Origin of the sequence: Synechococcus sp. A15-60, from assembly GCF_014280095.1 — a bacterium.
In the GTDB taxonomy this organism is placed as follows: Bacteria; Cyanobacteriota; Cyanobacteriia; order PCC-6307; family Cyanobiaceae; genus Synechococcus_C.
Map to the genome: position 1 here is coordinate 994,128 of NZ_CP047933.1, position 109,984 is coordinate 1,104,111.

The window sequence follows — 109,984 nt, forward strand, 5'->3', positions numbered from 1 at the left end:
GCTGGACCGAAGTGATCCGAGCCATCACGCCCGACCATGCGGTGTTGATCAATCGTCAGAACCGCCGCGGTTCGATGATCGAAGCAGGGATGAGCATGTTCATTCTGGAAACTGAACCGGCCGGCTACGTGTTGATCGCCGCAAACGAAGCCGAAAAGGCATCGAACATCACCCTTGTGGACGTGAAGGCGGTGGGTGCTTTCGGTCGCCTCACCCTTGCCGGCCGGGAAGGTGATGTGGAGGAGGCGGCTGCAGCGGCCATGCGGGCCATCGACATGGTGAATCGACGCTCCACCCAGCGTTGAGTTGAGCAAGTCGAGTTGAGCAATCAGTTCAAGCGTTAGTGCAGATGGAGACGTCGCCTTAGGCCCGGTGCAAGCGCTCGAGCAGCTTTGCCTCGACTACCGAGCTTGGTCAGCTGCGCTGTGTTCAGTTCTCCATAACTGCAACCGGCTTCTCGCACCCAGAACAGCGACTCGATGCCGCCTCCGGCATAAGCGGGCTCCTGAAGCAGCTCGCCCCAGCAGAACCCTTCGGCTTCCTCGTCGCACTCACCATCCGGTGAACAGAGCACCATGGCACTGCGAAAACAGGCACTTCGATAGGGGATTCCCTGCATCGCCTCCGTCAAGCGCGACAGCTTCTCGGGATCTGATGCAGCAAATCGGGCAGTGAACAGACCCGGAGCTCCATCGAGGGCGTCCACTTCCAGACCCGAATCATCGGCGAGAGCCCAGCAGCCCGTGCGTTCGGCAGCCGCGCAGGCCTTCAGGCGTGCGTTCTCCAGGTAAGTGGATCCCGTCTCCTCGACCTCAAGATCCGGAGGTTGGCGTTGAACTTCGATGGCAATCGGCCCGAGCATCGATTCAATTTCAGCAACCTTGTGCGGATTGCCGCTGGCGATGATCAGGGTGCGCAAGGCACGGCTCTGCGGAGGAGCACCATTGTGTGGGATGGGGCGACAGAGAGCCGTCGGGAAGCTTTACGGAATGTAAACGGGACCACCTTGTCGCCATCGTCAACCGTTTGTGCTGGCCTGCTCACATCCCTTGCCACAGTTCTCTGGATCAGTCCACGACAGGGTGATCAGCGTGGCTTATCAGGTTCACTACGGACAGTGATCCGGGAATTGCTCGCTAGCCCTTGACGCCATCCCCTGCGGCAAAGCAGTCTCACCCGCGAACATTCCACCCCTTTTCCCGGTAGGCAATGGCTAACGAAACCATGGGCATCGCTCTCGGCATGATCGAGACACGCGGCCTCGTCCCCGCGATCGAAGCAGCTGACGCCATGACCAAGGCTGCCGAAGTGCGCCTGATTGGTCGTGAGTTCGTCGGCGGCGGTTACGTCACCGTTCTGGTTCGCGGCGAGACCGGTGCAGTGAACGCAGCTGTGCGTGCTGGCGCCGATGCCTGTGAGCGCGTGGGCGACGGCCTCGTTGCTGCACACATCATCGCCCGCCCCCACCGCGAAGTGGAGCCTGCACTGGGCAACGGCAACTTCCTTGGTCAGAAGGACTGAGATCGGCTGAACCTCTGATTTGAGGTTGCAACGTCTCACCCCCTTCACCGACTTAACGGAGTTTTCTCATGAGCAAGAAGTACGACGCTGGGGTCAAGGAGTACAGGGATACCTACTGGACTCCTGATTACGTCCCCCTCGACACCGACCTGCTGGCCTGCTTCAAGTGCACCGGCCAGGAAGGTGTGCCCAAGGAAGAAGTCGCCGCTGCTGTGGCTGCTGAATCCTCCACCGGCACCTGGTCCACTGTGTGGTCCGAGCTCCTCACCGACCTCGACTTTTACAAAGGCCGTTGCTACCGCATCGAAGACGTCCCTGGTGACAAGGAGTCGTTCTATGCCTTCATCGCCTACCCCCTCGACTTGTTCGAAGAGGGTTCCATCACCAACGTCCTGACCTCACTGGTCGGCAACGTGTTTGGTTTCAAGGCGCTGCGCCACCTCCGTCTGGAAGACATCCGCTTCCCGATGGCGTTCATCAAGAGCTGCTACGGCCCGCCGAACGGCATCCAGGTCGAGCGCGACCGCATGAACAAGTACGGCCGCCCTCTGCTGGGTTGCACCATCAAGCCGAAGCTCGGCCTGAGCGGTAAGAACTACGGCCGCGTTGTCTATGAGTGCCTGCGTGGCGGTCTGGACTTCACCAAGGACGACGAGAACATCAACTCCCAGCCCTTCCAGCGTTGGCAGAACCGCTTCGAATTCGTTGCGGAAGCCATCAAGCTGTCCGAGCAGGAGACCGGCGAGCGCAAGGGTCACTACCTCAACGTGACCGCCAACACTCCCGAAGAGATGTATGAGCGCGCTGAGTTCGCCAAGGAACTCGGTATGCCAATCATCATGCACGACTTCATCACTGGTGGCTTCACGGCCAACACCGGTCTGTCGAAGTGGTGCCGTAAGAACGGCATGTTGCTGCACATCCACCGCGCCATGCACGCGGTGATCGACCGTCACCCCAAGCACGGCATCCACTTCCGCGTTCTCGCCAAGTGTCTGCGTCTGTCCGGTGGTGATCAGCTGCACACCGGCACCGTGGTCGGAAAACTCGAAGGTGATCGTCAGACCACCCTTGGTTACATCGACCAGCTGCGCGAATCCTTCGTGCCCGAAGACCGCAGCCGCGGCAACTTCTTCGATCAGGACTGGGGTTCCATGCCTGGCGTGTTTGCCGTTGCTTCCGGCGGTATCCACGTGTGGCACATGCCTGCCCTGGTCACCATTTTCGGCGACGACTCCGTTCTTCAGTTCGGTGGTGGTACCCATGGTCACCCCTGGGGCTCCGCTGCAGGTGCTGCTGCCAACCGTGTGGCCCTCGAGGCTTGCGTCAAGGCACGCAACGCCGGCCGTCATCTCGAGAAAGAGAGCCGCGACATCCTCACGGAAGCCGCGAAGCACAGCCCCGAGCTGGCCATCGCCCTCGAGACCTGGAAGGAAATCAAGTTCGAGTTCGACACCGTCGACAAGCTCGACGTTCAGAACTGATCGTCTCAACGGCCGGTTGATGGAACCGGCCATCCCCTTCTCTTACACCCAGGATCCCCATGCCTTTCCAGAGCACCGTGGGTGACTATCAAACAGTCGCCACCCTGGAGACCTTCGGCTTTCTCCCGCCGATGACCCAGGACGAGATCTACGACCAGATCGCCTACATCATTGCCCAGGGTTGGAGCCCGCTTGTCGAGCACGTTCACCCCAGCAACTGCATGGCCACTTATTGGTCGTATTGGAAGCTCCCCTTCTTCGGTGAGAAGGATCTCAACGTTGTGGTGAGCGAGCTCGAGGCTTGCCATCGCGCTTATCCCGACCACCACGTGCGCATCGTTGGCTACGACGCTTACACCCAGAGCCAGGGTGCCTGCTTCGTGGTCTTCGAAGGCCGCTGATCTCCGGATCACTTGGTTCAGAGCCCTGATTCAGTTCAGGGCTCCAGTTTTTTCCGAAGGGACAGATGTTCCTTCAATTCACGTCGAAATCCTCGGGCGGACATGGCAAGACTCTCCAGTCGCGAACTCGCACTTGAGCGCCGTAAGGCGCTGACCACTTCCGGTAAGAAAGCGTCTGTCGCCGCTCATGGCGGTGCCAATCGGGTGCGTACCGCCTCTGATGCCAGAGCGACCCGCACCAATGCGAATGCCGACCACTCCGATGTGTCCGTGCCAGCCGCTCCCGTCGCTGTTGCTCCGCGACGTTCGGCAACACTGAGCTCGTCGACCGCTCCTGTTCGTTCCCAGGTGAAGTCCCAGCGCCATCCAAGTCGTGACTTGGTGTTGGCTCGTCGTGAAGCCTTGTCACGTCGTGGCAAATCCGCTGATACCAGCAAAGACCGCAACCGTTCCGATGTTGCGAAGCAGTCGAATCCTGTCGCTGCATCTGCACCTCAGGAGACCAAATCCTGCGGCTGCGGCGGCAAGCGCGCTGCTGAGAAAACTGAGCTCTCCGCACCTCCCGCTGCCAAGGTTCAGTTGACTGCTCGGATCGAGCGCCGGTCGGCAATACCCAAGCGTCGGGCGATCGAGAACCCCAGCCGCGCTCTCGTGCTGGCGCGTCGTGAAGCGATGGCGAAGCATGGCAAGACCGCCGGCAAGCAACCCACCAGTGCTGCTGCCGTCGCCCGTCAGGCCAACCCCGATCTCACGAGTCGTGAGCTGGCACAACAGGTGCGAGAGCTCCGCGCCAAAGCCGGCGCCCGCAACAAGCAGAGCGCTGGTGTGACCCGCCCTACCGGTCCCAACCGTCATGGTGCAAAGCAAGCAGCTGCTGCTGATGCCCACTGGAAAGTGGGTGAAAGCACCACCACTGGAGGCCAGACCGTGACCGGGACTCAGGCCAACCGCTCGGTGAAGACCACCGGCAATGAAGCCAGCACCTGTCGCTCCATCACCGGCACGGAATACCTGGGCGCCGAGGTGTTCCAGACCTTCTGCCAATCTGCTCCTGAGCCGACCACCCCGGCCAAGGTTCGCGTCACCGCGACAAGTCACGGCAACCGTGTCACGGGGAATGAAGTCGGCCGTTCCGGCAAGGTCACCGGTGATGAGCCCGGCACTTGCAAGACGGTGACCGGCACCGAATACATCTCCGCCAACCAAGCCGCTGCTTATTGCGGTACCTCTCATCCTTCTCCCCGCAAGGTGGGTCACAGCCTCACCCTGCAGGGCCGACCTGTGAGCGGTGTGATGGTCGGTCGTTCCGCCAGCGTCACCGGCGATGAAGCCGGTGCTGCACGCAATCTCACTGGTGATCAGTACTTGGGTTCTGATCCCTTGCCCGAAGGACGACCTGCCGCCAAGGTGGGCCTCTCCGGAACCCTGTCTGGCACTGGTGTGACTGGCACGATGGTGGGCCGCTCGGCGCAGGTCACCGGTGACGAGTTCGGCTCCTGCCACCGCGTGACGGGCGATCAGTACGTCAGTGCTGAGCAGGTGAATGCTTTCTGTGGAAGCAAGCCCGAGCCAGAAGCCGCCAAAGTTGGCTTCAGCATCACCAATCGCAACCAGGTAGTGAGCGGCACCCGTACGGGTCGATCGGAGATTGTGACTGGCGATGAGCCTGGCAGCTGCCAGGCCGTGACCGGAACTCCTTATGCAGGTCTCGAGCAGGCCGGCCAACACTGCGGCACCCCCGCAGTCCAGGCCATCCGTGAGCGCACTCCCGTGCGTGCGGGCACGCCTTCTGCTGCCTTGACCGGCATCCAGCCCGGAGTGGGCGGTGTGATGACGGGTGATCAGCGCGGCGCTTGTGAAGCTGTGACAGGGACCCCTTATGTCGGTGCTGACCAGCTCGCCGCCGCCTGTGGCGCTGATGCTCCTGCCGGCACCGACACCCATGGTGAATCCCCTGAAGGTGCACCCTGGACTCGTTTCAGCGTGGTGTCCCCTGCCCGTGCAGCCCAGCAGCAGCGTGAGGCTCGCTCCGGCGTGACCGGTACGTCCTACGAGCAAGGGAACCGGATCACCGGCCCTTTTGACATGGCTGGCGGCAAGGTGACTGGCACGGAGCAATTCCGCTTCGACAACCGCGACTTTCAAAACCGCCAGCAGCGTCAGTTCCAGCCCACCGTGGCTGTGGTTAGCGAGCCCTCAGAGAAGCCCGCATCCCGGGTGACCGGAGAGGGATCCTCCACCAAGATCACAGGTGATGACTGGGATCGTGGTGAGCATGTCACGGGTACCGAGGGTGCTTCGGCTCGTCGTCGTAACCCCAGCCGCCCTGGCCCGATGAGCGCCATGTCTCCTTTCGAGCGCAAGCGCAACGAGGAAACTGAATGGCCTGTGAGCCGTGTGACCGGTTCCAGCGGCAACACTGAAAAGGGGTCCCTGATCACCGTCTCCGGTGGCGCAAGGGGTTGATTCGCGCATGGTTCGCTCCAAGCCTTCCCGTGGCGGGCGAGCTCTTGCCCCCACAGCCCCAACGAGGCGTCAGCTTCAATCCATGGTGACGCCAGCCGCGGACCCCGATCAGGGATCTGCGGGGGAGTCCTTGACTTCCTCGAGTGAATCCACCACGCGTCTGTCCGCTCTGCAACGCAGGCAGGCTCTGACGGTCTCGGGCAAAGCTGCACGGCTTTCCAGTGGATCCGCGTCAGCTGGTCGTTTGCGCTCCAAGGCCGACCAACGTCGTCCAGTTGTGCATCAGCAACCTGGCTGGGTCAGACGTGGTGAGACCAAATCGCGTCCAGCGGTCAATCTCAGCCGAACGACTTTGCCCTGGTCGCAAGATCTTCACCCTCTGACGGACCAACAATCCAATCAGAGGCTTCAGGCCTATGAACTTGAGGTCAAAGGTCGTTTCGATCGCATCGTTCCGCTGCTGAAGCAGGTCTCTGCTCTTCAGCATGAGCCAGATTTTCTGACCCAGGCTCAGCGGCTTGCGCGGGCTGAGCTTGGTTTTGATCTGCCGGATCACATCCTTGAACTGTCCTGGGTTCGCCCCCTCGACATGCGAGCACTCTTCGCATGGTGCGTGTTTCAGTCGCATCAGCTCTTCAGTGAGCGTTTTTTCCAGGATGATCCTCTACAAGGGGCTTCAGGCAGCGCTGCGTCCAATGCCTTCAATGCGTTCCTATTGGAGTGTGGCTTTCATCTTCTGGATGTGACCCCCTGCGCCGATGGTCGCCTCGCCCACACCATTGTTTACGCCCTGCGCATTCCTTTCAGTGCGGTTCGGCGCCGGTCCCATGCCGGTGCGATGTTCGACATCGAGAACACCGTCAACCGCTGGGTCAAGACCGAACATCGTCGGTATCGCGAGCAGCATCCCAATGAAGCTCACGCGCCGACCCGTTATCTGAAGGTGGTCACTTACCACTTCAGCTCATTGGATCCCACCCACCAGGGTTGCGCTGCCCATGGCAGTGATGATGCTCTGGCCGCATCTTCAGGATTGCGTCGTCTTCACGATTTCCGCGAAGCCGTTGAGAACAGCTTCTGCTGTGGTGCTTCCGTCGATTTGCTGCTGATCGGACTCGACACGGACACCGACGCCATCCGCGTGCATGTTCCTGATGCAGAGGGTGAGATTCGCCTGGATCAATGGCTGTGCGCTTCAGCTCTCTATGAGAGCACCGCACCACTTACACGCCAACAGGCTCTCGAGGCGGTTGAAGCGGCCGTGAGAACGCATGCCTCGTCATCCCCAGATGACGGGATGGTGGCATTCATCACCCGCATGCTGATCAACAACATCTCCCAACAGGATTACGTGCGCTCCCTCCATCGCGGGCCCTACCCCGACGCTGGCCATGCCGAGCGTTTCATTGGTGTGGGCATTGGCTTCAAGGAGGTGCATCTGCGCAATCTCACGTATTTCGCTCACCTCGATACGGTCGAGCAGGGTGCTCCTGATTTGGATGTGGGCGTGAAGATCTTTAAGGGTCTGAATGTCTCCAGGGATCTGCCAATTCCCGTGGTGGTTCGCTTCGACTATTCCGGTCGTGTTCCTGGTGCCCGGGAGCGAGCCATTGCTGATTGCCAACGCATCCAGCAAGCCATCAACGAGCGCTACGCATCGCTGGTGAAGGACGGTCTGCTTCACACCCTTCTCACCATCCGCGACCGCGACCAGCCCCTACCGGCGGTGGCGGTAGGTTCCACACTCGATCCCGTCCAGCAGGAGGCTCACTGACCATGCTGATCGTCAAGGTCCTGAAGCCGCTCGTTTCTACGAACCGGATTCCCGATTTCGAACACAAGCATCTGCAGGTGGTGCAAGACGGCAGTGCCAAAAAGGTGGCTGTCGATGCCGTGGGCGCCAAACCCGGTGACTGGGTCATCTGTGTGAGCAGCTCCGCGGCCCGCGAGGCGGCTGGCAGTAAGTCATATCCCAGTGATCTGACCATTGTCGGCATCATTGACCATTGGGAACCCGATCCACCGAAACCCTCTCCCTCAGTGGCACCGTCGCCGGCCAAGTCCACCACGGAGCCCAAACAAGGAGATCCCTCCTAATGGAGATCATGCAGGTGATGGGAACGCTGGTCTGCACTTATCGGGTGGCCGGACTCGATCACATGCACCTGCGCATTCTCCAAAACAACAAAGGCAAAAAGCTTGTGGCTGTGGATCCCGTCGGTGCCCGTGAGGGCAACTGGGTGTTCACCGCTAGCGGTTCAGCCGCACGTCATGCCTGTCCCGATAACACCGTGCTCACTGATCTCACGATCGGCGGGATCATCGATCATTGGATGCCGGATGGATAACTGATCACCTCCAGCTTCACCGTTCCATCCCATTTTTTCCCTGTTCATGGCCACTCCTGCTCCCCGTCGTCGCTCGTCTGCTTCCTCTTCGGCATCCGCTCGAGCGTCTCAGGCAGCCAAGACATCGCCGTCCAGCTCTGCCGCCAAGCCTGCTGCGAGCAAGGCAGATGCAGCGGCGTCTTCGGCCACCGTCGATGTGACGCCTGTGGCCAGCAGCAAATCCACGACAACGACCCGTCGCAGCACCACGGCACGAGCCAGTGCCTCCCGTGCGTCGACCACCCGCAGCACCACGCGTAGCGCGTCTGGTGCGTCGGGATCGGGCGGTGCTTCCAAAGCTGTCGCCTCAGCTCCCCAGCCGTCAGTGCAGGGCATTGCCCTGGGCATGATCGAGACCCGCGGCATGGTCCCCGCCATCGAAGCCGCTGACGCGATGACAAAGGCGGCGGAAGTTCAGCTGATTAGCCGTGAGTATGTGGGCGGTGGTTACGTCACGGTGATGGTGCGTGGTGAAACCGGTGCTGTGAACGCTGCAGTGCGGGCTGGTGCCGATGCCTGTGAACGTGTCGGCGACGGTCTCGTGGCCGCCCATATCATTGCGCGCCCTCACCAAGAGGTTGAACCCGCCCTCGTCGCTACCAATGTGCGACGACGCAGCTGATCGACACACTCTTAGGGGACCTTTTCAGATTAGATTCCCCGGCCAATACGCCCTACAACGACCCCTTCGGTCTCGTTGCTTTGACTTCAGCACTTTCGCTGCCCCTTCAGACCGCCTGGCTGATCCCTTTGTATGGATTTGCTGGGATGCTCGTGTCCCTCCCCTGGGCATTCGGCTGGTTTCGGCGTGACGCCCATCGTCCTCCGGCCTATCTCAATATCCTGCTCACCCTGATCGCCGTCATCCACGGCAGTCTGGTGCTGAGGGATGTGATGGCGACGGGCCCTGCTGTGATTGGCATGCCCTGGCTCACGGTGGGTGATCTCAATCTTGAGATCAGCTTCAGCCTCTCCCTGACCAACGTGTCAGCACTCGAGCTGATCACCGGGCTCAGCCTGCTTTCCCAGCTGTATTCCCTCGGCTACATGGACAAGGAATGGGCTTTGGCTCGTTTCTTTGCGTTGCTGGGTTTCTTTGAGGGAGCCATGTCGGGTGTGGTGTTGAGCGACTCGCTGTTCCAGAGCTACTTCCTGCTGGAAATGCTGACTCTGTCCACCTATCTATTGGTGGGTTTCTGGTACGCCCAGCCTCTGGTAGTCACCGCCGCTCGGGATGCATTCCTCACCAAGCGCGTCGGTGATGTGATGTTGCTGATGAGTGTGGTGGCACTCACGGCCTGGTCAGGTGTGACCGGTTTTCAGGATCTCTATGCCTGGTCTGCGCGCGACACACTCACGCCTCTCGCGGCCACACTGCTTGGCCTTGGCTTGATCGCTGGCCCCACCGGCAAGTGTGCTCAGTTCCCCATGCATCTCTGGCTTGATGAGGCCATGGAGGGTCCCAATCCGGCGTCGATTCTGCGCAACTCAGTGGTGGTGACCTGCGGCGCGATCGTGCTGCTGAAGGTGATGCCTCTGCTGCAACATGCTCCCGTCACGCTTGTGGTGCTCCAAGTGATTGGCGTGATCAGCGCGATCGGTGGTTCCCTTGTGTCGATTGCCCAGGTTGATATCAAGCGCACCCTCTCGTATTCCACAACGGCTTATCTCGGCTTGGTGTTCATCGCGATCTCTCTGCAGGTGCCCGTTCTTGCTCTGCTGTTGCTGTACGCCCACGCTGTCTCCAAAGCCCTGCTCTCCATGAGTGTGGGGGGTGTGATTGCCTCCACTAACTGCCAGGACATCACAGAACTTGGTGGCCTTGGCGGTCGGATGCCGGCCACAACCGGTTCCTTCCTCGTGGGAGGCGCCGGTCTGGTGGGCCTGCTGCCGCTTGGAGGCTTTCTCTGCTTTGCTCAGGCCGTGGAACTGGTGGGAGCCAGGGCAACAATCTTTGTTCCCGTTTTTCTGATCACCAACGCACTGACGGCTCTAAATCTCACCCGGGTGTTCCGCCAGGTGTTCCTCGGCCCCTCGCTGGCGAAGACCCGACGTGCTGCAGAGGTCAACTGGCAGATGGCCTTGCCCATGGTCGCGCTCACCGTGATCGTGCTGCTGACGCCTCTGCTTCTCATCCGGCTGGAATCCCTGGATGGTCTGCTCGCATTCCCTGCCTCCGCAGCTGCTCTCGTAGTCGCTAGCGGTACCTCTGGGCTGCTGGTTGGCGCCCTCATTCCCCTCAACAAGGCCTGGTCGCGCTCCCTGAACCCGATCCTCCGCTGGTTCCAGGATCTGCTGTCCAACGACTTCTACACGGAGCGTTTTTACCGGGTCACGATCGTGAATGTCGTCGCAACGTTTTCCCGACTGGCTGGATGGTTTGATCGCAATGCCGTTGACGGGGTGCTGCACGGGCTTGCCCGCTTCTCCCTTTCCAGTTCAGAGGGTCTGAAACTGAGCATCAGTGGTCAGTCTCAGTCGTATGTGCTCACCGTGGTCGCCGCCATTGTGCTGCTGCTCACGTCCCTGAGCTGGGTGCTGCAGTGAGGTCATCATGCTGACGATTCTTCTTCTCATCCCTTTCCTTGGAGCACTGCTGATCAGTGTTCTCCCCTCCGAAGGTAGCTCCGAGCGCGTCCGCACTTTGAGTGTGATCACGCTGGTGGCTCAATGCGTGCTGAGCTTCGCATTGCTGCTTCCTTTCAGTGCCGTCGAGCCAGGCATGCAGATGCTGGAGACACTGCCGTGGTTGCCCCAGGTCGGTCTTGAATTCAGCCTCGCTCTTGATGGGCTGTCGCTTCCCCTAGTGCTCATGAATGGGGTGCTCTGTCTGGTAGCCACCGTCGCTTCCCGCTCGATCAGCAATCGCCCCCGTCTTTATTTCGCTTTGCTGCTAGTGATCAGCGGAGCCGTGAATGGAGCCTTCCTTGCCCAGAACCTGCTGCTCTTTTTCCTTTTCTACGAACTGGAGCTAATTCCCCTCTGGTTGCTGATCGCCATCTGGGGTGGTGCGAACCGTGCCTATGCGTCCACCAAATTTCTGATCGTCACCGCCGTGTCCGGTGTGCTGATTCTGGGAGCCTTCCTGGGCATTGCTCTGGTAACCGGAACGGTTGATTTCGGCATCCGGCCGATTCTGAATGCCCAGATGGGGATGACGAGCCAGTTGGTGCTGATGGGGGCTCTCCTCATCGGCTTCGGCATCAAAATTCCACTTTTCCCCTTCCACACTTGGCTTCCGGATGCGCACACCGAAGCCAGTACGCCTGTGTCGGTGCTTCTCGCCGGCGTTCTGCTCAAGCTGGGCACCTATGGACTGCTGCGTTTCTGTTTGGGGCTCTTCCCTGAGGCCTGGTCCGTCGCTGCCCCGTGGTTGGCAGGCTGGGCGGCGGTTTCTGTGCTGTATGGCTCGCTTGCCGCCATCGCCCAGACCGACATGAAACGCATGGTGGCCTACAGCTCCGTGGGCCACATGGGATACGTGCTTCTGGCTGCGGCTGCGGCCACACCCCTTGGACTGATGGGTGCGTTGTTCCAGATGGTGAGTCACGGCCTCATTTCGGCCGTTCTTTTCCTTGCGGTTGGTGTGGTTTACGAGCGCACAGGAACCCGCGATCTCAATGTGCTGAGGGGTCTTCTCAATCCTCAGCGCGGTCTGCCATTGACAGGAACACTGATGATCATCGGTGTGATGGCCAGTGCGGGCATTCCCGGCATGGCCGGCTTCATTTCTGAGTTTCTGGTGTTCAAGGGCAGTTTCGAACTCTTCCCAGTGGCCACGCTTCTGTCCATGGTGGGATCAGGATTGACAGCCGTTTACTTCCTGCTGCTCGTGAACAGGGCCTTCTTCGGACGACTCGCGGTTGCACCGGGTGCGAATCCCAATCCATCCATTCTCACGCAGGTGTCCCTAGGGCAGCAGATCCCCGCGCTCACCATGTCCTTGTTGATCCTGATCTTGGGCGTTGCACCCAATCTTCTGGTGGGTCTGAGCCAGACGGCCACCACTCAGCTCAGTGAACTCGCCACACTGCTTCAACCCGGAGGGCTCACATGACGACCACCGAACGACCCCAGGCTATCGACGTCAGCCTTCCTGATCAGGAGGAGTTGATCCGACGTTTGCTGTCTGACAGCCCTTTGCTGGCCGATACATCTGACCACCTGCTCCAGGTGGTGAACGTGCTGGAGAGTTATGGCGTTGTTCTCGATGCCTACAGCAGAAATCTTGTTTATCAGGGCAAAACCCAGCTGCTGAACCCTTTCCCGGTGATGCGCTTCTTCCATGAAGGGTTTTCCTTCGGGCGTCTCTGGGAGCACCTCAAGGGTGATCGCATCAATTTCGAGTACGCCGAGTACTGCCAGAAGGCCATGTTCTGGCATGGCACCGGTGGTATGGATGCCTATTTCGATTCAGAGTCTTTTCAGGACGCCTGTCGTCGGGTGATTGCGCTTCGTTCCCGCAGGGACCCATTGCTGCGCCTCGTCAACACGGTTTATCCAGGTTTTGCACCTGAGGCGATCCGGTCGATGACCACCATTTATGCCCTCGGGCTGTTCTGGCGGGTGATGAGTGACATCTTCATCGATCTGGCGCGCCGCTACCGCATCGGCGAAGTCGCCTGTGTGCTGGATGTGGTGCATCACATCCGGGATGGCCTCGTGAAGGCAGCCGGGAGCCCGATTGAGTACGCAGTGGAGGTTGGCGGTGAGTCCGTCTGGCTGCTTCCTCCTGAAGCAGGTCTCACCTTCCTGGTGGATGTGGCTGTGCCCTACGTGGAGGCCGTGTTCTTCCGCGGCATGCCCTTCCTGGGAACGGTGTCGTACAACGCCCAGGCTCGTCAGATCGCAGCTGATCAGAGTCAGTTCAAGTACGGAGCGCTGTACGCCGATCCCGTGCCAAGCATGGGTGCTGGCATCCCGCCGAGCCTTTGCATGTCGGATATGTTCAGGAATCTGCCCGAGGAACTCAGCCGTTGGTACGACACTCACGGTCGCAGCCAGGCGGATGCGCATGTGCAGATCTGCGTCAGTTTCCAGAAGTCGATGTTCTGCGTTACAAATGCAGCAATCGCAGGCACGATGCCTCATCCCCTCACCACTGAAGATCCAGAACAGCAGGCCGCCAACCACGCCTACGCCTCGAGCTGGTCAGAACGATTGATGGGATGTCAGCGCGTGGCTTTGTTGCCAGGCTGAACGCGAAGCGCGAGGCATTCGGAGTTGGTTCTCCGAGCGTTCTGAATCAACGCTGATGTGGCTTCAAATGGTCGGTGTCACAACTACCGAGTTTGTTTGAGTTTCCTTAGGAAGGGTTGAAGGTGGCTTGTCTCCCTTATGACAACAAATCCCAGCGAATTGGATGCATTGGATCCTTTCCGTGGAGAACCACCCGGGCTTTTCGTGTCCTCTCACATGATCATTAACGGGTCTGTTGCGCATTGGCGATTGCAGATTCCTGCCGTGAGATTCATCCCTTCAAGTTGATGAATGCTGATCCTGTGCTCATCTAAAGTTTCTGAATGAATTGAGATCAAGACGTGGATCAGTGGCATGAACGCAAACGTCCTGTCTGTCTCGAGCGGCGCTACGAATTCGAGACCTATGACGCCACCCGGGATTTCTTGGACAAGCTTGGTGATCACAGCGAAACCACCCAGCGCTTCCCGGACATCAGCTTCGGCCGCACCTACGTGAATATCACCATCAGGCCTGATGATGATGCCACTGACGCTTCGTTAAGTGAGGCAGATCGAGCATTGGCTTCCGAGATCGATGCACTCCTTGGTTGATCTGGACGCGGCGTATGCCACTTCTGGTGTTGGGGACGTCCTCGCTCAGCTCGATCGTGAATTGATCGGTTTAAAGCCAGTGAAAACGCGCATTCGTGAGATTGCTGCTCTGCTGCTGGTGGACCAGGCCCGTCAACAGCTGGATCTCTCCAGCACGGCCCCGAGCCTACACATGTCATTCACTGGACATCCTGGAACTGGCAAAACCACTGTCGCCCAGAAGATGTCGCAGATTTTGCATCGCCTCGGTTACCTCCGTAAGGGGCATGTGGTGACTGCCACACGGGATGACCTTGTGGGGCAGTACGTGGGCCATACCGCTCCGAAGACCAAGGACATGCTCAAGCGAGCGCAAGGGGGTGTGTTGTTCATTGATGAGGCGTATTACCTCTATAAGCCTTCGAATGAACGGGATTATGGGGCAGAGGCAATCGAGATTCTTCTCCAGGAAATGGAGCGAAGCCGTCAAGATCTTGTGGTGATCTTTGCTGGTTATAAAGATCGAATGATGGATTTTTATCGGTCAAATCCAGGTCTTTCATCACGTGTGGCCCACCACATTGATTTTCCTGATTACAGCGAAGTCGAGCTGATGGCGATTGCTCAGTTATTGCTTAAGCAGCAGGACTATCAGTTCAGCGATGAAGCCATGTTGGCCTTCCAGGGTTATATCAGTCGGCGTAAGACATTGCCCTTTTTCGCTAATGCCCGTTCGATTCGGAATGCGATTGAGCGTCTCCGGCTTCGTCACGCCAACCGTCTATTTTCCACGAGAACACAACTGCTTGACCGTGACGCTCTGAGCACCATCGAGGCCTCGGATGTTCGATCGAGTCGTGTGTTTCAAGGGGTTGTGGAGGGTGCGGATCCCGCTGAGCCCCTCACCACTTGACCGGCGTGGTGCCGTTGATTCCTATTTGTCGCTGGGCTGCTCCAGATCCCGACGGATCAAAGCCATGAGATAAGAAGGTGCCTTGTAACGACCGGGAAGGCAACGGTTCAGCGTTTCCAGGTGTCCCCAGCACACGGTCTTTTCGATCTCTTTGACCGCACGTCCCTCCTTAAGGAGTCGTCGTAATGCCTTGCAATACAACGGGTAACCGGCTTCCAGTTCACCGATGGTCAGCTTCGCCTGGGGCATGGAAGTCGGTCAGCACATACCTCAACTTATGCAACCGTGAGGTCGCCAATGCTCCGGGGGTTACAAATCCACTCCAGAGCATCAATGTCTTCAGCCGAGCCAGGCGATGCAGTCGATCTCAACCTTGGATCCTTTCGGCAGGGCGGCCACCTGAACGCAGGCGCGAGCTGGACTGATACCTTCGCCAAACATCTCGGCGTAAATCGCATTCACGGCCTGGAAGTCGGCGAGGTCCACCAGGTAAACCGTGGTCCTCACAACTTTGGATGCATCGGTGCCGGCCGCACTCAGTACGGCCTTGAGATTGCGAAGCACTTGTCGGGTTTCGGCTTCCACATCGCCATGACCAACCATTTCTCCACTGGCTGGGTCCAGGGGAATCTGACCCGAGCAATACAGCCAGCCACCCGCCTGTACGGCCTGGTTGTAAGGCCCCACCGGAGCCGGGGCATCCGTGGTGGTGACGGCCTGATGGACGATGGTGGTCATGTGGTGGGCTCACAATGAGGTTGCATTTTCGCTTTCCGTGTTGATGGAGGCCTGTCCAGTCGAAATCGAGGGCCTCTGGCACAGCTACAGCGCCTCTGGCGCTGACTGGACGCTGCAAGGGATCGATCTCCGCCTGCAACGCGGCGAACTCGTGGGATTACTGGGACCCTCCGGTTGCGGAAAGACCACCCTGCTACGACTGATTGCCGGGTTTGAGCAGCCCAGCCGAGGTTCTGTCCGTCTGCATGGGCAGGTCGTGGCCAATCCCCAACGGTCGCTGGCGCCAGAACGGCGTGGTGTGGGCATGGTGTTTCAGGACTATGCGTTGTTCCCGCACCTCAACGCCTGGCAGAACACCTGTTTTGGGTTGCTGCCCGGTCAGGACACCTCACGGGCGTCGTGGTTGCTGGAGCTTCTGGGACTGAAGCAGTTCAAATCGCGGTATCCCCATGAGCTCTCCGGCGGGCAGCGTCAGCGGCTTGCTCTGGCCAGGGCGCTTGCGCCATCGCCTTCAGTGGTCCTTCTGGACGAGCCCTTCTCCAATCTCGATGTGGAGGTGCGTCTGCGCTTGCGCAGTGAACTGCCGGCCGTGCTCAGTGCTTGCGGGGCAAGTGGTGTGCTGGTGACCCATGACCCCGAGGAGGCCATGGCGATTTGCAGCCGTGTGGCGGTGTTGCGGGATGGGCACCTTCACCAGTGCGCCAGCCCACGCGAGTTGTTCGATTCGCCTGCCACACCCTTTGTGGGAAGTTTTGTGCTGCAGCGCAATGTGTTGCCCGTCTGGGTGGATGCCGCAGAGGGTTGCCTCCGTTGCCCCTTGGGAGATCTGGAAAGGCCCCGGGATCTCGATGGGGCTTCACTTCCCGAGGAGGCCACGGTGCTTGTGGCTCCTGAATCGATCTCGCTGCAGGAAGACTCCAGCGGGGAAGCCTGCGTGATGGGCAGAGAGTTCCTGGGTCACAGCTGGCTTTACCGGGTGCAGACCGGCGACCGACAACTGCGTCTTCTCCGCCCACTTGTGGAGGATTACGCGCGTGGTCAACAGTGCCGTTTGCAGCTGAAACCTGGGTCCTCGGTTCTGCTTCATCCCCAGCGCTTGGCCCTGATGACTCGCGCCAGCTCAACAGTGGAGGGGTGATCAGCCGCGCCAGCTGTCCTTGTGGGATCGCAGCTCAGCCAGTTCTTCTGCAGAACCAGCCTGAAGGAACAGGTTGGTGTCGCGTTCCCTGTCCATCGTGCTGGGCAGCGTCAGTTCACCTCGGCTGCGCTGATCTGTGACCGCTGCAAGCCGTTTGGCAATGGCCTCGTTGCCAGGCCTGAGGGCGTGAGCCCAGCGCAGGTTCCCCTCCGTGTATTCGTGGGCGCAGTGCACCCGGGTGCTCCCTGGAAGCCTGTCGAGACGACCCAGAGCCAAATGCATGTCCTCGGCTGATCCTTCGAACAGCCGTCCGCAACCACCCGCGAACAGCGTGTCCCCGCAGAACAGCGCCGGCGTTGGATCTGAAGGCGAAGCCCCCTCGGTGAGCACGAAGGCCAGGTGGGCACGGGTGTGGGCCTTCACGTCGATCACCTGCACGGGTTGCCCCAGCAGATTCAGCAGCATCCCCGCCTTCACGGACGTGGTCTGAAAGGGAATCCTCTCCAGGTCAGCCGCAGCGGCGACCACGCTCGCTTGAGGCCAGTGCTCGAGTAGCTCCGGCGTGCCGCCGATGTGATCAGCGTGATGGTGGGTCTGAAGAATGGCCTCCAAAGACAGGTCGCGATGGCGAAGCCAATTGATCACGGGTTTTGCGATGGCAGGGTCGACGACCACGGCCTTCCGGTTTTGGACCCAGATCCAGATCACGTTGTCTTGGAGGACCGGCAGAGGGAAGATCCCGTCGCTCTGAACGGATTGGCCCATCGTTAAAGTTTCGAACGATGCAGGCATCCATGATCACCGTTGCACTGGCCAAGGGAGCGCTGCTATGCGACTCCGTGGACCGTTTCAAAGCAGCGGGGCTGGATTTTTCAGCGGTGCTGGACCCTGATAACCGTCAGTTGATGGTTCCATCCGTTTGCGGTCGAGCCAGGGCTCTGTTGGTTCGCAACGGTGACGTGCCGGTCTATGTCGCTTACGGCCAGGCGCAGCTCGGCGTGGTCGGTTACGACGTGCTGCGGGAGCATCAGATGCCTGTCGCTCACTTAGCCGATCTCGGGTTTGGCGGTTGCCGCATGTCCGTGGCTGTGAAATCCAGCAGCGGTTATCAGCGCGTAACGGATCTGCCCCCTCATTGCCGCGTGGCCAGCAAGTTCACCCGTTGTGCCAGGCAGTATTTCGACTCCATTGATCTCCCTGTTGAGCTGGTGCACCTGTCGGGCTCGGTTGAGTTAGGTCCGATCACCGGCATCGCCGAAGCGATTGTGGATCTGGTGGCTACCGGTCGCACCCTCAAAGACAATGGTCTCGTCGCGATTGAGGATCTCTTCCACACCACTGCGCGGTTGGTGGGGCATCCCCTGTCTTTGCGCCTCGATCAGGGAGAGCTTCAGCAGATCATCACGGCCATGGATGCGCCAAGGTCCACTCCGGTGGGCGCAGCCTGATGGCCGGTTCGGATCTCAAACGCATCCGCCGTCTGGGTCGCTATCTCGGGCAGGACCGTCGTCGATTGCTGCTGACCCTGACGCTGTTGGTCCCCCAGGCTTTTTCCGTTGCTGTCCAGCCGCTGCTCATCGGTCAGGCCATCTCGATTCTTCGCACCGGGACCGGTGCCACCAACGAAGCCGTGCTGCCGCTCCTCCAGCCGCTCGACAGCACGCTGGCCTTGAGACTGATCGTCGCTGCAATGCTGATCGCAGTGCTGCTGCGTTTCGCCCTTCAGAGGGTTCAGCTCTCCAACAATCAGTACCTGGGTCAGCGACTCACGGCCAGGATCCGCCGGGACCTGTTCTCCCACGCGATGGATCTTTCGCTCAGGTATCACGACCGCATGCCTGTTGGAAAGCTGCTGACGCGTCTCACCAGCGATGTGGATGCTTTGGCTGAGGTCTTCGCCAGCGGAGCTGTTGGTGTGCTCACCGACCTGGTCACGCTCACGGTGATCGCCGTCACCATGATTCTGGTCGAGTGGCGGTTGGGATTGCTGCTTCTGGTGTCACAGGTGCCTGTGACCCTGGTGATCCTCTGGTTACAACGGCGGTATCGCAAGGCCAATTACCGGGTCCGCGAGGAGTTGTCTCAGCTCAATGCTGACTTTCAGGAAAACCTGCAGGGTTTGGATGTCGTCCAGATGTTCCGGCGTGAGGTTTTCAATGGTGAGCGCTTCAACCGAACGGGTCGTGCTTATCGGGAAGCGGTCACTGGAACGATCCTGTTCGACAGCAGCATTTCTGCCTTCCTGGAATGGGTGGCGCTCGGAGCCGTTGCTGTGGTGCTGGCTCTTGGGGGATGGATGGTGACGGCCGGCGCGATGGGTCTTGGAACACTCACCACCTTCATCCTTTATTCACAGCGTCTGTTTGACCCTCTGCGCCAGATGGCTGAGCGCTTCACACAGATTCAGGGCGGACTGACCGCTGTGGAGCGGATCGGAGAACTGCTGGAGGAACCACTGGAGATCCGTGATCTCTCTGGTGATGTCGCCTCGGACGCCCCCGATGGCATATCCAGGCCCTTGCAGGTGATGCCCTCAACCCGTGGTGAAGTGATTTTTGAAGGTGTGCATTTTGCCTATCGCCCTGATGAGCCAATCCTTCAGGACCTCAGCTTCCGCATCGCACCCGGAGAGCATGTGGCCTTGGTCGGCCCCACCGGTTCCGGCAAGACCACTGTCATTCGTTTGCTGTGTCGCCTGTATGAGCCCCAACAAGGACGAATCCTGCTGGATGGTCGTGACATTCGCACTCTGCCGCTTGCCGAGCTGCGCCGTCAGTTGGGTGTGGTTCTTCAGGACACCTTCTTGTTCAGTGGCACTGTTGCTGACAATCTCCGTTTGGACCGTGAGATCGATGATCGGCGGCTGCGTGAGATCTGCAGGGATCTGGGCTTAAGCGACCTGCTCGATCGCTTGCCTCAGGGGCTAGAGACGGAACTGCGGGAACGGGGTGGCAACCTCAGCTCCGGTGAGCGTCAGCTTCTGGCTGTGGCAAGGGTCGCGATCCGCAACCCCAATGTTCTGGTCATGGATGAGGCCACAGCCTTCATGGACCCGTCCACCGAAGCCACCCTGCAGCGGGATCTCGATCGGCTGCTCGAGCGGCGCACGGCTGTGGTGATTGCCCACCGCCTGGCCACGGTGGAAGCGGCTGATCGGATTCTGGTGCTGCGTCGTGGTCGCCTGATCGAGCAGGGCACCCATCGTCAGCTTCGTGCCCAGGGCGGTCTCTATGCCGAACTGGCCGAACTTCAGGAGCGGGGATTGGCGCGGCTCTGATCGGCCATCCATTCGAATAGCACTCTCCTGAGCTGGTCCGGTTGCTCTCGCATCACCAAGTGGCCGCAGGAGCTGATCTCCCGGTAATCGTGGTTTGGGCTGTAAGCCGCCAAATGCCGGACATAGCCGGGTTCCATGACCTGATCCTTGTCACCGCTGATCCAGAGATTGTTAACGCCAAGCTCGGCCACTAGACCAGGCAGTTCGCGTACCGCACCGCGGCAGGTGCTGTTCACGAGCAGGCCTCGGGCGGCCCGATGTTCCGCCTTGAATGGACCCAGAGAACCAATCGGCGCCGGCCATCGGCCCAAGCCATCAGGACGCAGCTGAAGGATCAGATTGCCAAGGCTGCGCAGTCGACGAAACGGTCTTGGTTGATAAATGCCACCTCCAGCTGCCAGCTGCACTACCCCGCAGAGATTCGACCGTTGTTGACGGCGCAATTCCGCTTCGGCATGCAGCACCACACTGCCGCCGAGGGAATGCCCCATCAGCACGAATGGACGTCCCTGCGCTCTGTGGATCGATGCTTCAGCCAGCCAGCGTCCATAGCTCGTCAGGTTCGGCAGCAAGCCAGAGGGCCTGGGTGCATCGCCGAATCCGGGCAGGTCCGGGCACCAAAGCTCAATCTCCGGATGCTGCCGAGCCCAGCCTGCGGCGAACGGTGCCCAGACATGCCTGCTGAGAAGCCAGCCGTGGACAGCGATCAACAGGTAGTCGGCAGTCATCGCGCTCGATCAGGCCATTCCACCTTGCCGCTCTTTTGACCTTCGGTGCGCCAGGATCGACCTGAAATTGCCCCGTCCGGTGACCGACCACTCCTCCCTGACTCCAGAGATCCTGCAGGCGATGTACGGCGATCAGGCGAAGCTGTGTGCGTCACCCAGCGACCAATTGACGTTGGTGTTCAGCCAGCACCGCCCCTTTGATCTGGTGGAGCTCGAGCAGCTGTTGGAGGCGGTGGGATGGAGTCGTCGCCCTGTGCGGCGCGTGCGCAAGGCCTTGGACCACAGCCTGCTGAGGGTTGGCCTGTGGAGGCATGATCTAAGGGTTCCCCGCTTGGTGGGCTTTGCCCGCTGCACCGGTGATGGTGTGCTGGAGGCCACGATCTGGGATGTGGCTGTTCATCCGCTGTATCAAGGCTCTGGACTCGGCAGCCAGCTGATGGACTACATCTTGGACGCCTTGCGCGTGCTTGGCACCGAGCGGGCCACGCTGTTCGCGGATCCTGGTGTCTTGCCGTTCTACAAGCGTCTGGGATGGGATTTGGAACCCGGTGGTCACCGCTGCGGCTTCTGGTACGCCAACTGATCAACGTAGTAGCGACGCGCCATTTGCTCTGCTGGCTCCCCTCGCTTCCAGCTCCGGCGCAGCATGGCGTTGCTCCAACTGCGCCGAAGCACACCATCCCCATCCCAGCGCCGCCCATCGGTGGTCAGCGGCAGGCCAATTCGGCGCAAGCGTGTGATGGCGCTCAAGCGCTCCACCAAATCGAGATCTTCCATGAGCGGCAGCTCCTTGAAACCACCGCAGCGTTCATACAGGCTGCGGTGAATCAGCAATCCCTGATCGCCGTAGGGGCGTTGTAGCCAGCGGCTGCGCAGGTGTACGAGCTGCTCCAGCAACCGACGTGCCCATGTGCTCGGCTCGATGCACAGATCGAAATACCAACCGGAGCCTTGAGCATCCTCTGACGGCAGCAGATGGATGACTGAGTCTTGCCAGTTGGGTGCTAGCCGACTGTCGGCATGGAGGAACAGCAGCCAATCCCCTCGGGCTTCGTCGGCCGCGAGCGCCAGCTGACGTCCCCGGCCAGGGGGATGCACGCTGACGACGCGCCCTCCGGCCAGCTCCGCGATCTGTGGGCTGGCATCGATGCTGCCACCATCACTAATCAGAATTTCGAGTGGGAACGAACTCTGCTGCAGGTCTGCCAGCAAGAGCGGCAATCGCGCTGCCTCATTGAGACAGAGCACGATCACGCTCAGTGGAGGCTGATTCCTCGTCATTGCAGCCAAGCTGTTAAGTCGTTCAGCTGGTCGATGTCATTGCGTGCAACGAGCTCTGCCGGCTCCACGCCGTGACGCCGAGCGCGTTCGCGGGTGACATGACACACCCGGTCGGTCCCCCATGGCATGGAGTGGAAGGGCCAGCGGGGTGCACCAGGGCCTGAGCCATCCAGGCCGAGCAGCCAGTAGCCCCCATCTTGAGACGGGCCCAGCACGACAGGTGCTTGTTTCAGCGCTTCGATGGCTTGCGCGAGATCCCGTTCTTCTAGATCGGGCAGATCCGTCCCGATCAGGATCACGGGTGAGCCGGGGTGCACAGTCTTGGCCCTGAGCACCTCCCTACGCATGCGATTTCCGAGGCCTCCGTGTCCTTGGCCGATCACCCTGGCCTGGGGCAACGATGCCAGCCAACGTTGGCGTGCTCGAGGGCCCGCTCCGCTGACAGCAACGTGGAGATGGAGCCGATGCTGCGCGGCCACGTTCTGCGCAACGGTCAGAGTGTGAGCAATCAGCCGTGACTGAATGCGTGCAGCTGGTGATGCGCCCAGGGTTTGCGCCAGCCGCCGTTTGCAGCGACCGCTGGCAGGCCAGCGGGTCATCACCACCAGCACCGGCTGGGTCATTGGATCGATTGAGCGCGCATTACTGCTGACGTGGAAGCTCTTCAGGTGTCACTGTGAGCTCCACCGTCTCGCCGTCTCGTTCGACCACGATCGGCATCGGTTGTCCGACGCGTCCGCGGTCGACCGCCAGCTGGACCTGGGAGGGGTCCTGAACCTCGGTGCCGTTGACAATGCGAATCAGATCGCAGGCTTTGATTCCTCCACGGGAGGCTGGGCTGTTGTTGACCACCTCGATCACGAGCGCACCGTTCAGTTCGGGGACCTGGCAGAAGTCGCTGGTGGCGTTGATCTCCTTGGCAAGCTGGGGAGTGAGACCCTGGAGGCGAACGCCGATGAAGGGGTGGGACGCCTGGCCTGTGCTGATGATCTGCTGGGCGATGCGTTTGGCCAGATTGATCGGGATCGCAAAGCTGAGGCCGGCTCCCGGCGCCTGACGGATTGCAGTGTTGATGCCAATCACCTGACCGGCATCATTGATCAATGGACCGCCGCTGTTGCCGGGATTCACGGCCGCATCGGTCTGAATGTAAGGAACACGTTGACCTTCTCCAACGGCATTGGTGCGGTCCACGGCGCTGATGATCCCCGCCGTCACGGTGTTGTTCAGGCCGAGTGGATTGCCGATGGCAATGGCCCACTCTCCGGGTTTGAGATCGCTGGAATTTCCGAGCGGAGCAACCGGCAGCTTGTCGGCCACCACGCGAACCACGGCCACATCGGTCAACGGATCACCACCTAGCACGTTTCCGCGGAAGCTACGGCCATCCGGGAGTGTCACGGAAACCTGATCGGCCCCTTCCACTACGTGAGCATTGGTGAAGATCAATCCGTCGGAGCGGGTGATGAACCCCGACCCTTGGCCGGCTTGTTGCTGGACTGGCGGACTTCCTCCAAACAGCTTGCCCAGCGGGTTGACCACACGCTTAATGGTGTCGATCCGAACCACAGCGGGGCCGACCCGATCCACGGCCTGAACGATCACGTTCTTGCCGGGTTGCAACGGTGCTGAACGCGGTCCATCACTGACTTCCGGCAGAGGGTCAGTGGACTGAGGCTTGTCCAGCCCGACCCGTTCGCGCCAGGAGGTTCCGCAGCCGCTCAGGCTTGTGCCGATGAGGCCGATTCCCAGAAGCAGTGGAATCCTCTGCAGAAAGCGCTGGGTGGCGGGAGCCATGGACGTCGGTGGCTTTAACAGGGTCTCATTAAAGACTGACCGATCGGCCAGAGGTGCGTAGATTCAGCCTCCTTGATTCAGTCGACGCAGTGCTGACGGGCAGTGAGCTTTGGAGTCATGTTCAGCAGACCCTTCAGAGCAACCTCAGCAAGCCGACCTTCGAAACCTGGATTCGACCGGCTCAATGCAGCGGATTCCGGGATGGAACGCTGACGCTTCTTGCTCCCAATAGCTTTGCCAGCAACTGGTTGCGCAAGAACTACGCCAGCACGATTGCTGAAGTGGCCGGTGAGATTGTTGGCCAGCCGGTGGAGGTGTCGGTTCAGGCCCGCGATGCGGATGAGCCGCAGACCGCGGCAGGTGCCGGCAATGCGTCCACTGCTGTGGTCTCAGATCCCACACCTGTGGCGGCACAACCTCCTGTGGCTGCTCCCAAGGCTTCGGCGCCGAGGCGGCTGCCTGGCCTCAACATGCGCTACGTGTTCAATCGTTTTGTGGTCGGGCCCAACAGCCGCATGGCGCATGCGGCCGCCCTTGCCGTCGCCGAAGCCCCTGGCCGCGAGTTCAATCCGCTGTTCATCTGCGGTGGTGTGGGTCTTGGCAAGACCCACCTGATGCAAGCCATCGGCCACTACCGCCTTGAGATCGACCCCGAGGCCAAGGTGTTTTACGTTTCCACCGAAACATTCACCAATGACCTGATCGTGGCCATCCGCAAGGACGGCATGCAGGCTTTTCGGGATCGCTACCGAGCCGCAGATCTGATCCTTGTGGATGACATCCAGTTCATCGAGGGTAAGGAATACACCCAGGAGGAGTTCTTTCACACCTTCAATGCCCTGCATGAGGCTGGTCGCCAAATCGTGATCGCCAGCGACCGTCCGCCCAGTCAGATTCCACGACTTCAGGAGCGCCTGATCTCGCGCTTCTCGATGGGATTGATCGCTGACATCCAGGCGCCTGATCTGGAGACCCGCATGGCGATCCTGCAGAAAAAAGCTGAGCAGGAACGGGTCTCGCTTCCCCGAGACCTGATTCAGTACATCTCCGGTCGCTTCACCTCCAACATCCGTGAACTCGAGGGTGCTCTGACCCGCGCGGTGGCCTTCTCCTCGATCACCGGCATGCCCATGACGGTCGAGTCGGTGGCACCGATGCTGGACCCCAGCGGTCAGGGTGTGGAAGTCACGCCTGAGCAGGTGATCGACAAGGTGTCCGAAGTGTTCGGGGTGTCGGCGGATGACATGCGGAGCAGCAGCCGTCGCCGTGCGGTCAGCCAGGCTCGTCAGGTGGGTATGTTTCTCATGCGTCAGGGCACTGGGCTGAGTTTGCCTCGCATCGGTGAAACCTTCGGAGGGAAGGATCACACCACCGTGATGTATGCCATCGACCAGGTGGAGAAAAAACTTGCCAGCGACCCCCAGGTGGCAAGTCAGGTTCAGCGTGTGCGTGACCTGCTCCAGATCGACTCCAGGCGCAAGCGCTAAGCAGGATCGGTTGCGTCTGCCTCTGTCTCAGAACACCGCCTGGAAAATGTCCATCTGCACCACACCCACGACCTGACTCACTGGATTTGGCCCGGCTGGCGTGGCAGAAAGCGAAAAGGTGTAGATGTCTGCGGGTGGGTTGGTTCCTGCCTTGAAGGCGACCGTGATGGTTTCTCCAGGCGCGACTGGCGTGTTGAACTGCACATCGATCGTGCGCGCACCTTCGCTGAACGCTGCAGTAACTGGCACGGATCGGCCCTCCTGCCGAGGGGTACCGATGAAAGCAGTGACAGGAACGGCGCCGTTGTAGAAGGCAGGTTCAACGCCCCGGATCTGTTCCAGGTGCAGCTGGCCCAAGTCAGCGCTAGCGCCCTCAGGCATTTCAAGGGTCAGGTAGTACACAGCACAGCAGTCGAACGCGTACCAGCGAAAGTTCGTGAGTTTGGCTTGTGTTGGCACGGCCACGAAGCTGGTTTGACCCTTGAGTTCCAGTGTCTGGCCACTCGGCGGAAGTAGCAGGAGGGCCGCTGCGAGGCCAGCCGTCAAATGGAGCATTGGCTGATAGAGGTGGGATGGCTCAGGACTTGCCGGTCCAACCGGCTAAGTGTCGAGCTGCTGATGATTGGCAGAGGCGTCGGGCTGCTGGCAGCGCCGGATCGAGTTGCGCTGAGCTGAACGGAGGTAGAGGACGGGTCCGAAGCCAGCTGCCCCAGCGGAATTCGTGATAAGGGATCAGGGGTTGTGGCTTGATCAGTCGTTCTTTCTTGAGCTTCCAAACCAGGCTTCGGTAGGGATCATCCTGCAGGTCAAGAAGAGAGGTCGGCAGGGCTGATGGGGCCCATGGTCCCTTGCCACGTTCATCGTGGAGATAAAGCCAACCTCGTTGCTGGAGCGCTTCCAGAGCATCATTTCGATTGACACTGTCGAGCTCAGCGATCACATAGCCATAGCTGGAGACATCGGTATCCATCTCCAGCAGGGCCCGCAGACGGTGATGACGATCCACCATCCAGAGCTGGCCGTCTCTGTTGCGCACCAGAGGCACCGGTTTCCTGCGCAGGTAGTTGAGCCGTTCACTTTGGCTGTCTTGGCCGAAGTCGCGCTGACGGCTCCACACTTCGGCAAGTCCAACGCACATCTGGGTTGGCTGCAGCGCACGCACCTTGACCTCAAACAGATCGTGCTCGCCGTCGTGATCAGGAATCCGGTCGAAATGGGGCAGGTGCAGGGTGAAGTCCGCAACGTTGCTGTCTTCACCCTATGCCGATCTCAACGGTTCTTCACTGTCGGATCTTCAGCGTCGGAAGGGTTGCAGGATGTCCATCTGGAGCACACCGACTAGCTGAGGGATTGGATCGGGGCCTGCGGGAATGGCCGAGAGGGAAAAGGTGTAGAGATCTGCAGGCGGATTGGTGCCCAACTGAAAAGCCACGGTGACGGTGTTGCCTGGTGGCACCGCTTGTGGGAAGCGCACCACCACATTGCGGGCCCTGTCGCTGAATTCGGCGTCGGCGGCAATTGCTTCCCCTTCCCGTCGTGGTGTTCCTAAAAATGCTCTGACCGGAACGGCGCCCCGCCGAAAGGCTGGTTGCACGCCACGAATCTGATCAAGGTTGATGGCGCCGAGCCCCGCTTCGGCACCAGCAGGGAACTCGAGCACCACGTAAATCACGGCTTTGCCCTGGAAGGCGTACCACTGGTAGTTCACGAGTTTTGCCTTGGTGGGCACGGCCACGAAGCTGGTCTGACCGTTGAGGTCAACCGATCGAACCGGAGCCAGTGAGCTCAGCAAGGCAACTGTGAGGGATGTGGCGATGGCTGCGGCTTTCGCAGTGCTTTTGGAAGTGCCCTTGGCGAAGGTGCTCAGACGCATGGCGTTCGTGGGTTCCCGTTGATTCTGGTCGAATCGGCGGTTGGGTCAGGCATGCACGGATCCCGAGATCCATCGCATAGCCCTCAGAATGAAAAGTGATTGATGGGCATTCCGGTGGAGCAGTCGTTTGATCTCGTGGTGATCGGTGCTGGCTCCGGTGGTCTGGCGGCAGCTAAGCGGGCAGCGCGTTACGGCGCCAAGGTGGCCATCGTGGAAGGGGATCGTGTGGGAGGAACCTGCGTGATTCGCGGCTGTGTGCCCAAGAAGCTGCTGGTTTATGGATCCAAGATGGTGGAGCACCTCGAAAATGCTCCCAGCTACGGCATTCATCCTTCAGCGCTGACGATCGACTCGTCCCAGTTGCTCGCCAATGTGCGCACCGAGGTGGATCGTCTCAATGCGCTGCATATCGACTTCCTGGAGAAGGCCGGCGTGACCCTGATTCGAGGCTGGGGCCGCTTCGAGGATGCTCACCACATTGTGGTGTCGCCGACTCCAGCAGGCGAGCCTGAGCATCGGCTCCGTGCTGAACGGGTGATGATTGGCGTTGGCGGTCGCCCCCATCGCCTTGACATCCCTGGCGCTCAGCTGGCTTGGGTGAGTGATGAAATGTTCCAGCTGGAGCGCTTTCCCGAACAGGTGGTGGTGGTCGGCGCCGGTTTCATCGCCTGTGAATTCGCTGGAATCCTCCGTGGGCTGGGTGTTCAGGTGACTCAGCTCGTGCGGCGAGATCACCTTCTCCATGGTTTTGACAGTGAGCTGTCGTCGGCGGTGCAGGAGGGCATGCTTGAGCAAGGCATCGACCTGCATTTCTCCACCAGTCCTGTCGCCATTGAAGGTGTGCCTGGGGATCTTGTGGTGCTAACGCAAACCGGGGAACGGCTGTCCTGCGGTGGTGTTCTGTTGGCCACAGGTCGACGACCGTTTCTGCACGGACTTAACCTCCAGGCGGCAGGCATCACTGTTGAAGGGCATCGGCTACCGGTGGATGCTGATCAGCGCACCAACGTCTCCCATGTTTTCGCCGTTGGCGATGTGACGGACCGCATTTGTCTTACACCCGTTGCGATTGACGAAGGTCGTGCTTTTGCAGACAGCATTTATGGCCAGCGGCCGCGGCAGGTCAATCATGATCTGGTGGCGAGCGCCGTGTTCTGTCAGCCAGAACTGGCCACGGTGGGTCTTTCGGAGGATGAGGCGGTGGCCCGCTTTGGAGCGTCGGGGGTGGTGATCCATCGCGCCCGTTTCCGCTCGATGGAACAGGCTTTGCCCAAGCGTGGTCCGCGCTGTCTGCTCAAACTTGTGCTCGAAGCGGGTACGGAGAAGGTGCTTGGTTGCCATATGGTTGGCGACCATGCAGCCGAGATCATTCAGATGGCTGCAATTGCCGTTGGCATGGGAGCCACCAAGGCTGATTTCGATCGCACCATGGCTTTGCATCCCACCGTGTCAGAGGAGTTCGTGACGATGGCCTGATAGCCAGATCAGCCTCGAATTCTGCGATCCAGGGTGTCGGCAAGACGCAGGGCCAGAGCAATGGTGGTGAGGCCGGGCCCGACACTTGGGCAACTGGCAAACACGCTGGTGTCGGCAATGTAGAGGTTGTCGATGTCGTGGCACTTGCCGTCAGCATCTACGACGGAGGTGGCGGCATCGTTGCCCATGCGGCAAGTGCCGCAGGCAAAGCCGACCACACTCAAAGGGGCTTCTCCTCGGGGATGGACAGGTTCAGCTGTCACGACTCGCGTCAGTGGATCGGCTTCGACCGCTTTGAGGGTGTCAATCCAGCGGTAGACAAGACGATCGTGAGCTTCGCGGTTGTTGTGGATGTAATTGATGCGGACCTGATTGTTGTTCAACCAAATGCGGTTTTCTGAATCAGGCAACACCTCGGTCATGGCCCACCACGCCACGGACTTTGACGCCAGACGTTCCAACCCTGCATCGGGAATCAACTTGCTCACCAAGGAGAGCACCGGCGGCGATTCTGCGAACAGCGCATCTTGAAGCACGCCGCCGGCGGCCTGGATGTGGCCGAGAGGGAAACTGACGTTCTTGTCGCCCCAGTAGTAGTCGTTAATCCCAAGAGATCTTGCGTAGCGGCCGCTGTTGGCTTCAGATGCTTTTTGCAGGATGGAAGTGAGCTGAAGATTCATCAGATTGCGGCCCACCTGCTCGGAGCGATTGGCGAGCCCCCCTGAATGGCGCTCGTTGCTGGAGCGAAGCAGGATCGCTGGGGTGTTGATGGCGCCTGCCGCTAGCACGACCAGATCCCCTGAAAACAGCCAGGACTCCCCGTCCACATCGGCTTCTACCCCCTTCACCTCCCGGCCCGACGGATTCACATGCAGCCGTTGAACAGTGGCGTGGGTGCGCACCTGCAGATTGTTGGTGTCGGCGTTGTCGATTCCATAGAGCTGGGCGTCGCCGCTGGGGTCGTCCTGATTGTCGGACCAGCTGATCGGCAGGTCATAGGGTTGACAACCCTGACGCTTCAACCCCTCGCGTAACGGCTCAAGGAACGGCGTTAAGGGACGTGGTAGGTGCTCGAATGCCTTGGTGCGTGGTGGCTCTGTGGGATCGACACCGACCTTGCCATGTACGTGGTATAGCGCTTCGGCCTTGTCGTAGTAAGGCGCCAGATCGCTGTAATCAAGGGGCCATGCGGGAGAAATACCTTGCTGCAGTTGCACCTCGCCGAACTCCCGTTCCCGCATTCGCTCCAGAACCGCACCCCAGATTTTGGTGTTGCCCCCTAGTGCGTAGGCGGTTTGCGGTGCGATCGGGTCACCGTCAGGTCCAAACCAGTGCTCATCCTTGGGGTGGTAGCGATCCTTTCGCAGCAGGTCGACATCCGCGACGTTTTGGTCGCTGAGAGGCATGGCCTCACCACGTTCGAGCAAAAGAACATGTCGTCCCGCACGACTCAGAGCACCCGCGAGGGTGCCTCCCCCGGCACCGCTGCCGATAACGATGATGTCGTAGTGGCGATCGTCGATGATCATGGCTGGATGTTTGGGTGTGAATCGGCCGTTGCAGGTTGATCAGGTGGTGCGTTGCCAGACGTAGATCAATACGTAGAGGATGATCCAGATCACATCCACGAAATGCCAGAACAGGCTGACGGCTGTGACACCCATTTCCCCCTTGGCGTAATTGTTGGGACGGAAGGATCGCGCCAGCATCAGACCCATGAGCAGGATGCCGGTAATGACATGAAGTCCATGAAATCCCGTCAATAAGTAGAACGTGCCGCCAAAAACACCGCTGTTGAGATGGAAGGGAAGCTCCGACCATTCGACGTACTGCCCGTACACGAAATAGGCACCCATGGCCATCGTGAGAAGCCATAGGGCACGGAATCCCCAGAGGTTGTCCTTGTGCAGGTAGCGTTCAGCGAAATAGGCGACGAAGCTGGAACTGACCAGGATGACGGTGTTGATGAAAGGGAGCTTTGTCTCTAGACCCTCAACACCCTCCGGAAGCCACTCGGGGCTGGTGAGTTTGAGCAGCGAAAAGCCCACAAAGAAAGCCAGAAAGATGATGCTTTCTGAGCAGAGAAAAATAATGAACCCGGTGAGGTTGTGGCCGTCGTGCTTGATGTGCCCCGGTTGATGATTGAGAGAAAGATCTGGATTGGCGCTGGTCATCGATTTAGGCCTCCATGGATCGGCGGATGTAGAACTCTTCGTCCTCAACGAGGGGGCGCCCCAGTCCGTAGCCATAGGGCTCACTCATGACCGTGGGCACGTCATCTTCAAAATTTTCGGCAGGGGGTGGAGAAGGCAGTAGCCATTCCAGTCCGATCGCATTCCATGGGTTGGCGGACGCTTTGGCGCCCCGTGACCAGGAGCTGACAAGGTTGAGGATGAATGGAATGGAAGCCACACCGAGCATGAAAGCCCCGATGCTGGCAATCACATTCCAGATGGCAAATTCCGGGTCATAGGAGGCCACACGGCGGGGCATGCCGTAAAGGCCGGCCCAATGAAGAGGGAGCCAATTGAGTGTTGCCCCGATGAATGTGAGAGCGAAATGCACCTTGCCGAGACCTTCGTAATACATGCGCCCGGTGAACTTCGGGAACCAGTGGTAGATGCCGGCGAAGATCCCGAAACCGATCGTGTTGAAGATGATGTAGTGAAAATGAGCCACCACGAAATAGGTGTTGCCGACGTGAATATCAATCGGAACGGTGCCAAGCATGACGCCGGTAATGCCGCCGAAGATGAAATTCACCAGTCCTCCCAAGACAAACAACATTGGAGTGGTGAGGCGGATCTTGCCTCCCCAAAGAGTGCCTAGCCAGGCGAACACCTTCACGCCTGTGGGTACGGCGATCAGCATGGTGGTGACCATGAACAAATTGCGCATCCACTGGGGTGTTCCTGTGTAAAACATGTGGTGAACCCACACGATCAGACCAAGGAACGTGATGATGAACGAGGCCAGAGCTACGAACTTGTAGCCGAAAAGTGGTTTGCGTGAATACACCGTGATGAGTTCGGAAAAGATGCCGAACACCGGCAGCACCATGACGTACACCGCTGGGTGCGAGTAAAACCAGAAGAAATGTTGATAGAGAACCGGATCGCCTCCGCCTTCAGGTCGAAAGAAACTGGTGCCGAAGCTGAGGTCAAAGAGGAGCATGATGGCGCCGCCTGTTAAGGCAGGCAGGCCAATGAGCTGGAGGGTCTGTGCCGCCCAGGCAGTCCAGATGTACACAGGCATCTTGAAGAAACCCATGCCGGGAGCACGCATCCGCAGGATCGTGGTGACAAAGTTGATCGCGCCCATGATCGAGGAAATGCCGGAAAGCGCTACAGCGAGGATCCACAGAAATTCCCCGTTGATCAGATGCCCAAGCGGGTTCTGAATGCTGACCGGTGGATACGACCACCAACCGGATGACGCAGGACCGCCCGGCACGAAAAAGCTGCTCAGCAACACCAGGGCAAACACAGGCACCAGCCAGAAGGCGGCGGCATTCACCTTGGGGAAGGCCATATCGGGTGCCCCGATCATGGTCGGAATCAACAGGTTGTTGAATCCATTGAGGACCGGAAAAAGAAATAGGAACAGCATCACTGTCCCGTGCATCGTGTAAAGACCGTTGTAAACACTCGGGTCAACTAGATCGGATGGAGGTGTGATCAGCTCTCCGCGCATCACCATGGCCAGCAGACCTCCCACGAGCAGGAAGAACAGCGACAAGCCGATGTATTGGATACCGATCACTTTGGCGTCGGTGTTGAAACTGAAAAAGCGTTTCCAGTTGTCGGGTGCCCCTGGAACAGGATGGGGAGCCTTGAGCACCCTCGGGTCGTAATTCGTGCTGGTCATCGGGGTCAGGCGTCGTGGGGCTCGTCGGGATTGCCGGGGTCGTTGACCATCGGTGGTGTTGCTGGAGGCACCGTGGCCCATCCACGGTTGCCGTCTTTAAGTCGCTTGGCGTAGAGCGATGTCCCAGGGCTCAGTCCCTGCACAAGCGGACGTTTGGCCGTGGCCTTCAGCCAGGTGTTGTAAGCCTGCTCGGACTCCACAACCACGTCGGTTTGGTTGTGAGAGAAGTAGGCGCCACTGAACATCGAGTCGCGCAGGCGATATCGACCTTCTCGAGTCGGTGTGATGCTGTATGAGATCACACTTCCAGGAATGATGTCCTGTTTCAAACGGAATGCTGGGATGTAGAAGCCATGCAAGACATCCTCCGAGCTGAGCTGGAAATTGGCCCGCTGATTGATCGGTAAATGCAGTTCTGAGCTACGCACACCATCGGGATAAATGAATTCCCACGACCACTGGCGGGCAATTACATCGATCGGCCCGATGTCACGACGAGCATCCACAGTTGCCACGGCATCAGGGGCTTGGTTCACCGCAACGTCATATTTCTGCTTGGGGCCCAGGGACGCCAGTTTTTCGTTGACTTGGATCGAATAGAAGGCTAAAGCCATCACGATCACGAAGGGAATCACCGTCCAAGTGATTTCCAATCGGGTGTTGCCTTCGATGGGAAGACCGTCACTTTCGTCATACTTCTCTGCCCGGTTGAAGATCACAGACCAAAGGATGAAACCCACGGATCCGATGAAAATGAAGGCTCCGATCCCTACTTCAAGACTGAACAGGTCATCGACATAGGGCGCAGCCGTTGATGCAGGAACAGGAAGCCATGCGTAAGACCATTGGGCGACTTGAATGCTCAAGAGAGCATCCGCAATTGTTGCCATCGCAACGATGACCAGCAATCGGAGAGGGAATCCCTTTTTGGGTGTTTGTGTAGATGTCATGGCAGGGCCTCCTTGAGATCTGCGCCTGCCGCCAAGAGCTGATCCGCGGTGATGTGAACACCAAATTCACTGGCCAGCCAAGCCCCGAGGCTTCCGTGCACTCCCATGATCAGCAGAATCAGGGTTCCACATCCCAGATACAGCCAGGTCACCTGCCGGCCAAAATCCTTGCGCCAGACGAAACGCTGATAACCGCGCCAGATGGTCATCGCCACGATGGCCAGCAGCAGGATGACGCCGCCGATGCCGTGCCAAAGCATTGTGCTGATGGCATTCTGGCCGATCAAACTGCGGATTCCCGGCAGCGGGACGGCCAGCAGCATCTCGTAGAAGCCTGCGGCCACAGTGAAAAAGGTGATAACGCTGCAGGCGAGCACGTTGTACCAACCCACATCATGAAATCCACTACGGGTCACGGGTAGGGCCAGGTAGCGGAACACCCGCTTTTCAAGCGGATAGAACGCACCTGCAAAATCAAATGCGATGCCGATGGCGAACAATCCGATGGTGAAATGCACCAAATTCGGATGGATCGGGATGGAGTAAGGGAGATCGTTTGCCCCCAGTTGGTCTGCGATGTCGTTGATGGGAGAGGGGATGGCCATCAGTTGGATCAGGTTGAGGGATGTCATGACACCGCTCCACTACGAATGGCTTCCACCACCGGGACGGTGTGAAGTCCGTAGACCCAAACCAGCTTGTCTCCGAGATACACCTGGCAGAACACGAGGGTTGCCAGCACGCCGTCAATGACGAGAAAGCCGGTGGGCAAATGCGTGGGATCTTTTTGTCGGACCACATAACGCCATCCGGTCAGGAGCCCTAACACCCCCGCCAGTGACCATCCGATGGTGCTGTGGTAATTGAGGATGTCACGGGAGGCCCCGTACGGATTGGCGAGACCTGCCTCAATTTGGCCAAAAATAATCGCTACGAAGATGGCCACCGTGGCCACCACCAAATTCCAGAAGGTCACTTCGAAGAGATTCTTTCGGCGCGTGATCACACCAACCAGATCGAACACGACGCTGATCAGTGCCATCGCGATCACAAAGTGAACCACGATTGGGTGAATGACATCCAACCAGGGAAGATTTTTATCGTTGAGCGGTGGAAGCAGCTCGAGCATCGGCAAGCCGAGCAACGCTTCCTAAGGATGAACAGCTTTTTGGATGTAGTCACCCTTTCGTGAACGAATCCGCGCCTGGCTGTGATGAGTTGCTCATCAAACCTGGCTGGCACGACGCATTGTCTCGCTGCCTTGTGGTCAGGGACGGTTGCGACGCAGTTGGCGCCAGTAGAGGCCAGCTTGCGTCACGATCAGAACAATCACCGCGGGAAGCACAAGACAGAGCATGACCAGCCGGAACTCGTCTTGCCAGGTGGGCAGGGTGCGTGGCAGCACCTGATCCACCACATAAAAGATGTAGAGGCCGAGCAGGATGCCTCCTTCCAGACGTGTGATCAGCCCCTTGGTCCAGAAAATGGGCAGGCAGGCCAAAGCGGTGATCACCATCACGGGGATGTCGCGTTCGATCAGCAAGGCGCTCACCTCAAGGCCTCCTGCTCCGCTGGCAGCCACCGCACTCGCTCCGAGCACCAGCATCTGGTTCAGAAGATTGCTGCCAACAACGTTGCCGATGGCCAGGTCGGTTTTGCCTTTGATGGCAGCCACCAGCGACGTGATCAGTTCCGGCATTGAGGTGCCGGCAGACACGATGGTTAAGCCGATCACCGATTTGCTGACACCCAGAATTGTGGCGGCTGCTGAGGCGCCATTGACCAACACCTTGGAACCAACCCCAAGAAGCAGGATCCCCAGCAGCAAAGACAACACCGCTTTCACGATCCCTCGTTTGCCTTGATCAGGGTTCACATCGGGCTCAGCCTCCTCGACACCCTCCGGTTCTTCGCGGGCGGTGCGGATTTCCCAGATTGAGTTGATCACCAACGCCAGTAGCAGTGCTGCACCTGACTGCCAGGTGACACGCCCAGCGGAGGCCATGCCCCAAACCGCTGCGGAGACGGCGATCATCACCGGCACGTCCCTGCGGACAAGACGGCTTTCGACCCGAAGCGGCATCACGAGGGCACTGCTGCCGAGCACCACCATCACGTTGAAGATGTTGCTTCCGACCACATTGCTGACGGCCAGGGCGTCCATGCCTCGAAGCACAGAACTCACGCTCACAAACAGTTCTGGAGCGCTGGTGCCGAAGGACACGACGGTGAGTCCAATCACCAGCTGCGGAATGCCGAAAATCAGGGAGAGAGTGACCGCTCCTTGAACAAACACCTCCCCGCCGGCGAATAGCAGGCCGATCCCGACCAAAATTTCCAGAAACGATTGCAGGAAGTCGGACATCTGGAACGACGGCAGGCTCACATTGTGCGACGCCATCATCCCGTTGACCTGCGACGGCTTGCATCGATCTGGTCTGATCCCGTGAGCGGCGACTAGAATTCCGCCACATTTGTAACGGACGCTATGTTCCTGAATCACATCAGCACCCGCAACATCAAAGGCGATGTCTTCGGTGGAGTGACTGCTGCGGTGGTTGCGTTACCAATGGCTCTGGCCTTTGGTGTGGCGTCAGGGGCTGGGGCAGCTGCCGGTCTCTGGGGTGCCGTGATCATCGGCTTGGTGGCTTCCCTGTTCGGGGGTACCCCAACACTGATTTCCGAGCCAACCGGTCCGATGACCGTGGTCTTCACCGCCGTCATCCTCAACTTCACCACCCAGATTCCTGACCAGGCAACGGCCCTGGCCATGGCGTTCACCACGGTGATCCTGGCGGGCGTCTTCCAGATCCTGTTCGGCTTTTTCCGACTAGGTCGTTACATCACGATGATGCCGTACACCGTGATTTCGGGCTTCATGTCCGGCATTGGTGTGATCCTGGTCATCCTTCAACTGGCTCCGTTTCTCGGCCAGAGCAGCCCGTCGGGAGGTGTCGTGGGAACGCTTACGGCACTACCTCAGCTGTTGGCCAATGTTCAGCCCATGGAGCTCACTCTGGCTGTGGTGACGCTGCTGATCCTTTGGTTCACACCTGAGCAGGTCAAGCGTTGGGTTCCTCCTCAGTTGCTGGCATTGCTGATCGGAACGCTGATCTCCTTGACCTTGCTCGGGGATGTGGAGTTGCGACGGATCCCCGAGTTCTCGGCGGACTTCCCCAGGTTTCAGATGCCCAATTTCACCGGAGGGCAGCTGCGGGTGATGGTCGTGAACGGAGCGGTCTTGGGCATGCTCGGCTGCATCGATGCTTTGCTCACCTCCGTCGTGGCGGACAGCCTCACTCGCACAGAGCACGATTCCAATAAGGAATTGATCGGTCAGGGTTTGGGCAACGTGGTCTCCGGTCTGTTCGGAGGCTTGCCCGGCGCCGGAGCCACCATGGGCACGGTGGTGAACATCCAAGCTGGCGGACGTTCGGCTCTCTCTGGAATTGTCCGTGCGTTGATTCTGATGCTGGTGATCCTGCTGTTCGCTGGAGCGGCATCGGCAATCCCATTGGCCGTGCTGGCCGGCATTGCCCTGAAGGTTGGATTCGACATCATCGATTGGAGCTTCCTGCAACGCGCCCATCACCTCTCGATCAAGGCGGCCTGCATCACCTACGGCGTGATCGCTCTCACTGTTTTGGTGGATCTGATCTGGGCCGTTTTTATTGGTGTGTTCGTGGCCAATGTGCTCACCATCGAGCGAATGACGGCTCTGCAAGCCAAGGGTGTGAAGACCATCAGCACCACCGATGATGATGTTGAACTGCCTTCTGACCAGCAGGAGCTCCTAGATCAGGCCTCTGGGCGACTGCTTCTGTTCCAACTCGCAGGGCCAATGATCTTCGGCGTGGCGAAAACGATCAGCCGGGAGCACAACGCCATCGAAGATTGCGAGGCGGTGTTGTTTGATCTCACCGAGGTTTCCCATCTGGGTGTGACCGCTTCCCTTGCGCTGGAAAATGCCATCAAAGAAGCGGTCGAAGTGGGACGTTCGGTCTACGTGGTGGTGATGAATGGAGCCACGCGCAATCGCCTCGAGAAGCTCAAGCTGCTGGATCTTCTCCCCGAGGAGCACGTCAGCGACGATCGTGGACAGATTCTTCGCTTGGCCGTTGGAGAGCTGCCCTTACTTCAGGAGGTCTGACCTTGGCTCAGGTGCCGTCATCACTTGTGCTCCGCCGTCCTGATGACTGGCATGTGCACCTGAGGGACGGAGCGATGCTTCAGGCCGTGCTGCCAGCCACGGCCAGAACCTTTGCCCGGGCCATCGTAATGCCCAATTTGCGACCTCCGATTACCACGGTCGACGCTGCGCTCGCTTACCGCAGCCGGATTCTTTCAGCGCTTCCGCAGGGACAGCCGTTTGAGCCGCTGATGACCGCTTATCTCACCGACGATCTTGATCCCAATGAGTTGGAGCGTGGGTTTCGCGAGGGAGTGTTCACCGCCGCGAAGCTCTATCCCGCGAACGCCACCACCAATTCGGCGGCCGGTGTGAGTGATCTCGCTCGGATCGCCGCGGTGCTGGAGCGTATGGAATCCATCGACATGCCTCTGCTCATTCATGGCGAGGTCACCGATCCAGAGGTGGATATTTTTGATCGGGAAGCGGCTTTCATCGACCAGCACTTGATCCCTCTGCGTCGCCGCCATCCGGGATTGCGAATTGTGCTGGAACACATCACCACCGAGCAGGCTGCTGTTTACATCCGCGATGAGCACCTCGCTGGTGATCGTCGTCTGGCCGCCACGATCACCCCCCATCACCTCCATCTCAATCGCAATGCGATGTTCATGGGAGGACTGCGCAGCGATTTTTACTGTCTCCCGGTCGTGAAGCGTGAATGTCATCGCCAAGCTTTGATTGCGGCCGCAACAAGTGGCCTTCCCTGCTTCTTTCTTGGCACAGACTCTGCTCCCCACCCTCGTTCTGGTAAGGAGTCGGCGTGCGGTTGTGCCGGGATTTTCAATGCGCTCCACGCCATCGAGAGCTACGCCTGCGTGTTCGAGCAAGCCGGTGCTCTGGACCGTCTCGAGGGCTTTGCTAGTGAACATGGTCCTCGGTTCTACGGATTGCCTCTCAACGACGACACCATCACGCTCGTGCGCAAAGAGCAGTCAGTCCCCTCGCGCCTCGACCCTGTGGAAACGGACGTATCGGCGGAAGACTCCCTTGAGGAGAATGAGTGGCCTGCTCTGTTCCACGCCGGTGAAACATTGCCTTGGTGTGTTGCTTGATAGTCAGGCTTCTTCGAAATGAATAGGGTGCAAAGATCCGCCCGAGTCACTTTTGACCGACCCTTTCAGTCTGGCTCCAGAGCCTGAAAGCTACTGGCATCTCTATACCGATGCCAAGGGCATCAGTCGTCAGCAAATGTGCACGATCAGCGCCTTTGAGCTTGGTCAGCTGGGCCCCGGTGATTCTCCCCAGTTTTCTCGTGATCTCATGAAGGAAGGCAACGCCTTCGTGACCTATCTACCCGTTGGTTGGACTGCTGACTGGCATGAGAACCATGTTCCGAAATGGATCTACGTCCTGAAAGGTGCCTGGTCTGTGGAGAGTATGGATGGCACGAAAGTGGTCATGAAAGCTGGTGAGTATTCCTATGGAGGTGACCAGGGGTGTCGGGCAACATCGGATGGCCGGCAAGGACATCTTTCTGCGCAGGTCGGTGATGAACCTTGCGTTCAGCTGATCATTCAACGGAATGATCAGGCCTGGCGAAATCTGCCTCCTGGATCCTTCAAGTAAGCGGCAAGTCGTCATGGTTTTTCGCAGTGAGTTTGTTGAAACCAAGATCGAAGTTGTTGATCCGCGTTTCAAGTCTCTGGTGCTATTCAATGCGCAGCTGGAACGTCTCTTTGGTGGTTGTCGATGGTTGGAGGGTCCGGTTTGGTTCGGCGATCAGCAGCGTCTTCTGGTTTCTGACATTCCCAATGATCGAATTTTGTCGTGGGATGAGAGCCATGGTCTGAGCGTGTTCCGCCACAACGCTGGATTTCCAAATGGACAAACGCGTGATCTCCAGGGACGGCTGTTGACCTGCAGTCATGGCCATCGGGCCTTGCTCCGCACCGAGCACAACGGTCGTGTTGTTCATTTGGTGGATTCCCACCTGGGTCAGCCTTTGAACACGCCCAATGATGTGGTGGTGAAAAGTGACGGCACGATCTGGTTCAGCGATCCGTTGTATGGACTCGTGAATGATTACGAGGGAGGACGGCGGCATTCGGTGCAACCGGCTGTGGTCTATCGCTTTGACCCTGCGGATGGATCCCTCAAGGCCATGACGGACCCCGATGAGGTGGTCGGCCCAAATGGTCTTGCCTTCTCTCCCGATGAATCACTCCTCTACATCGTGGACACAGCAGCACCTGAGGGTCTGAACGGTTCCCCGGTGGAGTACGACGCCCCTAAGCCAGATCGACTCATCCACGTGTTTGATGTGGAGGATGGCGGTCAGCAGATTTCGGGTCGACGCGATTTTTATCGGGTGAACAACGGCAATGCCGATGGCATCCGTGTGGATAGCGACGGCAACATCTGGAGTAGTGCCGGGAATGGCGTTCACTGCATTGCATCGGATGGGACCTTGCTGGGACGCATCGCCACGCCCCGTCTGGTTGGGAACCTCTGTTTTGGCGGCATCCACAGCAACCGCCTGTTTCTCTGCTGTTGGGATGCGGTGTATTCCATCTATGTGCATGCGCGTGGGATCCAACACCCTGCACTTCCTTGAACGTCGCTACAACAAAGACAGTCGATCTGCATCGATGCCTTTGGACCGTCATCCAATTCGCACCCAAAATGCCAATCAGCCAGTGGCTAGCTACAGCCAGGGCTACCAAATCGGACAGTTTGTGTTCGTCTCAGGCCAAATGCCTGTGGATCCAGCCACCAATCAAACGGTAGAAGGTGGTAGTGCGGAACACACCCGCCAATGCCTGAAGAATGTGTTTGGTGTGCTTGAAGAAGCAGGATGCACTTATCGCGATGTGGGACAGGCAGTGGTTTATATGACCAATATTGATGAAATTGAGGAGATGGATGCTGTCTGGCAAGAGTTTTTCCCCGATCCAGATAATTACTGTTCCCGTGCGGTAATCGGCATCAGCAAATTGGTGGTTGGAGCCCGCATCGAAATCTCCTGCATTGCAATTAAGGATTGACGCTATGACCAGCACAGGGAATCCACAGCTGGAAGCTTTCCTCCACAAAGTGAAAGGTGATCAGGCGTTGCTTGACCAGTTCCATACAGCAGCTTGTCTCGACGACATTGCAGCCATGGGGAAGTCCATGGGCTTTCAGTTCACAGGGGTCGACATCCTGGTGCATCAGGCATCAGCCACGCTGAAACTGCCAGGTGAAGCTCTCGAGGCTTTGGCGGCTGGGGTGGAGCTTGAGGGCCATCTCTGGAAGATGGCCATTCAATGGACCTGAGCCGATGCACATGATTCACCGCCTCGAACTTGCCGATGCCGACCACATCGTCGAGTCCGCTAAGGCCATGGCGCAGCAATTGTCGGCACGGGTGTCGATCGCGGTCGTGGATGCCTCGGGAGTGCTGCTCTCCTTCCGTCGGCTCGACGGTGCGTCCATCGCCAGCGTTGAGACATCAGCCGCTAAAGCCCGCACGGCAGCGCTGACCGGTGGAGACAGTGCTGCTGCGGAACAAGCGATCGCCTCAGGCCGCATGGCCCTGCTGTCGTTACAGGCTGTGCTGCATCAGCCCTGCGCCTTGATGGCTGGCGGACTGGTGTTGCGATATCAAGATGTGGTGGTTGGGGCGATCGGGGTGTCAGGGATGACGCCTGATCAAGATGCCGCGGTCGCCCGAGCGGGGATTGAGGCTTTCGCGCTCAAAGACCAGGACTGCTCATCATGATGCCGCCATCGGCGAAGACGCTGGTGGCCGTCATGTAACTGGCGCCGTCACTGGCGAGGAACGCCACCACCGAAGCGATCTCCTCTGGTTGCGCCATGCGGCCCATGGGAATGGCGGCGTTGAGCTTGGCGAGCAGTTCGGGGTTGTTCATTGTGGAATCGTTGATCGGCGTTGCGACTGCACCAGGACCGACGTTCACGATGGAAACACCCTTGCCTGCCAGTTCCACACCAGCCGTGCGGGTCATCATGCGCACACCGCCTTTGGCTACGCAGTAAGGGGTGTTGTCGGGCATCGGCCAGTCTTCATGCACCGACGAAATGTTGATGATCCGTCCCCCGCTGCCTTGGGCGATCATCTGTTTGGCGGCGTACTGCGTGGCAAAGAACACACCCCGCAGATTGACATTCATCACCTTGTCGAAGTCTTCGGGTGTCGTATCCAGAATTGATGTGCGCGTTTCGATTCCGGCGTTGTTCACCATCACGTCGACCTTGCCGAAGGTCTTCACCGCGACATCCACGAGGCGTTGCAGGTCGTCCAACTTGGCGACGTCCGCTTGAACACCGATGGCCTGACCACCCAGTTCTCCAATCTCATCAATCAGCTCATCGGTCCGCTCGGGATGTGAGCGGTAGTCGATGACCACCTTGGCGCCCAGAGCACCGACGGCTTCGACAATGGCCTTGCCAATACCGGAATTGCCTCCGGTCACGATGATCACCTTGTCGCGCAGACAAAGGGAGGTCATCGCTTTTGGGACCTGGGTGGTCATGGCGGTCAGAAACAAACAAACATTCATTAGCCGGTTTCACTGATCTCGGCAGTGTTTCGTGCGTAAACGGCGCTAAGACAACGTCAGCGGGGATGACGCATTCGTGGTCGATGTTCAGTGCCAATCTCCTTCCGTTCAGGGAGTGGCTTTTTCTCTCCCTATCGCCGGGTCTCTCGATCCTCTCCTTGCGCTTCTCGGCGTTGAGGATCACGGACAGGCTCTGCTGCAAGGGGACGACCTTCAACGCCGCTTTGGCTTGACCCAGGGACAGGCCACCATTCATCACTACCGACTGGGTGATGAGTGCCTTGACTATGTCTCCTTCGAAGGTGTTGATCCCGTCCAACAGCGACACCCAGGGGTTGCGAACAGTCTCTGGTTCCAGCATGTCGCGATTGTGGTGAGTGATTTGCAGCGTGCGGCAGAACAGCTGATGCCTGTCGTGACTCCGATCTCGGAAGCGCCGCAGTGGTTGCCCAACGGAGTGGGGGCATGGAAGTTCCGCAATGCCGCTGGTCATGCTATGGAGCTGCTCTGGTTTCCTCCTGGGCTCGGGCACCCGCGTTGGCATGAGGAGGACGCCCTTTTGTTTCAGGGACTCGACCATACGGCTATCGCGATCAGCGATAGCGACCAAAGTTTGATGTTTTACGGCGTGGAGCTTGGCCTCCAACTGCGCTACGCCACCCTTAATCAAGGTGTTGAACAGGAACGCCTTGATGGCGTCACCAACCCCAAAGTGTCCATTCATGGATTAAGTGGTTCTACGCCGTGCGGAATTGAGTTCTTGAGATATCTCAGTCCCACTCCGTTGCAACCCACAGCGGCTGCGCTGCGGCCGCAGGATGCTTTGTATGCGCAGATTCTGATCAAGGACCCTGAGGCTGGACCCGGTCGCCAGTTGAATGACCCAGATGGTCACCGACTGTGGATTTCTTCTTAAGCGAATCCTTCAGTTTTTCCGACTCGAACTCACTAACGTTCGTAAAATGGTCGACGTCAAGTGGATCTTGTTTCTCTGATTGTCCCTGCGGCGCCGAAAGGCCTTGCTGGTGCTGGTTTGTTGGTGCTGCGGCTGTTCACCGGTCTGGTGTTCATCCGCCACGGTTGGCCCAAGCTCAGCAACCTGAACACCTGGGCCACGGCCATGAAGACTCCGGCATGGCTTTGTTTTCTCTCAGCCTTCTCCATGTGGGCCGGTGGGATTGCTCTGATTGCGGGGCTCCTGACGCCCTTAGCAGCAGTCGCTATTGCTGTTTCGATGCTGTACGCCGTGGTTTTGGAAATTACCAGTGGCTTCCCGTTTATTGCACCTGACCCATTTCAAATCCCAGAAGGTGATTACGCCGGACCGATGGGTGTTGGTGAACCTCCGAGCTGGGAGAAAGCTGCAATGTATGTCGTGATGTGCTTTGTGCTGATCACCGCGGGCGGAGGACCCTTCAGCGTCGATTTGATGCTGGTGGTTCCACGCCTTCAGGTCTTGTTGGGGTGATCAGCTCAGTCGCTCTTTGAGGTGTTCCGCCACTCGGATGGCGTTAGCAATGGCAGTGAGCGACGGATTCACCGCTGAGCTGCTGGGGAAGAAACTGGTGTCGACCACATAGAGATTCTCCACATCGTGGGTGCGGCAGTTGAGGTCCAACACCGAGGTACTCGGATCCGTGCCGAAGCGACATGTGCCTGACTGATGGCCGACTGCTGCAATGTCCATCGAGGAGGCGAAATACACCTGACGCTCGGCCAGGTGATTCTTGAGGTAAAGCTTGTCGAGCAGCCCCTCAAGTCGGTTGACCAGCTCGTTGGATGACCTGGTGTTGGTCGGTGTGTAGTCGAGTTTGATCTGTCCTTGGGAATTGATGGTGACTCGATTGTTTGCCAGCGGAAGATCCTCAGTTTGCAACCAAAAATCCAGCGAGTGTTCAGCGATCTTGTCCATGCTCCAGGTGGGGGCCAGAGCGGTGAGTCGCGGTTTGTAGCCTTTCATCATCGCTCCATTGGTTTTACCCGTCATCTGCACATTTCCCATCGGGAAATCGAAGTCGTTGTCTCCGAAATACCAGTCATGCAGAGCAACTGTTTTTTGGAACACCGTCGTGTTGGGCTCATGGGCCAGTGCCACCAAGGCCTTGCAGTTGTGGTACATGTAATTTCTGCCCACTTGATCGGAGCTGTTGGCAAGTCCTCGGGGATGGGCGTCGTTCGCTGACATCAGCAGCAGACGTGCTGAATTGGCAGCTCCAGCAGAGACCACCACAATGTCTCCTTTGAAGCGACGTTCCTGCCCCTGGTGGTTCACCACCACGTCCGTGACTTCTCGCCCACTCTCATTGGTGTTCAGTCGAAGCACCTCAGCATCTGTGAGCAAGAAGACATTGTCATGATCCAGTGCCGGGCGAACACCCATCACCTCGGCATCACCCTTGGCCTGCACTAGACAGGGAAATCCATCGCAGCGGTTGCAGCGCACACATGCACTGAAGGCGGGATTGGCTTCGTTGAGGGCGACTCCCGTTGGTGCGTGAAAGGGATGAAGGCCTGCTGATCGCAGGTCATCAACCAATTTCTGCATGCGCGGTTCATGCTTGATCGGCGCATAGGGGTAGTCAGAGGATGCCGGTGGTTCGGTGGGGTCTTCGCCGCGAAGGCCATGCACGTGGTACCACTCTTCGGCTTTGCGGTAGTAAGGCTCGAACACGTCGTATTTCAGAGGCCATTCCGGTGATTCACCGTCGACATGCATCACCGATTCGAAATCCCTCTCGCGCAGCCTGAAGTGAGCAGCTCCATACATCTTTGAGGCACCGCCCACGAAGTAATGACTGCCTGGTTGAAACGTCTTTCCGTGTTTGTCTTGCCACGGGTCCTCTGAGACGTAGCGATCGTTCTGAAACACCTCAACTGGGTCCCAGTTCTGAGGTTCCCTGGGCAACCAACCACCACGTTCCAGGATCAAGATTGAGTGACCGGAATCCGCTAGAGCTCTGGCGAGAGAGCCTCCACCCGCGCCACTGCCAATGATCACCACGTTGTAGTGATCACTTTGCGGTTCGATGGATGTTTGGCGACGAGCGGCATGGGTGGCGTGATCCATAACGACGTGCCCAGGAGTTCTGCTGAACGTTAGGGAGATCACTTCATGACGTCAGCGCCAACGTTGGAGTTGCGTGATCATTTTGACCACCACTCCGGTCCATCCCGTCTGGTGACTTGCTCCAACCCCTGCACCGCTACAGCCATGAAAATATTCATTAAATAGAAAGAGATCACGCCACTCTGGATCCTTTTGAAACAACTCCACCTCACCATTAAAAGCTCTGCGTCCGTCGCCATCCCGACGGAAGATGCCGACTAAACGCTCTTCCAGTTCAAGCGAGATCTCCCACAGATTGAGGTGCCGCCCCGATCCAGTTGGGAATTCCATTTTGAAATCGTCACCAAAGTGATGGCCGAATTTCTGCAGGGCTTCGATGAGCAGGTAGTTGATTGGCATCCAAACGGGGCCGCGCCAGTTGGAATTGCCTCCAAACATGGCGACAGGGCTATCAGCAGGGCTGTAGCTGATCGTGGCGTAGTCGTCGCCCTGTTGGTAGCTGTAAGGGGTTTTTTCGTAGACCTTGGACAGGCTGCGGATGCCGTACGGAGAGAGGAATTCATCTTCGTCGAACACCCTGGTGAGAATGCGTCGGAGCCGTTGCGGCGGAACGATCGAAAACAGAACCCGGCCATGGTGCCAGGATCCCAGATGGGCAATCGAATCAAATTCGGCTCCGCGTTCGCGACCCAGATCTCTCAGGTATTTGCTGACGTCCAGGGAGGGAATCGAGTCCACCGTCTGCTGGTCAAACGTCGCGATCGCAAGCAACGGAATGAGGCCGCTGAGTGAACGGGTGCGCAGGTAGTCGGTGCTGCCGTCGGGTCGCTTGAGCACGTCGTAATAGAAGCCGTCCTGCTCATCCCAGTTCACATATCCCCTGCCACTGGGGCTGTTTAAGGCGTAGGTAAGCCGGCTGAAGTCCGCCACGAAGCGGTCACACAAACTCTTGTATTCCGCCCGGTCTTCTGAGAGCAGAACACAAGCCTCCAGCATGTTGAGGCTGAGCATTCCCATCCAGGCAGTGCCATCGGATTGTTCAATTCGGCTGCCGTCTTTGAGCGGGTAGCGCCGATCGAAAATGGCGATGTTGTCGAGTCCGAGGAAGCCTCCCTCGAACAAGCTGTCGCCGTTGCGATCGGTCCGGTTGGCCCACCATCCGTACTCCAGCAAGAGCTCCCGCAGGCTGGCGCGCAGGAAGGGGTAGTCGTTGACGCCGTCACGGCGTTTCGCTATTTGGAAGATGCGCAGTGCCGCCCAAGCGCCGATCGGTGGGTTGGCGTCTGAGAGTGCCCACTCATAGGCAGGGGATTGACCGTTATTGGCGGTATATGAGGCTTGGCGAAGCATGCGTGACTGCCGTTTCGCCTCACCCGGATCGATTTCGGCGAAGGCCACCGCATGGAACATCAGGTCCCACTGGCAGAAGTAGGGGTACTCCCAACAGTCGGGCATCGAGATGATGTCTCGGGCCCGCAGATTTCGCCAATAGGCGTTTTCGGTGTGCCAGCGTTCTTCCGGCGGTCTCGGAGCATTGCTGTCTCCGCGCAGCCATCGGGCCACGTACCAGTCGTAGTACTTGCGGCACCAGAACAAACCCGCAGCGGCCGAGGCATGGATCGCGCGATCTTCCTCGTTAAGTCCAGGGGCCACCCACTGGAGATAGGCCTGCCACTCCTTCCGGCGTTGCTCAATTAAGCCATTGAAGGCGGTGGTTTCGGTCGGTTCAGGGGCCTTGTTTCCCTGGTGGTCGTGCCTGCTTAAGCGCAGATCCACGCTCCAGATTTCCCCAGGATCGAGTGTGCGTTGGAGGTGTAGCGCTGCTTTGCTTCCTGTCTGTGCCGGATTGATTGCGTGGTGGTCGTCCTCAATCAGGTAGCGGTGAAAGGCATCTTTCACGTAGGGCTGTTGAAGCGCTTGTCCATACAGACGGTCCGTGTTGGTTTCGTTTTCCGTGAACAACCAATGGCCCTGTTCACTGCAGCTCAGGTTGTAAGAGGCCAATCCTTCGGTGGCATCGCTGACGAGGCGATTGCCCTGAAGCCGAAGGTGGGGTCGGCCATGGTCACGATCTCCCCAGCTCCAGGTGTTGCGGAACCACAGCGACGGTAGGAGGTGCAGGGGCGCTTGATCCGGACCCTGGTTGGTGATGGTGAGCCGGATCAGTACATCCTCGGGTGAAGCTTTGGCGTACTCAACTTCGACATCGAAAAAGTGATTGCTGGAGAAGATGCCTGTGTCGACCAACTCATATTCCTTCTCCTCGCGACTGCGGCGGCGGTTTTCATCGCGCAGCTGTTGATAAGGAAAACTCTGCTGTGGGTAGCGATACAGCGCTTTGGAGTAACTGCCGGTTGGTGTTCCGGCTAGGTGATACATCGTGTCCTTGATGTCTTCCCCGTGGTTGCCTTCGGGATTGCCCAGTCCGAACAGGCGTTCCTTCAGAATCGGGTCCTGGCCATTCCAGAGCACTGGCGCGAAACAGAGCAGGCAGTGTTCATCGGTGAGTCCGAGAAGACCGTCCTCTCCCCAGCGGTAACTGCGCAGGTGGCTGTGGTCGAAGGGGAAGGCATTCCAGGCATTGCCATCGGCGGAATAGTCCTCACGGACCGTGCCCCATTGCCGGTCACTCAAATAGGTTCCCCATCGATCCCATGGCTGATGCCCTTCATCCCGTTCACGGCAACGCAGACCTTCAGCCGGTGTCTCTCCGATCGTTGCGTTGGAAATCGCAGAAGTCGACATCGACAGGACACCCTGATGCTCAGAAACTACTGAGGGTGTCGAAGATTGCCCACCAAGGTTCTGCTCCCAACGCAGGCGGTGGTGGGGGCGGGGGGACTTGAACCCCCACAGGACTTCCATCCCAAGCGATTTTAAGTCGCGTGCGTCTACCGATTCCGCCACGCCCCCCGGTGCACACCGGCCCCGTACCGGCATCCTAGATTCCTCCACGAACAGCCTTCTGTAGTGACCATGGAGACTCTTCTGAACGCGGTTTCCCTGGACACCCTTCTTGTGATTGCTGCCTACGCAGCTCTCGGCGCTGCTTATCTGGTGGTGGTGCCTTTGTTTCTTCTCCTCTGGATGAACAAACGCTGGACCGTCATGGGCAAAGTTGAGCGCCTGGGCATCTATGGATTGGTGTTTCTGTTTTTCCCGGGGATGATTCTCTTCGCCCCCTTCCTGAATTTCCGCCTTAGCGGTCAGGGTGAGGTCTGATCGTTGACGCGTGCTGGAGTTCTGAAACTTGGACTGGGCCTGCTCGCTGCCGGAGGACTTGGATACTGGCTGTTTGAAGCTTTGGGTCTGGAGGGATTTTCGGCTGGGATTGCAGCCGAAGCTCTGCTGGTTGTTGTGATCGTTGTTTGGACCAGTTCCTATCTGTTCCGTGTGGTGACCGGTCGCATGACTTACATGCAGCAGCGACGGCGTTATCGCAGTGAGTACGACCAACTCACGGCGCAACAGCTGCAGGAGCGCTTTGATGCCTTGAGCCCAGAGGAACAGGAGGCTCTGATGGCTTCGATTTCTGCGGATCCAACTGAATCTGCGGCGGAGTGAACTCAGCCGCCACCTAGGCTCGCCTGCATCGTCCAACCTGAGTCTGTGACCGTTCAGCCCTCACGCATTGCCGAGGTCTTCGTGAAGACTGCCCGTGAGCAGCGACTGGCGCTGATGCCATTCGTGATGGCCGGTGACCCTGATCTGCAGAGCACGGCTGATGTGCTGCTCAGTCTTCAGGCCCATGGTGCTGATGTTGTTGAACTGGGTATCCCCTACAGCGACCCATTGGCCGATGGACCGGTGATCCAGGCCGCGGCGCACCGTGCACTCGAGCAGAAGACAACACCTGTGAGGGTGCTTGAGATGCTGCAGGGATTGCGCGACAGGCTCACGATGCCTGTGGTGCTGTTCACATACAGCAATCCCTTGCTCAATCGCGGCCCGGAACGGTTTTTCTCTGAAGCGGCAGCCGCCGGTGTTGCCGGTTTGGTGGTGCCGGATCTTCCTCTCGAGGAAGCGGAACGTCTGTCTCCCTTGGCATCAGAACAAGGCCTGGATCTGGTGCTTCTGGTTGCCCCCACAACGCCGGAGCAGCGGATGCAGCGCATCGCTACCTCCAGTCGCGGTTTCACTTATTTGGTGAGCGTCACGGGTGTCACAGGTGAACGGGCATCCATGCAAGATCGTGTGGGACAGCTGGTTGGATCCCTGAAGGGCTGTGATAGTGGACCGGTGGCTGTTGGTTTTGGGATTTCCGGACCCGACCAGGTGCGACAAGTGCGCGAGTGGGGCGCTGATGGCGCCATTGTCGGCAGTGCGCTGGTGAAACGCATTGCCGCTGCACAACCAGGTTGCGCAGCGGCAGAGGCGGGTGAGTTTTGCCAAGAGCTTCGCGCTGCTGCCGGCTGAGGATCATTCGTCGTCTTCGTCCGCGCCGCCAACAGGAACCAAGCGAATTTGCTTGCGCCCCAATTTGATCTCAAACTCATCACCGGGTTGGAGATCCAACATGGCGGTGTAGGCCTTACCAATCAAGAGATTGCCGTTGCCTTGAACTGTCGCGACGTAGGAGAGTTTGCGACCACCTTTGCCGATAACGCTGGTACCAGTTGGACCGAGATTGACTCCCTTGGCTTCAAGCAGAGCTTCGTAGAACGCTGTGAAGTTGAGACGCTCACCACCATTCTTCTTGTCAGAGACATAGCCACAGGCACGGACGAGATCGGACTTGCTGACATCACCAAGTTCCTTGACCTTGTTCAGCAGATCGCTGCCTGTGAGCATGATTTTTTAAAAACATCAACTTTATGAACATAGCTGTTGGTATGCACCATGTGCCATTCTTTTAGGCGCTTAAGTGCCACTTGACGACGAAACTATGGCTCGCTTTGTGCTCTGGGGAACCTATTGCGAAAATGCTCTTCAAAAAAGAGAGCCCTTTCGAGATGAGCATCTCAATCGTCTGAACCAGCTCAAAGAAAGCGGAACTCTGATCACACTGGGACCCACGGAAGGAAGCACCCATGTGTTTGGAGTGTTTGAGTCAGACTCCCTCTCCAGCGTCCGTGCGTTGTTAGAGGCCGATGTGTATTGGCGAGAAGGAATCTGGACCCAATTAGACGTTTATCCCTGGATCCAGGCATTTTGAGCTTGTTCCCAGATCCAATCGGCGACGATGACTTCATTGCCTTCACCGAGAGCCTCGGCATAACCGCTCATTTGACCGATGCCTGCGCGGGCGATCGCAGCGATTGCCTCCGCATTGTTGATGCCTTGTTTCTCCAGGGCCTTCAGTTTCAACGTCTTTCCCCGACGGATAATGTTTCCGCCATTGGGGTGGCACCCCGCACAGTGGAGATCGAAGAGGTCTGCACCTGATGGGGGAAGCGCAAGGGTCTCAGTAGGCCAAAGCAGTGCCAACGCCAGCATCACCGACATGATCAACGAGAGCATGCATCCACCTCTGTTGTTGTGTTCAGTGTGCCTGGCGGCAGCTCGGTGAGAGCTGTTTCGGAAGTCGGCACTGGCTTGGATCGCGGCACTGGCTTGGCAGGATTGGCTCCACTCCGAGGAAAGGCTTGATGGCGGAGGACGATCTAAACCGCTTTCTGCACAAAGTTGAACAACTCAATGCTTTGGTGAGCAGCCTTGAGACGGACGACGAGCGGCGTCGGTTGCTGGCGGCCTGCTCTGATCACAATGCGGTGGTGACACTCGCTGCGGAGTGGGGCTACAGCATTGGTCGCCGCTGGGGAGAACAACCCTCCGGTCCCACGGATTCCAACAACCTGTTGAGATCAACAGCGGCGCTGGCGGGTGAGGAGGTTGAGCAGCTGCTGTGTTCAGGCCAAGGCTGGCGTTTGGTGCGGATTCACTCCAATGGAGCCAGCAGCCCTGAAGGTTTTTGGTATGAGCAGGAGGAGCATGAATGGCTCACGATTCTCAAAGGCAGTGCCCGTTTGCGCCTGACGGATCCTGACGCTTGGGTGGATCTCAGTGTCGGGGATCAGCTGACGTTGCCATCCGGTCGTCGTCATCGTGTTGAGAGGACCGATCCGGATCCTGGAACGATCTGGCTGGCTCTCTACTGGAAGGATGGTTCAGACGTCCCTCCGGTTGCATCGCTCGTTTGACGAGCCAGTACGCGCCTGCCAGTGCAATGGCGGACAGGCCAAGGCCGACCAGCAATTGCGGCTTGTCATCAGAGGATGCAGGCAGAACAATCACCTTTCGGGCCACAGCAGTTAGGGCTGTGACCAGCACCAACTCGATCTGCACGACATGGCGACGCAGATAGCTGGTGATGTTCTGCAGAACTTCCAGCGCAATCAGCACGGTGAGTAAATCACCGAGGATCCTGATCAAGCCATCACCCAGCCAATAGGCATCCTGTTCCGTTGTGATCAGGGCTAGAGCGACGCGGATGGTGAGTTGCACGATGGCCGCGGCGATCACCACGGCTGTGATCACGGTGAGAAGGATGGCAACCTGCTTTTCGCCGGCATCCACCCACTGCAGAAAGCTGCGACGCTTAGGGCGCTGGTGAGCCACGTCGATCAGTTGTTAAAGGGGTCGTAGTAAGGCTTGGCCGGAGTATCACCGGGAGGATTCACGATCTTGGTGTCGCAGGTGACGGAACCATCCGCAGCTTCCACGCAGTTGGTGGGCACGACGGTGCTTTCAGCGCCGGTTTTGCTGTTGGGACCCAGTAGCCACACTTCAGAGGAAGCCAGGGCTCCCTGGGAAAAGACTGCGCAGCCTGTTGCGAGCAGGCTGATGCCAAGCAGTCGTTGCATCAACGGAGCCATGTCAAAACAATGGTTTTCACCATGTTGCCTGGGATTGTCATCAGCTGGCGCAGTCGTCTCGAATTTCCTGCAAGAGAAGGTCCAGCTGGCCGAAGGGGTCTGGGTCGAGGTTGGCCATCTTGCGTGTTGCTGAAGCGGCAGTCCCCTCGCCGTCACTGCTGGCCCATTCCGCTTCAATGGCGCACAGACGAGCTGCCACGCGTGGCATGCCACCGAGTCTGTGATCTCTTTCCAGCACTTCCATCAGGGCTGGCATGCGTGTGGAGGTGGCCCGCAGGCTGCGCCTTAGGTCCGACTGGGTTCGTCCCTGATGTTTGAGCCAATCTTTCAGCAGGGAAGCTAGGTCGTCCTCAAGCTTGGAAGACCAGACAGTCATGGATGAGCGATCGAGAACCATTGATCCAGTTTGCGTTGCGCTCGTTGACGGATTTCGGGAGTGATGTGATTTCGGCACAGACCCAAAACGGCCGTGATCGCCACGAGATCATCGCTGAAGCCAGCCACAGGCAGAAAATCGGGCACCAGATCTGTTGGAAGCAGCAGGTATGTGAGTGCAGCAAGGAGGGTCAGGCGTGCCTGAGCCGGAGTGTTGGGATCCAGCAACATCTCCATGGCTTCTAAGGCCGGTCGTGCAATCGATCGACCGGCCTGCAGCAGCAGTCGTTTGAACGCCGGCTCATCGATGACCTCGCTATCAATCACTTCAGCATCAATGGCCTCCGCCGTGAAGTCAGGCGTGCCAGAACTCGAGCCAAAGGCCATGGTGACGACTGCAGGGAACGGACATCGCCATTCTCCCGCCTTTGCTGGATTGTATGGGTAAGCAATCCGACAGGAGCGTGGTCGGGTTGCCGATCAGACGTTCATCTCCACAAGACCGTGCTGAACGCCTGTTTTGCGCAGTTTGCGCAGGGCGCGTTGGACGACCTGACGGCAGTATTCACGACTGCAGTTCATGTGACGTGCCACCTCGGCAAGGGTGCGCCATTCATGGCTGCCATCGAGACCAAAACGCAGCATCACCACAGTGCGTTCTTTGGGGGTGAGGTTGGATTTGTCCAACAACTTCCAGGCTGAAGCGGTGCGCTCCGCAATTTCCGCACGCTCCATCGGTGGAATTTCGTCGCTGGGAAGCACATCCACTAATTCAGAAGGATCGGATTTTGACTTCACAACACCCTGAAGGCTGACGGTCACGCTGCGCAGCTCGCAACCCAGAAGATCTTCCACTTCATTGAGAGGAAGGTCCATGGCTTCGGATAATTGCTGGGCTGTGGGTGACAGGCCGTTGGACTGCATCAGCCGGGCCTTGGCCGCCCTTAATTTTGTGAGCTTTTCATTCACATTCACGGGAATACGAATGGTGCGGCTTTGTGTCGATAGCGCTCGGTTCAACCCCTGGCGAATCCACCAATAGGCATAAGTAGAAAAACGGTGTCCACGAGTTGGGTCATATTTTTCGACGGCACGCGTCAATCCCAGCGTGCCTTCTTGAATCAGGTCAAGAAGGTCAAGCCCCTTGCCTTGATAACGCTTTGCCAAGTTGACCACGAGCCGGAGATTGGCAGTGATCATGTGGTTCTTGGCTTTTTCTCCACGCTTAATTGTCCGTTTCTCTTCATCGTTGTAGCAACATGCCGGACCGCTCCCTCCGGCAAGATGGCAGCGTTCTGTTAGAGCAACCATGGCCTGCACTTTGCGGCCCATGGTGAGCTCCTGTTCAGGTGTCAGAAGTTGATGTCTGCCAATCTCGCCGAGAAATGCACTCAGGGAGCTCACCATCACATGTTGTCTCGGGTTCTTTGAACCTAGGGCGAATGTCTTTTCATTTTGCGCGTGTAATAAAGACTGCGGAATTCACATTTTAGACGTAATTTTGAATTTGTTCCGAATTTCGATTTTGTTCGGAGTGTGATCGAAATTGCTTCAGGTTTCTTCAAGGCACGCGCGTCTGCTCGTTGGCGTGTTGACGCCGGTCAATCCATGCAGTCGCTACTGTCACCACCGGTTCTCGCACTGATTCCATGCCACTGGCCACTGTGCTGACTCCAGAAATCGCCAAGAGTGCTGGCGTGGCCTTCGTGCATTACCTGAGCTTCATGCTCTGCTTTGCAGCACTGGTGGTTGAGCGCCGACTAATCCGTCCTGACCCTGATCGACGGACAGCCACCACCATGGTGATCACCGATATCATCTATGGCATCGCCGCATTGGCCCTGCTGGTGAGTGGGATCTTCCGGGTGCTCTACTTCGGTCAGGGGAGTGAGTTCTACACCCAGAACCCCTTGTTTTGGTGGAAGGTTGGCCTCTACCTGAGCGTTGGTGGTCTCTCGCTTTATCCCACCGTCACTTACATCCTCTGGGCAATTCCTTTGCGCAAAGGTGAACTTCCCAATGTCAGTGAAGTCCTGGCCACCCGTCTGGGCTGGATCATCAATGTGGAGCTGGTGGGTTTTGCTTTGGTGCCCCTGTTGGCAACACTGATGGCGCGAGGTGTCGGACTTCCTGCGGTTTAGATCGTTCAGTGATTCCTGCTGAAGTCTGCCCTCCAGCCCAAGACGTCAAGATTCTGGAGGGTGAAACGCTGAATGCCTTGGCAGCTGCTCAGGCACCTGGATATGGAACCAGTTTGGCCACATCTCGGTTCGGCATTCCTTCCCTGCCCCGGTGGTGCGTCTGGGTCGAACCCTCCAGTGGCCTTGAACCCGATCGCTGGGAGCAGCGCTGGATTAACAGTGTCGATCAAGCGTTGAGCGCATGGTCAACGCTCCTGCCGATCACGCGGGTCGAGGATCCGCGTCAAGCGCATGTGCGCGTGGAGCGCCGGCGACCACCGTTGCGTGACGTCGCTGGCCAGTGGAGAGCTAGTAACGGTCGTGCTTTGCTTCAAATCCTGGAGGTGCGTCGCCAGGATGTGTGGAGATTGGAGCCACGCGTCACGGTTTTGGTGTCTCCCGAACTGCGTGCGCAGTCGCTTCAAGCCACGGCTTTGCACGAGCTTGGCCATGCATTTGGTCTTTGGGGGCATAGCGATACTCCCGCCGATGCTTTGGCGCCGGTGCAAGGTGCTGCGCCGGTGCTGAGGCCGTCGGATGGTGATCGACGAACGTTGGATTGGCTGCGTCAGCAGCCGACACGCTTTGGTGCTGAGGTTGAGCCAGAAGCGTCTCGCGATGATGTTGAATCGCCACGCTGATCCAAGCTGTTGCGCTGACCCTTTCTCGGACAGCAGTTTCAAGACCAGGACTGCTATCTCGTCTAGTTAACAAAGCAATGGGTGCGCAAAATTTTTTAATCCAAATCTTGCTGTTTAGAGAAGCTTATTGGTTCAGTTTTGTGAGGGTTTAGGCGTTTACGAAATTGCGGCATCGTCTTCGTCTTGATTCTGGCTATGCGTGTGATCGTTTGGCCACATTGAATTTCGGCAGTGAGTCAAATTTGCTATTGATTTGATGTAAAAGTTTGACCTCCATGGGTGTTACCAATTGGATTTATGATTACAGGCTGCCACTTGATGTGGTCGATGGCTACGAAACACAATCAGCTACACCCAACAGCTCGAAGTCCATCTCAGACCCACTGACAGGCCTCGCTGCTCCGTCTGAAGTCGACCGCGAGATGGAGGTGAGGTCCGAATTAGAAGCGGACTCTGTTTGCAGTTCTTGGGACCCTTCCCAAGTCGTGCGATCTGGGATTTTTGGGGATGAACCCTATCGCCCATTGTTGCCTGATCCATTTAGGCGCCGGGTTGTCGACTGGTCGGCAGCACAGGATCAAAACTTCCGCGGTTGGGATTTTGATTCACTCATGCTTGCACGCGGTGATTTTTCAAGAAGTGATTTTACGAATGCTGAAATGCGGAGTCAAAATGTTTGGTCGGCTATTTTTCAAGACTCGATCCTCTATTCGGCGAGTATCCAATACAGCGGTTTTAGGTTTGTGGATTTTTCTGGCTCCGATATGCGAAGACTGAATGGGATCAAGGCAGATTTGAGGGATTCAAAGTTTAATCAATCCGATTTGAGAGGGGCGAACCTGACGTATGCAAATCTGAGAGATGTAACTCTTAAAGAAGCCAAGATATTCTCAACAATGTTTTTCAATGCATTTCTCGAAGGGGCGTCAATGGTCAATGTTGAAGGAGAGGGGTCTTGTTTTTGTGATGCGCGCCTTGAAGAGTCGACGTTGATTGAATCTGCATTCAATCAGGCAAGTTTTAAAGGGGCAGATCTTGGCAATGCACGTGCTACTGGTGTTGATTTTCGTGATGTGGATTTTACTGATTCTGATTTAAGCGGCACAATCTTTGATGGTGTGGACCTTAGGGGCGCTGAAATTAGAAATGCCACATTGTCAGATGCTGTCTGGACCAATACGGTCTGTCCTGATGGCAGTACGAATTCAATGAGTCTTCCATGCTTGGGTGATCAGCAAATTCCTATACAATTATGATTCATTCGTGTTGACAAAGTTGTTCGAAACACTTGGGGTAAGGGATAAGCCTCAGTGTTTTGCATGGTCAATTTATGTTTTTATTCGTCGATTCGTTCTGGATTCGAGCCGGTAGTTCCATCCTCGCTAGCGTTGCTGTAGTGATTGAAGGTAGACCGTGAAGATCGCAAACAGGTTGCAATACAGCACCGTTCTGCGAGCACTGACATTTGCAGCTTTTGCGGGAATTGTGACCAGCTGCGCCGGGTCTGGTTCCGCTCCATCTGCCGACGGAGATGCGGCTGAGGTGATTCGTATTCAGCTCGATGGCGCTGATCCTGCAGCCAGCACCGGTGAAGGGGTGACAGGAGTTGAGTCGAAGCGCTTCCAGGTGGGCTTCGGTCGCAACGGCATCGCCTGTGCAGGAACGCGCTTTGAGGAAGGCTGGACTCCGTTGGGAACGTTCAGGGTGAATGCGATTCTCAGCGCTGATCGCTTTGCCATGGACCCTGATCTCGTCAAGTTATCTGGAAAGAGTGAGGCCTACCTGCGCGAGAACCTCTTCCGCAATATGAGTGCGATTGATTTCAAGGGTGACGGTGAAACCGGTGAGTACGGAATCGGTTACGTCAGCCTTGCTCCCGTTCCAGCCACGCCTCAGCCTTTTCGCTTCAACACGTACGACGGTCAATTCCGCTGGTACAGCTTTGCGATCCACGGAACCAACGATGACTCGCGCGTGGGTCAAGCCATCACCGGTGGTTGCATCAATGTGAATCAGTCTGTAATGGCTGCTTTGCTTAAAACGGTGCAGTTGGGTGACGAAGTGGTGATCCATTCCGACACGCCATGCACCCCTTGATGCCCAGGCACTGTGATGATTGATTGGAGAAATTATTTGTTGTTGTTAGTAATTGAAGGCAAAAGAATCGGCTATGAGCGAGTCTCCCTCTGGGCTGTTTAAGGCTTGGCGAAAGCTGTTGAAGTTTGTGTCGTATTGATTTAGGATATTGCCGTTGTAAGCAATTGGGTCGGACGACGGATTGCTAAATATGAATAGATTTAGGGTGCCATTTATTTTGCCTGGGATGCCGAATGTTTCGTTGTCGCGCGTTGTGACCTTGATCGTGCGTTGCTCAAGTCTCACGTTGCTGTCGCTTGGTTCGAAGCTCCAGTTGGGATCAGCTGGAATCCCAGTCAGAGAGTCAGCATTGAAAACAACCGCATTCGGTTGCGTGAATGTGAAAGGGAGACTGGGGATTGGGTAGCCGTCGTTGGTGGGGAGTGGGTTGCCGTCTTGATCGAATCCAAACAGCATGGTGATGTCGTAGGGAAGTTTTAGAATTCCATCATCGTTGAGAGTGATATTGACCCAGTCTGACAGTCGGTTTGTAGTGTTGATGAATGCGGAGATTTGAAAATTATTCTCCAGGCCTGAATCGCTTTGCAAGGCTGAAAGGCCATAGCTAATGGCTGTGTTGTCAATGAACAAGCCATCCAAGGTGCGAGCTAATCCTCGTTCTTTGGCAGTGCTGTGTCCAGCTCTTTCGCTTATCGTTTGCGGTGCTTTCGGATAATTGGTTAGGCCTTGTGGTGTGAGGCTAACCATGGGTGCGAGTTTGTCAGCGTTGCGTGTGGTCAGTGCGTTTAATCCGATTGCAAAAGCTGCAGACGAGTAGACAGAAGGGCTTATGAGAGGAAGTTGACTCGCATCGCCCTTGCTAGGGATTCGTGTGCTTGAACGCTGAAAACCGCGAACAGAGTTGTAATCAATTCTGACATCATTTGTTCCTGCTCCTGTTACTCGAAATAGTGAATTCGTTCCTGCACTATTGTTGAGTTCAATCGATAATGGAATAACCTGCGCATCGTTCGGGATGTTGTTGGCGCGAGCTGCTGATTCAATATTGTTGAGTGGGGGGAACAGGCCGCTTCTGGCGGCAATCATGGGTTGTGGTGGCAAAGCCCTGTCGAAAATATTTCTAGCTCGAATGGCGCTCAGACCAGTAGCGAAGATGAGGTGCTTGTTTTGTGCCCAACGCGTCAGACTTCCTGGTGTGAATTGACCATCTGGTATGTCACCCGCTGGTGCATAAACAAGCTTTTTGACTAATCTCTCCCAATTGAAATCGATCCCATTTTTGTCTGAAAGTAAAGGTAACATGAACGGTTCAACGCTTCTTTGCCCGAACTGAGGAAGCCTTTCGAAAGCCTCTCGGACTTGCCCAAGAAATCCTGAGTTTGTGATGGCATCGGTGCCCGACTTTGATTGAAGTGCTGTATTGATCGCGGTCGAGCTTGCCAGAGTGGTCAAAGCCCAGGTGCCACCGGAATTGGCTGCGATTGCATCGGTGTTGCCGAACAGGTTGTTGAGGTCTCTGGTTTGGCCTCGTTGCTCAAGCGCGTCGAGGGCTCCAGCTGTCATCCCGTAGAGCGCGCTGAGGCTGTGCCAGCCACCACCACTAAAAGCAACGAGTTTTTGGCTCATATCCTTTCTCCAAGCTGTAGTTTTTTAGCCCATCTAACCTGTGCTGCAGAGTATGGGTGTTGATTCTTAGACGGCTAGGTAAAGCTTGAGTTGCTTCCATCTGCCTCAATGTTGTTAATGGGCCAAAGTCTCGGTGGATTTCTGTCTACGACGAGTGGTTGTGGTGGCAGGGCTCCCTCGTTGCTCTGGACGGCACTTCATCCAGTGCCGATGATGCGCTTTTCCTTCGCGTCTCATCCAACATCTCCGTCGATACGAAGTTGCCTGAAGGGATGTCTTGTGCTGGTGTGAAGATGAGATCGTCGACAAGTCGCTTCGTCAAGTCGCTGACATTCGTCGTTATCACCCAATAGTTGACATCAGGTCGATCAGGTCGCTGACCGTTTCGGTGGAATCTCCAAAGCGTGAAAGCTGTTTGAACGCTTGCTTCACCTGGCCGAGATGGCTGAAGCCCGTGATGGCGTTCATGCCCGATTGGGTTTCTTGAGCGCCCAGGCTCCGCCTGATTTGGCGGAAATGGCATCCACCCACGCAAAAAGCCGGTTAGGAGTCCTGCTTTCCCCTTCGTCCTCGAGAACGTCAAGGGCTCCCGCAATCATTCCGTAGAGAGCACTGAGGCTGTGCCATCCACCACCACTCAAGGCGTGAGTCGTTGGCTCATGCCGCTCTCGGCTTCGATGCAGCCCATGGGTGAACAGCTCAATCCTGGATGTTTCGCGGCTTCAGTGACGCCGTGGTGCCCCCCGACGGGCCGCCAGCACCGCCTGCACTTTTCTCCAGCTCACGCCGTGATAGGCAAGTGCGACCTGCATGTGGAACAGGATGTCGGCGGCTTCGCCGGCAATTTCGTCGGCATCGTTGTCTTTGCAGGCCATCACGAACTCGGCGCTCTCTTCGCCGATCTTCTTGAGAATGCGGTTGTCGCCACCCTCGAGCAGCTTGTTGGTGTAGCTCCCTTCCTCAGGTGCGTCGCGTCGAGCTTCAATCACCCGCATCAGCTCCGTGCAGGCATCCGCTGGGGGAGGAAGCGCATGTTCGCCGCCCTCGCTGCGCTGGTCCTCCTCTTCGAAGAAACAGCTGCGTGCACCGGTATGACAGGCCACATCACCGGTCTGTTCAATGGTGAGCAGGAGAACGTCGGCGTCGCAGTCGTAGCGGATTCCGCGCAGTTTTTGGGTGTGGCCGCTGGTACCCCCCTTATGCCAAAGCTCCTGTCGTGACCGACTCCAGTAGTGAACTTCTTCGCTGCGGAGGGTGTGTTCCAGCGCCTCGCGATTCATCCACGCCACCATCAGAACGGCACCATCAAGCCAGTCCTGAGCGATCGCGGGGATCAAGCCGGCTTCGTTGAAGCAGAGCTGATCGATAAAGGCAGGGGTGAGAGACTGCATCAAGCCGTCGCGCACGCAAACGAGGTTGCAGTGATCCTCGCGCAGCGCGGTTCAAAGGGCCCTTGTTCCTTGCAGTGGACTGACTTGCTCCAACGGTCAATCTGACGACAAACTGATTCATATTCCTTACGCAAGATGTATTAAAACCGCGAAGTCATGTCCGCGGGATCTTCCGATTACAACGATTGCAATGAGCCGACGAGGAATGCACCCCTCCCTGATGGTGTGCAACAGCCCTAAACGCCAACATTCAAGACCCGAGAAGGCGCCCAGTGAAATCACTGGATTGGAGTCACCTCAGCGTCGTCGCTTCCTGCGGGAACTGCGTAAAGACGAGGCTGACGCAGCGGCCAAGTGAGGCCGCCTGAGTTCGACGGCATCCGATGTCGTATTGGTGAATGGCTTTGGGTGTGATTTTTTAGTGCAGCGAAGGTGCCTGTCTCGTGTGATGGGCAAGCCCCACTGCCATCGATACGTTGACAGCAGCGCTTCCAACGTTGCAATGCGAGCCCATCTCAAGCGACTTCTGGTTGGCGCTGGTCTGGTTCTGGTGGGGAGCACTTTGATCAGTGCCTCGTCAGCCTCGAACCGAAGGGCGGTCACGCCTTTTGACTTTTTCACCACCCGAGAGGCCTCCAGCCCGCAGATTTCACCTGACGGTCAAACACTGGTTTTTGTTCTGGAAGAACCAGGTCCTCGAAAAGAAGGTCAACCCTGGAGTGGTGATCACGATCTTTGGAAAATGCCTGCCGACGGCAGTGCGGCTCCCCAACGCTGGCTTGCAAGTCCCCAGAAGGATTGGTCACCTCGCTGGTCCCCCGATGGCGGGACACTGGCCTTCCTCTCCAAGCGCAACAACGCTGATGGGGATCCGTCTTCGACGCAGATCTATCTATCGGACCCGCTCGGCACTCAGGTGAGACAGCTCACGCGCGTGACCGGCGATGTCTCCGGATTCCGCTGGGCCCCAGATGGCCGCACTCTCGCGTTTCTGTTAGCGGACGATCCCGGTGATGCCGTATCGGGTCCCCAGCTCTCGAGTCGTCCCAAGCCGTTGACAGCGCTGTTTGAAGTGTCTGTGTTGGGGGGAGATCTCAGACGGATTTCACCTTCGGATCTGAATGTGATCGACTTTGACTGGTCCCCGGACGGGACGCGAATTGCCGCGTTGTCCTCTCCCAGTGCCAAGGTCTCGGATTTAGTCAGTGCCAGACAGTTGGTGATCCTCGATCCCTCTGTTGGTGAAGTGGCGCGTCGTTTCACCAATCGCATCGGCTGGGACTCCCCAGTGCTGTGGTCTCCCGATGGCGAACTCATCCATGTGGATGTTTGGAGTCCTTCCCCTGGCGATGCTTGGTCACCTGCATTGATCTCAGCCACCGACGGTCACACGCAGATTGTGTTGGATGGCATCAAAGCGACGATCGCAGACACACGTTGGTCTGCTGATTCTCGCTTTCTGTACGGTCAATTGTTGGAAGGTAATCAGATGTCTCTCGCCAAGATTGATCGAGAGACAGGTGCGATCGAGCGCTTAAGCCCGACGGGTGTCAATATGTTTGCTAAGAACAGCTACACCATCCACGATCAGTCAGGTCGTGTTGTGTTCCTCAAGGGTTCACCTTCAACATCACCTGATCTTTGGTTGATTGGTGAGGACCAGACATCCAAACAGCTGACGCGTTTAAATCCGCAGTTTGATGCGATTCGCTTTGGCGATGTGCGTGAGGTGAAATGGCGCAATCCAGATGATGGTCACACGGTGCATGGATTCTTCGTTCTACCTCTTGACTATCAGGAAGGTCGTCGCTACCCGATGGTGACGATTCTCCATGGCGGTCCAACATCGGCATGGAGAATTGGTTGGTCAGACGGTTTCACCGATTGGGGTCAGCAATTAGCCGCCCTTGGCTATATCGCTTTTTTCCCAAATGTTCGTGGTTCACTGGGGGCTGGAGTTGATTATGCCAATGCCAATACAGGAGATTTAGGTGGAATTGACTATGAGGATGCAATGAGTGGGATCGACGCTATGGTGTCGCAAGGATTTGCTGATCCTAATCGTTTGGGTGTTGGTGGTTATAGCTATGGGGGTTATCTGAGTTCTTGGAGTATCACACAGACCCCACGATTTAAGGCGGCTGTTTCGGGTGGAATCCTTTCGAATCTGATCAGCTTTTATGGAACGACTGACAATCCTGTGTATTTAAGAGTTCATCTTGGTGAACCACCTTTTACTGAGCCATCGCTCGCCTGGCAACGCTCTCCTCTTAAGCATGCAGCTCAAGTAACAACGCCTGTGATGTTTTATGGGGGTGACAGCGACTACCGCACGCCCCCTGGTCAGGTCCATGAAATGCATCGCGCGGTTGAAGATGCTGGGGTGACGACGTTGAAGGTCCTTTATCCAGGAGAAGGTCATGGATTCGTAGACCGCAACAATCAATTGGATCTGATGCAAAGGATGCTCGATTGGTATGGGCGTTATTTGCCCGCGGATTAACGACTGAATGTGGTTGGGTGATGTTGTTTTCCTTGAACCCTGGAACCCTGATCTCGCTGTGATCCATGGAGAGTGGCCTGAGCTCCCATCGACGGCTCTGATCCTCCGAACGGATCAAGATGGAGATGTCGACAGGCAGAGTCGTCTTGCACTGCCTCTCCTTCTTCCGCCTGATGCCTCTGCCTCCCACTGGTCATACCTGTAGCAAGCAGTTTGAGGACTACCCCTGTTGTCACCGGCAGTGGCAGCACCCTGGGCATTGCCGGTTTGTGCACGGTTACAGCCGCAGTTTCACGTTTTGGTTTGCCGCCACTGCGTTGGATGCTTGCGGTTTCGTAGTGGATTTCTCCAGCCTCAGGCCTCTGGAGAAACAATTACGTGACCAGTTTGATCACACGTTTCTTGTGAATGCTGACGACCCGCTGATGGAGCAGTGGCAGACACTGCATGCCCAGGATGCTTTGGATTTGCGGGTGATGGACAACGTGGGCATGGAAGCCTCTGCCCAGTTGGTGTGGGGCTGGGCCAACACCCTGTTGAGGGAGCGCGATGGTGGTCGCTCCTGTTGCTGGAAGGTGGAGGCCCGGGAGAACCGAGCCAACGGAGCCTGTTATGAAGCCCTGCCGGAATGGTTTTCCGCTACGCAGCCATGACGGCAACGTTAGTGATCAGCGAAGCACCAGCTCCTCCCGCTCGTCGCTTCCCTGAACTGGTTCCACATCCACGTTCACGGTGGCCCCATCGACATACCGTCCCGCAAGGATGGCTTTGGCAATGGGGGTTTCAAGTTTGCGCTGAATCGCCCGCTTGAGTGGACGTGCGCCATACACCGGGTCGTAACCGGCGTTCGCCAGCCAGTCGGTGGCTCCGTCGCTGATGTTCAGATCGAGTTTGCGTTCCATCAAACGGCTGCGCAGCCTCTCCACCTGCAGGCTGACGATTTGGCGTAGCTCATCCCGCCTGAGGCTGTGGAAGATGATCTGATCGTCGAGGCGATTGAGAAATTCCGGTCGGAAATGGCCACGGAGGGCCTCATTGACTCGCCGCTCCATCACGTCGTGCTGGTCGTCATCGCCCCCGAGATCGAGAATTGACTGGCTGCCGATGTTGCTGGTCAGGATCAGCACCGCATTGGTGAAATCCACGGTGCGCCCTTGCCCATCGGTGACGCGGCCGTCATCGAGGATCTGGAGCATCACATTGAACACATCGGGGTGTGCCTTCTCCACCTCGTCGAACAAGATCACGGCGTAGGGCCTGCGACGCACCGCTTCGGTGAGCTGACCGCCGGCCTCGTAACCCACGTAGCCCGGAGGGGCTCCGATCAGACGACTGACAGTGTGCTTCTCCATGTATTCCGACATGTCGATGCGCACCATGGCCTCTTCACTGTCAAAGAGCTGCGCCGCCAGGGCTTTGGAGAGCTCCGTTTTCCCAACACCCGTGGGCCCGAGAAACAGAAAGCTGGCGATCGGTCTGTTGGGATCACTCAGACCGGCGCGTGAACGCTGAATGGCATCGGCCACGGCTGTGACGGCCTGCTGCTGCCCCACGACGCGGTCGTGCAGCTGGGTTTCAAGGCCCAGCAGTTTGGCCATTTCCGATTGCACCAACTTGGCAACAGGGATCCCCGTCCATTTGGCAATCACTTCGGCGATGTCGTCTTCAGTGACCTCCTCCCGCAACAGCGATTTCTCCTGGACCGACTCATCATCTCCAGCCAGGGCCGTTTCTTTGTCCGTCAACTGCTTCTGCAGGGTGGTGAGAGTGCCGTACTCCAGCTCTGCCGCTTTGTTGAGGTCGTAGCTGCGCTTGGCTTGCTCCACCTGCAGTTGCACGCGTTCGATCTCTTCCTTGAGATTGGAGAGTTCGTCGATGGCGCCTTTCTCCTGCTGCCACTGGGCATTCAGGGTGCTCTGCTGTTCAGCGAGTTCAGCGAGTTCGCGTTCCAACCGCTCCAACCTCTCCTGACTGGCGACATCGGATTCACGGCCGAGAGAGAGTTTCTCCATCTCCAGTTGGAGAATCTTGCGATCGATCTCGTCAATCTCCTCCGGTTTGGAGGTGATTTCCATCTTCAACCGCGCGGCTGACTCATCCACCAGGTCGATCGCCTTATCTGGCAAAAAGCGGTCGGCGATGTAGCGACTGCTGAGCACAGCAGCGGCCACCAAAGCGCTGTCGGCGATGCGCACGCCGTGATGCACCTCATAGCGCTCTTTCAGACCACGAAGGATGGAGATCGTGTCTTCAACAGTGGGTTGGTCGACCATGACCTGCTGAAAGCGGCGCTCCAGAGCTGGGTCCTTTTCGATGTGTTGGCGGTGTTCATCCAGCGTGGTGGCGCCGATGCAACGCAGTTCACCGCGGGCCAGCATGGGTTTGAGCAGGTTGCTGGCATCCATGGCTCCGCCTGTGGCGCCGGCTCCCACCACGGTGTGGATCTCATCAATGAACAGCACGATCTGGCCGTCGGAGGACGTGACCTCCTTCAAGACGGCCTTGAGGCGCTCCTCGAACTCCCCCCGATACTTGGCACCTGCGATCAGAGCGCCCATGTCGAGGGCGATGAGCTGACGATTTTGTAGGGCTTGCGGGACATCGCCATTGACGATCCGCTGAGCCAGCCCCTCCACGATGGCGGTTTTGCCGACACCCGGTTCGCCGATTAGCACCGGGTTGTTCTTGGTGCGTCGGCTGAGGATTTGGATGGTGCGGCGGATCTCTTCATCCCTGCCGATCACGGGATCCAGTTGTCCATCACGGGCAGCGGCGGTGAGATCGCGGCCATATTTCTCCAGGGATTCGTAGGTTCCTTCTGGGTTTTGATCGGTCACGGTCTGGCTTCCACGCACGGCATCGATCGCGGTTTTGAGGGCTTTCGGCGAGGCACCCGCCTGGCTGAGCAGTCGTTTGCCGCAGCGGGAATCCTCGGCCAGCGCCAGCAACAGGTGCTCGATGGAGATGTAGCTGTCTCCGTAGGCCTGTTTCAGTGTCTCGGCGCGATCGAGCAGACCGTTCAGGCCGCTCCCCAGATACACCGACTCCGGCGGTGTCTGCAGGGATGGTTGCTGGGAGAGATGACTCTCGACACTGTCTTGGAGGGTTGTGGGGCTGACTCCGGCTTTCTCAAGAATGCGGTTGGCCAGACCGTCCTGCTCCAGAAGGGCCAGCAGCAGATGTTCCGTTTCCAGCTGCTGATGCCGTCGCTTCTGGGCCAGGTTCTGGGCCGAAAGGATCGCGGCCCAGGCCTTTTCGGTGAATTGTTCGGCCGTGGGTTGCATGGTTCCGTTGGTGCTGAGACAACCGTATGGGTGATTGCAGCTTGTGAGGTCCGGAGGACCCATCCCTTGGGGTTCGGCCTCCACACCCTGATGCGGTCAACCGGTCTGGATCGGTAGGGTCCACCGCACACGCTGCAACGTGATGTCCGAGGTCAACACTGTGGATCCGAGCCTGGTGCTGCGACTGGTGGCGCGTGTTCGTGAGCTTTATGGTCCGACGCCTTCCGATCTTGAGCGGATGTGCTGGACCGTGGTGCACGAGCATCATCATGCTGCGTTGCCGACGGAGTACGACATCCGGGAGGTGGATGAAGAGTTGTACATCGCTGTGCTGACAGCCGCTCGCCAGTAACACCGAGGGCAGAGACCCATCGCAAGACCCTGCTGGGGTACTCAATGCGAGACAGTCATGTTCCAAAGCATTGGATGTGATCGAAAAAGGGACGATGTTCTTCGCTTCTCTGCCGCGTGTCGGCTGCTTGTTCTGTTGAACGATTAAGAAGCTCATGGATGGAACCGTCACCGTTGAGACCCACCTCGGGTTGCACGTTCCGATGGCTCTCCTTCAAGCGTCAAACTTCCAAGGAATCCAGCAAGACCGCTTTGAGCGACGCAGCAATGTTTGCTTATCTGGTGACCTTGGCCTACGGCGATGTCGACGTCCCAACCCTGGCCCAAGTGGTGTTTCTCAGCGATCGGGAGGGAGAGGATGCCAGCTCAGTGGCGACGTCTCTGCTTCAAAACGCGGAGGCACAAGCTCCGCAGATGCCACGATTTGACTGGACGACCCTGAAGGTTCATGGAAGCCAGACCCTTAGCCAGGCTGACCTGGGGAGGTTGGTGGCCGCCGCAGCCAAGGGCCAGGTGGGTGTTGGTCGTGTGTCTCCCTTGAGGCTGCGCTGAAAGGGGTGTTTCATCCTGTGATCGGCCATTGGTGTTCAACAGCTGATGGATTTTTCCGTTGCTTAGTAAGTCCTATTGCTTATGGACTGCTGTTTCAGTCCACCCTAAAAATTCATCAATGCCTTCGGCATTGACTCAAGTGTGAGGCTCTTGTCAGTTCTGATGGAGAGCAATGCCTTTGCAAGGAAATCGTCCACCGTTCATTGGTTTGAAAGTTGGTGATCTGGTGTTAGTGCAATCCACGCCCAACCCTGACCCTTCAGATACAGATTGGTGGATGGGGTGGATTGTTCGTTGTACTCATCGTTCCCAGTGCATTCATGGCACCACGATGTTTGAAGTGAAGGATGCCGACACGGGTGAACTTCGATCGGTGGATGCTGAGCATGCAACACGCTTGGTGCTTGCTGGCATGGACGCCACCAAAATGGTTCCTCTTGTTCCTGTGTCTTGAGAGCTTGTTCTGCTGGATGTTTGCAATCATTGGTACGGATGCATTCCAGCAAGCACTGCCCTGCTTCACGTCTGAGAGAATGAAATCTGGTCTTTCCGGAATGGAGCAGCCGGTCGATGGGTAGCAAGTCTGGATTTACGGCGCGAGAAGTGGAAGAGATCAAACGTCTTTACCTCGAAGAAGGTCGTTCCCATGCTCAAATCGCCAAGATTGTGGGGCGAGGGAGTGAACATTCCGTGCGTAATGCGCTTGTGAAGGCGCGAGTGAGTCGAGTTGGTGGTGAAGGTAAAAAGTTGGAGCGATTCAAGCCTGGGCAGATCTATGGAAAAATAACTCTGATCAAGCAGCTCGTGAAGTCAAAGAAGCTTCGTTATCACGTGGCTTGTGATTGTGGCTATGAATTTGATGTTGATCCCTATTTGTTGACACTTTCAGATGGCCACAAGAACCAAATCGCGATGTGTCAGCAATGCAAGGTTTCGCAATGACGGGCAGTCATTGGAGATGACGTTTCCCGGTGTTTGAGGGAGTGACCTGATGTGTTGAGGATGACCGCGTCAGGCAGCACTCCAACCACGATGCCCTTCAACAAGGTCAGCCAGAGAGTTTGTTGATCCGAGAGGCCAGGTGTCTGTTGCACATGTGTGATCACGCGTTGGTGCCGTTTTCTCAGCCATGGGCGCATCATGTGGGCTCTCCTCTGGTGAGCCTTCGGTTCAGCCCTGTGCATTGGGGACAAGCCGTGGCAACAATGTCCAAGGAGGGGTGTTTGTTGGCATCGCGGTATGAACAAGAAGCCTTGGTGGCAGCGCTTGAGTGCTTATCTGTTCGGCGTGGTCGACGAATATTGGGCGATGCGGGAGCCATCCCAATACCACGAGCACAATCCCCAGTGCGATCTGGAGCCCAATCCGACAGCATCGGAAGTTGCCGACTGAGGTTGCAGTGAACCGATCGCCCACGCGGATTGATTGATCGTTGTTGCTGGTACCTGCCAGAGCGCTTGGCTCTGGCTATCGATTGAACATCAGCCCAAGAACGGAGTGGTCGTATGCCTGTGATCAATATTTCCGGTGAAAAAGTCCCCAAGCTGGATCAGGTGTCTGAGTATTGGCCACGAACCATTCAGCAGTACTGGCGAGATCAGGAAGGCCGGCAGAAGTCCTTGTCGGCAAGGCTGCTTTCGGAGTCCATTCGATTGAAAGGAGCCTCAAGGCCTCGCAAGCAATGGTTTGCCAAGCGCCAGAGCTTCGTTTCTCCAGCTCATCGGTAGGCAGACGTGCTGAGCCATTGGGCTTGAGAGGCGTCAGCGCGGATGGTTGCCGGCCAAATTTGTTTTGGCAGCCTTCAGGGCTTCTTCGCAGGCAGCCCTGTCGTCGCGGTCGATGTCCCCATTTTCCCCATTCAACCGAGCCGTTAAAAAGGCAATCTCATCGTTCCAGTACCGGCTGTCTTTCGTGTCGTTGGGCATAGTTTTCGGTGGGGTCAGCAAGTTGTCCGCCTTACCATCCCAGCACCAGAGCGCGATTGATGGCTGTTGTTGTCCCCGAAGATTTCGACTACGACGCGGAGATTTCCTTCCTCGAGATCAGGGATCAGTTACCGCTCATTGACCCCGAGTGTCTTTCGCCAAGTGATGTGCTGGCCATCCTTCTCCATCTGTTCCAGCAGAAACCGGGCTTTTTGGATCGTGGTCATGACATCAACAACTCGGAAACAGCCTGGGTGAACGGCTATCTCTATCGGTTGCGTGCGGGCGCCGACGCCCAAGGGATGGAAGCGTTCCAGGTGGAGTGCATCGGGTCGAGCGTCGATCGCATGGCTGAACTGCGTTGAAACGGCGCTTGGGCGCTTGGCTGCCCCAGACCACTTCAATCTCGATTGGGCCGATCCGTGAGATCACACTGGTTGATCCCCTGGGCATTGGGATCGACCTCTCTCAGGCGCTGAAGAATGTTGCGCAGGTCTGCACCTGCCAGTTCACCATTGCTTTCCCATTTCAGGCTGGTTCCGCGGCGGTTGTGAACGGAATCGTGCATGGCCCCTTGGAAGTGGGTGAATTGTCGGCGCTCGTGGTCTCATGCGGGGAGAGCGTGGCCAATCCTTAAAGGAAGTTTAAAATGTAGCAACTGCTACGCATATGGCTGCATCCCGTGAACGTGGCTCCCTGTCTGAATGGAAGACCTGTTCCCCATCTAGGCAAGCGGGTCTTCCTGCTGACACGCGGAGTGCCCCCGCTGTCGTCGTCGTTCAGCCGAACCCTTGCGCTTTTGCTTGACGGATCAACGGGCGCTGATTCCCCTTGACCAAGACCTGACGCTCGTGCGCATCTCCCACGTGGGGAGCGATTTCAACACCTTGTTGCTGCATGCGCTCCTGCCACGCGGCTTCCTGGCTTGAGCCCGTTTCACTCTGCAGGTAGGCCGTCACACTGGCGTTGGCCTTGTCGTTCGGCGCAAAAAACAAGGTGCCTGGTCCGCGCCGTTGACGCGTCAGGTTTCGTCGCAGACGTCGTTGTTGCGTTCCCGCCCACAATTGCCCAGCCGCTGAGGTCATGTAGTCGTTGAGTGATGGCTGATCGGTGTGTTCACTCAGCGCCATGGACGTGCCATCGATGAAGTCGCTCAGCAGGGTGACCACAGACATCGCCAACGTTTTGAAAACGTCAGTCTGTGTCTCCGCCGGGGCGGAGGCCAAGTGCACTGCGCTTCCACCAGCCATCCAGTGATGAGCTCTGGGCGTCTTCGATCAGATCGGAGGCTGAAACAGCGAAGTCAAGCCGTCTCGCCAACGCGACAATCTCAGCATCATCGTTGCAGCTTGCGAGCTCTCGGCGAAGGGATGCGCTGTGTTCAAGGGCATGAACGAAGCGACGCAGTCCTTCTTGGCTCATCGCGACCAACCCTTCTCCGCTTGGCGTTCTACGAAGGCGGCGACGTCATCGATATCGGTGGCGCTCAACTTGCCCTCGAAGGCCGGCATGGCGTTTCTGCCATTTTCGATTTGGGTCTCGATAGCTTCGATTGGGTCCTGCAGGTATGACTCCAGGTGGGCTTGGAGGTCCTGCTGGCTGAGGGTTCGACTGGCGCGAATCACATTGCCACCACCCATATGGCAAGCCGCGCAGTTGGCGGAAAACAGCTGTGCCCCATGCTCGACGTCAGCATCCAGAGCTGCCGTCACTGGAAGGGCCGTCATCAAGCCGATGCATAGGCTGAGAATCAAGGCCAACACAGGGAAGGGGTTCAGCATCGTTTGCTGATCAACACTGCTTCAACACTATCGATCGACGGCCATAAGAAAAGATCTCAGAGAGATGATTCACTCTCTGAGATCTGAAGATGGTGATTTGAAGAAAAAGGCGGTGATCGAGAGAATCACTCAACGATCACTTGGCCAACCATGCCAGCACCGCGATGGGGCTCGCAGTAGTAGTCGTAAGTGCCAGCTTCACTGAAGGTTTCCTCCCAGGATTCGCCAGGTGCGAAGGCCAGATCAGGATGGCTCAGCTCATCGTGGCCTTCGAAAACGGCGTTGTGAGGCGCCATTTTGTTGTTCACAAACTTGACGGTGTCACCCGCTTTAATGGTCACGCTGCTGGGCTCAAACGCCAGCATGCCGGAATCGGCGCCGAGCTTCACTTCGACAGTTGCAGCGTTGGCGGAAGCCACGCCGAGGGAGCAGGCCAGCACGAAAGCCACGGCTGCGCTGAGAATGGTTTTGAGACTCTTCAGCATTGGATCTAAAGGGAATGAGTCAATTAAACCGCATGGATATGGGCCCTCGTGGCGGAAGTCCTGAATCCTGTAGGACGGCTTCAAGATCTGAAGCATGACTGCTGCCCCCGAACTGCTCCGGCTGGGTCACAGGGTCATGGATGAAATGGCGTTGCCGGATTGAAAAGCGATCCCAGGCGTTGACCTCAATGGGCAGAACTCGGATCAGGGTCTCAATCAGCCACGGCCAGAGCGGAATGCCGGGGGTCAGCCGCACGCCACGCCAGCGACAGAGGGTGGCCACGGCGTCGTTCACACCGATGGCGCGCTGACCCATCACAATGCGGCGCACCGCGCCTTGACCGGGTTCCGAATTGCGCTGATGCGGTGTGGTGGCGAGATGACCGCAGATGGCAGCGATGTCTGCGGCATGGATGAAGTGGAAGCTGGCATCGGCTCGCAAGAACCGTGCCAGCCAAAGCCATTTGCTCGCTTCCGCCAGGCCTTCGGTGAGGTAGCTCGTCGGGAAGCGACTGGTGCCGTCGACGCGACCGCCAAACACCAGCGTTGGAAACACAGCAACGATCTTCTCTGCGAGCGGATGTTCTTCCAAATCCTTGAGGCATTGGGCCTTGGTTTGGATGTACTCCGTGCCGTAGGCCAGGGCTTCCTGCAGAGGTTGAAGATGCCGGTCAAGAATGCTCGCGGTTGAGAAATAGGTGATCTGCTCGATCCGATCAGGATCCAGCAAGCTCAGCATCTGCTTCACCGCCACCACATTCACCTGCTGCGCTCGTTCAGGGTCACCCCATGCCGTCGCCGTGTGAATCACGCGTGTCACGGTGGCCAACTCGGCGGCGAACCGGTCGGTATCCCTCAGGTCGCCGACTAAGAGCGTCACCCGCGGATGATCCGCAGGAATCGCGGTCAGCTTCTCCGAATCTCGAAGCCAAAGAAGTAATTCCGCATCACTGTGCTCGAGGAGCCAGGCCGTGGTGTATTGACCAACGCAGCCGCTGGCGCCGGTGATCAGGATGCGCGCCGGGGTTGAGGCCTGGCTCAAGCGAGGGCACCCACGCGGTCCATGACGCTCTTACCGGCCTTGAAGAAGGCGGCACCGTTCTCCTCAGGAGTGCCGGGAAGAATGCCGTGACCAAGGTTGAGGATGTGCTTGCGGCCGCGGGCTTTGCGCACGCAGTCATCGATGCGCGCTTGGATCGCTTCGGGTGTGCCGAACAGCAGGCCAGGATCCACGTTGCCCTGAACGCCCACGTGCTCCGGCAGGCGTGCCAGCGCTTCGGCCATGTCAACGGTCCAGTCGAGGGAGACAATGTCGACGCCGGTTGCCGCCATGCGTTCAATCACACCGGCGCTGCCGGAGATGTAAAGAATGAACGGGGTGTCGGGGTGGGTCTGCTTGACCAGATCGACAACCTTTTTCTGGTAAGGCGCAGCAAACGTGTCGTAGTCCGCTGGACTGAGCTGCCCTGCCCAGGAATCAAACATCTGCACCACCTGGGCTCCGGAATCGATCTGGTAACGCAAATAATTAGCGATTGATTCGGCGAAGTGGTCCAGCAGCTTGTGCAGGATCGCCGGCTCCTGGAACGCCATTGCCTTGATCACGGCGTAGTTCTTGCTGCTCTTGCCTTCCACCACGTAAGCGGCCAAGGTCCAGGGGGCACCGACGAAGCCGAGGACGGCTGCTTCATTGCCGACGCTCTGGCGTAGACGACCCAGCACCTCACCCACGAAGGGCATGGATTCAGCCGGATCAAGAGCGTGCAGGGCCTCCACTTGGGCCATGCTGCGAATGGGATCGCCGATCTGGGGCCCTTTGCTCTCGATGATGTCGAAATCGATGCCCATGCCTGGCAGGGGCGTGAGGATGTCAGAGAACAGGATCACGCCATCAGGCTTGAAGGCGTGGAACGGCTGCATGGAGATCTCGTAGGAGAGATCCGGGTTCTCCGAGCGCTCGCGGAAACTGGGGTACTGATCCCGCAGGTCCCGGTAGATCTTCATGTAGCGCCCGGCCTGGCGCATCATCCACACCGGAGGACGCTCCACCGCTTCACCGCGGGCTGCGCGCAGCAGCAGAGGCAGAGAGTCGCTCATCAAGCCGAATTCAGGTCATTCGGAAACCTACCTGAAGAGTCCGTGCTCTCGGCCAGGTTTCTCGCCACACTGAGCTGTTCGTCACATGGAGGATGTTGTTAGACCTCGGTTGTTGACGACTGGGGGAGGAGACTGCGCTTGGGATCGTGGCGGAACACCATCAGGCTGAGCGGCGGCAAGCAGAGATCCAGGGAGTTCTCATAGCCGTGAATGCCCCATTCGTCAGTGGGCTTTCCACCCATGTTGCCCAGGTTGCTGCCGCCGTACTTGGCTGCGTCGGAGTTGAAGATCTCTTCGTAGAAGCCGGAAAGCGGAACGCCGACGCGGTAGTGGGAGTGGCTTTGCGGTGTGAAATTGGCGACGACCACCAGCCAGGTGCCGCTGGCGCTCTCTCGACGCATGAAGCTGATCACGGAATGGCGATTGTCATTGCAGTCGATCCACTGGAAGCCAAATTGATCAAAGTCATCACGCCACAGCGCCGGTTCTGACTTGTAAAGCGCATTGAGGTCGCCAACCATCCGCTGCAGCCCCTGATGCGGCTCGAAATTGAGCAGATCCCACTGCAGATCTCCCCACACGTTCCATTCAGCACGCTGGCCGAATTCCATCCCCATGAAGATGGTTTTCTTGCCTGGATGCGTCCACATGTACGCAAGTAGCGCACGGGTGTTGGCGTACTTCTGCCAGTCGTCGCCTGGCATTTTGTGCAGAAGGTGGCTCTTGCCATGCACCACTTCATCGTGGCTCAGGGCAAGCATGAAATTTTCGGTGTATGTGTACCAGATCGAGAAGGTGATGTTGTTCTGGTGGAACTGCCGGAACCAGGGATCGAGCTCGAAGTAATCGAGCATGTCGTGCATCCAACCCATGTTCCATTTGAGGTTGAATCCCAGACCTCCGATATCCGTTGGTTGCGTCACCATCGGCCAGGTGGTGGATTCCTCCGCGATGGAGAGAGCTCCAGGGAAGTGCTGGAAGAGCACGTGATTGGCCTGCTGGAGAAAGCGAACGGCTTCAGTGTTCTCTCGGCCGCCGTTCTCGTTAGGAAGCCATTCCCCGTCAGGCCGTAGATAGTCGCGGTAGAGCATCGATGCGACAGCATCCACTCGGATGCCATCGATGTGGAACTGGTCAAACCAGAACACCAGATTGGCCACGAGGAAGTTGCGCACTTCGTTGCGGCTGTAGTTGAAGATCAGCGTTCCCCATTCTTTGTGCTCGCCGATGCGCGGGTCAGCGTGCTCATAGAGGTGGCAGCCATCAAAGAAGGCCAGGCCATGGCTGTCCCGGGGAAAATGACCAGGAACCCAGTCGATGATCACGCCGATGCCTTCCGCATGGCAGCGATCGACAAAGGCGCGGAATTCATCGGGTGTTCCGTAGCGGCTGGTGGGCGCATACCAGCCAGTGACTTGATATCCCCAGGACCCATCAAATGGATGCTCGGTGATCGGCATCAATTCAATGTGGGTGAAACCCCGCTCCTTCACATAGGGGATCAGCCGGTCGGCCAGCTCAGAATAAGTAAGCAGTCGGGCCCCTGGTTTGAGATCTGCCGCAGGTACTGGTGCGCGGGGGCTGCCATCGGCCTCGAGAAACGGCTCGTCTGCCGAGGCATGCATCCAGCTGCCCAGATGCATCTCATAGACGGAGATGGGCTGGTCGAGAGCATTTTTGCTGTCGCGTGTCTGCATCCAGCTGGAGTCGCTCCACTGGAATCCATCCAGATGACTGACGATGGAACTGGTGTCTGGCCGTACCTCGTGCTGGAAGCCGTAGGGATCGGCCTTCTGGTAGCAGTGACCGTTCTGGGTGCGGATCTCGTACTTATAGAGATGGCCTTCGGGCAGGCCTGGAACGAACAGTTCCCAGATCCCTCCGACGCGTTGCTGCATCGGGTGCAGACGTCCATCCCAGGAATTCAGGTCGCCGATCACACTCACGCTGAGAGCGTTGGGTGCCCAAAGGCAGAACATCACGCCTTCGACCCCAGCCCGCTCACAGCGATGGGCACCCATCCTGCGCCAGATGTGGTGATGGTTGCCTTCAGCAAAGAGATGGCGGTCCATCTCCCCCATCCATTCTTCTCGGAAGGCCCAGGGGTCGCTCTGTTCGTGGGTGATGCCTCCGCGTTCAACCCGGACCCGGTAGTGGCAATCAGGATCCTTGGGCAGCTCGACCTCGAAGATCCAGGGGTGGTGAGGGGTCGCCATGGCGATCTCCTGTCCACTGAGTAGCAGGGTGACCCGCTGCGCTTCAGGCATCCAAACCCGGATCACCCAGGTGCCGTTCTCCAAAGGCTGGGGGCCGAGAATGGAGAAGGGGTGGTCGTGTCGGCATTCTGCGAGACGCTGCGCGTCCTCAACCATCCAGTCGAGCACCGTGCTGGGCATGCCGTCTGACATTCAATTGGGCGGGAGCTTAAGCGGAAAATTCCCTCAAACTCCCTCCATGCCAGGGAGTCAGACCAGATCCGCTGAGAAGTCGACGTTGATGATCCGCCCCTGACTGTTGAAGATCACAAAGAGGTTGTCGGTCACTTTGCCGAATTCAATTGTCACCAGAACCAGTTGCTGCTCGCTGCCCTGGCTGGCTACAAGCGCACTTTTGACGTGCTTCATCCCCCCGAGCACCCGCTCCAGCTTCGACCATTTGCGTTCCAGGTCAGCTGGTGAAATTTCTTTCTGGAACTCCAGATCCAAGTAGTAGCGCGCTGCGATCCAGCGACCGTCTTGGAGATCCTTGACGAAGTTGAGTGCGGTTTGCTCGATCGGCAGCAGCGTGCCGACCCATTTCCAAGCCAGCAGTTTGCCGTCGTCATCCAGCACCAGGATCAGGGGGGCTTCCCGGGTTCCTTCATTGGTCACGGTCACCGTGTCAACGGTGGTGTCGTCGAGACCTGGGTTGATTTCCACCACACGGAAGGAGTCGATGACCGGTGCGCGTTTCAGTCGCTCGCCGATTGCTTCAACGCTGCTGGCAGACTTCAGGGGCGGCGCCAGAAGGTCGTAAATCGCCTGGGCGTCACGCGTCTGAATCGCTCTCAGCAGCGCACTGGCTGACGCATTGGCCTGTGCCGCTGTCAGGGTGGTGCGTGTTGAGCTCTCGGCCTGGGCGACGTGAAGATCGGCTTTGACACTCGCCGCGGGGATGAGCTCCACCGTGCAGGTGGCCAGGGCTGCGGCCAGAAGACAGGGGGTGAGCTTCACGGCAATCGACAAAGTAAGCGCCGCTAGTCTGCCGGAGTCCGACCGGTCTGGGGCAACAGCAGCGGCAGCATCTGCAAGTGCGCTGTGTCCAGCTGCAACTCGATGCTGATCACGCGGCAGTCGGCAGTGGGTGCGCCGCAAGGAGCGTGTGGATGACCGGGATTCACGGCAATCGCCGGCCAGGCGGCCCCTGCAATGGATAGACGCAGGCGGTCACCAGGGTTCAAGCTGGCATGCAGCGCCTGCAATTCCAGCGTCAGGGTCCGGGGATGGAGGGCGTTCTGACCGATGATTCGTAAAACACCTGTGCTCAGCTGCTGAACAGACTCGGAGCCAGCGGGCAATCGTGAAAGGGCCACGCACAGATCAAAGCCGGGTTGATCGGCAAAGCCGACCAGCTGCAACATCGGCCTGCCGCTCAGTTGGAGGCTTTGACCGAGCGGAGCACTGGTGAATAGCGCCACATCGCTTCGCTGATCAACAGATGCCCGATCGACAGGGCCTGCGGTCGGACTCAGGTGGCCACCGATCGCCGGGACGGGCCGCCAGGGGTCATGGACGATCACGACCTTGCCACTGCCGTTGGCTCCATTGCTGATCAACGATCCCTCGCTGGGGTCATGGCAGGCCAGGCCTGCGCTTCGGAAGGTCCAGCGAGGATTACCCGCATTGGGCTGGTCGGCTGGATTGGTGGTGTGGAAGGACTGCCAGCAGGCGCTGGTCTGGTCCCAGAGGTGCACACCGGTGGCGGCGCTGCCCTCACCGGCAGTCGTTGAGGGGTGATCCTGCAAGTGATGCTGGAAAAAGCTCAACAGAAGGCTGCTGCTTTGCGGCCACCACTGGAGATGAGTGGCTGGACCGATGTGCAGATCCGGTTGGCCGCCCACGGCGCGGGACCGTTCCGCCAGATCCAGCAAGCCGCGCAAATGCGGATCCCACCAGCCGCCGAGCAGCAGCATGGGTGTCTGCAACCAGCGCTCAGGCACGGAATGCTGGATCCAAGCCGACGCATCGTGCGCTGACTGATGCAACCAGCGCACGGCCATGCCATGCGGGTCGTGCTGTTCCAAAAGGCGCAGGCCGTCCCGCAGGTAGCTGCCGTCCTCCAGGCTGCGGCGGATCTCCTCCCAGTGCGCCTGGTCGCCACGGCGATGCGCCTGCAGGGCCGCCAGTTGCAGCCCCCATCCCAACCCCAGATGCCACCAGTGCGCCTCCCCCTCGCAGCTCCAGTGGTTGCGTTCATCCAGGCCACACATCGCCGGTGCCATGCAGTCCGGTGGTGGACAGTCCTCCGGTGCCAGCAACTGGGTGAGACCTTGATAGGAAAAGCCATAGAGGCCAATTCGACCGTTGACCTCCGGCAGTGCACGCAACCAGGTGAGCGTGTCGGCGGTGTCACTCGCTTCCTGCGAGAAGCCAACGAAGGATCCCTGCGAATCGCCTTGGCCGCGCACGTCCTGAACGACCACCAGAAACCCATGCCGGCACCACCACTGGGGATGGGGAAGGGTGACGGTGGAGGCGATGGCCCGGCCATAGGGCTGACGCATCAGCAGGGTTGGCCAAGGGCCATCACCCTGAGGGCGCCAAAGCCTGGACACGAGGGTCGTGCCGTCTTGGGTCGTCAGATTCGCGTCAGCGAACATCCGGACAATTGATGCCGATGGCGTAAGTCACCACAATTTCAGCATCGGTGTTGCTGAGGTTGCGCTGACCGGCCACCAAGGCGATCGATTCAGGAGAAAGGGCGGACTCGCCTCGCGCATTGAACGACATGAACTGCTGGCACAGCGCTCGTGCCTCGCTGGGGTTGCGCTTGACGCTTTCCAGCAAAGACGACTGTGCTTGCGTCGGCGTGCTGAGGGTGAGCAGGGATGCAACCGCTGTCAGGGCCGCTAGCCACAGGTTGTGGAGGGAGCGCATCGGGAACCTCCGTCCGAAACTATCCTCATTTGAAACTGATGAGACGGCCTTGGCCGTGGTTGGCGGTCAGTTCGTGTTTTGCCTGTCTTGCGCAAGACGGATCCAGCGCCGCGCGACAGCCAGGTCGACCACCGGAGGCCGGCCGCTCCGCAGCTGCCGCTCCAGCCGTCCCGTGCGGTTGACCACGTCCTGAGGGCTGGACCCTGCGATGGCTGCCACTGTGGCCAGCCCGGCATGCATCAACAGAGCGGCGTCGGCGGGGGCTAGGTCGAGGGCACAGACCAAATCGGCCATGCCTTTCACACGCTTGAGGTTGCGGGCTGTCGCTCGCCCCGAGGCGGCGAGACGGCTGATCCGAACCTCATCCAGCTCGCGGACCTGTCCCCAAGTGGTCAGACCTGCTGCTTGGAGAGCATCGCGCTCATAGCGGAGGTTTTGCGGCAGGTCATGCAGCTGTTCATCCGGTTTCATCCGGCGGAGAAGCTTCGTGTGGTCTCGCCGAGAACGACTGGCTTCGACGCTCCGTCACCAGCGGGCTGCAGCTGCCGCAGGCGAACGGTCACTTCGGCGCTGCCACGACCTCCGGGACGCACGTTCTGGGCAAGTTGCTGAAGCGTTGGCTCAATCGCTTCACGTGGAAAGTCCGCGCTGGCCTGAGCCACGATCAGATCATCGCCGTTGTCGAAAACCACTGGAGCCCGGAGGGCGCCCTCGATCCTGACGGTGGGTGTGTAACTGAGGCCGAAGGCCCAGCAGCTGATCGCCAGAACGAACGTGAAGCTGGTGACCCCCACCAGGCGGAAACGCAGTCCCCATTTGGCGATGAAAGCCACCAGCGTGATCACCAAAGACACGGCACCGCCTTTGACGAGCCAGCTTGTGGCGGTTTCGAGTAGGTCCTCGAGCGGCATGGGCTGGTGTGCTTTGAGTGTGGTCTTTATATTGCGTCGACCTCGGGCTTGTTGACGGGCAGCGATGCGTCGAGGCGGAATCGTCACGCAGAGACAGAAGCTTCTTCTTTCCCTTCTGGGAGGAAGCCTGATTGGAGGTGGGACGCTCTGGCTCGTGGCCGATCGGGTGATCGCCACGCAATTCCAACGTCTTCGCCCCCTTCTCGAAACGCGGGTGTCCGAACCGCTTGGCCACCCGGTCAGCCTCGGTCGCTATCGGGGACTGGGTCTACAGGGCATCAGTTTCGGTCCCATTGCAGTGGAAGCGGGATCTGCCGATCAATCCACCGCAGCCATCGAGCGCCTGAGCATCGGCTTCAACCCGCTGAAGAGCCTGTTGCGGCTGCGTCCGGTCCTCCCCGTCAGGGTTCAGGGCGTTCAGCTGGAATTGCAGCGCAATGCTCAAGGGGCTTATTGGGTCCCTGGTCCCCTGCCGCAGGGAGGATCCCCACCGCGTCTTGATCTGCAAGTGCGCTTGGTTGATCCGGCCAGGATTCGACTTGCACCAGGCGACTTAACGGTCTCCGCGGCTGGCTGGAGTGGCATCCAGCTGGATGAGAGTCGTGCAAAGGGGTCTTTTCAGCTCATGCTTCCCGATCGAGGCAGGGTGATGGTTCGGGGAGAGGGGCGCTGGGATCAACCCGAAGTGGAACTCAGCACGCGGGTGGAACGTCTGCAGCTTGGCCTCTATCAAAGCCTGCTGCCTGACAATTTCCCAGCGCAGTTCAAGGGACAGCTTGGTGGCCAGGTGCGCGTCGCCTGGCGCGATGGCCGCGCCCACTGCGAAGGCGGACTCTCGCTGGTGGATGTGACGTTCAGCGGTGAACCCCTGGACCATGCCCTCCAGTCCCCGCAACTGCGCCTCAGTTGCCTTGGTGATCAGCTCTCAGTGCCCACAAGCCGTTGGGTCTACGGGCCCTACCAAGCCCGTTTTGGTGGCAGCGTGCGTCTCAACCGCTCCTTTGATCTGAAGGGGGCATTGGAGGAGCCCAATCAAGATCGCCGCTTGGCCTTTCAGCTCAACGGCGCTTGGCATCAGCCCCGTGTTCGCGTAGATGGCCGCTGGGCTTTGCCGTCATCGATCCCGCTGGATGGCCCGTTGCAGCTCGGTGCTGAGCTCCAGGCCGACTGGCGTGAGGGGCCGCGATGGACGGCCACGCTCGATCAATTTGACCTCAGGGCTCCCGGACTCGTGGTGGAGGCCAAGGGTGCGTTGCATCCTCGGCTAAACGTCAGCACCCAGCAGCTTCAGTTGGCGGGTCCAGCCTGGAAACGCCTGCCTCTGGTGCCCAAGCTCCTAGGAACAACGGCTCCTGTGTCCGGTGCCTTGACCCTGCAAGGTCAAAGCGTCCAACCCGAAGTGGCACTCAGCCTGCGGCAGACCAGTAATCCACTGCTTCAGGACTGGTCGCTCAAGAGTGGATGGACGGCTCAATCCGGTCTGCTGCGTCTGGAGCAATGGCGCAGCCCCGAACTGAATGCCGAGGCACAGCTTCCCCTGGTTTTGGCCAACGGTGGAATCAAGACCGGAGATTTGAAAGCGTCTCTGCAGCTGGAGGCCTACCCACTGGAGCGGATTGGTCCTCTGCTGGGGACCGTGATGGATGGCACGTTCAGTGCTTCCGGAGAGATCAGTGGTCCCCTCGATGCCTTGCGCCCGGATCTGCAGATCGCTGTGGTTCATCCACGCGCCGGTGCACTGCGCTTGATGGAGGACTGGAGCGGTCGGTTTGAGGGCCAATCCGGTGGCGGTGGCGTGTTGTCCATGGCCTCAGTCGGTTCTGTCATTCCAGGAGGGTTGGACGCTCAGTTCGGTTCTGACTGGCTTCCCGCTGACGTGCGGCTTCGCCGCCGCAACGGTGAGCTGCGCTTGCAAGGCACACCGGCGGACTACCGCTGGACAGCGACCAACTTCGCTGTGGATGGTTTGGAGCTGGCGTTGCCGCCCAGGCAGCGTTGGGAAGGCGTTTATGGCTTGCTGAGTGGCCAGGGCTCGCTGGGATTGCAGCCCCTGGCAATGGAGGCAGATCTCACGCTCAGTCGTCCAGGCCTGATGGGTGTGCAACTGCAGCAGATCCTCCTGAGCGGTCGCTACATCAATCGTCGCTACAGCCTGACCGGTGAACTGCTGCCTCCCGATACGGGACAGATCACGCTGGAGGGTGAAGGCCGCATTGGCGGAGCTGTTCAGGCGCAGACCGTTGCTCGGGGTGTTAGTGCCCGCTGGCTTAGCAATAGTGCGCTCAGCTTGCTGCAGCTCAATCAAGATCTGCCTCTCGTGAAAGGCACTGCGGCGGATCTAGGGACGCTTCTCGTGAACACTTTCGGCGGCACGCTGGATGGTCAGCTGCGTGCCCTGCGAGATGCGCGTGAAGCACTGCTCAAGGCCAAGACCGACTATCGCGACATCGAGCCCTTCCATCTCGAGGATCTCAGGGGTCAGTTGGACGCGGTCATTGATCTCCAGGGTCCTGAGATTGCAGATCTCAACCTTGATCTCAAGGCTCGGGGGCATCTCTGGATCGAGGGAGACGACGCGGACTATGCCTTGCAGGTCAAGCCGTTCACGGCCCGTCTTGAAGGCCCTCTGGTGGGTGGCGAGGGCCGGTTTTCGCTGGCGCATTTGCCCTTTGCACTAATGGGGCTGGTCGCACCAATGCCCGCGGCGCTTCAGGGTGCTCTCGGCCTGCGTGGCGCCTACCGGCTCAACGGTGCCAATTCGGAGATCACCAGTGAGCTTGTGCTCGAGGACGCCAAGGTTGGGGCCTACCCGATTGAATTCCAAAGCAGCCAGGTGCTGCTGAAAGATCAGGCCCTCACGCTGGATCTGTCTCTTACATCCCAGTCATCGTCCGAGCCGGTGACGGTGACTGGTCGCATTCCGTTGATCGCGGATCAGCCCCTTGATCTGCGGATTGTCAGCTTGGGTGATGGGCTGCGCTTCCTGACAGGTCTGACCAACGATGTGGTCACCTGGAACGAAGGGGAAGTGGATCTGCGCCTGTTGCTGGGCGGCACGCTCGGATCGCCCGAGGCCAATGGTTATGTGGTGATCAAGGACGGCGCTTTTGAGGCCCAGGGGCAGACCATCTCCAAGGTCAATGGCTCCATCCTGTTTGATTTCGACCGCCTTGAGGTGCAGTCGCTCACCGGTTGGTTCGCGTCAGGCGGTCAGCTCATTGGCAGTGGTGCACTGTCGCTGTTGAAACCAGCGTTGGAGCCAGAGCCGTTACGCCTCCAGCTGGACAAGGCCAGAATCAAGGTGCCGGTGGCTGATGTGGAAGTCGGTGCTGACCTGATCGTGACGGGTGCTCTGGTGAACCCCCAGATAGGGGGCCAGTTGGACATCAGCAACGGTGCGATCAAGCCGCGTCGCACCAAGGTGACCCGTGATCCCTCCGCATCGGATCAGGATCAACCGCCAGCAAAGACCGCCGAGGCTGGAGGTGAGGCAACGGCCACCACCGTGGAAGCGTTGCTGGAAGAGCAATGGAATTTCAATGAGCCTTTGGTCTTGCAGGGCGCTGAAGTCGAAGCGGACACCAGCCGTTCGATCAAGGCCGCGATGCCCAAGCTTCCTTTCATTGGATTCCGCGATCTGCGCGTGTCCTTCGGTCCCAAGTTGCGGGTGGAAGTCCCCTTCTTTGCCACGTTCAAGACCCGAGGTCTGCTGACGGTGAACGGGGCTTTCGATCCCAACCTGGAATTGCGCGGGGTGGTGCAGCTTTTGTCCGGACGGGTGTCGATGTTCACGACCACCTTCACCCTCGATCCTCGGGCCTCCAACGTGGCGGTGTTTACGCCATCCATGGGCTTAATCCCTTACGTGGATGTCGCCATGACCACGCGGGTGTCAGACAACGTCACGCTTCCGGTGGAGAACGATGCCTTCTCCACCACAGTGTTTGATTCCAACGGGCTGGGAAATCTGGGCGCGGGCGGACAACTGCGGCTGATCAAGGTGCTGCTGTTAGCGACTGGACCTGCCGATCGCTTAGCGCAGAACATTCAGCTGCGCAGCACACCGGCTCTCTCTCAGCCCCAATTGATGGCCCTGATTGGTGGTAACTCTCTGGCTGGATTGTCGGGTGCCGGTGCTGGGACGGCGATTGCAGCCGTTCTTGGCCAATCGCTGCTGTCGCCGGTGTTGGGCACACTCACGGATGCCTTCAGCCAGCGGCTGCAATTCGCTCTTTATCCCACCTACGTGACGCCAGTGGTTCAAAGTGAATCCGAGCGCATCTCGGGTCAGGTGCCTCCACAGCTGGCGCTGGTTACCGATATCGGCGTTGCTGTAACGGACCGCTTTGATTTCTCGGTTCTGGCGGCCCCCAATCGCAATGACATTCCTCCTCAGGGCACCCTGACGTACCAGATCAATTCCAATCTCAGTGCATCCGGGTCCGTGGATACCCAGGGCACCTGGCAAAGCCAACTTCAGTTGTTCTTCCGGTTCTGAGTCATGCCAGACCCTTGTGTGCTTGGGGTTGATCTGGGCGGGACGGCCATCAAGCTCGGACTGTTCAGTCTGGGCGGCGACCTGCTGGCGGAACATCAACTCCCGACCCCGCAACCGGCCACTCCGGGGGCAGTCTGCATGGCGATCGTTGAGGCCATTGGAGTTCTCGATCCCGATGGCCGCGCGTCGGCGGTGGGGATCGGCTTGCCGGGACCGATGGATGCCGAGGCCCGCATCGCCCGTGTGTGCATCAACCTGCCCGGCTGGGAGGAGGTGCCCTTAGCGGCTTGGTTGGAACCCCGCCTCAACCGCCGCGTCACCCTCGCCAATGACGGCAACTGTGCGCTCGTGGGTGAAGCCTGGAAAGGAGCTGCCAGCGGCTTTGATGACGTGGTGCTGCTGACCCTCGGCACTGGTGTCGGAGGTGGAGTGATGCTCTCCGGCGCCTTGTTCACAGGCCATCACGGTGCTGCGGCCGAGCCTGGTTTGATCACGCTGTTCCCAGAAGGACCCGCGTGCAACAGCGGGAATCGCGGCTCTCTGGAGCAATACGCCAGCATCACGGGTCTGCAACGTCTTGGCGCCGACGACCCCGCCGCACTGGCCGCGGCTGCATCCGGTGGGGATCAAGAGGCCCTGGCGATCTGGGATCGCTACGGGGAGCTGCTCGGGACTGGGATCAGTTCCTTGGTGTACGTGTTCACCCCCCAGTTAGTGCTGCTGGGCGGTGGCCTTGCCGGGGCGAGTGCTCATTTCCTGCCTGCCGTGCAGCGTGAGGTGACGTCCCGGGTTCAAGCCATCAGTCGTGAGGGGCTTCAGATCAAGGCGTGTGCCTTAGGCAATGGAGCTGGACGTCTGGGTGCGGCTCGCCTGGCGGTTCAGCGCTTGCTTTCATCTGCGCCACCCCAAGCGGGATGATGGTGCGTCGTCGCTGATCCATGCCCGTGCAGGCCGTTCCAGAACCCTCCCCGGAGCTTCTGTCGTTAGCGGTTGGATTGCGCCGGGCCGCGACTGACCTAGGCCAGACCAGTGATCAGCAGCGCCGTGACGCTTTGCTGGCCATGGCTCAGTCCCTCCAATCCCATGCAGAGGCAATCGTTGCGGCCAATCTTGAGGATCGTCAGAGAGCGGAGCAGAACGGCTTGGCGCCGGCCTTACTGGCGCGTCTGAAACTCGATGGCGCCAAGCTGGATGGGGCGATCGCCGGTGTGCGTCAGCTGGCGGAGTTGCCGGACCCCCTTGGCCAGCGTCAGTTGCATCGTGAGCTGGATGAAGGGCTGGTGCTCGAGCGTGTGAGTGTGGCTCTCGGGGTTGTGGGTGTGATCTTCGAGGCACGCCCTGATGCTGTGATCCAGATCGCTTCATTGGCGATCCGATCTGGCAACGGCGCGATTCTCAAAGGTGGTCGGGAAGCCGAGTCCACGAACAAGGCAGTAATGATCGCCCTTCAGGACGGGCTCAAGGCAACCACCGTGTCGCCCGATGCACTCGCGCTGCTCACCACCCGAGAAGACAGCCTGGCGCTACTGCGGCTCGATGGGTTGGTGGATTTGATCATTCCCCGCGGCAGCAATGAGTTGGTGCGCTTCATTCAGGACAACACCCGCATCCCCGTGTTGGGCCATGCGGATGGGGTCTGTCACCTCTACGTCGATGCCGAGGCGGATCCCGATCAGGCGGTGACGATTGCAATCGACAGCAAGACGCAGTATCCCGCTGCTTGCAATGCGATCGAGACATTGCTGGTGCACAACGCCATCGCTGCTTCGTTTCTGGACAAGGCCATTCCCGTTTTCCAGGCCAAGGGTGTGCGCCTGCTCGGCGACCCTGCGGCCTGCAGTCTCGGCATCGAGGACGTGGCGACCGATGCGGACTGGAGCACGGAGTATCTCGATCTGACCCTGTCGGTGCGAATCGTGGACGATCTCGAGACGGCGCTGGAGCACATTCGCCGTTATGGCTCTCGTCACACCGAAGCGATCGCCACTCGCAATCGCGCCACAGCGGAACGATTCCTGCGGGCCGTTGATAGCGCTGGTGTTTACCACAATTGTTCGACTCGTTTCGCCGATGGTTTCCGTTATGGATTCGGCGCAGAGGTGGGCATCAGCACCCAAACGTTGCCTCCCCGTGGTCCGGTGGGACTCGAGGGTCTGGTGACCTATCGCTATCGCCTGCGTGGTGATGGGCATATCGCCGCCGACTATGCCTCCGGTGATCGACAGTTCATACATCGGGATCTGCCGGCATGACCCTGCAACCGTTGGATGTGATTCGGGTCGATGATCTGCGTCTCTGGGCCCATGTCGGCGTGCTCGATCATGAGCGTCGCGATGGTCAATGGTTTCGCGTTGATCTGGCTCTGCATCTGGATGTGAGCCAGGCGGCGTTGGCCGATTCGCTGGAGGCCACTGCCGATTACAGCCGGGCAGTGCAGGCCCTTCAGACCCTGGCCTCTGAGATTCGATGCCAGACGATTGAACATTTCAGTGAACGCATGTTCGAGGTGCTCGAACAGCTTTATGGCTCCATTCCGATCCAGTTGCGTCTCTGCAAGTGCCATCCCCCCATCCCTGGATTCGCCGGTACGGTGAGCCTCGAACGCTGGCGCCGTCAACCGTCTTGAGATGACCTCCTCGGTGCCGTCAGCCACTAGGCGTCCGTTGGTTCTTGTGCATGGGCTGTGGGATACCCCGCGGCTGTTCCGCCGTTTGGAGCGGCAGCTCGAAGCCCATCACATTCCATTGTTGGTGCCGCACCTGCCCCATCGCCTTGGCGCGGTGCCCTTGTGCAACCTGGCGGAACAGCTTGATGGGCACATTCGTCGTCAATTCGGCGAGGAGCAGACCATTGACCTGTTGGGCTTTTCAATGGGTGGTGTCATCTCCAGAATTTGGCTTCAGCAGCTGGGTGGTGCCCATCGCACCCATCGCTTCATCAGCGTCGGTAGTCCGCAGCGCGGCACAGTCACAGCGCAATGGATCCCTCCCTGGCTGTTTGCCGGGCTGGCTGACATGAAGCGGGGCAGTCCCTTGCTGCGGCGGCTGAATGACGATGTCGCCTCGCTCCGCCAGGTCGACTGTCTCAGCTATTTCTGTCGCTGGGACCTCATGGTGGTGCCGGGCTGGCAAGCTCATCTGCCGGTGGGGGCCGTGCACAGTATTTCTGTGCTGACGCACCAACAGCTGGTCAGTGATTCGCGTGCGCTTGATCGTTTAGAGCAAGCACTTCTGCGTGACTGATTGGTTGCTTCGGCGGTGACAGATTGTGTTCCAATGGTCACAATCTGGGGGTTCCATCCAGAGCCGCGTATGTGTTTTTCGGCCTCGGCAAGTTTCACAGCATCAGCTGTGCTGATGCCTCTCGGGTTGTATTCAAACCATCTGGCCAGTCGCCATGAGCGGCCGGATTACAAACCATTGGCCTTGGTGCCCTTTTTTTTTGGTGTGCAGCAGTTTGTCGAAGGATTGGAGTGGACGGCCATTGATAACGGCGGATTGGAGCCTCTTGGAACCATTGCTGCGAAGGGCTTTTTGTTCTTCGCCTATTGCTTCTGGATGATCTGGATTCCATGGAGTGCCTGGTCGATCAGTCGAAGTACCGACTCCAAAGGACTGCAACGGCGGCTCAAATGGGTGGCGATTGTGGCCACGGCGCTAGGGATCGGGTTTTACATCCCCGTGCTGTTTCAGGCCGATCTTGTGCAACCCGCCATCGAATCCGGTCGCATTCATTATCAAGTGGATACCGCTTGGCACAACTTTGTGAACACCGAACCCGTCGGGCAACTCGCGTACTGGGGGTTCATTGTGCTGCCACTGGTTGCATTGAGTGACCGCGCGGTCAAGTTGTTCGGCGTCCTTATCTTTGTGTCGATTTTTCTCACCTGGCTTACCTACAGCATCGCCTTCAATTCCGTGTGGTGTTTTTACTGCGCCGTGCTGTCGATCATGGTGATCTGGATCGTGAATCGTCCCCATCTCCGTCAGGCCTGAAGCCGATGGCTGAGCAGCTGGTGGCATCGCTGGAATCCATGGGTCAGCTTCTGCTGGCCATGGATACCGGCGTCGGTCTGTTGATTGGCGTGGGCCTGTCGATGTCGGCGTCGCATCTCTTCTCGTTGCTTGCCAATCGGCTCACGCCAACTCAGATCTTGCTGCATATGGCGGTGGACGGACTGGTGCTGAGCCTGGCGTTTCTGTTGGGAATTCTTTGCCACAGCCTGATGCTGATGCTGCTGGAGGGCGTCCCCCTTCAGCCGATCACCTTTGCCAACCGTATGGGGGCAGCCCTCTGGCCTGGGCTGTTTTATGTCCTGGCGGCGGCTCCTTACGTGAGTGATCTGATTGCGGTCAGCCTGCTGGTCTGGATACACCTCAATGTGCTGGTGTTGCTGCAGGCCGTTTACGGCATTCCACTTCTGACCGGTTTGGTGGTGGCCACTCCTGGCTTTGTGGTCGCCTTGCTGTTGGTCGGGCTGTTGTTTGCTCAGCGCTGGCGCACCAGCTACGACATGCTCGCCCGCGAAGTGGCAGACCTGACCCAGCCATGACTGCTTCGTCCTCCACGTCGTCCGCGACGGTTCAGTCGTCTGCAGTGCAGCACCAGCGGAGGCGCCTCCGTCATGGTCGTCGCTGGCTGGTGGTGGCGTTGGTGTGTGTGGCGATGCTCGGCTTGCTCGGGTTGACGGCCGTACGTCGGGATGCGTCCTCCCTGCTGGCACCGGAATCACTGCTTGAACTGCTGACCTGGTTCGGTTCGGTTGTGGTGATCGTGACCGCCCTTGTTGGTGTGTATTCGGTGATGGTGGATTTCGTGTTTTGGGAAGGCTGGATGCATGGTCTTCCCGATCCCAGTCGCTTGTTTGCCGCAGAAGATGGGGCGCAAGGTGGCCATCGTCATTACCTGGTGTATCTCGATGGCATTCATCAGAGTGAAGAAAGTCATCCTCCGCGCGTGAGCGAATTTCTGGGATGTCTGGATGACGCCATCCCCGCCGACACGCTTCTGGTGAAAGGCATTGAGGCCTACACCATCACCAATGCAGGACTGCGCTCGACAACCCTTGGGGGTTGGTTCTGGCAGCGTCTCTTTGCTTTTCAGGAACAGCATCCCAATGGTTTGATCCGCTTCATCTGCGCTTTCTGTGTTCAGGCCAACAATGTGATCAAGGTCGGCATCTCGTCGGATCGTCGTTACGGTCCCGTGATGAATTACGAGCTCGCGTTGAAGATCGCGCGCCGTCTGGAATCGGTGGGATTTCAGCCCAGCAGCGCCGCTCGCATCGTTCTCGTGGGGTACAGCGGGGGTGGTGAGATGGCCATCGGTACGGCGGAGATTCTTCAGCAGCTTTGCCGCGTGCCCGTGCAAGTGATCACCGTTTGTGGAGTGTTCAGTGGAAACGGCGCTCTGGAAACAATCCGGGATGTGGCCATGGTGGTGGGTAGTCGGGATCCCGTGGCGGCGCTGGGTCGGATCGCATACCCCGGCCGCCTGTCGCTGCTTCTACTTTCCAACTGGAATCGTTGGCAGCGGAAGAATCCTTTGCATCGCTATCCGATTGAGGGGATGAGTCACAACGGGGCCTCAGGACCCTTTTCGGTGGCTTACCGCGGTGAAGTGGTGAAAGCCATCTGCCGGGAACTGGAGCGATCAGACCTCACGTCATCCTCGACGTCTCCCCATTGAGGGCTCGCACGAGTGCGAATGGACTGTGGCGGGGCTGGCTGAGCCGCAGCCTGCGCTGTGCATCGGAGCGTGAGGCGTTGGAGTGGAAGAGATCTTGGGGCAGCTGCTCGAGGCTGTTGCGGTAGCGACCCACGCAATGCTCTGGTGCCTGAAGGCCTGCATCAAGCAGCTGCTGGAGCTGGTGCAGCAGTCGCTGCCGCCAGAGGTCGCCGAGGGTGAGAGGAAACAAGCTGGTGGTTCCGGTGATGGCCAGTTCCACCAAAGCGGTGGAGTCAATGCAGAAGCCCAGTGCTCCGTAGCCCCCCCCATGAAGATCACTCAACTGAGCTTCGCTGTTGTGCACGGCTCCCATGAGTTCGCAGAGATCGAGGGCCTCTTCTAGTGATTGGTCGTGCAGTTCACCCGTTGGATAGGCCACGGTGCCGTTGTTCCGATCGTTCTGCCAAGGGCGATGTTGATCATTCAGCGCGGCCCAGCCATTGAGTCCCTCAGTCCCCTGGTAGTACTGCAACAGCACGGTGTCAGCCTCCGGGCTCGGAGGCTTTAGCTCCATTTCCAGAGAGCAGTGGGGGAGAAGTGCTCTGATCTCCTCCCCATCCGCATCAAGAAGTCCGGTCCGATAGGGCACGGCCAAAGGAACCTGCTGCCAATGATCACTGTTGTGCGTGCTGGCACCGAGCCCGAAGCTGGCCACGCTGGCTCGGATTCGGCCGCGGCACTGCCATCCACGGGCTCGAAGTTGTTGGAGCAGGGCGCGTCCACTGCTTATCCCGCAAAACTGAAAGGGTGTGGATCCGCCGGGCATCGATGGCAGTCGGTTGCTGCCAAGAGCGTTCAGCACCTGGGCCATCACCCGGTTGCGCTGCCTCGCACGCTCGGATTGGAGCGAGGAAAGCCCTTCGTTGCGCCAGCAGAGCGTGTTCCCGAGGGCACTGATCTTGGTGAGAGTGCCGCTGGGTTTTGATGTCTCCACCGGTCCCGCGAGATCCGTTGCCACGATTGTTTCGAGCTCGTCCAGGCTTTCGGGCAGCGGCACGGTGCGGTGGTCGTTGAGTGCCACCTGTCGCTCACTCCATCGATCGATGGCGCGACGTTGTTGGCGCTTTGGTGATTTGGGCAGCAGATGTTGCAGGTCATCCGCCAGCGTGGCGAGAAGCAAGGGACTGATCAGGCCTGTTTCCAGCAGCCCGCCGATCGTGCGCAAATGGTCTGGCAAGTTGGCCTGCCGCAGCTTCCAACGACGCGGAAGCATTAGCAGCAAGGGGATCAACTGTTGATGGTGGAGATCGCTGAGAAGGTCCTTGAGGAAGGCATCACGATTGATGCCGCGGCGCAAGCTGCTTAGCTCAAGCGCCTGGTCGAAGGCCAGTAGAGGTGCAAGATCTGTTCCGTCCTCGACGCGATGGCCCCATTCGGGGCTGAGCCTGAGCGGGTCATCTGCCATGGCTCAGGCCTCGGACTGATCAGGCCGTGGCTTGAGCCAGGCCGGTGTGACGAATGAGGGCTTCACTGGTGGCGTCGCGTCCGCGGAATTGGCGGTACACCTCGGCGGGTTTGAGACTGCCGCCCAGGCTGAGGATCGTGTTGCGGAACCGTTCGCCTGTGGCGGCGATTGCATCGTCTTGTTCAAGACCCACCTCTTCGAAGGCGGCGAAAGCATCGGCGCTGAGCACTTCCGCCCACTTGTAGGAGTAATAGCCAGCGGCATATCCCCCGGCAAAGATGTGGCCAAAGGCGCAGAGGAAATGATCCTCAGCAACCGGAGCCAGCACTGTGGTGGAGTCGGCGATCTGACGACGGAAGCCATCTGGGCTCAAGCCAAGATCGGGACTCCACTGACTGTGAAGTCGCAGGTCAGTCAGGGCGAAGTGCACTTGCCGCAGGGTGCCATTCCCTTGCATGAAAGTGCGGCTACTGCAGAGTTTGCGGTAATCCGCTTCGGGGAGTGGTTCATCGGTCTGCCAGTGGCGCGCCATGCCCATGAGGGTGCTGCGGTCAAGGCACCAGTTCTCCATGAACTGGCTGGGAAGCTCCACCGCATCCCATTCGACGTTGTTGATGCCTGCGGCCTGGGGATGGTCGACGGTGGTGAGCATGTGTTGGAGCCCATGACCGAATTCATGGAAGAGGGTTTCCACTTCTTCGAAGCTCATCAGGCTGGGGGTGTCGCCCGCTGGGGGCGTCTGATTGCAAATCAGGTAAGCGACCGGAAGGACGGGCGCGCCGTTGCGGTCACGGCTGCGACTGAGGCATTCATTCATCCAGGCCCCGCCACGTTTGCTGGCGGGACGGCTGAAGGGGTCGAGGTAAAACGCGGCGAGGGGCGCATTGTCCCGATCCAACACCCGGAAAAAGCGCACGTCTTCATGCCAGACGGGGGCTTCACCATCGGCGGCCTCGATGCGAATCCCGAACAGGCGTTCGCACAGTCCAAACAGACCGTCGAGCACGCGGGGAAGCGGAAACCAGGGCCGGAGGGCCTCCTGATCGAGGTCGAAGCGCTCCCGCCGCAGCTGTTCGGCCCAGTGGCTGACATCCCAAGGAGCGAGGTCGTCCGCTTCGGCAGCGCCTCGGTTGGCAGCACAGGCTCGCAACTCGGTGAGTTCTTTCTGAGCGACTGGCATCGCTGAGCTGCGCAGCTCCTCCAGCAGTGTTTCCACGGCTGGAACGTCGTCAGCCATCTTCGAGGCCAAGCTCAGTTCAGCCCAGTTGCTGTAACCAAGACGCACAGCCTGCTCGCGTCGCAGTTGCAGGATCTCCTCGATGAGGGGAGCGTTGTCGAGATCGCCGCTGCTGGCTCGACTCACGTGGGCTTTGTAGAGCGTTTCGCGAAGTGCCCGGTCCTGCGCGTGGGTCATTACCGGCAAGTATCGGGGCATGTCCAGACCCAGGCGCCAGGGGCCATGTGCCGCGGAGGAGGCGGATCCATCGGCCGCGGTGTCGCCGGCTTCAGCCGCGGCTGCCGCCAGGATGTCGAGGGCGCGCTCGGGGACGCCACGCAGCTGATCGCGCTCGTGAATCACCAGGTTCCACTGCTGCGTTGCATCCAGCACGTGATTGCTGAAGTTGGTGGAGAGAGCGGCCAGCCGCTCGCTGGTGCGGTTGAAGGCTGCTTGCTCCTCACCCTCAAGACCAACGCCTCGATGCTGCATGGAGAGCAGTTCCGCATCCAGGATGCGCTTCTGTGTGGCATCCAGCGGTTGGGCGGGATCCGAGAGCAGGCGACTGAGGGCTTTGTGAATGATCTGGCTTTGACCTATGCGGTTGCTGAAACGAACCACTTCCGGTTGCTGGCGCGCATGGGCTTCGCGCAATTCCGGGGTGTTGCGCACGGAGGTGAGATGACTGACGACACCCCAGCTCCAGTTCAGCCGTTCGCCCAGGGTGTGCAGAGGCGACATCAAGGCGTCCCAGGTCAGCGGCGCCGGGTCGTTCAGGCGCTGTTCGAGGGTTGACTCCAGCGACTCCAGTTCCTCACTGAGTGTGGACAGGAGCGTTGGGATCTCTCGGTCGACCTGGTCCGCATCGATGGCGTCGAAGCGGGGTAGGCCTTCGCCCCGCAGCAGTTCCGAGGTGCTCATGGTGTTCAGCCGAGGGGAAGAAGGGCACGCACAGCCACAACCGTGTGGCTGGCCAGATCCGATGCAAGGGCATCGGTTGAGGCTTCATAGAGGTCCATGGCCACCCGGGGCCAGATGCCAATCACCAGGGTGGGGACGAGAAGGGTCAGACCGATGACCAATTCACGGGGGCGCATGTCCTTCACGAAGGCAAGCGCCGGAATCCTGGGACCGAAAAACACGCGACGGCTCATTGAGAGCAGATAGATCGGTGTGAGCACGAGGCCAATCGCCGCGAGAACGATGGTGGTCACCCTGAAGAAGGTGGTGAAGCTTTCCTGACTAGTGACACCAAGGAACACGGTGATCTCGCTGATGAAGCCACTCATGCCGGGCAGTGCCAGCGAGGCCAGGGAGCTCGCAAGGAAGAAGGCAAAAGTGATCGGGAGGGCTTTGGCTAAGCCGCCCATGTTGGGGATCGACAGGGTTTTGGTGCGTTCGTAGAACACGCCTGTGGTGAAGAACATCGCGGCTGCGATCAGACCGTGACTGACCATTTGGAGCATGGCGCCGCTAAGACCGAGTGCATCCACGGCTCCGATCCCCAGAAGCACGAAGCCCATGTGGCTGACAGAGCTACAAGCGATTCGGCGCTTGACGTTGTCTTGAGCGAAGGCATTCAGGGCGCCGTAGACGATGTTCACGATGCCCAGGATGATCAGAGCCGGTGCCAAGACCATGTGTGCTTCGGGCAGCATCTGCACGTTGAAGCGGAGCAGAGCGTAGCCGCCCATCTTCAACAGCACACCCGCGAGCAACATCGACACGGGCGCATTGGCTTCACCATGGGCATCGGGCAGCCAGGTGTGAAGCGGGAACATCGGCAGCTTCACGCCAAAGCCCACGAGGAAGCCCAGGTAACACAGCAAACCGAACGTTCCGCCTGGTGACCGCTGGGCCAGTTCCGTCAGGTTCAGGGTGAAACTGTCGCCTGAGAGGGCCAATGCCAGGCCACTGATCAAGATCAGTAGAGAAGCCAGGGCGGTGTAGAGGATGAATTTGGTCGCTGCGTACTGGCGGTTTTTGCCTCCCCAAATAGCAATGAGCAGATACACCGGCACCAGCTCAAGTTCCCAGGCCAGGAAGAAGAGCAGAAAATCCTGAGAGAGGAACACCAGACCCTGGGCTGATGCTTGCACCAGCAGTAGGCCGAAATACAGCCTTGATTTGCGCTCGATGTTCCAGCTGGCGGCCACGGAGAGCAGTGTCACCAGTCCACTGAGAACAACGAGAGGGGCGGACAGCCCATCGGCTCCCAACGACCACTCCAAACCGATGGCAGGCAGCCAGCTGACCCGTTCCACCAGCTGAAGTTCGCTGCTGAGTGGATCAAAGTGCTGGCTGAACACCCCCAGCATCAAGCCAAGATCCGCGAGCAAAACGCCAAAGGCGAGGTTGCGTGGGATCGGCGAGGGCTTCTCATCGTCACCGGGCAACAGCGGCATGACCAAAGCCGCTGCGACCGGTAGCAGCACGATCAGAGAAAGCCAGGGAAACCCGGAGTCGGACGCAGCCGTCAGCGGCAAGTTGGCGTCCATAACACTCCCGTAAATGTGATCGAACTTATCAGTTCCAGGGACTCGATTGGGTACTTCTACTCAGGTTTCGGCTCAGCCATTGTCCTTTGGCTGCCAGTGGCTGCCCGCCGTTTGCAGGCTGAGCAGGGGAGCGCGACTGGCGACGCCAACGGACTCCCATGCCCGCACCATGGCCTGGCTGATGGCAACCCCTTTCTCTTCGGAGCACAACGCCAGAATGCTGGGTCCAGCGCCGCTAATGGCGCAGCCCCATGCGCCTGCGGCCATCGCGGCTTCGCGCACTGCCTGGCCACCCTTGATCAAGCGCCAGCGGTATGGCTCGTGAAGTCTGTCGTGCATGCCATCGGAGATCAGGTCTCCATTGCCAGTGCGCAGGCCCTGAAGCAGCAGTGTGAGCGCACCGAGATTCACCACGGCATCGCTCACAGGAATGGATTTGGGCATGGCACGCCGGGCTTCACTGGTGCTGAGGCGGATCGCCGGAATCGCCACGACGGCCTTGACGCTGTTCATCCACTCGCAGCGAACCACCCGCCAGCGCTGTGAAGCGGCTTTGGCCGTCATGCAAAGACCGCCCAGCAGCGACGGCACCACGTTGTCGGGATGACCTTCGATGTCGATGGCCAGTTCCAGCAGCTTTTCCCGACTCAGGGGTTCGCCGACCAGAGCATTGGCACCAACCAGTCCGGCCACGATGGCTGTGGCGCTGCTGCCGAGACCGCGTGCGGGAGGTACGGCAAGCCTGACGCGAGCTTCGAGCGCCACGGGTTCTTCACCTGCCGCTTTCCATACCCGTTGCGCTGCTCGGTACACCAGGTTTTCTGCGCCACCGCGGAGATGGGAGCCCTCCTGGCCTTCGATAATCAGTTCGAATCGTTCACCGTTGCCTTCGATGCGACGCATCGTGAACCGGTTGTTGAGATCCAGTGCTGCACCAAGGCAATCGAAGCCTGGTCCAATGTTGGCTGTAGTGGCTGGAACATCCACAACCACGGTTTGACCAATACGCGGCTGCGACATCCCCTTCGGTTCTTCTCAGGCCAGTGTCCCACCCGACTCCGCAAGATCACGCGCCCTGCAGGCGGCACTAAACAGTCCGGCCTCTGGATCAATCACCGCGCGGATGGTCATGGACTCGATCAAGGGGCGAAAGCGACCTTTGGCTCTCAGCGGTTCCAGGAACTGTTCGGATTGCAGCCCGTCCAGGTTTTTTTCAGCGGTTCCACCCCCAATCCAAAGCCCGCCGACGCTGAGTTCATGCAGTGCCAGATCACCGGCCGCTGATCCATAGGCACCCAACCAGATGCGCAGCGCTGCCGAGGCGATGGGATCACCCGCCGCAGCCGCCTTGCCGGTGTGCGCCGGCAGATCTTCGTAACCGGCTTGATCGGCGGGGATGTGGCGCCAGGCGTGGGCGTGATCTGTCAAAGGATGACCAGCCGCCTGATCTTGCTGCAGTAGCCAGTGCATGACATGGCCGAGGCCGGTGCCACTCACGATCCGCTCAATCGAGAGGCGCTCAAGATTCAGGTCTTTGCGCAGCCATTGCGCCAGAGCCCATTCATCGCTGGTTCTCGGGGCGAACTCCCGGTGGCCGCCTTCGCTGGGCAGTGCAAGCCAGCCACCCGGTGCAGGTAAGCCCCGGGCCATCCCGAGGCCTGTGCCAGCACCAAGGATCGCAACGGCACCGCTGTCGTCGCCCGCAGGAGCTGGATTCATCCGCCCATGACCAACCTGCAGCACTACCTGCTGTTGTTCATTGAAGTGCGGTAATCCATGGATGAGAACGGCAAAATCGTTCACTAGTTCAAGTCGCTGCAGGCCGGTGGCGGCCTGCAGCGACTCCTGACTCATCGTCCAAGACAGGTTGGTGAGCTGTGCCGAGCCGTGACGCACGGGCCCTGCCACTGCAATGCAGCTGGTGTCGGGCTTGGAGAGATCCTCTGGAGCCTCCTTGAGGAAGTGAGAGAGCATCGACTCCAGATCACGCCATTCCGCTGAGACGTAGCGATGACTGTGGGCTTGCTCGAGCTGCCCCTCCACGTCTCGGTAGAGAGCTAGGAAGGTTTTCGTGCCTCCAAGATCTCCGGCCAGATAGGTCTTGGCTGCCATGGTTGGGGGGTCAGGCCTCACCCATCAAGGCTGATCCTGGCCCGCACAATCGGCAAGCATTGTCGTGCAGCTTGCCTGCGCTGATCAGAGAGTGGATATCGGCTTGGCTTGCGTCGAGGCTTCGAAGAAATCCAGTGGCAGCGGCCCCCAGGTGCTGCTGATCTGGCCCTCATCGTTGTGATGACCGGTGATCAGAATTCCCTCGCCCAGTCCATGCTCGATTCGCACCCTGACCGTGCCCATCTGTTGGTTGGCTTTGAGAAACACCGGACCGTTCTGATCCGTTCCCTCTACAACCTCTAAGGGAGACCATGCCAACGCTGTTTCGAGAGATCGAAGCGTCTGAAGCGCCTGTTCTGCTGATTGGGCCATCACGCCGACGGTGCACCAACTGGTGCCAGCGAGGACCTCACCCAGTTCCCCACGAAGCGCGGACGCAACCTCAGCACTGAGGTCGGGGGCCGATCGCAGCCGCTCAAGATCTTTGAGGCATTGCACCGGTGAACGGCTCATGCGGAGAGCTGCAAGCCAGCAGCGCGTTTGGTGTTGGCAGTCGTTGCTGCAGCCAGGAGCTCGCTGACGGGTGTGACACCGAGATCTCCATCGCGACGGCTGCGCAGGCTCACGGCGTTCTGCTCCGCTTCCTTGGCACCGATGACCGCCAACACGGGGATCTTCATCTGTTCGCCGGTGCGGATCAACTTGCCGAGCCGGTCTCCGCTGCGATCGATCGTGGCGCGAACGCCAGCTTTGGTGAGTTGGTCCAACACCTGTTCGGCGTACGACTGCACCTCGTCGGTGACAGGCAGCAGACGCACCTGCTCGGGGGCCAGCCAGAAGGGGTAATCGCCTGCGTAGTTCTCGGTCATGATCCCGAAGAACCGCTCCAGCGAACCGAAGATGGCGCGGTGAATCATGATCGGCCGCTGCTTGCTTCCATCGGCCGCGATGTAGTCGAGTTCGAACCGTTCCGGCAGGTTGAAATCCAACTGGATCGTGGAGCACTGCCACATCCGGCCGATGGCGTCTTCGATCTTGAGGTCGATTTTCGGGCCGTAGAACGCACCGCCGCCCTCATCGATTTTGTAGGCCCAACCCTTGCGGTCCAGGGCTTCGATCAATCCCTTGGTGGCCAGGTCCCAGACGGTGTCATCGCCGATCGACTTCTCGGGGCGGGTGGAGAGGTTGATCTCGTAATTGCTGAAATCGAAGGCGGAGAGGATGCGCTCGGTGAGATCGAGGATCTTCAGGATCTCGTCGCTGATCTGCTCCGGCAGACAGAACACGTGGGCATCGTCCTGGGTGAAGCCCCGCACCCGCATCAGGCCGTGCATCACGCCGGGGCGTTCATAGCGATAGACCGTTCCAAGCTCCGCCCAGCGGATCGGCAGTTCCCGGTAGCTGCGCAGTTTGCTGGCGTAGGTAAGCACGTGGAACGGGCAGTTCATTGGCTTGAGCTGGTACTCCCGTTCGTCCACCTCCATCGGGCCGAACATGCTCTCGGCGTAGAAGTCGAGGTGGCCTGAGGTTTTCCAGAGGCTGATGTCGGCCACGTGGGGGGTATAGAGCAGCTCGTATCCGCCCTCGAAGTGGGCTTGGCGCCAGAACTCCTCGATCAACAGGCGCATGCGGGCGCCGCGGGGGTGCCAGAACACCAGACCTGCCCCTGCTTCGTCCTCGATGGAAAACAAGTCGAGGTCTTTGCCGATGCGGCGGTGATCCCGGCGCAGAGCCTCGTCCTTGCGGCGTTTGTGCTCGGCCAGTTGTTCGGGGGTTTCCCAAGCAGTGCCATAAATGCGCTGCAACTGGGCCTTGGTTTCATCGCCGCGCCAGTAGGCACCAGCCACGCTTTCCAGCTCAAAGGCCTTGGCGTTGAGCTGACCCGTGTGCTCCACGTGGGGGCCGGCACAGAGATCCCACCACTGTTCGCCCAGGGTGTAGAGGGTGATGGGCTCCTGCAGACCTTCGAGGATTTCGAGTTTGTAGGGCTCGTTCTGGGCTTTGATTTTTGCCTCGGCCTCGCTGCGGCTCACTTCGATCCGCTCCAGGGGCAACTTCTTGTTGATGATCTTGATCATCCCCTTCTTGATCGCTTTCAGGTCGGCTTCCGTGAAGGGGTCGGGGTTGTCGAAGTCGTAGTAGAAACCGCTCTCGGTCCAAGGGCCGATGGTCACGCGGGCTTGCGGGAAGAGCTGCTGCACGGCCATGGCCATCACGTGGCTCATGGAGTGTCGGATCTTCAGCAGCTGGTCACTCTCACTCGTTTTAGGCAGCACCACCGTCGTTGAGGGGGCTGTAGTTGTTGCTGCCGCGCTGCTCACCGTCTGCTGCTCGTGATTCGCCATCCTATGGGGGTGCTGCCTGGCAGATGCAATGAAGCCTGGTCGGGATCCCGACGCCGACGAACTGCTGGAGTCGCTTCTCGACTCTCTGCTGAAGGATTTTGACCACTGGTTTCACCGGGGGCAGGAGCTTCTAGAGGACTGTCCGGATTCGGTGATGGGGCCGCTGGAACGTGAGCGGATGGCGGTCAGGGTTGAGGAGGGGCTCAGAGCGATCGAGGCCACGCGCGCCCTGATGCAAGCCAGCCCCGAGGCGATGGCAGTGTCGATGGAAGCAATGACCCCCTGGCACCAATTGGTGATGGAGGTCTGGAGCCTGTCCGCGCGCGTCGCGCAGGCATCGCGATGACAGGTTCAGGCCGGTCGACGCGGTCAACGGGGCTGGTCAGCCTTGCCCTCATAGCGATGTTGTGGCTTCGGTCCAGGGGTTGGTCGCTTCCACTGCCAGGCTGCCCATGGCGAGCATGGACAGGGATACCTTGTCCTACCTGCTTTTTGACCCGTTCGGTGATGGCCTCGCTGCACGGCGATCTTGGCGAAGCCCTCGAGCTGCATGTGTTCGGTCCACCAAGCCTGGCCGGTTTGGCCTGGATCGGCTGGCGGCAGGGCGTGAGAGGGCATTCGTTGCCCGAGCTCACACCCAGGCGCGCACGGCTGCTGGGGCTCGTGGTTGCCGCGTTGCTGATCTACTGGTTGATGCGTCTTTGGGGCTGGCTGACGTTGGGGTGGCCCCAGCCCATCTGATCAACCTCAGGCACCCTGGCGCAGTTGGCTCAGGTTGTCGTTGTAGAAGGCCAGTAATTCGGCATGGGTCTTTACCGGTTGGCCATAGGCACTGAGGCCAGCATGCGTTGGGAAGGAAGCCCACTCGGGGGCCAGGCTGTTCATGGCTGTTTTTGTGAGGCCATATCGATCCACCTCCTGGAGTGCTCCGCGCTTCTTCGCCAGATGCAGCGCTGCCTGGTCTTGGTGCTCAGGAGCGAAGCTGGGAAGGCCCAGGCTGCGTGAAACGTCTTGCCAAGTGCCAGGAAGGAATTGATAGGCGCCGGCCGCTGCGGAGGCGTACCGCTTCACCACTACGCGATCCGGATGGCGTGAGAGGTCTTGAAATTGTCCGCCTCCGTAAAGGATGCGGTACCCCAGATCCCTTCCTTCTTTCCAGGTGCCTTCGGCATAGCGAATGGTGTTGAGCAATGCGCGACGTTCGGGAGTGATCGCGTAAGCCCCATTGGAGGGCGCTTCAGACGTGGATGTGGATCGGTGGGGGCTCAACGCCTCGGCCACTGTGCGTTGATGCTGCTCCCGTTCGCTCGAGCGTTCTGCCTGCAGGCTCTGGCCCATGGACAGCACCAAGCCCAGGCTGAGGGCGCCAATGCCCAGCAGTTGAGGAGCTTGCTGTGTCAGAGGACAAATCTGTTTAGTGACGCGATGAAGCAAACGGGACGCTCCGAACCAAAGGAGTCGCCACCTTCGTCAACAGCCCAACCCTCTGGCGAGAGTGTCCCGACTCCCCTTGACGGGGTGCGGCGAATATGCATGGGTAGAAAAACCCATACAAATCTCGCTTTAAGACTCGTGAGACAGGCCTGATGCCGCGCAACCCCGGGTTTGTGGTCGTTGATACGAGTCGAGCTATCAGCCGTCTTTAAGGATTAGGGAAACTTTTTAATTCCTTCACAACTGATCAGCTGGGGCTCAGGAAGCCCATGGACCGCCGTACGCGCTGAACATTGGCTTCTGCAACCGCGCTGGCCCGTTCACGTCCGTTGCGCAGAACCGCCTCCAGCTGCGATCGGTCGTCCATGAAGGCCTTGTAGCGCTGCTGAATCGGTTCCAGAGCTGCCACGGTGGCTTCTGCCAGGAGAGGTTTGAACTGCCCCCAGCCCATGTCGGCGCATTCCTGGGCTGCGGCTTCACGACCTTTGCCGCTGAGGAGGGCATACAGACCGAGCAGGTTGTCGGTTTCCGGCCGATCGGGGTTCCCGAATTCCAGGCCGCGTTCGGGGTCCGTCTTGGCTTTCTTGATCTTTTTAGTGATCAGCTCTGGGGGGTCAAGCAAGGTGATGCGACTGCCCTCGTTGGGGTCGCTCTTGCTCATCTTGCTGCGACCGTCGGTGAGGCTCATCACCCGGGCCCCTTCCTTGAGGATCATCGGTTTGGGCACTTTCAGGACCGGGGTCTCCTCCGAGCCAAACCGCGCATTGATCCGTTGCTGGGCGATATCGCGTGCCAGCTCGAGATGCTGCTTTTGGTCTTCGCCCACCGGAACGAGGTCGGCGTCATACAAAAGGATGTCTGCGGCCATCAACACCGGGTAGTCCAGGAGGCCCACAGAGACGTTGTCTCCCTGTTTCAGGGCCTTTTCCTTGAACTGGATCATCCGCTCCAGCCAGTTCAAGGGAGTGATGCAGTTCAGAAGCCAGCAAAGTTCGCTGTGGGCGGCCACCTGGCTCTGTACGAACACGGTGGATTTCTCTGGATCCAGTCCGCAGGCCAAATACAAAGCTGCGGTGGTCAGGGTGTCGTGAGCCAGGCGTTGCGGATCATGGGGAACCGTGACCGCGTGCAGATCCACAACACAGAAGAAGGTGTCGTGGTCGTTTTGGAGATCCACCCAATTGCGAATCGCCCCCAGCCAGTTGCCCAGATGCAGGGCACCGGTCGGCTGAACACCCGAGAGAACGCGCGGCCGCCCCATCAATCAGGCCTCGGTTGCTGCGTCCTTGGCGGGATCCGCTTCAACAGCCGTCTCTTCCGTGTCTGTTGCCGGCACATCGGTTGCGCTGGGTTCGATCTCAGCGTTGGCCTCGGCCTCGCTGCTGGGATCGGGATCCGGCTCGGCTGCTGCTGGCTGGGGCTTGGCAGGGCGAGCGAAGGGATCAGGTCGAGCTCCTCGTCCGCTCTCTCCCCGTCGTCCGCCCCGTTCGTCATCACGCCGGCCGCCACCTCGGTTTCCCTGGGCGCGCTGCTGAGCCACCAGCTCATCGAGCGTGCCGTCCTCGAGCATCTGGCCAAGGGTTCTGACAGCAAATCCCAGCACGGCCACGGTCGAGCGCAGATTGAAGGCTTCCTGCAGGGCGCGAACAGAGCGCATTTCGTTGTCGCTCAGCCTGATTCTGAACCCACCGCCTTCGCGGTTTCCTTGGCCCCGTCCTCCGCGGCTGCCACGTCCGCCCTCGCGGCCGCCATCACCCTGTCCGCGCTGCTGGCGGGAATCGCTGTAGGAATCAGTCATGGCCTGAGGCCTGGTGTCAGGCGCAAGTGTGACGCATCACCTCACGGTTTCAGGGGCTTGTTGATCCGTTTCACGCTCTGGATCGGTTTTCAGGCCGTCAAGAGAGAAATCGTTCGGTTCTCTGGTGCGCCGTGCTGAAGGTGAGCTAAGAAAGCTTCGTCAGTGGAAACCCAGTGCAGCTTCCGTTACCCACGATCCCTTCCCTGTCGTTGAAGGACGCGTTGGTGACTCCTCGGCTGTTGGGTCCTCTGGCTCTTTCCGCTGGAGTCCTCGTCGGTGGGCAATGGCTGCTGGCCGACGTCTTGCATCTCCCAGGCGGTGGCCTGAGTTTGTTGGCGGCAGGTGTCGGCATCTGGTGGTTGGCGAAGCCGCCGAAGCGCCCCAGCTTTCGCAAACCCGTCTCGTTGCAGGGATGGGTCAATCGCTGCGAAGAGGTGTTGCATCAGTTCGCTGAATTGGAATCGGCCCTGGGTCTGACGTCATTACGCGCGCCGCGTGAGACCGAGCTGCGACGCATTGAGCAGTTCGATGCGCCCCTCAGCCTTGGTGTGGTGGCGACCCAAGGAACCACCCTTCCAGCCACGGATCAGCTGCAAGGCGCGATGGCTGGTGTCCAAGCTCTGGATCTCTGCATCGCCAGGCCCCTTCCCGTCACCGCAACAGCGTGGTGCTGGGCAGAGGACTTGGAAGAGCTGGATGTGTTGCTGCACGTGCTGCCGCTTCCGCTCCGTGCTGCGGATCTGCTCTGGCTGGAACAGCTGTCCTTGGACCGTCCGGTCTGGCTTTTGCTGGAATCGCCCGGCTGCACGGAATCGGCCGATCAACTGGATGCCTTGCGCTGCCAGTTGCCCGAACGCTGGCATGCGCACCTGCTCGCTTGGTCGGGTGATCCCAGCCAGTTGCGTGGGGTGCTGCAACCGGTGCGCCAGCAGCTCATCCAGTCGGAGCGGGTGCGACAGCTCACCCGGCAGCGTCTGCTGGGCAATCTTCATCGTCAATGGCAGTCGGAGCTCGAAGCTCTGCGTCGAACGCAGTTCCGAGCACTGTTGCAGCGCAGTCAGTGGGTGGTGGCCGGCGTCGTGGCGGCCTCACCGGTCCCCAGTGTGGATCTGCTGGCCGTTGTTGTCGGCAACGGTCTGCTGGTGAAGGAGATGGCGAAGATCTGGGCCTGCCCTTGGAGCGCAGAGGTGCTTCAAGCGGTCGCCCGTCAGCTGGCTGTTGTCGCGTTGGCCCAGGGAGTGGTGGAGTGGACCGGTCAGGCACTACTCGGGCTGGCCAAGCTCGATGGCGGCAGCTGGCTTGCGGCTGGAGCGATGCAGGCGCTGAGCGCGGCCTATCTCACCCGCGTGGTGGGCGCCTCCATGGCGGATTGGATGGCATTGAATGCCGGTGTTGAGGAACCTGACCTTGAGGAGCTCAAGCGTCAGGCTCCCCTGCTGGTGGCTCGTGCTGCGGAGCAGGAGCGTCTCGACCTATCCGGTTTCGCTCAGCAGGCTCGGCAGTGGTTGAAGGACGGTCAAAGCTGGTCGACCACCTGAACGCGATCCAAGCCCATGAATTCCCAGAGCTGTCGCTTGAACAAGAGCGGAGACAACCACTCGATCGATTGCTTCATGTTTGTTCATGAAGTGTTTATGAAGTTGACATGAATCAATGATTCGAGATGACTCGAATGATGTGATTCGTCAGAGAAAAATCAATCGCTCCATAACCTGAATCCGAATCATGGCTCTCTCCGTGGGAGTTCTGATTTTTATCCGTTCTCTTTTGCTTTATGGCTACTGCAATTCGCAGCGGTCGCCGCAGCGGCTGGGAAAACTTCTGTCAGTGGGTTACCGACACCAACAACCGCATTTATGTGGGTTGGTTCGGTGTGCTGATGATTCCCTGCCTGCTCGCAGCGACCATCTGTTTCATCATCGCCTTCATCGCCGCTCCCGCGGTGGATATCGATGGCATCCGTGAGCCCGTCGCTGGCTCCCTGATCTACGGCAACAACATCATCTCCGGTGCTGTTGTGCCCTCTTCGAACGCCATCGGCCTTCACTTCTATCCCATCTGGGAAGCTGCCTCTCTCGACGAGTGGCTGTACAACGGCGGTCCTTACCAGCTGGTTGTCTTCCACTTCCTGATCGGTATTTCGGCCTACATGGGCCGTCAGTGGGAACTTTCCTACCGCCTCGGCATGCGCCCCTGGATCTGCGTTGCTTACAGCGCACCTCTGTCAGCTGCCATGGCTGTGTTCCTGGTGTACCCCTTCGGTCAGGGTTCTTTCTCTGACGGCATGCCCCTGGGCATCTCTGGCACCTTCAACTTCATGTTGGTGTTCCAGGCTGAGCACAACATCCTGATGCACCCCTTCCACATGCTGGGTGTCGCAGGTGTGTTCGGTGGATCCCTGTTCTCCGCCATGCACGGTTCCCTGGTGACCTCCTCCTTGGTGCGTGAAACCACCGAGAGCGAGTCCCAGAACTACGGCTACAAGTTCGGCCAAGAAGAAGAGACCTACAACATCGTGGCTGCCCACGGTTACTTCGGTCGCCTGATCTTCCAATACGCCTCCTTCAACAACAGCCGCAGCCTGCACTTCTTCCTGGCTGCCTGGCCCGTTGTCGGCATCTGGTTCACCTCCATGGGCATCAGCACCATGGCTTTCAACCTGAACGGTTTCAACTTCAACCAGTCCATCCTTGATGCGCAAGGACGGGTGCTTCCCACCTGGGCTGATGTGTTGAACCGCGCCAACCTCGGCATGGAAGTGATGCACGAGCGCAATGCTCACAACTTCCCCCTCGACCTGGCTGCTGTTGAGTCCACTCCTGTGGCTCTGCAAGCTCCCGCCATCGGCTGAGGCTGAAGTCTGCAAAAGATTCAGCTTCGGTTGAATCGGAAAGCCCCCTCTCACGAGGGGGCTTTTTGTTGGCTATTGGGGGAAAGTGATGGGGATTCTGCGATCAAACGTTGAGTCATCCCCATTGCACAAATCAGCTTGATGAATAGAGTCAAAAAAGTATTAGTCCAAATCTTGCACACGCCTCAGATCCTGAAATCTTTTCTCCCTCTGGCTGTTGTCGCAACAGCTTTCGTTGCACATCTGCCAGCCCTTGCTCAAAGCGATCAACAAGTGGAGCGAGGCTTTCAGGAATTTTTGGCAGGCGACTACGAAGCTGCAATTCTGACCTTTGATCGCATCATTCAAGAGAATCCAAATCATGCGCTTTCGCTGATGAATCGCTGTGGGGCTCTCACCCGGCTCGCCGAAGCCACAGCTGACGCTTCCTACTACGAAAAAGCATGGAATGATTGCAACAAAGCCATCCAGATTGATCCTGCACTGGCCATTGCGTTCTACAACCGCTGCTCGATTCAGTTGAACCTGGGTGATTTCTCTGCGGCCGCAAAGGATTGCGATCGCGCCATTGAGAAAGCCCCTGGCTTCGCCCCTTCCTACCTGAACCGATGCAGCGCTAAAGTATCATTAGGGCAATATCAATCCGCGCTAAGTGATTGCGACGAAGCATTGGCCTTGGATGCGAGTCTTGCTAAGGCATACGTCAACAAATGCGCTGCAAAACTGAATCTAGGACAACTCAAAGGTGCCCTTTTAGACTGCAACGAGGCTTTGAAGATTAATCCAAACCTTACAAATGCCTATGTGAATCGTGGCGCCATTGGCAGAGCTTTGGGAAAGCCTCAATCTGCGATCAATGATTATACATTAGCCATTGAACTTCAGCCTAATCTAGCCATCGCCTACGGTAATCGCGGCAATTCCTTTTCCGATCTTGGCCGCTATCAGGAAGCAATCCGAGATTTTGATCAGGCGATTCAGATCTCACCCAACTTTGCCAACTTCTACGTCAACCGCGCTATCGCCAAAAGTGGACTCGGCAACGAAGCAGAGGCTTGTGTCGACCTTGGCAGAGCGGCTTCCCTCGGCGACCAACGCGCATCTTCGCTCAATGCCCAATTTTGCCAATAATTCGTTCTTTCACTGGTTGTGAACCGACTCCATTGAAAAGCAAGTTTTTGACTCTTCGAGCCATTGGTGCGGCTTTCACACGCCCAATGCAGTCAATCCGGCGAAGTGATCGAATCTCTTCGCCAGAATTGGCTCACTCCTTTTAAATGAGCGCGTTGCAATTGGATGCGTGAACTCTCGGTGCGCTGATGGTTGATTAGGTGGCTGCAGTGGCGTCCATGTGCCGCATCAGGTCGATGCATTTGCAGCTGTAAGCCCACTCGTTGTCGTACCAGGCGACAAGCTTCATGAACTTCTCATTGAGGGCCATGCCTGCTTGGGCATCAAACACGGACGTGCAACTTTCACCCAGCAGGTCGTTCGACACAATCGGATCTTCGGTGTACCCGAGAATCCCTGAGAGTCCGTTTTGGGAGGCCCCCTTCATGGCGTGCTTCACCTCCTCGTAGCTGGCTGGTTGGGCCAGATTCACCGTGAGATCCACCACCGACACATCCGGTGTCGGAACGCGGAAGGCCATGCCCGTCAGCTTTCCGTTCAATTCAGGAATCACACGTCCCACGGCTCGGGCTGCACCGGTGGAACTGGGGATGATGCTTTGGCCAGCACCGCGTCCCCCGCGCCAATCCTTGAGCGAGGGGCTGTCGATTGGCTTTTGTGTGGCAGTGGTGGCATGCACGGTGGTCATCAGACCACTGACAATGCCAAAATTGTCGTTCATCACCTTGGCCAGGGGCGCCAGACAATTGGTGGTGCAGCTGGCGTTGGAGACGATGTCTTCACCGGCGTAAGCATTGTGGTTCACCCCCATCACAAACATGGGTGTCTCGTCTTTGGAGGGAGCACTCATCACCACGCGCTTGGCACCGGCTGCCAGGTGTTGCCGAGATGTGGTGTCGGTCAGGAAAAAGCCTGTGCTCTCGAGCACGTAGTCCGCACCCACATCTCCCCAGCGCAGCTGGCTGGGTTCGCGCTCCGCAGTCACCCGAATGATCGAGCCATTCACCACAAGCTGACCATCGACGACGTCGATTTCACCTGGAAAGCGACGGTGCGTTGAGTCGTAACGCAGCAGATAAGCGAGGTAATCAATGTCGATCAGATCATTGATCGCCACCACCTCTACATCTGGGCAGGCCATGGCCTGTCGGAAGGCCAGGCGTCCAATGCGCCCGAAGCCGTTGATGCCGATGCGGATGGACATGAAGGCGAACCCTTCTTCTTTCTTGATTTATAGAGAACATCTGAGAAGACAACCGCACCCTTTCTGGGGACGCAGACAGAGTGGATAAAAATCTGTGATTTTGCGCTGATGGATGCCGCTTCTGGTGACGAGGCCTGTGCGATCTGCGCTCTCCATCGCGATGTAGACCATCTCGAATCCCATGAGATCTGGCGCAGTGATCTCTGGTTGCTGCGGCATCATCCCGGCCCCGCACCGCTTGCGGGTTGGTGTCTGCTGGATGCGCGCAGGCACTGCGGCGGCCCCATGGAGTTCGCTCCTGAAGAAGCGAGGGATTGGGGGCTGGTGGTGCAGCAAGCCTCAATGCTGGTGCAGCGGGTGTCGGGTTGTGACCGCGTTTATGCGATTGCCTTTGGTGAGGGGGCTCGCCATCTTCATCTGCATCTCATCCCCCGTGAAAGCGGTGATGCACGCACCACCGCCTGGGGAGTTGCCGATCACTACCGCAATGTCGAGGAAGGACGAACCATCCCTGCCTCCGACGCCAAGGTCCGGGACTGGTTGGTGCGAGCCAGAGCCATGGCACCAGACCTTTTCGACGAGTCGTTCGGCCGGGATCGCTAGCCGTTCAGATCGAAGCGATCCAACTCCATCACTTTGGTCCAGGCCTGCACGAAATCGGTGATGAAGCGTTGGGCTCCATCACTTTGGGCATACACCTCAACGATGGCTCGGAGCTGGCTGTTGGAGCCGAACACCAGATCGGCACGACTGGCGGTCCAGCGTTCGGGGCCGTTGGCTCCGCTCCGGCCGACGTAGCTGTCTTGGGTCTCACTGGTGGGTGTCCAGTGGATGGTCGCGTCCAGCAGATTCACGCAGAAGTCGTTGCTGAGGACGCCGATGCGGTCGGTGAACACGCCCTGGCGATTGCTGCCGCTGTTGGCTCCAAGCACGCGCAGACCCGCCAGCAGCACCGTCATTTCAGGGGCACTGAGCGTGAGCAGCTGCGCTTTGTCCAGCAGCAGCTCTTCCGCCCGTATCGGTAGACCGTTGCGCTGCCAGTTGCGGAAGCCATCAGCCAAAGGTTTCAGCGTGTTGAACGATGCGGTGTCCGTCTGCTCCGTGCTGGCATCAGTGCGTCCGGGCCGGAATGGAACTGTGATGCTCTGGCCCCCATCGGCTGCCGCTTTCTCCACCGCGGCGCAGCCCGCCAGCACAATCAGGTCGGCCATCGACACCTGTTTGCCATCGCTGGCAGCCGCATTGAATTGTTGCTGCACGGCTTCAATGGCCTGGAGAACCGCCTGAAGTTGTTCAGGATCATTCACCTCCCAGCTTCGCTGCGGGAGCAGCCGCAGCCGCCCGCCATTCGCGCCTCCCCGGCGATCGGAGCCACGGAAGGTTGAGGCCGAAGCCCATGCCGTGGTCACCAACGCAGGCACTCCAACCCCTGTGGCCAGGAGCTGTTGCTTCAGGTTGGTGATATCAGCAGCGTCGATCAGCGTGTGATCGACGCTTGGAACCGGGTCTTGCCAGATCTGGACCTCCCCAGGAATTTCAGGGCCCAGGTAAAGAGCGCGGGGGCCAAGGTCTCGGTGCGTGAGCTTGAACCAGGCCCGGGCAAAGGCATCAGCAAAGGCTTCCTGGTCTTGATGAAACCGACGGGCCACCGGCTCCATGGCCGTGTCGTGCTTGAGCGACAGGTCGGCGGTCGTCATGATTGGAGCCGATGACTTCCCGGGCACGTGGGCGTCAGGAATCATGTGCTCAGGCTTCACGTCTTTGGCGACCCACTGCCAAGCGCCACCAGGACTTTTGATCAGTTCCCAGTCATAGGTGAACATCATTTCGAAATAGCCCTGGTCCCAGCGGGTGGGATTCGGTTTCCAGGCCCCTTCAATGCCTGTGGTGATGGTGTGCTCGGCTTTTCCGGAGTGGAAAGTGTTTCGCCAGCCAAGGCCCTGCTCATGCAGTGGTGCTCCTTCCGGTTCAGCTTCGAGGTGGGACGGTGCTGCTGCACCGTGGCATTTGCCGAAGGTATGACCTCCGGCCACCAGTGCCACGGTCTCTTCCACGCTCATGCCCATCCGCGCAAAGGTTTCCCTGACGTCTCGACCAGATGCGACGGGGTCGGGCTCTCCGCCTGGACCTTCAGGATTGACATAGATCAGGCCCATCTCTACGGCTGCTAATGGCTGATCCAGGTTTCCCTGTGCGTCAGTTCGATCGTGATCGAGCCAACCGGTTTCCTTTCCCCAAAAAACATCTTCCTCGGGTTGCCAGATGTCGACACGCCCTCCGGCAAATCCGAAGGTGCGGAA

At 58.7% G+C, this 109,984-nt stretch carries 118 protein-coding genes, 1 tRNA gene and 1 pseudogene (2 of these 120 only partly in view); 61 read left to right on the forward strand and 59 right to left on the reverse strand.

Annotation, left to right across the window (positions count from 1 at the left end):
• Positions 1–305, forward strand: the 3' portion of a protein-coding gene (locus SynA1560_RS05320; protein WP_186470599.1) for a BMC domain-containing protein. It extends 481 nt beyond the left edge of the window; only the last 305 of its 786 coding nucleotides appear in the window; the start codon falls outside the window, past its left edge; the stop codon is at positions 303–305.
• A gap of 35 nt (positions 306–340) precedes the next feature.
• On the opposite strand, the gene SynA1560_RS05325 is transcribed toward SynA1560_RS05320, so the two are convergent.
• Positions 341–919 (reverse strand): non-canonical purine NTP pyrophosphatase, encoded by a 579-nt coding sequence (locus SynA1560_RS05325; RefSeq protein ID WP_186470600.1) that lies wholly within the window; start codon positions 917–919, stop codon positions 341–343.
• A 290-nt stretch (positions 920–1,209) separates the two neighbouring features.
• On the opposite strand from SynA1560_RS05325, the gene SynA1560_RS05330 reads away from it, so the two are divergent.
• The 13 genes from SynA1560_RS05330 (at position 1,210) to cbbX (ending at position 14,943) form a co-directional block, all read left to right on the forward strand.
• Positions 1,210–1,521 carry a BMC domain-containing protein gene (locus SynA1560_RS05330; protein ID WP_006169870.1) on the forward strand — a complete coding sequence of 104 codons (312 nt, stop codon included), beginning with the start codon at positions 1,210–1,212 and terminating at the stop codon, positions 1,519–1,521.
• A gap of 68 nt (positions 1,522–1,589) precedes the next feature.
• Positions 1,590–3,005: a form I ribulose bisphosphate carboxylase large subunit gene (locus SynA1560_RS05335; protein WP_011363747.1), complete on the forward strand. Its 1,416-nt coding sequence runs from the start codon at positions 1,590–1,592 to the stop codon at positions 3,003–3,005.
• Between the two features lie 59 nt (positions 3,006–3,064).
• Positions 3,065–3,406 carry a ribulose bisphosphate carboxylase small subunit gene (locus SynA1560_RS05340; protein WP_011363748.1) on the forward strand — a complete coding sequence of 114 codons (342 nt, stop codon included), beginning with the start codon at positions 3,065–3,067 and terminating at the stop codon, positions 3,404–3,406.
• Positions 3,407–3,508: 102 nt separating this feature from the next.
• Positions 3,509–5,872 (forward strand): CsoS2 family carboxysome shell protein, encoded by a 2,364-nt coding sequence (locus SynA1560_RS05345; RefSeq protein ID WP_186501344.1) that lies wholly within the window; start codon positions 3,509–3,511, stop codon positions 5,870–5,872.
• Positions 5,873–5,879: 7 nt separating this feature from the next.
• Positions 5,880–7,646, forward strand: a complete 1,767-nt coding sequence (locus SynA1560_RS05350; RefSeq protein WP_186470602.1) for a carboxysome shell carbonic anhydrase — start codon at positions 5,880–5,882, stop codon at positions 7,644–7,646.
• Positions 7,647–7,648: 2 nt separating this feature from the next.
• Positions 7,649–7,969 (forward strand): carboxysome peptide A, encoded by a 321-nt coding sequence (locus SynA1560_RS05355; RefSeq protein ID WP_186470603.1) that lies wholly within the window; start codon positions 7,649–7,651, stop codon positions 7,967–7,969.
• Complete coding sequence (locus SynA1560_RS05360) at positions 7,969–8,220, forward strand: carboxysome peptide B (protein WP_186470604.1); 252 nt, start codon at positions 7,969–7,971, stop codon at positions 8,218–8,220. Before SynA1560_RS05355 ends, SynA1560_RS05360 begins: the two co-directional genes overlap by 1 nt.
• Before the next feature lie 46 nt (positions 8,221–8,266).
• On the forward strand, positions 8,267–8,881 hold the full coding sequence (locus SynA1560_RS13900) for a BMC domain-containing protein (protein WP_186501345.1): 615 nt from the start codon (positions 8,267–8,269) through the stop codon (positions 8,879–8,881).
• An 80-nt stretch (positions 8,882–8,961) separates the two neighbouring features.
• On the forward strand, positions 8,962–10,806 hold the full coding sequence (locus SynA1560_RS05370) for an NAD(P)H-quinone oxidoreductase subunit F (RefSeq protein ID WP_186501346.1): 1,845 nt from the start codon (positions 8,962–8,964) through the stop codon (positions 10,804–10,806).
• A gap of 4 nt (positions 10,807–10,810) precedes the next feature.
• The gene (locus SynA1560_RS05375; protein WP_186501585.1) at positions 10,811–12,316 is read left to right on the forward strand and encodes an NADH-quinone oxidoreductase subunit M; all 1,506 of its coding nucleotides are present in this window, start codon (positions 10,811–10,813) and stop codon (positions 12,314–12,316) included.
• Complete coding sequence (locus SynA1560_RS05380; RefSeq protein WP_186470607.1) at positions 12,313–13,458, forward strand: CO2 hydration protein; 1,146 nt, start codon at positions 12,313–12,315, stop codon at positions 13,456–13,458. Before SynA1560_RS05375 ends, SynA1560_RS05380 begins: the two co-directional genes overlap by 4 nt.
• A gap of 341 nt (positions 13,459–13,799) precedes the next feature.
• Positions 13,800–14,051, forward strand: coding sequence for a 4a-hydroxytetrahydrobiopterin dehydratase (locus tag SynA1560_RS05385; RefSeq protein ID WP_186470608.1), 252 nt, complete (start codon positions 13,800–13,802; stop codon positions 14,049–14,051).
• Positions 14,035–14,943 (forward strand): CbbX protein, encoded by a 909-nt coding sequence (gene cbbX, locus SynA1560_RS05390; protein ID WP_186470609.1) that lies wholly within the window; start codon positions 14,035–14,037, stop codon positions 14,941–14,943. The genes SynA1560_RS05385 and cbbX overlap by 17 nt, the downstream gene beginning before the upstream one ends.
• Before the next feature lie 21 nt (positions 14,944–14,964).
• Here cbbX and SynA1560_RS05395 read toward each other — a convergent pair whose 3' ends face one another.
• Together SynA1560_RS05395 and SynA1560_RS05400 are read right to left on the reverse strand one after the other, a co-directional pair.
• On the reverse strand, positions 14,965–15,192 hold the full coding sequence (locus SynA1560_RS05395) for a DUF3136 domain-containing protein (protein WP_186470610.1): 228 nt from the start codon (positions 15,190–15,192) through the stop codon (positions 14,965–14,967).
• A gap of 90 nt (positions 15,193–15,282) precedes the next feature.
• Positions 15,283–15,681, reverse strand: a complete 399-nt coding sequence (locus tag SynA1560_RS05400; protein ID WP_186470611.1) for a RidA family protein — start codon at positions 15,679–15,681, stop codon at positions 15,283–15,285.
• Positions 15,682–15,724: 43 nt separating this feature from the next.
• On the opposite strand from SynA1560_RS05400, the gene SynA1560_RS05405 reads away from it, so the two are divergent.
• Positions 15,725–16,819: an ABC transporter ATP-binding protein gene (locus tag SynA1560_RS05405; protein WP_255477077.1), complete on the forward strand. Its 1,095-nt coding sequence runs from the start codon at positions 15,725–15,727 to the stop codon at positions 16,817–16,819.
• Here the strand turns inward: SynA1560_RS05405 and gloB are convergent, their stop codons facing one another.
• Entirely contained in the window at positions 16,820–17,584 is a 765-nt protein-coding gene (gene gloB, locus SynA1560_RS05410; protein WP_186501347.1) for a hydroxyacylglutathione hydrolase, read from the reverse strand. It abuts the gene before it with no gap.
• A gap of 29 nt (positions 17,585–17,613) precedes the next feature.
• Between gloB and hisG the strand changes: the two genes are divergently transcribed.
• Both hisG and SynA1560_RS05420 read left to right on the forward strand, forming a co-directional pair.
• Positions 17,614–18,267 carry an ATP phosphoribosyltransferase gene (gene hisG / locus SynA1560_RS05415; RefSeq protein WP_186471040.1) on the forward strand — a complete coding sequence of 218 codons (654 nt, stop codon included), beginning with the start codon at positions 17,614–17,616 and terminating at the stop codon, positions 18,265–18,267.
• Complete coding sequence (locus tag SynA1560_RS05420) at positions 18,267–20,096, forward strand: ABC transporter ATP-binding protein (protein ID WP_186501348.1); 1,830 nt, start codon at positions 18,267–18,269, stop codon at positions 20,094–20,096. The genes hisG and SynA1560_RS05420 overlap by 1 nt, the downstream gene beginning before the upstream one ends.
• On the opposite strand, the gene SynA1560_RS05425 is transcribed toward SynA1560_RS05420, so the two are convergent.
• Positions 20,069–20,824: an alpha/beta fold hydrolase gene (locus SynA1560_RS05425; RefSeq protein ID WP_186501349.1), complete on the reverse strand. Its 756-nt coding sequence runs from the start codon at positions 20,822–20,824 to the stop codon at positions 20,069–20,071. The two genes, SynA1560_RS05420 and SynA1560_RS05425, sit on opposite strands and share 28 nt — an antisense overlap.
• A gap of 79 nt (positions 20,825–20,903) precedes the next feature.
• On the opposite strand from SynA1560_RS05425, the gene SynA1560_RS05430 reads away from it, so the two are divergent.
• Positions 20,904–21,407, forward strand: coding sequence for a GNAT family N-acetyltransferase (locus SynA1560_RS05430; protein WP_370523187.1), 504 nt, complete (start codon positions 20,904–20,906; stop codon positions 21,405–21,407).
• On the opposite strand, the gene SynA1560_RS05435 is transcribed toward SynA1560_RS05430, so the two are convergent.
• The 3 genes from SynA1560_RS05435 to SynA1560_RS05445 are packed head-to-tail and all read right to left on the reverse strand — an operon-like array spanning position 21,377 to position 23,902.
• Positions 21,377–22,078 (reverse strand): TIGR04283 family arsenosugar biosynthesis glycosyltransferase, encoded by a 702-nt coding sequence (locus tag SynA1560_RS05435; protein ID WP_370523188.1) that lies wholly within the window; start codon positions 22,076–22,078, stop codon positions 21,377–21,379. The two genes, SynA1560_RS05430 and SynA1560_RS05435, sit on opposite strands and share 31 nt — an antisense overlap.
• Positions 22,079–22,101: 23 nt before the next feature.
• The gene (locus SynA1560_RS05440) at positions 22,102–22,728 is read right to left on the reverse strand and encodes a TIGR04282 family arsenosugar biosynthesis glycosyltransferase (protein WP_186470616.1); all 627 of its coding nucleotides are present in this window, start codon (positions 22,726–22,728) and stop codon (positions 22,102–22,104) included.
• A gap of 19 nt (positions 22,729–22,747) precedes the next feature.
• Positions 22,748–23,902: a trypsin-like peptidase domain-containing protein gene (locus tag SynA1560_RS05445; RefSeq protein WP_186501350.1), complete on the reverse strand. Its 1,155-nt coding sequence runs from the start codon at positions 23,900–23,902 to the stop codon at positions 22,748–22,750.
• A gap of 53 nt (positions 23,903–23,955) precedes the next feature.
• On the opposite strand from SynA1560_RS05445, the gene dnaA reads away from it, so the two are divergent.
• A complete protein-coding gene (gene dnaA / locus SynA1560_RS05450) occupies positions 23,956–25,389 on the forward strand; it encodes a chromosomal replication initiator protein DnaA (RefSeq protein WP_255477078.1) in 1,434 nt (477 codons plus the stop codon).
• A gap of 27 nt (positions 25,390–25,416) precedes the next feature.
• On the opposite strand, the gene SynA1560_RS05455 is transcribed toward dnaA, so the two are convergent.
• The 3 genes from SynA1560_RS05455 to SynA1560_RS05465 all read right to left on the reverse strand — a co-directional run bounded on the left by SynA1560_RS05455 (position 25,417) and on the right by SynA1560_RS05465 (position 27,262).
• Entirely contained in the window at positions 25,417–25,944 is a 528-nt protein-coding gene (locus SynA1560_RS05455) for a DUF2808 domain-containing protein (RefSeq protein ID WP_186470618.1), read from the reverse strand.
• 22 nt (positions 25,945–25,966) lie between these two features.
• Complete coding sequence (locus SynA1560_RS05460) at positions 25,967–26,617, reverse strand: ParB-like protein (RefSeq protein ID WP_186471043.1); 651 nt, start codon at positions 26,615–26,617, stop codon at positions 25,967–25,969.
• A gap of 66 nt (positions 26,618–26,683) precedes the next feature.
• Positions 26,684–27,262, reverse strand: a complete 579-nt coding sequence (locus tag SynA1560_RS05465; RefSeq protein WP_186501351.1) for a DUF2808 domain-containing protein — start codon at positions 27,260–27,262, stop codon at positions 26,684–26,686.
• Positions 27,263–27,376: 114 nt separating this feature from the next.
• Here SynA1560_RS05465 and gorA point away from each other — a divergent pair, with 114 nt between their 5' ends.
• A complete protein-coding gene (gene gorA, locus SynA1560_RS05470) occupies positions 27,377–28,738 on the forward strand; it encodes a glutathione-disulfide reductase (protein WP_186501589.1) in 1,362 nt (453 codons plus the stop codon).
• An 8-nt stretch (positions 28,739–28,746) separates the two neighbouring features.
• On the opposite strand, the gene SynA1560_RS05475 is transcribed toward gorA, so the two are convergent.
• The 7 genes from SynA1560_RS05475 to SynA1560_RS05505 form a co-directional block, all read right to left on the reverse strand.
• Positions 28,747–30,267 (reverse strand): GMC oxidoreductase, encoded by a 1,521-nt coding sequence (locus SynA1560_RS05475; protein WP_186501352.1) that lies wholly within the window; start codon positions 30,265–30,267, stop codon positions 28,747–28,749.
• Between the two features lie 39 nt (positions 30,268–30,306).
• Entirely contained in the window at positions 30,307–30,912 is a 606-nt protein-coding gene (locus tag SynA1560_RS05480; protein WP_186470621.1) for a heme-copper oxidase subunit III, read from the reverse strand.
• Between the two features lie 4 nt (positions 30,913–30,916).
• Positions 30,917–32,605 carry a cbb3-type cytochrome c oxidase subunit I gene (locus tag SynA1560_RS05485; protein ID WP_186470622.1) on the reverse strand — a complete coding sequence of 563 codons (1,689 nt, stop codon included), beginning with the start codon at positions 32,603–32,605 and terminating at the stop codon, positions 30,917–30,919.
• 5 nt (positions 32,606–32,610) lie between these two features.
• Positions 32,611–33,555, reverse strand: a complete 945-nt coding sequence (locus SynA1560_RS05490) for a cytochrome c oxidase subunit II (RefSeq protein ID WP_186470623.1) — start codon at positions 33,553–33,555, stop codon at positions 32,611–32,613.
• Positions 33,552–34,187: a DUF2231 domain-containing protein gene (locus SynA1560_RS05495; RefSeq protein WP_186501353.1), complete on the reverse strand. Its 636-nt coding sequence runs from the start codon at positions 34,185–34,187 to the stop codon at positions 33,552–33,554. Before SynA1560_RS05495 ends, SynA1560_RS05490 begins: the two co-directional genes overlap by 4 nt.
• A complete protein-coding gene (locus SynA1560_RS05500) occupies positions 34,184–34,684 on the reverse strand; it encodes a DUF2231 domain-containing protein (RefSeq protein ID WP_186470625.1) in 501 nt (166 codons plus the stop codon). Before SynA1560_RS05500 ends, SynA1560_RS05495 begins: the two co-directional genes overlap by 4 nt.
• A gap of 138 nt (positions 34,685–34,822) precedes the next feature.
• Positions 34,823–35,920 carry a calcium/sodium antiporter gene (locus SynA1560_RS05505; protein ID WP_186501354.1) on the reverse strand — a complete coding sequence of 366 codons (1,098 nt, stop codon included), beginning with the start codon at positions 35,918–35,920 and terminating at the stop codon, positions 34,823–34,825.
• A gap of 123 nt (positions 35,921–36,043) precedes the next feature.
• Between SynA1560_RS05505 and SynA1560_RS05510 the strand changes: the two genes are divergently transcribed.
• From SynA1560_RS05510 to SynA1560_RS05540, 7 genes are read left to right on the forward strand one after another with little or no spacing between them, the layout of a single operon-like run.
• On the forward strand, positions 36,044–37,705 hold the full coding sequence (locus SynA1560_RS05510; protein WP_186470626.1) for a SulP family inorganic anion transporter: 1,662 nt from the start codon (positions 36,044–36,046) through the stop codon (positions 37,703–37,705).
• Positions 37,706–37,707: 2 nt separating this feature from the next.
• Positions 37,708–38,799, forward strand: a complete 1,092-nt coding sequence (gene pyrC / locus SynA1560_RS05515) for a dihydroorotase (protein WP_186501355.1) — start codon at positions 37,708–37,710, stop codon at positions 38,797–38,799.
• 52 nt (positions 38,800–38,851) lie between these two features.
• Positions 38,852–39,313: a cupin domain-containing protein gene (locus SynA1560_RS05520; RefSeq protein WP_186470628.1), complete on the forward strand. Its 462-nt coding sequence runs from the start codon at positions 38,852–38,854 to the stop codon at positions 39,311–39,313.
• 13 nt (positions 39,314–39,326) lie between these two features.
• A complete protein-coding gene (locus SynA1560_RS05525) occupies positions 39,327–40,301 on the forward strand; it encodes an SMP-30/gluconolactonase/LRE family protein (RefSeq protein ID WP_186470629.1) in 975 nt (324 codons plus the stop codon).
• Positions 40,267–40,731 (forward strand): RidA family protein, encoded by a 465-nt coding sequence (locus SynA1560_RS05530; RefSeq protein WP_186501356.1) that lies wholly within the window; start codon positions 40,267–40,269, stop codon positions 40,729–40,731. Before SynA1560_RS05525 ends, SynA1560_RS05530 begins: the two co-directional genes overlap by 35 nt.
• Positions 40,732–40,735: 4 nt before the next feature.
• The gene (locus SynA1560_RS05535) at positions 40,736–41,002 is read left to right on the forward strand and encodes a Nif11-like leader peptide family natural product precursor (protein ID WP_186470631.1); all 267 of its coding nucleotides are present in this window, start codon (positions 40,736–40,738) and stop codon (positions 41,000–41,002) included.
• Positions 41,003–41,012: 10 nt separating this feature from the next.
• On the forward strand, positions 41,013–41,447 hold the full coding sequence (locus SynA1560_RS05540) for a heme-binding protein (protein ID WP_255477080.1): 435 nt from the start codon (positions 41,013–41,015) through the stop codon (positions 41,445–41,447).
• Here the strand turns inward: SynA1560_RS05540 and SynA1560_RS05545 are convergent.
• On the reverse strand, positions 41,422–42,198 hold the full coding sequence (locus SynA1560_RS05545; protein WP_186471046.1) for an SDR family NAD(P)-dependent oxidoreductase: 777 nt from the start codon (positions 42,196–42,198) through the stop codon (positions 41,422–41,424). The two genes, SynA1560_RS05540 and SynA1560_RS05545, sit on opposite strands and share 26 nt — an antisense overlap.
• Positions 42,199–42,364: 166 nt before the next feature.
• Here SynA1560_RS05545 and SynA1560_RS05550 point away from each other — a divergent pair, with 166 nt between their 5' ends.
• Positions 42,365–43,165 carry a VOC family protein gene (locus tag SynA1560_RS05550; protein WP_255477082.1) on the forward strand — a complete coding sequence of 267 codons (801 nt, stop codon included), beginning with the start codon at positions 42,365–42,367 and terminating at the stop codon, positions 43,163–43,165.
• Between the two features lie 60 nt (positions 43,166–43,225).
• Entirely contained in the window at positions 43,226–43,717 is a 492-nt protein-coding gene (locus SynA1560_RS05555) for a DoxX family protein (RefSeq protein WP_186501358.1), read from the forward strand.
• Here SynA1560_RS05555 and SynA1560_RS05560 read toward each other — a convergent pair whose 3' ends face one another.
• The 3 genes from SynA1560_RS05560 to SynA1560_RS05570 all read right to left on the reverse strand — a co-directional run bounded on the left by SynA1560_RS05560 (position 43,718) and on the right by SynA1560_RS05570 (position 48,229).
• Entirely contained in the window at positions 43,718–45,316 is a 1,599-nt protein-coding gene (locus SynA1560_RS05560; protein ID WP_186501359.1) for a GMC oxidoreductase, read from the reverse strand.
• Between the two features lie 51 nt (positions 45,317–45,367).
• Complete coding sequence (locus tag SynA1560_RS05565; protein ID WP_186501360.1) at positions 45,368–48,061, reverse strand: glucosidase; 2,694 nt, start codon at positions 48,059–48,061, stop codon at positions 45,368–45,370.
• Between the two features lie 79 nt (positions 48,062–48,140).
• Positions 48,141–48,229: transfer RNA gene (locus tag SynA1560_RS05570), tRNA-Leu, on the reverse strand.
• A gap of 63 nt (positions 48,230–48,292) precedes the next feature.
• Here SynA1560_RS05570 and ndhL point away from each other — a divergent pair.
• From ndhL to trpA, 3 genes are read left to right on the forward strand one after another with little or no spacing between them, the layout of a single operon-like run.
• Positions 48,293–48,538, forward strand: a complete 246-nt coding sequence (ndhL, locus tag SynA1560_RS05575) for an NAD(P)H-quinone oxidoreductase subunit L (protein WP_186470636.1) — start codon at positions 48,293–48,295, stop codon at positions 48,536–48,538.
• Positions 48,539–48,541: 3 nt separating this feature from the next.
• Entirely contained in the window at positions 48,542–48,880 is a 339-nt protein-coding gene (locus SynA1560_RS05580; RefSeq protein WP_186501361.1) for a DUF3007 family protein, read from the forward strand.
• Between the two features lie 45 nt (positions 48,881–48,925).
• Complete coding sequence (gene trpA, locus SynA1560_RS05585) at positions 48,926–49,732, forward strand: tryptophan synthase subunit alpha (RefSeq protein WP_186470638.1); 807 nt, start codon at positions 48,926–48,928, stop codon at positions 49,730–49,732.
• Between the two features lie 3 nt (positions 49,733–49,735).
• Here trpA and SynA1560_RS05590 read toward each other — a convergent pair whose 3' ends face one another.
• Positions 49,736–50,107, reverse strand: a complete 372-nt coding sequence (locus SynA1560_RS05590) for an AbrB family transcriptional regulator (protein ID WP_186470639.1) — start codon at positions 50,105–50,107, stop codon at positions 49,736–49,738.
• A gap of 94 nt (positions 50,108–50,201) precedes the next feature.
• Here SynA1560_RS05590 and SynA1560_RS05595 point away from each other — a divergent pair, with 94 nt between their 5' ends.
• Positions 50,202–50,471, forward strand: a complete 270-nt coding sequence (locus tag SynA1560_RS05595; RefSeq protein WP_186470640.1) for a YciI family protein — start codon at positions 50,202–50,204, stop codon at positions 50,469–50,471.
• Here SynA1560_RS05595 and SynA1560_RS05600 read toward each other — a convergent pair.
• The gene (locus SynA1560_RS05600) at positions 50,447–50,776 is read right to left on the reverse strand and encodes a c-type cytochrome (protein ID WP_186501362.1); all 330 of its coding nucleotides are present in this window, start codon (positions 50,774–50,776) and stop codon (positions 50,447–50,449) included. The two genes, SynA1560_RS05595 and SynA1560_RS05600, sit on opposite strands and share 25 nt — an antisense overlap.
• A 128-nt stretch (positions 50,777–50,904) precedes the next feature.
• Here SynA1560_RS05600 and SynA1560_RS05605 point away from each other — a divergent pair.
• Positions 50,905–51,354 (forward strand): annotated as a pseudogene (locus SynA1560_RS05605) (Nif11 domain/cupin domain-containing protein); the annotation flags it as partial.
• On the opposite strand, the gene SynA1560_RS05610 reads toward SynA1560_RS05605, so the two are convergent.
• The 5 genes from SynA1560_RS05610 to SynA1560_RS05630 all read right to left on the reverse strand — a co-directional run bounded on the left by SynA1560_RS05610 (position 51,317) and on the right by SynA1560_RS05630 (position 53,913).
• A complete protein-coding gene (locus SynA1560_RS05610) occupies positions 51,317–51,874 on the reverse strand; it encodes a phosphate-starvation-inducible PsiE family protein (RefSeq protein ID WP_255477083.1) in 558 nt (185 codons plus the stop codon). The pseudogene SynA1560_RS05605 and the gene SynA1560_RS05610 overlap by 38 nt on opposite strands.
• A gap of 5 nt (positions 51,875–51,879) precedes the next feature.
• The gene (locus SynA1560_RS05615) at positions 51,880–52,119 is read right to left on the reverse strand and encodes a hypothetical protein (RefSeq protein WP_255477084.1); all 240 of its coding nucleotides are present in this window, start codon (positions 52,117–52,119) and stop codon (positions 51,880–51,882) included.
• Between the two features lie 52 nt (positions 52,120–52,171).
• Entirely contained in the window at positions 52,172–52,507 is a 336-nt protein-coding gene (locus tag SynA1560_RS05620; RefSeq protein WP_186501364.1) for a hypothetical protein, read from the reverse strand.
• On the reverse strand, positions 52,504–52,893 hold the full coding sequence (locus SynA1560_RS05625) for a YkvA family protein (protein WP_186501365.1): 390 nt from the start codon (positions 52,891–52,893) through the stop codon (positions 52,504–52,506). Before SynA1560_RS05625 ends, SynA1560_RS05620 begins: the two co-directional genes overlap by 4 nt.
• A gap of 93 nt (positions 52,894–52,986) precedes the next feature.
• Positions 52,987–53,913, reverse strand: a complete 927-nt coding sequence (locus SynA1560_RS05630; RefSeq protein WP_186501366.1) for a sigma-70 family RNA polymerase sigma factor — start codon at positions 53,911–53,913, stop codon at positions 52,987–52,989.
• Positions 53,914–54,155: 242 nt separating this feature from the next.
• On the opposite strand from SynA1560_RS05630, the gene SynA1560_RS05635 reads away from it, so the two are divergent.
• The 4 genes from SynA1560_RS05635 (at position 54,156) to SynA1560_RS05650 (ending at position 57,424) form a co-directional block, all read left to right on the forward strand.
• Positions 54,156–54,647, forward strand: coding sequence for a DUF2214 family protein (locus SynA1560_RS05635; protein WP_186501367.1), 492 nt, complete (start codon positions 54,156–54,158; stop codon positions 54,645–54,647).
• 77 nt (positions 54,648–54,724) lie between these two features.
• Positions 54,725–55,327, forward strand: coding sequence for a peptidase (locus SynA1560_RS05640; RefSeq protein ID WP_370523189.1), 603 nt, complete (start codon positions 54,725–54,727; stop codon positions 55,325–55,327).
• Positions 55,328–55,602: 275 nt separating this feature from the next.
• Positions 55,603–56,583, forward strand: coding sequence for a pentapeptide repeat-containing protein (locus tag SynA1560_RS05645; RefSeq protein WP_186501368.1), 981 nt, complete (start codon positions 55,603–55,605; stop codon positions 56,581–56,583).
• A 226-nt stretch (positions 56,584–56,809) separates the two neighbouring features.
• Positions 56,810–57,424 (forward strand): L,D-transpeptidase, encoded by a 615-nt coding sequence (locus SynA1560_RS05650; RefSeq protein WP_370523213.1) that lies wholly within the window; start codon positions 56,810–56,812, stop codon positions 57,422–57,424.
• Positions 57,425–57,469: 45 nt separating this feature from the next.
• Here the strand turns inward: SynA1560_RS05650 and SynA1560_RS05655 are convergent, their stop codons facing one another.
• The 3 genes from SynA1560_RS05655 to hisIE form a co-directional block, all read right to left on the reverse strand.
• A complete protein-coding gene (locus SynA1560_RS05655; protein WP_186501369.1) occupies positions 57,470–59,050 on the reverse strand; it encodes a hypothetical protein in 1,581 nt (526 codons plus the stop codon).
• Positions 59,051–59,392: 342 nt separating this feature from the next.
• Entirely contained in the window at positions 59,393–59,518 is a 126-nt protein-coding gene (locus SynA1560_RS13750) for a hypothetical protein (RefSeq protein ID WP_255477085.1), read from the reverse strand.
• Between the two features lie 254 nt (positions 59,519–59,772).
• Entirely contained in the window at positions 59,773–60,441 is a 669-nt protein-coding gene (gene hisIE / locus SynA1560_RS05660) for a bifunctional phosphoribosyl-AMP cyclohydrolase/phosphoribosyl-ATP diphosphatase HisIE (protein ID WP_186501370.1), read from the reverse strand.
• A 205-nt stretch (positions 60,442–60,646) separates the two neighbouring features.
• Here hisIE and SynA1560_RS05665 point away from each other — a divergent pair, with 205 nt between their 5' ends.
• The 3 genes from SynA1560_RS05665 (at position 60,647) to SynA1560_RS05675 (ending at position 63,597) form a co-directional block, all read left to right on the forward strand.
• Complete coding sequence (locus SynA1560_RS05665) at positions 60,647–60,799, forward strand: hypothetical protein (RefSeq protein WP_222930238.1); 153 nt, start codon at positions 60,647–60,649, stop codon at positions 60,797–60,799.
• 576 nt (positions 60,800–61,375) lie between these two features.
• The gene (locus SynA1560_RS05670) at positions 61,376–62,944 is read left to right on the forward strand and encodes a prolyl oligopeptidase family serine peptidase (protein ID WP_222930228.1); all 1,569 of its coding nucleotides are present in this window, start codon (positions 61,376–61,378) and stop codon (positions 62,942–62,944) included.
• A gap of 173 nt (positions 62,945–63,117) precedes the next feature.
• Positions 63,118–63,597, forward strand: a complete 480-nt coding sequence (locus SynA1560_RS05675) for a 6-carboxytetrahydropterin synthase (RefSeq protein WP_186501372.1) — start codon at positions 63,118–63,120, stop codon at positions 63,595–63,597.
• A gap of 15 nt (positions 63,598–63,612) precedes the next feature.
• On the opposite strand, the gene clpB is transcribed toward SynA1560_RS05675, so the two are convergent.
• Positions 63,613–66,228 (reverse strand): ATP-dependent chaperone ClpB, encoded by a 2,616-nt coding sequence (gene clpB / locus SynA1560_RS05680; protein WP_186501373.1) that lies wholly within the window; start codon positions 66,226–66,228, stop codon positions 63,613–63,615.
• 142 nt (positions 66,229–66,370) lie between these two features.
• Here clpB and SynA1560_RS05685 point away from each other — a divergent pair, with 142 nt between their 5' ends.
• From SynA1560_RS05685 to SynA1560_RS05705, 5 genes are all read left to right on the forward strand, one after another.
• Positions 66,371–66,580, forward strand: a complete 210-nt coding sequence (locus SynA1560_RS05685; RefSeq protein WP_186470655.1) for a hypothetical protein — start codon at positions 66,371–66,373, stop codon at positions 66,578–66,580.
• 158 nt (positions 66,581–66,738) lie between these two features.
• On the forward strand, positions 66,739–67,131 hold the full coding sequence (locus SynA1560_RS05690; protein WP_255477086.1) for a hypothetical protein: 393 nt from the start codon (positions 66,739–66,741) through the stop codon (positions 67,129–67,131).
• 172 nt (positions 67,132–67,303) lie between these two features.
• Positions 67,304–67,585, forward strand: a complete 282-nt coding sequence (locus SynA1560_RS05695) for a DUF3104 domain-containing protein (protein ID WP_186501374.1) — start codon at positions 67,304–67,306, stop codon at positions 67,583–67,585.
• 116 nt (positions 67,586–67,701) lie between these two features.
• Positions 67,702–68,073: a transposase gene (locus SynA1560_RS05700; RefSeq protein ID WP_186501375.1), complete on the forward strand. Its 372-nt coding sequence runs from the start codon at positions 67,702–67,704 to the stop codon at positions 68,071–68,073.
• Between the two features lie 297 nt (positions 68,074–68,370).
• Positions 68,371–68,523 carry a hypothetical protein gene (locus tag SynA1560_RS05705; protein ID WP_186501376.1) on the forward strand — a complete coding sequence of 51 codons (153 nt, stop codon included), beginning with the start codon at positions 68,371–68,373 and terminating at the stop codon, positions 68,521–68,523.
• Positions 68,524–68,891: 368 nt separating this feature from the next.
• Here the strand turns inward: SynA1560_RS05705 and SynA1560_RS05715 are convergent, their stop codons facing one another.
• The gene (locus SynA1560_RS05715) at positions 68,892–69,056 is read right to left on the reverse strand and encodes a hypothetical protein (protein WP_186501378.1); all 165 of its coding nucleotides are present in this window, start codon (positions 69,054–69,056) and stop codon (positions 68,892–68,894) included.
• Between the two features lie 59 nt (positions 69,057–69,115).
• Here SynA1560_RS05715 and SynA1560_RS05720 point away from each other — a divergent pair, with 59 nt between their 5' ends.
• A complete protein-coding gene (locus SynA1560_RS05720; protein WP_186470660.1) occupies positions 69,116–69,421 on the forward strand; it encodes a hypothetical protein in 306 nt (101 codons plus the stop codon).
• Between the two features lie 35 nt (positions 69,422–69,456).
• On the opposite strand, the gene SynA1560_RS05725 is transcribed toward SynA1560_RS05720, so the two are convergent.
• The 13 genes from SynA1560_RS05725 to SynA1560_RS05785 form a co-directional block, all read right to left on the reverse strand.
• Positions 69,457–69,624, reverse strand: coding sequence for a hypothetical protein (locus tag SynA1560_RS05725; RefSeq protein WP_186501379.1), 168 nt, complete (start codon positions 69,622–69,624; stop codon positions 69,457–69,459).
• A gap of 211 nt (positions 69,625–69,835) precedes the next feature.
• Positions 69,836–70,231 carry a hypothetical protein gene (locus SynA1560_RS05730; protein WP_186501380.1) on the reverse strand — a complete coding sequence of 132 codons (396 nt, stop codon included), beginning with the start codon at positions 70,229–70,231 and terminating at the stop codon, positions 69,836–69,838.
• Between the two features lie 19 nt (positions 70,232–70,250).
• Positions 70,251–70,478: a Nif11-like leader peptide family natural product precursor gene (locus tag SynA1560_RS05735; RefSeq protein ID WP_186501381.1), complete on the reverse strand. Its 228-nt coding sequence runs from the start codon at positions 70,476–70,478 to the stop codon at positions 70,251–70,253.
• Complete coding sequence (locus tag SynA1560_RS05740; RefSeq protein ID WP_186470663.1) at positions 70,475–70,837, reverse strand: c-type cytochrome; 363 nt, start codon at positions 70,835–70,837, stop codon at positions 70,475–70,477. The genes SynA1560_RS05735 and SynA1560_RS05740 overlap by 4 nt, the downstream gene beginning before the upstream one ends.
• 125 nt (positions 70,838–70,962) lie before the next feature.
• Entirely contained in the window at positions 70,963–71,322 is a 360-nt protein-coding gene (gene petE, locus SynA1560_RS05745) for a plastocyanin (protein WP_186470664.1), read from the reverse strand.
• A gap of 19 nt (positions 71,323–71,341) precedes the next feature.
• Positions 71,342–72,364 (reverse strand): NAD(P)-dependent oxidoreductase, encoded by a 1,023-nt coding sequence (locus tag SynA1560_RS05750; RefSeq protein ID WP_186501382.1) that lies wholly within the window; start codon positions 72,362–72,364, stop codon positions 71,342–71,344.
• The gene (gene hemE / locus SynA1560_RS05755; RefSeq protein ID WP_186501383.1) at positions 72,361–73,419 is read right to left on the reverse strand and encodes a uroporphyrinogen decarboxylase; all 1,059 of its coding nucleotides are present in this window, start codon (positions 73,417–73,419) and stop codon (positions 72,361–72,363) included. The genes SynA1560_RS05750 and hemE overlap by 4 nt, the downstream gene beginning before the upstream one ends.
• A gap of 98 nt (positions 73,420–73,517) precedes the next feature.
• Positions 73,518–75,815 (reverse strand): 1,4-alpha-glucan branching protein GlgB, encoded by a 2,298-nt coding sequence (glgB, locus tag SynA1560_RS05760; RefSeq protein ID WP_186470667.1) that lies wholly within the window; start codon positions 75,813–75,815, stop codon positions 73,518–73,520.
• A 69-nt stretch (positions 75,816–75,884) separates the two neighbouring features.
• On the reverse strand, positions 75,885–76,631 hold the full coding sequence (locus SynA1560_RS05765) for a DUF3887 domain-containing protein (protein WP_186501384.1): 747 nt from the start codon (positions 76,629–76,631) through the stop codon (positions 75,885–75,887).
• 23 nt (positions 76,632–76,654) lie between these two features.
• Entirely contained in the window at positions 76,655–78,277 is a 1,623-nt protein-coding gene (locus SynA1560_RS05770) for a CocE/NonD family hydrolase (RefSeq protein WP_186501385.1), read from the reverse strand.
• Positions 78,267–78,554 (reverse strand): hypothetical protein, encoded by a 288-nt coding sequence (locus SynA1560_RS05775; RefSeq protein WP_186470670.1) that lies wholly within the window; start codon positions 78,552–78,554, stop codon positions 78,267–78,269. Before SynA1560_RS05775 ends, SynA1560_RS05770 begins: the two co-directional genes overlap by 11 nt.
• 66 nt (positions 78,555–78,620) lie before the next feature.
• Entirely contained in the window at positions 78,621–79,025 is a 405-nt protein-coding gene (locus SynA1560_RS05780; protein ID WP_186501386.1) for a DUF4332 domain-containing protein, read from the reverse strand.
• The gene (locus SynA1560_RS05785) at positions 79,022–79,465 is read right to left on the reverse strand and encodes a Ycf51 family protein (RefSeq protein ID WP_186471051.1); all 444 of its coding nucleotides are present in this window, start codon (positions 79,463–79,465) and stop codon (positions 79,022–79,024) included. The genes SynA1560_RS05780 and SynA1560_RS05785 overlap by 4 nt, the downstream gene beginning before the upstream one ends.
• 64 nt (positions 79,466–79,529) lie before the next feature.
• Between SynA1560_RS05785 and SynA1560_RS05790 the strand changes: the two genes are divergently transcribed.
• From SynA1560_RS05790 to SynA1560_RS05825, 8 genes are all read left to right on the forward strand, one after another.
• The gene (locus tag SynA1560_RS05790; protein WP_186501387.1) at positions 79,530–83,963 is read left to right on the forward strand and encodes a translocation/assembly module TamB domain-containing protein; all 4,434 of its coding nucleotides are present in this window, start codon (positions 79,530–79,532) and stop codon (positions 83,961–83,963) included.
• Positions 83,964–83,966: 3 nt separating this feature from the next.
• Positions 83,967–84,881, forward strand: coding sequence for an ROK family protein (locus tag SynA1560_RS05795; protein WP_186501388.1), 915 nt, complete (start codon positions 83,967–83,969; stop codon positions 84,879–84,881).
• A 20-nt stretch (positions 84,882–84,901) separates the two neighbouring features.
• Positions 84,902–86,215 (forward strand): glutamate-5-semialdehyde dehydrogenase, encoded by a 1,314-nt coding sequence (locus SynA1560_RS05800; protein ID WP_186501389.1) that lies wholly within the window; start codon positions 84,902–84,904, stop codon positions 86,213–86,215.
• Positions 86,212–86,589, forward strand: a complete 378-nt coding sequence (gene folB, locus SynA1560_RS05805; protein WP_186470675.1) for a dihydroneopterin aldolase — start codon at positions 86,212–86,214, stop codon at positions 86,587–86,589. Before SynA1560_RS05800 ends, folB begins: the two co-directional genes overlap by 4 nt.
• A gap of 1 nt (position 86,590) precedes the next feature.
• Positions 86,591–87,205 (forward strand): triacylglycerol lipase, encoded by a 615-nt coding sequence (locus SynA1560_RS05810; RefSeq protein WP_186501390.1) that lies wholly within the window; start codon positions 86,591–86,593, stop codon positions 87,203–87,205.
• 69 nt (positions 87,206–87,274) lie between these two features.
• Entirely contained in the window at positions 87,275–87,958 is a 684-nt protein-coding gene (locus tag SynA1560_RS05815) for a DUF6629 family protein (protein ID WP_186501591.1), read from the forward strand.
• A gap of 5 nt (positions 87,959–87,963) precedes the next feature.
• Complete coding sequence (locus SynA1560_RS05820) at positions 87,964–88,515, forward strand: hypothetical protein (protein ID WP_186501391.1); 552 nt, start codon at positions 87,964–87,966, stop codon at positions 88,513–88,515.
• Positions 88,512–89,651 carry an alpha/beta hydrolase gene (locus SynA1560_RS05825; RefSeq protein WP_186470678.1) on the forward strand — a complete coding sequence of 380 codons (1,140 nt, stop codon included), beginning with the start codon at positions 88,512–88,514 and terminating at the stop codon, positions 89,649–89,651. The genes SynA1560_RS05820 and SynA1560_RS05825 overlap by 4 nt, the downstream gene beginning before the upstream one ends.
• Here the strand turns inward: SynA1560_RS05825 and SynA1560_RS05830 are convergent.
• The 7 genes from SynA1560_RS05830 to thrS form a co-directional block, all read right to left on the reverse strand.
• Positions 89,623–91,095: an ArgR family transcriptional regulator gene (locus SynA1560_RS05830; RefSeq protein WP_186501392.1), complete on the reverse strand. Its 1,473-nt coding sequence runs from the start codon at positions 91,093–91,095 to the stop codon at positions 89,623–89,625. The two genes, SynA1560_RS05825 and SynA1560_RS05830, sit on opposite strands and share 29 nt — an antisense overlap.
• A 19-nt stretch (positions 91,096–91,114) precedes the next feature.
• A complete protein-coding gene (locus SynA1560_RS05835; protein WP_186501393.1) occupies positions 91,115–93,232 on the reverse strand; it encodes a M3 family metallopeptidase in 2,118 nt (705 codons plus the stop codon).
• A 5-nt stretch (positions 93,233–93,237) separates the two neighbouring features.
• Complete coding sequence (locus tag SynA1560_RS05840; RefSeq protein ID WP_186470681.1) at positions 93,238–94,809, reverse strand: NAD(P)H-quinone oxidoreductase subunit 4; 1,572 nt, start codon at positions 94,807–94,809, stop codon at positions 93,238–93,240.
• A 72-nt stretch (positions 94,810–94,881) separates the two neighbouring features.
• Positions 94,882–95,829: a homoserine kinase gene (gene thrB / locus SynA1560_RS05845; protein WP_186470682.1), complete on the reverse strand. Its 948-nt coding sequence runs from the start codon at positions 95,827–95,829 to the stop codon at positions 94,882–94,884.
• A 15-nt stretch (positions 95,830–95,844) separates the two neighbouring features.
• On the reverse strand, positions 95,845–96,921 hold the full coding sequence (locus SynA1560_RS05850; RefSeq protein WP_186501394.1) for a glucokinase: 1,077 nt from the start codon (positions 96,919–96,921) through the stop codon (positions 95,845–95,847).
• 84 nt (positions 96,922–97,005) lie between these two features.
• On the reverse strand, positions 97,006–97,434 hold the full coding sequence (locus SynA1560_RS05855; RefSeq protein ID WP_186501395.1) for a DUF1824 family protein: 429 nt from the start codon (positions 97,432–97,434) through the stop codon (positions 97,006–97,008).
• The gene (gene thrS / locus SynA1560_RS05860; RefSeq protein ID WP_186501396.1) at positions 97,431–99,266 is read right to left on the reverse strand and encodes a threonine--tRNA ligase; all 1,836 of its coding nucleotides are present in this window, start codon (positions 99,264–99,266) and stop codon (positions 97,431–97,433) included. The genes SynA1560_RS05855 and thrS overlap by 4 nt, the downstream gene beginning before the upstream one ends.
• A gap of 28 nt (positions 99,267–99,294) precedes the next feature.
• Between thrS and SynA1560_RS05865 the strand changes: the two genes are divergently transcribed.
• Positions 99,295–99,612 carry a DUF2605 domain-containing protein gene (locus SynA1560_RS05865; RefSeq protein ID WP_186501397.1) on the forward strand — a complete coding sequence of 106 codons (318 nt, stop codon included), beginning with the start codon at positions 99,295–99,297 and terminating at the stop codon, positions 99,610–99,612.
• Between the two features lie 56 nt (positions 99,613–99,668).
• On the forward strand, positions 99,669–100,007 hold the full coding sequence (locus SynA1560_RS05870; RefSeq protein WP_255477087.1) for a DUF2752 domain-containing protein: 339 nt from the start codon (positions 99,669–99,671) through the stop codon (positions 100,005–100,007).
• A 6-nt stretch (positions 100,008–100,013) separates the two neighbouring features.
• On the opposite strand, the gene SynA1560_RS05875 is transcribed toward SynA1560_RS05870, so the two are convergent.
• From SynA1560_RS05875 to SynA1560_RS05885, 3 genes are all read right to left on the reverse strand, one after another.
• Complete coding sequence (locus SynA1560_RS05875; protein ID WP_370523190.1) at positions 100,014–100,700, reverse strand: endolysin; 687 nt, start codon at positions 100,698–100,700, stop codon at positions 100,014–100,016.
• 247 nt (positions 100,701–100,947) lie between these two features.
• Positions 100,948–101,961 (reverse strand): tryptophan--tRNA ligase, encoded by a 1,014-nt coding sequence (gene trpS, locus SynA1560_RS05880; RefSeq protein ID WP_186501399.1) that lies wholly within the window; start codon positions 101,959–101,961, stop codon positions 100,948–100,950.
• A 3-nt stretch (positions 101,962–101,964) separates the two neighbouring features.
• A complete protein-coding gene (locus SynA1560_RS05885; protein WP_186501400.1) occupies positions 101,965–102,498 on the reverse strand; it encodes a hypothetical protein in 534 nt (177 codons plus the stop codon).
• 173 nt (positions 102,499–102,671) lie between these two features.
• Here SynA1560_RS05885 and SynA1560_RS05890 point away from each other — a divergent pair, with 173 nt between their 5' ends.
• The 3 genes from SynA1560_RS05890 (at position 102,672) to SynA1560_RS05900 (ending at position 106,480) form a co-directional block, all read left to right on the forward strand.
• Positions 102,672–104,036 (forward strand): YcjF family protein, encoded by a 1,365-nt coding sequence (locus SynA1560_RS05890; protein WP_186501401.1) that lies wholly within the window; start codon positions 102,672–102,674, stop codon positions 104,034–104,036.
• Positions 104,037–104,272: 236 nt separating this feature from the next.
• A complete protein-coding gene (gene psbA / locus SynA1560_RS05895) occupies positions 104,273–105,349 on the forward strand; it encodes a photosystem II q(b) protein (protein ID WP_186501402.1) in 1,077 nt (358 codons plus the stop codon).
• 174 nt (positions 105,350–105,523) lie between these two features.
• Positions 105,524–106,480 carry a tetratricopeptide repeat protein gene (locus SynA1560_RS05900; RefSeq protein ID WP_186501403.1) on the forward strand — a complete coding sequence of 319 codons (957 nt, stop codon included), beginning with the start codon at positions 105,524–105,526 and terminating at the stop codon, positions 106,478–106,480.
• A gap of 196 nt (positions 106,481–106,676) precedes the next feature.
• On the opposite strand, the gene gap is transcribed toward SynA1560_RS05900, so the two are convergent.
• Entirely contained in the window at positions 106,677–107,684 is a 1,008-nt protein-coding gene (gene gap, locus SynA1560_RS05905) for a type I glyceraldehyde-3-phosphate dehydrogenase (protein WP_186501404.1), read from the reverse strand.
• 108 nt (positions 107,685–107,792) lie between these two features.
• Between gap and SynA1560_RS05910 the strand changes: the two genes are divergently transcribed.
• On the forward strand, positions 107,793–108,287 hold the full coding sequence (locus SynA1560_RS05910) for an HIT family protein (RefSeq protein ID WP_186501405.1): 495 nt from the start codon (positions 107,793–107,795) through the stop codon (positions 108,285–108,287).
• Here SynA1560_RS05910 and katG read toward each other — a convergent pair.
• Positions 108,284–109,984: the 3' portion of a catalase/peroxidase HPI gene (gene katG / locus SynA1560_RS05915; RefSeq protein WP_186501406.1), read on the reverse strand. It continues 495 nt past the right edge of the window; only the last 1,701 of its 2,196 coding nucleotides appear in the window; the start codon falls outside the window, past its right edge; the stop codon is at positions 108,284–108,286. The genes SynA1560_RS05910 and katG overlap by 4 nt on opposite strands.

Coding starts and splice junctions, on each gene's coding strand:
- SynA1560_RS05330 (WP_006169870.1), top strand. CDS start 1,210: ATGGCTAACGAAACCATGGGCATCGCTCTCGGCATGATCGAGACACGC.
- SynA1560_RS05335 (WP_011363747.1), top strand. CDS start 1,590: ATGAGCAAGAAGTACGACGCTGGGGTCAAGGAGTACAGGGATACCTAC.
- SynA1560_RS05340 (WP_011363748.1), top strand. CDS start 3,065: ATGCCTTTCCAGAGCACCGTGGGTGACTATCAAACAGTCGCCACCCTG.
- SynA1560_RS05345 (WP_186501344.1), top strand. CDS start 3,509: ATGGCAAGACTCTCCAGTCGCGAACTCGCACTTGAGCGCCGTAAGGCG.
- SynA1560_RS05350 (WP_186470602.1), top strand. CDS start 5,880: ATGGTTCGCTCCAAGCCTTCCCGTGGCGGGCGAGCTCTTGCCCCCACA.
- SynA1560_RS05355 (WP_186470603.1), top strand. CDS start 7,649: ATGCTGATCGTCAAGGTCCTGAAGCCGCTCGTTTCTACGAACCGGATT.
- SynA1560_RS05360 (WP_186470604.1), top strand. CDS start 7,969: ATGGAGATCATGCAGGTGATGGGAACGCTGGTCTGCACTTATCGGGTG.
- SynA1560_RS13900 (WP_186501345.1), top strand. CDS start 8,267: ATGGCCACTCCTGCTCCCCGTCGTCGCTCGTCTGCTTCCTCTTCGGCA.
- SynA1560_RS05380 (WP_186470607.1), top strand. CDS start 12,313: ATGACGACCACCGAACGACCCCAGGCTATCGACGTCAGCCTTCCTGAT.
- cbbX (WP_186470609.1), top strand. CDS start 14,035: ATGCACTCCTTGGTTGATCTGGACGCGGCGTATGCCACTTCTGGTGTT.
- SynA1560_RS05395 (WP_186470610.1), bottom strand. CDS start 15,192: ATGCCCCAGGCGAAGCTGACCATCGGTGAACTGGAAGCCGGTTACCCG.
- SynA1560_RS05400 (WP_186470611.1), bottom strand. CDS start 15,681: ATGACCACCATCGTCCATCAGGCCGTCACCACCACGGATGCCCCGGCT.
- SynA1560_RS05405 (WP_255477077.1), top strand. CDS start 15,725: ATGGAGGCCTGTCCAGTCGAAATCGAGGGCCTCTGGCACAGCTACAGC.
- gloB (WP_186501347.1), bottom strand. CDS start 17,584: ATGGGCCAATCCGTTCAGAGCGACGGGATCTTCCCTCTGCCGGTCCTC.
- hisG (WP_186471040.1), top strand. CDS start 17,614: ATGATCACCGTTGCACTGGCCAAGGGAGCGCTGCTATGCGACTCCGTG.
- SynA1560_RS05420 (WP_186501348.1), top strand. CDS start 18,267: ATGGCCGGTTCGGATCTCAAACGCATCCGCCGTCTGGGTCGCTATCTC.
- SynA1560_RS05425 (WP_186501349.1), bottom strand. CDS start 20,824: ATGACTGCCGACTACCTGTTGATCGCTGTCCACGGCTGGCTTCTCAGC.
- SynA1560_RS05440 (WP_186470616.1), bottom strand. CDS start 22,728: ATGACCCAGCCGGTGCTGGTGGTGATGACCCGCTGGCCTGCCAGCGGT.
- SynA1560_RS05445 (WP_186501350.1), bottom strand. CDS start 23,902: ATGGCTCCCGCCACCCAGCGCTTTCTGCAGAGGATTCCACTGCTTCTG.
- SynA1560_RS05455 (WP_186470618.1), bottom strand. CDS start 25,944: ATGCTCCATTTGACGGCTGGCCTCGCAGCGGCCCTCCTGCTACTTCCG.
- SynA1560_RS05465 (WP_186501351.1), bottom strand. CDS start 27,262: ATGCGTCTGAGCACCTTCGCCAAGGGCACTTCCAAAAGCACTGCGAAA.
- SynA1560_RS05475 (WP_186501352.1), bottom strand. CDS start 30,267: ATGATCATCGACGATCGCCACTACGACATCATCGTTATCGGCAGCGGT.
- SynA1560_RS05480 (WP_186470621.1), bottom strand. CDS start 30,912: ATGACCAGCGCCAATCCAGATCTTTCTCTCAATCATCAACCGGGGCAC.
- SynA1560_RS05485 (WP_186470622.1), bottom strand. CDS start 32,605: ATGACCAGCACGAATTACGACCCGAGGGTGCTCAAGGCTCCCCATCCT.
- SynA1560_RS05490 (WP_186470623.1), bottom strand. CDS start 33,555: ATGACATCTACACAAACACCCAAAAAGGGATTCCCTCTCCGATTGCTG.
- SynA1560_RS05495 (WP_186501353.1), bottom strand. CDS start 34,187: ATGACATCCCTCAACCTGATCCAACTGATGGCCATCCCCTCTCCCATC.
- SynA1560_RS05500 (WP_186470625.1), bottom strand. CDS start 34,684: ATGCTCGAGCTGCTTCCACCGCTCAACGATAAAAATCTTCCCTGGTTG.
- SynA1560_RS05505 (WP_186501354.1), bottom strand. CDS start 35,920: ATGTCCGACTTCCTGCAATCGTTTCTGGAAATTTTGGTCGGGATCGGC.
- SynA1560_RS05510 (WP_186470626.1), top strand. CDS start 36,044: ATGTTCCTGAATCACATCAGCACCCGCAACATCAAAGGCGATGTCTTC.
- SynA1560_RS05525 (WP_186470629.1), top strand. CDS start 39,327: ATGGTTTTTCGCAGTGAGTTTGTTGAAACCAAGATCGAAGTTGTTGAT.
- SynA1560_RS05530 (WP_186501356.1), top strand. CDS start 40,267: ATGCGCGTGGGATCCAACACCCTGCACTTCCTTGAACGTCGCTACAAC.
- SynA1560_RS05535 (WP_186470631.1), top strand. CDS start 40,736: ATGACCAGCACAGGGAATCCACAGCTGGAAGCTTTCCTCCACAAAGTG.
- SynA1560_RS05540 (WP_255477080.1), top strand. CDS start 41,013: ATGATTCACCGCCTCGAACTTGCCGATGCCGACCACATCGTCGAGTCC.
- SynA1560_RS05545 (WP_186471046.1), bottom strand. CDS start 42,198: ATGACCTCCCTTTGTCTGCGCGACAAGGTGATCATCGTGACCGGAGGC.
- SynA1560_RS05560 (WP_186501359.1), bottom strand. CDS start 45,316: ATGGATCACGCCACCCATGCCGCTCGTCGCCAAACATCCATCGAACCG.
- SynA1560_RS05565 (WP_186501360.1), bottom strand. CDS start 48,061: ATGTCGACTTCTGCGATTTCCAACGCAACGATCGGAGAGACACCGGCT.
- ndhL (WP_186470636.1), top strand. CDS start 48,293: ATGGAGACTCTTCTGAACGCGGTTTCCCTGGACACCCTTCTTGTGATT.
- SynA1560_RS05590 (WP_186470639.1), bottom strand. CDS start 50,107: ATGCTCACAGGCAGCGATCTGCTGAACAAGGTCAAGGAACTTGGTGAT.
- SynA1560_RS05595 (WP_186470640.1), top strand. CDS start 50,202: ATGGCTCGCTTTGTGCTCTGGGGAACCTATTGCGAAAATGCTCTTCAA.
- SynA1560_RS05600 (WP_186501362.1), bottom strand. CDS start 50,776: ATGCTCTCGTTGATCATGTCGGTGATGCTGGCGTTGGCACTGCTTTGG.
- SynA1560_RS05615 (WP_255477084.1), bottom strand. CDS start 52,119: ATGCAACGACTGCTTGGCATCAGCCTGCTCGCAACAGGCTGCGCAGTC.
- SynA1560_RS05620 (WP_186501364.1), bottom strand. CDS start 52,507: ATGACTGTCTGGTCTTCCAAGCTTGAGGACGACCTAGCTTCCCTGCTG.
- SynA1560_RS05625 (WP_186501365.1), bottom strand. CDS start 52,893: ATGGCCTTTGGCTCGAGTTCTGGCACGCCTGACTTCACGGCGGAGGCC.
- SynA1560_RS05630 (WP_186501366.1), bottom strand. CDS start 53,913: ATGGTGAGCTCCCTGAGTGCATTTCTCGGCGAGATTGGCAGACATCAA.
- SynA1560_RS05635 (WP_186501367.1), top strand. CDS start 54,156: ATGCCACTGGCCACTGTGCTGACTCCAGAAATCGCCAAGAGTGCTGGC.
- SynA1560_RS05645 (WP_186501368.1), top strand. CDS start 55,603: ATGGGTGTTACCAATTGGATTTATGATTACAGGCTGCCACTTGATGTG.
- SynA1560_RS05655 (WP_186501369.1), bottom strand. CDS start 59,050: ATGAGCCAAAAACTCGTTGCTTTTAGTGGTGGTGGCTGGCACAGCCTC.
- SynA1560_RS13750 (WP_255477085.1), bottom strand. CDS start 59,518: ATGAACGCCATCACGGGCTTCAGCCATCTCGGCCAGGTGAAGCAAGCG.
- hisIE (WP_186501370.1), bottom strand. CDS start 60,441: ATGCAGTCTCTCACCCCTGCCTTTATCGATCAGCTCTGCTTCAACGAA.
- SynA1560_RS05665 (WP_222930238.1), top strand. CDS start 60,647: ATGCACCCCTCCCTGATGGTGTGCAACAGCCCTAAACGCCAACATTCA.
- SynA1560_RS05675 (WP_186501372.1), top strand. CDS start 63,118: ATGCCTCTGCCTCCCACTGGTCATACCTGTAGCAAGCAGTTTGAGGAC.
- clpB (WP_186501373.1), bottom strand. CDS start 66,228: ATGCAACCCACGGCCGAACAATTCACCGAAAAGGCCTGGGCCGCGATC.
- SynA1560_RS05685 (WP_186470655.1), top strand. CDS start 66,371: ATGTCCGAGGTCAACACTGTGGATCCGAGCCTGGTGCTGCGACTGGTG.
- SynA1560_RS05690 (WP_255477086.1), top strand. CDS start 66,739: ATGGAACCGTCACCGTTGAGACCCACCTCGGGTTGCACGTTCCGATGG.
- SynA1560_RS05695 (WP_186501374.1), top strand. CDS start 67,304: ATGCCTTTGCAAGGAAATCGTCCACCGTTCATTGGTTTGAAAGTTGGT.
- SynA1560_RS05700 (WP_186501375.1), top strand. CDS start 67,702: ATGGGTAGCAAGTCTGGATTTACGGCGCGAGAAGTGGAAGAGATCAAA.
- SynA1560_RS05705 (WP_186501376.1), top strand. CDS start 68,371: ATGAACAAGAAGCCTTGGTGGCAGCGCTTGAGTGCTTATCTGTTCGGC.
- SynA1560_RS05715 (WP_186501378.1), bottom strand. CDS start 69,056: ATGCCCAACGACACGAAAGACAGCCGGTACTGGAACGATGAGATTGCC.
- SynA1560_RS05720 (WP_186470660.1), top strand. CDS start 69,116: ATGGCTGTTGTTGTCCCCGAAGATTTCGACTACGACGCGGAGATTTCC.
- SynA1560_RS05725 (WP_186501379.1), bottom strand. CDS start 69,624: ATGCACGATTCCGTTCACAACCGCCGCGGAACCAGCCTGAAATGGGAA.
- SynA1560_RS05730 (WP_186501380.1), bottom strand. CDS start 70,231: ATGTCTGTGGTCACCCTGCTGAGCGACTTCATCGATGGCACGTCCATG.
- SynA1560_RS05735 (WP_186501381.1), bottom strand. CDS start 70,478: ATGAGCCAAGAAGGACTGCGTCGCTTCGTTCATGCCCTTGAACACAGC.
- SynA1560_RS05740 (WP_186470663.1), bottom strand. CDS start 70,837: ATGCTGAACCCCTTCCCTGTGTTGGCCTTGATTCTCAGCCTATGCATC.
- petE (WP_186470664.1), bottom strand. CDS start 71,322: ATGCTGAAGAGTCTCAAAACCATTCTCAGCGCAGCCGTGGCTTTCGTG.
- hemE (WP_186501383.1), bottom strand. CDS start 73,419: ATGAGCGACTCTCTGCCTCTGCTGCTGCGCGCAGCCCGCGGTGAAGCG.
- glgB (WP_186470667.1), bottom strand. CDS start 75,815: ATGCCCAGCACGGTGCTCGACTGGATGGTTGAGGACGCGCAGCGTCTC.
- SynA1560_RS05770 (WP_186501385.1), bottom strand. CDS start 78,277: ATGTTCGCTGACGCGAATCTGACGACCCAAGACGGCACGACCCTCGTG.
- SynA1560_RS05775 (WP_186470670.1), bottom strand. CDS start 78,554: ATGCGCTCCCTCCACAACCTGTGGCTAGCGGCCCTGACAGCGGTTGCA.
- SynA1560_RS05780 (WP_186501386.1), bottom strand. CDS start 79,025: ATGAAACCGGATGAACAGCTGCATGACCTGCCGCAAAACCTCCGCTAT.
- SynA1560_RS05785 (WP_186471051.1), bottom strand. CDS start 79,465: ATGCCGCTCGAGGACCTACTCGAAACCGCCACAAGCTGGCTCGTCAAA.
- SynA1560_RS05790 (WP_186501387.1), top strand. CDS start 79,530: ATGCGTCGAGGCGGAATCGTCACGCAGAGACAGAAGCTTCTTCTTTCC.
- SynA1560_RS05795 (WP_186501388.1), top strand. CDS start 83,967: ATGCCAGACCCTTGTGTGCTTGGGGTTGATCTGGGCGGGACGGCCATC.
- SynA1560_RS05800 (WP_186501389.1), top strand. CDS start 84,902: ATGCCCGTGCAGGCCGTTCCAGAACCCTCCCCGGAGCTTCTGTCGTTA.
- folB (WP_186470675.1), top strand. CDS start 86,212: ATGACCCTGCAACCGTTGGATGTGATTCGGGTCGATGATCTGCGTCTC.
- SynA1560_RS05810 (WP_186501390.1), top strand. CDS start 86,591: ATGACCTCCTCGGTGCCGTCAGCCACTAGGCGTCCGTTGGTTCTTGTG.
- SynA1560_RS05815 (WP_186501591.1), top strand. CDS start 87,275: ATGTGTTTTTCGGCCTCGGCAAGTTTCACAGCATCAGCTGTGCTGATG.
- SynA1560_RS05820 (WP_186501391.1), top strand. CDS start 87,964: ATGGCTGAGCAGCTGGTGGCATCGCTGGAATCCATGGGTCAGCTTCTG.
- SynA1560_RS05825 (WP_186470678.1), top strand. CDS start 88,512: ATGACTGCTTCGTCCTCCACGTCGTCCGCGACGGTTCAGTCGTCTGCA.
- SynA1560_RS05830 (WP_186501392.1), bottom strand. CDS start 91,095: ATGGCAGATGACCCGCTCAGGCTCAGCCCCGAATGGGGCCATCGCGTC.
- SynA1560_RS05835 (WP_186501393.1), bottom strand. CDS start 93,232: ATGAGCACCTCGGAACTGCTGCGGGGCGAAGGCCTACCCCGCTTCGAC.
- SynA1560_RS05840 (WP_186470681.1), bottom strand. CDS start 94,809: ATGGACGCCAACTTGCCGCTGACGGCTGCGTCCGACTCCGGGTTTCCC.
- thrB (WP_186470682.1), bottom strand. CDS start 95,829: ATGTCGCAGCCGCGTATTGGTCAAACCGTGGTTGTGGATGTTCCAGCC.
- SynA1560_RS05850 (WP_186501394.1), bottom strand. CDS start 96,921: ATGGCAGCCAAGACCTATCTGGCCGGAGATCTTGGAGGCACGAAAACC.
- SynA1560_RS05855 (WP_186501395.1), bottom strand. CDS start 97,434: ATGAGCCGTTCACCGGTGCAATGCCTCAAAGATCTTGAGCGGCTGCGA.
- thrS (WP_186501396.1), bottom strand. CDS start 99,266: ATGGCGAATCACGAGCAGCAGACGGTGAGCAGCGCGGCAGCAACAACT.
- SynA1560_RS05865 (WP_186501397.1), top strand. CDS start 99,295: ATGAAGCCTGGTCGGGATCCCGACGCCGACGAACTGCTGGAGTCGCTT.
- SynA1560_RS05870 (WP_255477087.1), top strand. CDS start 99,669: ATGTTGTGGCTTCGGTCCAGGGGTTGGTCGCTTCCACTGCCAGGCTGC.
- trpS (WP_186501399.1), bottom strand. CDS start 101,961: ATGGGGCGGCCGCGCGTTCTCTCGGGTGTTCAGCCGACCGGTGCCCTG.
- SynA1560_RS05885 (WP_186501400.1), bottom strand. CDS start 102,498: ATGACTGATTCCTACAGCGATTCCCGCCAGCAGCGCGGACAGGGTGAT.
- psbA (WP_186501402.1), top strand. CDS start 104,273: ATGGCTACTGCAATTCGCAGCGGTCGCCGCAGCGGCTGGGAAAACTTC.
- gap (WP_186501404.1), bottom strand. CDS start 107,684: ATGTCCATCCGCATCGGCATCAACGGCTTCGGGCGCATTGGACGCCTG.
- SynA1560_RS05910 (WP_186501405.1), top strand. CDS start 107,793: ATGGATGCCGCTTCTGGTGACGAGGCCTGTGCGATCTGCGCTCTCCAT.